The organism is Mesorhizobium sp. BH1-1-5, from assembly GCF_020165615.1.
Classification (GTDB): domain Bacteria; phylum Pseudomonadota; class Alphaproteobacteria; order Rhizobiales; family Rhizobiaceae; genus Mesorhizobium.
Genome location: NZ_JAIUIM010000031.1, coordinates 1 through 81,597 on the forward strand (window position 1 = coordinate 1; position 81,597 = coordinate 81,597).

General features: G+C 60.2%; 75 protein-coding genes, 1 tRNA gene and 1 pseudogene. 35 read left to right on the forward strand and 42 right to left on the reverse strand.

What is annotated here, in order from left to right; genetic code table 11:
- From LB572_RS29370 to LB572_RS29400, 7 genes are all read left to right on the forward strand, one after another.
- On the forward strand, positions 1 to 2,013 hold a 2,013-nt coding region (locus LB572_RS29370; RefSeq protein ID WP_224670190.1), incomplete at its 5' end, for an autotransporter outer membrane beta-barrel domain-containing protein.
- Between the two features lie 80 nt (positions 2,014 to 2,093).
- Positions 2,094 to 2,663, forward strand: a complete 570-nt coding sequence (locus LB572_RS29375) for an invasion associated locus B family protein (RefSeq protein ID WP_224670191.1) — start codon at positions 2,094 to 2,096, stop codon at positions 2,661 to 2,663.
- A gap of 1,216 nt (positions 2,664 to 3,879) precedes the next feature.
- Positions 3,880 to 4,815, forward strand: a complete 936-nt coding sequence (locus LB572_RS29380; protein WP_224670237.1) for an NADP-dependent oxidoreductase — start codon at positions 3,880 to 3,882, stop codon at positions 4,813 to 4,815.
- 79 nt (positions 4,816 to 4,894) lie between these two features.
- Positions 4,895 to 5,563 carry an HD domain-containing protein gene (locus LB572_RS29385; protein WP_224670238.1) on the forward strand — a complete coding sequence of 223 codons (669 nt, stop codon included), beginning with the start codon at positions 4,895 to 4,897 and terminating at the stop codon, positions 5,561 to 5,563.
- A gap of 126 nt (positions 5,564 to 5,689) precedes the next feature.
- Positions 5,690 to 6,076: a cupin domain-containing protein gene (locus LB572_RS29390; protein ID WP_263498444.1), complete on the forward strand. Its 387-nt coding sequence runs from the start codon at positions 5,690 to 5,692 to the stop codon at positions 6,074 to 6,076.
- Between the two features lie 159 nt (positions 6,077 to 6,235).
- Positions 6,236 to 7,210 carry a GlxA family transcriptional regulator gene (locus LB572_RS29395; RefSeq protein ID WP_140808599.1) on the forward strand — a complete coding sequence of 325 codons (975 nt, stop codon included), beginning with the start codon at positions 6,236 to 6,238 and terminating at the stop codon, positions 7,208 to 7,210.
- A 188-nt stretch (positions 7,211 to 7,398) separates the two neighbouring features.
- Positions 7,399 to 8,040 carry an HD domain-containing protein gene (locus LB572_RS29400; RefSeq protein ID WP_224670192.1) on the forward strand — a complete coding sequence of 214 codons (642 nt, stop codon included), beginning with the start codon at positions 7,399 to 7,401 and terminating at the stop codon, positions 8,038 to 8,040.
- Positions 8,041 to 8,485: 445 nt separating this feature from the next.
- Here the strand turns inward: LB572_RS29400 and LB572_RS29405 are convergent.
- The 4 genes and pseudogenes from LB572_RS29405 to LB572_RS34660 form a co-directional block, all read right to left on the reverse strand.
- Positions 8,486 to 9,327: pseudogene (locus LB572_RS29405) on the reverse strand (LysR family transcriptional regulator).
- 63 nt (positions 9,328 to 9,390) lie between these two features.
- On the reverse strand, positions 9,391 to 9,684 hold the full coding sequence (locus LB572_RS29410) for a hypothetical protein (protein WP_412033603.1): 294 nt from the start codon (positions 9,682 to 9,684) through the stop codon (positions 9,391 to 9,393).
- A gap of 147 nt (positions 9,685 to 9,831) precedes the next feature.
- On the reverse strand, positions 9,832 to 10,041 hold the full coding sequence (locus LB572_RS29415) for a cold-shock protein (RefSeq protein WP_095769174.1): 210 nt from the start codon (positions 10,039 to 10,041) through the stop codon (positions 9,832 to 9,834).
- A gap of 1,352 nt (positions 10,042 to 11,393) precedes the next feature.
- Entirely contained in the window at positions 11,394 to 11,519 is a 126-nt protein-coding gene (locus LB572_RS34660; RefSeq protein ID WP_246684866.1) for a hypothetical protein, read from the reverse strand.
- A gap of 491 nt (positions 11,520 to 12,010) precedes the next feature.
- Here LB572_RS34660 and LB572_RS29430 point away from each other — a divergent pair, with 491 nt between their 5' ends.
- The 4 genes from LB572_RS29430 to LB572_RS29445 all read left to right on the forward strand — a co-directional run bounded on the left by LB572_RS29430 (position 12,011) and on the right by LB572_RS29445 (position 18,625).
- Entirely contained in the window at positions 12,011 to 13,126 is a 1,116-nt protein-coding gene (locus LB572_RS29430; RefSeq protein WP_140808605.1) for a helix-turn-helix transcriptional regulator, read from the forward strand.
- Between the two features lie 162 nt (positions 13,127 to 13,288).
- On the forward strand, positions 13,289 to 14,572 hold the full coding sequence (locus LB572_RS29435) for a YadA-like family protein (protein WP_224670194.1): 1,284 nt from the start codon (positions 13,289 to 13,291) through the stop codon (positions 14,570 to 14,572).
- A gap of 14 nt (positions 14,573 to 14,586) precedes the next feature.
- Positions 14,587 to 15,225: a hypothetical protein gene (locus tag LB572_RS29440; RefSeq protein ID WP_412033604.1), complete on the forward strand. Its 639-nt coding sequence runs from the start codon at positions 14,587 to 14,589 to the stop codon at positions 15,223 to 15,225.
- A 61-nt stretch (positions 15,226 to 15,286) separates the two neighbouring features.
- Positions 15,287 to 18,625, forward strand: a complete 3,339-nt coding sequence (locus LB572_RS29445; protein ID WP_224670195.1) for an autotransporter domain-containing protein — start codon at positions 15,287 to 15,289, stop codon at positions 18,623 to 18,625.
- A 319-nt stretch (positions 18,626 to 18,944) separates the two neighbouring features.
- Here the strand turns inward: LB572_RS29445 and LB572_RS29450 are convergent, their stop codons facing one another.
- Together LB572_RS29450 and LB572_RS29455 are read right to left on the reverse strand one after the other, a co-directional pair.
- Positions 18,945 to 19,187, reverse strand: a complete 243-nt coding sequence (locus LB572_RS29450) for a conjugal transfer protein TraD (protein WP_224670196.1) — start codon at positions 19,185 to 19,187, stop codon at positions 18,945 to 18,947.
- A gap of 1 nt (position 19,188) precedes the next feature.
- A complete protein-coding gene (locus tag LB572_RS29455; RefSeq protein ID WP_224670197.1) occupies positions 19,189 to 19,515 on the reverse strand; it encodes a conjugal transfer protein TraD in 327 nt (108 codons plus the stop codon).
- A 172-nt stretch (positions 19,516 to 19,687) separates the two neighbouring features.
- On the opposite strand from LB572_RS29455, the gene traA reads away from it, so the two are divergent.
- Positions 19,688 to 22,723 (forward strand): Ti-type conjugative transfer relaxase TraA, encoded by a 3,036-nt coding sequence (traA, locus tag LB572_RS29460; RefSeq protein WP_224670198.1) that lies wholly within the window; start codon positions 19,688 to 19,690, stop codon positions 22,721 to 22,723.
- Between the two features lie 128 nt (positions 22,724 to 22,851).
- Complete coding sequence (locus LB572_RS29465) at positions 22,852 to 23,067, forward strand: helix-turn-helix transcriptional regulator (protein ID WP_140809746.1); 216 nt, start codon at positions 22,852 to 22,854, stop codon at positions 23,065 to 23,067.
- A gap of 270 nt (positions 23,068 to 23,337) precedes the next feature.
- Here LB572_RS29465 and LB572_RS29470 read toward each other — a convergent pair whose 3' ends face one another.
- Positions 23,338 to 24,291 carry a DUF1295 domain-containing protein gene (locus tag LB572_RS29470; protein WP_224670199.1) on the reverse strand — a complete coding sequence of 318 codons (954 nt, stop codon included), beginning with the start codon at positions 24,289 to 24,291 and terminating at the stop codon, positions 23,338 to 23,340.
- A 331-nt stretch (positions 24,292 to 24,622) separates the two neighbouring features.
- On the opposite strand from LB572_RS29470, the gene LB572_RS29475 reads away from it, so the two are divergent.
- Positions 24,623 to 24,823, forward strand: coding sequence for a hypothetical protein (locus LB572_RS29475; protein ID WP_224670200.1), 201 nt, complete (start codon positions 24,623 to 24,625; stop codon positions 24,821 to 24,823).
- 283 nt (positions 24,824 to 25,106) lie between these two features.
- Here the strand turns inward: LB572_RS29475 and LB572_RS29480 are convergent, their stop codons facing one another.
- Positions 25,107 to 25,592 (reverse strand): hypothetical protein, encoded by a 486-nt coding sequence (locus LB572_RS29480; protein WP_140809742.1) that lies wholly within the window; start codon positions 25,590 to 25,592, stop codon positions 25,107 to 25,109.
- 280 nt (positions 25,593 to 25,872) lie between these two features.
- Here LB572_RS29480 and LB572_RS29485 point away from each other — a divergent pair, with 280 nt between their 5' ends.
- Positions 25,873 to 27,060: a helix-turn-helix transcriptional regulator gene (locus LB572_RS29485; RefSeq protein WP_224670201.1), complete on the forward strand. Its 1,188-nt coding sequence runs from the start codon at positions 25,873 to 25,875 to the stop codon at positions 27,058 to 27,060.
- 502 nt (positions 27,061 to 27,562) lie between these two features.
- Here the strand turns inward: LB572_RS29485 and LB572_RS29490 are convergent.
- Positions 27,563 to 27,808 (reverse strand): helix-turn-helix domain-containing protein, encoded by a 246-nt coding sequence (locus LB572_RS29490; protein ID WP_140809738.1) that lies wholly within the window; start codon positions 27,806 to 27,808, stop codon positions 27,563 to 27,565.
- 118 nt (positions 27,809 to 27,926) lie between these two features.
- Between LB572_RS29490 and LB572_RS29495 the strand changes: the two genes are divergently transcribed.
- Both LB572_RS29495 and LB572_RS29500 read left to right on the forward strand, forming a co-directional pair.
- Positions 27,927 to 28,502, forward strand: coding sequence for a hypothetical protein (locus tag LB572_RS29495; protein ID WP_140809736.1), 576 nt, complete (start codon positions 27,927 to 27,929; stop codon positions 28,500 to 28,502).
- A 439-nt stretch (positions 28,503 to 28,941) separates the two neighbouring features.
- Positions 28,942 to 30,582, forward strand: coding sequence for a recombinase family protein (locus tag LB572_RS29500; RefSeq protein WP_224670202.1), 1,641 nt, complete (start codon positions 28,942 to 28,944; stop codon positions 30,580 to 30,582).
- Between the two features lie 676 nt (positions 30,583 to 31,258).
- On the opposite strand, the gene LB572_RS29505 is transcribed toward LB572_RS29500, so the two are convergent.
- The 6 genes from LB572_RS29505 to LB572_RS29530 all read right to left on the reverse strand — a co-directional run bounded on the left by LB572_RS29505 (position 31,259) and on the right by LB572_RS29530 (position 38,367).
- Positions 31,259 to 32,296 (reverse strand): HAD family hydrolase, encoded by a 1,038-nt coding sequence (locus tag LB572_RS29505; protein WP_224670203.1) that lies wholly within the window; start codon positions 32,294 to 32,296, stop codon positions 31,259 to 31,261.
- 144 nt (positions 32,297 to 32,440) lie between these two features.
- Positions 32,441 to 32,974: a hypothetical protein gene (locus tag LB572_RS29510; protein ID WP_224670204.1), complete on the reverse strand. Its 534-nt coding sequence runs from the start codon at positions 32,972 to 32,974 to the stop codon at positions 32,441 to 32,443.
- 133 nt (positions 32,975 to 33,107) lie between these two features.
- Positions 33,108 to 34,676, reverse strand: a complete 1,569-nt coding sequence (locus LB572_RS29515) for a DUF1254 domain-containing protein (RefSeq protein ID WP_224670205.1) — start codon at positions 34,674 to 34,676, stop codon at positions 33,108 to 33,110.
- Between the two features lie 117 nt (positions 34,677 to 34,793).
- Positions 34,794 to 35,909: an HlyD family secretion protein gene (locus LB572_RS29520; protein WP_224670206.1), complete on the reverse strand. Its 1,116-nt coding sequence runs from the start codon at positions 35,907 to 35,909 to the stop codon at positions 34,794 to 34,796.
- A gap of 5 nt (positions 35,910 to 35,914) precedes the next feature.
- Positions 35,915 to 36,226 carry a DUF3302 domain-containing protein gene (locus tag LB572_RS29525; protein WP_224670207.1) on the reverse strand — a complete coding sequence of 104 codons (312 nt, stop codon included), beginning with the start codon at positions 36,224 to 36,226 and terminating at the stop codon, positions 35,915 to 35,917.
- A gap of 425 nt (positions 36,227 to 36,651) precedes the next feature.
- Positions 36,652 to 38,367, reverse strand: coding sequence for a hypothetical protein (locus LB572_RS29530; RefSeq protein ID WP_224670208.1), 1,716 nt, complete (start codon positions 38,365 to 38,367; stop codon positions 36,652 to 36,654).
- Positions 38,368 to 39,044: 677 nt separating this feature from the next.
- On the opposite strand from LB572_RS29530, the gene LB572_RS29535 reads away from it, so the two are divergent.
- From LB572_RS29535 to LB572_RS29550, 4 genes are all read left to right on the forward strand, one after another.
- Entirely contained in the window at positions 39,045 to 39,845 is an 801-nt protein-coding gene (locus LB572_RS29535) for a hypothetical protein (protein WP_224670209.1), read from the forward strand.
- 476 nt (positions 39,846 to 40,321) lie between these two features.
- Positions 40,322 to 41,350: an alpha/beta hydrolase gene (locus LB572_RS29540; RefSeq protein ID WP_224670210.1), complete on the forward strand. Its 1,029-nt coding sequence runs from the start codon at positions 40,322 to 40,324 to the stop codon at positions 41,348 to 41,350.
- 39 nt (positions 41,351 to 41,389) lie between these two features.
- Entirely contained in the window at positions 41,390 to 41,716 is a 327-nt protein-coding gene (locus LB572_RS29545; protein WP_412033605.1) for a hypothetical protein, read from the forward strand.
- A gap of 299 nt (positions 41,717 to 42,015) precedes the next feature.
- Positions 42,016 to 43,041: an AraC family transcriptional regulator gene (locus LB572_RS29550; RefSeq protein WP_224670211.1), complete on the forward strand. Its 1,026-nt coding sequence runs from the start codon at positions 42,016 to 42,018 to the stop codon at positions 43,039 to 43,041.
- A gap of 96 nt (positions 43,042 to 43,137) precedes the next feature.
- Here LB572_RS29550 and LB572_RS29555 read toward each other — a convergent pair whose 3' ends face one another.
- Positions 43,138 to 44,568 carry a porin gene (locus tag LB572_RS29555; RefSeq protein ID WP_224670213.1) on the reverse strand — a complete coding sequence of 477 codons (1,431 nt, stop codon included), beginning with the start codon at positions 44,566 to 44,568 and terminating at the stop codon, positions 43,138 to 43,140.
- 577 nt (positions 44,569 to 45,145) lie between these two features.
- Here LB572_RS29555 and LB572_RS29560 point away from each other — a divergent pair.
- A complete protein-coding gene (locus tag LB572_RS29560; RefSeq protein WP_224670214.1) occupies positions 45,146 to 46,090 on the forward strand; it encodes an OmpA family protein in 945 nt (314 codons plus the stop codon).
- A gap of 182 nt (positions 46,091 to 46,272) precedes the next feature.
- On the opposite strand, the gene LB572_RS29565 is transcribed toward LB572_RS29560, so the two are convergent.
- The 3 genes from LB572_RS29565 to tnpA (LB572_RS34770) all read right to left on the reverse strand — a co-directional run bounded on the left by LB572_RS29565 (position 46,273) and on the right by tnpA (LB572_RS34770) (position 47,383).
- Positions 46,273 to 46,458 (reverse strand): hypothetical protein, encoded by a 186-nt coding sequence (locus tag LB572_RS29565; protein ID WP_224670215.1) that lies wholly within the window; start codon positions 46,456 to 46,458, stop codon positions 46,273 to 46,275.
- On the reverse strand, positions 46,455 to 47,087 hold the full coding sequence (gene tnpA / locus LB572_RS29570) for an IS66-like element accessory protein TnpA (RefSeq protein WP_224670216.1): 633 nt from the start codon (positions 47,085 to 47,087) through the stop codon (positions 46,455 to 46,457). Before tnpA (LB572_RS29570) ends, LB572_RS29565 begins: the two co-directional genes overlap by 4 nt.
- A gap of 74 nt (positions 47,088 to 47,161) precedes the next feature.
- Positions 47,162 to 47,383: an IS66 family insertion sequence element accessory protein TnpA gene (gene tnpA / locus LB572_RS34770; protein ID WP_412033606.1), complete on the reverse strand. Its 222-nt coding sequence runs from the start codon at positions 47,381 to 47,383 to the stop codon at positions 47,162 to 47,164.
- A gap of 464 nt (positions 47,384 to 47,847) precedes the next feature.
- Here tnpA (LB572_RS34770) and LB572_RS29575 point away from each other — a divergent pair, with 464 nt between their 5' ends.
- Positions 47,848 to 49,191: a hypothetical protein gene (locus LB572_RS29575; RefSeq protein WP_224670217.1), complete on the forward strand. Its 1,344-nt coding sequence runs from the start codon at positions 47,848 to 47,850 to the stop codon at positions 49,189 to 49,191.
- A gap of 143 nt (positions 49,192 to 49,334) precedes the next feature.
- Here LB572_RS29575 and LB572_RS29580 read toward each other — a convergent pair whose 3' ends face one another.
- The 3 genes from LB572_RS29580 to LB572_RS29590 form a co-directional block, all read right to left on the reverse strand.
- Positions 49,335 to 50,648 (reverse strand): HlyD family type I secretion periplasmic adaptor subunit, encoded by a 1,314-nt coding sequence (locus LB572_RS29580; RefSeq protein ID WP_224670218.1) that lies wholly within the window; start codon positions 50,646 to 50,648, stop codon positions 49,335 to 49,337.
- On the reverse strand, positions 50,645 to 52,429 hold the full coding sequence (locus LB572_RS29585) for a type I secretion system permease/ATPase (protein WP_224670219.1): 1,785 nt from the start codon (positions 52,427 to 52,429) through the stop codon (positions 50,645 to 50,647). The genes LB572_RS29580 and LB572_RS29585 overlap by 4 nt, the downstream gene beginning before the upstream one ends.
- An 86-nt stretch (positions 52,430 to 52,515) precedes the next feature.
- Positions 52,516 to 54,261, reverse strand: coding sequence for a calcium-binding protein (locus tag LB572_RS29590; RefSeq protein ID WP_224670220.1), 1,746 nt, complete (start codon positions 54,259 to 54,261; stop codon positions 52,516 to 52,518).
- A 538-nt stretch (positions 54,262 to 54,799) separates the two neighbouring features.
- Between LB572_RS29590 and LB572_RS29595 the strand changes: the two genes are divergently transcribed.
- Entirely contained in the window at positions 54,800 to 55,120 is a 321-nt protein-coding gene (locus LB572_RS29595; RefSeq protein WP_224670221.1) for a hypothetical protein, read from the forward strand.
- Positions 55,121 to 55,358: 238 nt separating this feature from the next.
- Here the strand turns inward: LB572_RS29595 and LB572_RS29600 are convergent, their stop codons facing one another.
- The 3 genes from LB572_RS29600 to LB572_RS29610 form a co-directional block, all read right to left on the reverse strand.
- Positions 55,359 to 55,586, reverse strand: a complete 228-nt coding sequence (locus tag LB572_RS29600; protein ID WP_224670222.1) for a hypothetical protein — start codon at positions 55,584 to 55,586, stop codon at positions 55,359 to 55,361.
- Between the two features lie 374 nt (positions 55,587 to 55,960).
- The gene (locus LB572_RS29605) at positions 55,961 to 56,323 is read right to left on the reverse strand and encodes a hypothetical protein (RefSeq protein ID WP_224670223.1); all 363 of its coding nucleotides are present in this window, start codon (positions 56,321 to 56,323) and stop codon (positions 55,961 to 55,963) included.
- A 283-nt stretch (positions 56,324 to 56,606) separates the two neighbouring features.
- A complete protein-coding gene (locus LB572_RS29610; protein WP_224670224.1) occupies positions 56,607 to 56,855 on the reverse strand; it encodes a helix-turn-helix domain-containing protein in 249 nt (82 codons plus the stop codon).
- A 127-nt stretch (positions 56,856 to 56,982) separates the two neighbouring features.
- On the opposite strand from LB572_RS29610, the gene LB572_RS29615 reads away from it, so the two are divergent.
- Positions 56,983 to 57,597 (forward strand): hypothetical protein, encoded by a 615-nt coding sequence (locus LB572_RS29615; protein WP_224670225.1) that lies wholly within the window; start codon positions 56,983 to 56,985, stop codon positions 57,595 to 57,597.
- A gap of 508 nt (positions 57,598 to 58,105) precedes the next feature.
- Positions 58,106 to 59,731 (forward strand): recombinase family protein, encoded by a 1,626-nt coding sequence (locus LB572_RS29620; protein ID WP_224670243.1) that lies wholly within the window; start codon positions 58,106 to 58,108, stop codon positions 59,729 to 59,731.
- Here LB572_RS29620 and LB572_RS29625 read toward each other — a convergent pair.
- Positions 59,688 to 59,764, reverse strand: a tRNA-Met gene (locus LB572_RS29625). The genes LB572_RS29620 and LB572_RS29625 overlap by 44 nt on opposite strands.
- A gap of 252 nt (positions 59,765 to 60,016) precedes the next feature.
- Here LB572_RS29625 and LB572_RS29630 point away from each other — a divergent pair.
- Positions 60,017 to 60,982, forward strand: coding sequence for a Gfo/Idh/MocA family protein (locus LB572_RS29630; protein WP_140809734.1), 966 nt, complete (start codon positions 60,017 to 60,019; stop codon positions 60,980 to 60,982).
- A gap of 32 nt (positions 60,983 to 61,014) precedes the next feature.
- Here LB572_RS29630 and mnmA read toward each other — a convergent pair whose 3' ends face one another.
- Entirely contained in the window at positions 61,015 to 62,205 is a 1,191-nt protein-coding gene (mnmA, locus tag LB572_RS29635) for a tRNA 2-thiouridine(34) synthase MnmA (protein WP_224670226.1), read from the reverse strand.
- 254 nt (positions 62,206 to 62,459) lie between these two features.
- Here mnmA and LB572_RS29640 point away from each other — a divergent pair, with 254 nt between their 5' ends.
- Positions 62,460 to 62,735, forward strand: coding sequence for a DUF1153 domain-containing protein (locus tag LB572_RS29640; protein ID WP_006203587.1), 276 nt, complete (start codon positions 62,460 to 62,462; stop codon positions 62,733 to 62,735).
- Positions 62,736 to 62,899: 164 nt separating this feature from the next.
- Here LB572_RS29640 and LB572_RS29645 read toward each other — a convergent pair whose 3' ends face one another.
- Positions 62,900 to 63,826 carry an NADP-dependent oxidoreductase gene (locus LB572_RS29645; protein WP_224670227.1) on the reverse strand — a complete coding sequence of 309 codons (927 nt, stop codon included), beginning with the start codon at positions 63,824 to 63,826 and terminating at the stop codon, positions 62,900 to 62,902.
- A gap of 91 nt (positions 63,827 to 63,917) precedes the next feature.
- Between LB572_RS29645 and LB572_RS29650 the strand changes: the two genes are divergently transcribed.
- A complete protein-coding gene (locus tag LB572_RS29650; protein WP_140653233.1) occupies positions 63,918 to 64,319 on the forward strand; it encodes a winged helix-turn-helix transcriptional regulator in 402 nt (133 codons plus the stop codon).
- Between the two features lie 81 nt (positions 64,320 to 64,400).
- On the opposite strand, the gene LB572_RS29655 is transcribed toward LB572_RS29650, so the two are convergent.
- Positions 64,401 to 64,778, reverse strand: coding sequence for a flagellar export protein FliJ (locus LB572_RS29655; RefSeq protein ID WP_140811206.1), 378 nt, complete (start codon positions 64,776 to 64,778; stop codon positions 64,401 to 64,403).
- Positions 64,779 to 65,227: 449 nt separating this feature from the next.
- Here LB572_RS29655 and ctrA point away from each other — a divergent pair, with 449 nt between their 5' ends.
- Positions 65,228 to 65,923, forward strand: a complete 696-nt coding sequence (ctrA, locus tag LB572_RS29660) for a response regulator transcription factor CtrA (RefSeq protein WP_006203583.1) — start codon at positions 65,228 to 65,230, stop codon at positions 65,921 to 65,923.
- 232 nt (positions 65,924 to 66,155) lie between these two features.
- Here the strand turns inward: ctrA and LB572_RS29665 are convergent, their stop codons facing one another.
- A complete protein-coding gene (locus tag LB572_RS29665) occupies positions 66,156 to 66,524 on the reverse strand; it encodes a response regulator (protein ID WP_140806571.1) in 369 nt (122 codons plus the stop codon).
- Positions 66,525 to 66,747: 223 nt separating this feature from the next.
- The gene (gene chpT, locus LB572_RS29670) at positions 66,748 to 67,377 is read right to left on the reverse strand and encodes a histidine phosphotransferase ChpT (protein WP_224670228.1); all 630 of its coding nucleotides are present in this window, start codon (positions 67,375 to 67,377) and stop codon (positions 66,748 to 66,750) included.
- Positions 67,378 to 67,761: 384 nt separating this feature from the next.
- On the opposite strand from chpT, the gene LB572_RS29675 reads away from it, so the two are divergent.
- Positions 67,762 to 68,298, forward strand: coding sequence for a DUF1134 domain-containing protein (locus LB572_RS29675; protein WP_224670244.1), 537 nt, complete (start codon positions 67,762 to 67,764; stop codon positions 68,296 to 68,298).
- 134 nt (positions 68,299 to 68,432) lie between these two features.
- Positions 68,433 to 69,572 (forward strand): hypothetical protein, encoded by a 1,140-nt coding sequence (locus tag LB572_RS29680; RefSeq protein WP_224670229.1) that lies wholly within the window; start codon positions 68,433 to 68,435, stop codon positions 69,570 to 69,572.
- Between the two features lie 175 nt (positions 69,573 to 69,747).
- On the opposite strand, the gene LB572_RS29685 is transcribed toward LB572_RS29680, so the two are convergent.
- The 6 genes from LB572_RS29685 to LB572_RS29710 form a co-directional block, all read right to left on the reverse strand.
- On the reverse strand, positions 69,748 to 70,545 hold the full coding sequence (locus tag LB572_RS29685; protein ID WP_224670230.1) for a TrmH family RNA methyltransferase: 798 nt from the start codon (positions 70,543 to 70,545) through the stop codon (positions 69,748 to 69,750).
- Positions 70,546 to 70,600: 55 nt separating this feature from the next.
- A complete protein-coding gene (locus LB572_RS29690; RefSeq protein ID WP_140806580.1) occupies positions 70,601 to 70,939 on the reverse strand; it encodes an ArsR/SmtB family transcription factor in 339 nt (112 codons plus the stop codon).
- 158 nt (positions 70,940 to 71,097) lie between these two features.
- A complete protein-coding gene (locus LB572_RS29695) occupies positions 71,098 to 71,868 on the reverse strand; it encodes a HugZ family protein (RefSeq protein WP_140806581.1) in 771 nt (256 codons plus the stop codon).
- 36 nt (positions 71,869 to 71,904) lie between these two features.
- Positions 71,905 to 73,092: a CaiB/BaiF CoA transferase family protein gene (locus LB572_RS29700; protein WP_224670231.1), complete on the reverse strand. Its 1,188-nt coding sequence runs from the start codon at positions 73,090 to 73,092 to the stop codon at positions 71,905 to 71,907.
- A 6-nt stretch (positions 73,093 to 73,098) separates the two neighbouring features.
- Complete coding sequence (locus LB572_RS29705; RefSeq protein ID WP_224670232.1) at positions 73,099 to 73,860, reverse strand: 3-hydroxyacyl-CoA dehydrogenase; 762 nt, start codon at positions 73,858 to 73,860, stop codon at positions 73,099 to 73,101.
- Between the two features lie 27 nt (positions 73,861 to 73,887).
- Complete coding sequence (locus LB572_RS29710; protein ID WP_224670233.1) at positions 73,888 to 74,493, reverse strand: GNAT family N-acetyltransferase; 606 nt, start codon at positions 74,491 to 74,493, stop codon at positions 73,888 to 73,890.
- Positions 74,494 to 74,800: 307 nt separating this feature from the next.
- Here LB572_RS29710 and LB572_RS29715 point away from each other — a divergent pair, with 307 nt between their 5' ends.
- On the forward strand, positions 74,801 to 75,787 hold the full coding sequence (locus LB572_RS29715) for a glutathione S-transferase family protein (protein ID WP_224670234.1): 987 nt from the start codon (positions 74,801 to 74,803) through the stop codon (positions 75,785 to 75,787).
- Positions 75,788 to 75,807: 20 nt separating this feature from the next.
- On the opposite strand, the gene LB572_RS29720 is transcribed toward LB572_RS29715, so the two are convergent.
- Together LB572_RS29720 and LB572_RS29725 are read right to left on the reverse strand one after the other, a co-directional pair.
- The gene (locus LB572_RS29720) at positions 75,808 to 76,290 is read right to left on the reverse strand and encodes an ABZJ_00895 family protein (RefSeq protein ID WP_140806586.1); all 483 of its coding nucleotides are present in this window, start codon (positions 76,288 to 76,290) and stop codon (positions 75,808 to 75,810) included.
- Positions 76,291 to 76,362: 72 nt separating this feature from the next.
- Entirely contained in the window at positions 76,363 to 76,866 is a 504-nt protein-coding gene (locus LB572_RS29725) for an NUDIX domain-containing protein (protein ID WP_140806587.1), read from the reverse strand.
- A 68-nt stretch (positions 76,867 to 76,934) separates the two neighbouring features.
- Here LB572_RS29725 and LB572_RS29730 point away from each other — a divergent pair, with 68 nt between their 5' ends.
- Positions 76,935 to 77,870, forward strand: a complete 936-nt coding sequence (locus tag LB572_RS29730; RefSeq protein WP_140806588.1) for a metallophosphoesterase family protein — start codon at positions 76,935 to 76,937, stop codon at positions 77,868 to 77,870.
- Here the strand turns inward: LB572_RS29730 and LB572_RS29735 are convergent.
- Both LB572_RS29735 and LB572_RS29740 read right to left on the reverse strand, forming a co-directional pair.
- Entirely contained in the window at positions 77,860 to 78,480 is a 621-nt protein-coding gene (locus tag LB572_RS29735; RefSeq protein ID WP_224670235.1) for a hypothetical protein, read from the reverse strand. The two genes, LB572_RS29730 and LB572_RS29735, sit on opposite strands and share 11 nt — an antisense overlap.
- A 135-nt stretch (positions 78,481 to 78,615) precedes the next feature.
- Positions 78,616 to 79,371 carry an alpha/beta fold hydrolase gene (locus LB572_RS29740; protein WP_224670245.1) on the reverse strand — a complete coding sequence of 252 codons (756 nt, stop codon included), beginning with the start codon at positions 79,369 to 79,371 and terminating at the stop codon, positions 78,616 to 78,618.
- Between LB572_RS29740 and LB572_RS29745 the strand changes: the two genes are divergently transcribed.
- Complete coding sequence (locus tag LB572_RS29745) at positions 79,267 to 79,500, forward strand: hypothetical protein (RefSeq protein ID WP_224670246.1); 234 nt, start codon at positions 79,267 to 79,269, stop codon at positions 79,498 to 79,500. The two genes, LB572_RS29740 and LB572_RS29745, sit on opposite strands and share 105 nt — an antisense overlap.
- Positions 79,501 to 79,636: 136 nt before the next feature.
- Here LB572_RS29745 and LB572_RS29750 read toward each other — a convergent pair whose 3' ends face one another.
- Complete coding sequence (locus LB572_RS29750; RefSeq protein ID WP_224670236.1) at positions 79,637 to 81,424, reverse strand: tetratricopeptide repeat protein; 1,788 nt, start codon at positions 81,422 to 81,424, stop codon at positions 79,637 to 79,639.
- Positions 81,425 to 81,597 lie beyond the last annotated feature (173 nt).

The window sequence follows — 81,597 nt, forward strand, 5'->3', positions numbered from 1 at the left end:
CAAGTGACGGCAGCCGGCATGCAGTTCGCCACCGACGGCTATGTCATCCAGGGCGGTGACATCGGGCTCGTCGGGCCGCAGGCGACGATCCGGGTCGGCGACGGCACCAGTGCCGGCGCCAGCTACACGGCCACGATCGCTTCGGCGCTCACCGGCGACGTTCAGATCGTCAAGACAGACGCCGGAACGCTGGTGCTGACCGGCGCCAACAGCTACACCGGCGGCACGGCGGTCAACGGCGGCACGCTGCGGGTCTCGTCCGACGCCAATCTCGGCGATGCGGCGGGCGGGCTCTCCTTCAATGGCGGCACGCTCAACACCACGGCAAGCTTTGCCAGCGGCCGGGACGTTGACGTCCTCGGCCAGGGCACGCTTGCCACCGATGCCGGCACCACGCTGACGCTGAACGGGATGCTGTCCGGCGCCGGCGCCTTGACCAAGAGCGGCGCCGGCACGCTGGCGCTGACGGCCGACTCGTCCGGCTTCACCGGCACCACCGCGATCGGCGGCGGCACGGTCAACGTCTCGGGGAGCCTGTGCGGCACAGTCAATGTGCTCTCCGGCGGGCGTCTCGAAGGCACCGGCACGGTCTGCGACACCACCAATGCAGCGGGCGGCACGATCGCCGCCGGCAATCCGGGCGTGCCGGGCACGCTTACCATCGCCGGCAACTACACCGGCAACGGCGGCACGCTGGAGATCGAGACCGTGCTTGGCGACGACAGCTCCGCCACCGACCGGCTGGTCGTCACCGGCAATACGTCCGGCAGCACCACGCTCAAGGTCGCCAATCTCGGCGGCGGCGGCGCACAGACGGTGGAAGGCATCAAGATCATCGATGTCGGCGGCACCTCGGCCGGCACCTTCTCGCTCGCCGGCGACTATGTCTTCCAGGGCGACCAGGCGGTGGTCGGCGGCGCCTATGCCTACCGGCTCTACCAGAACGGCGTGAGCACGCCCGATGACGGTGACTGGTATCTGCGCTCGGCACTCACCACCCCCGACAACCCGCCAGGGCCGCTCTACGCCCCAAGCGCGCCTCTGTACGAGGCCTATGAAGGGGTGCTGCAGACTTTCAATGAACTCGGGACCTTGCAGCAGCGTATCGGCAACCGGTCATGGGGCGAGGGCGCGACGCCGGAAGGTGCCGATGTTCCCGGGCAGGGTCCGGTCGACGGCAAGGCGATATGGGCCCGCATCGAGGCGGCGCACGCCAAGCTCGATCCGAAGACCTCGACCACCGGCACCGACTACGACGTGACGACCTGGAAGTTTTATGCCGGCGTCGACGGCCTGCTGCATGAGAACGAGGCCGGTGTGCTGATCGGCGGGATCACGGCCCACTACGGCACCGCTTCGTCGGACATATCCTCGATCTTCGGCACAGGCTCGATCGCAGCGACCGGCTACGGCGTCGGTGGCACGCTCACCTGGTACGGCAACAGCGGCTTCTATATCGACACGCAGGCACAGGCGACATGGTATGATAGTGACATCCGCTCAGCCACGCTCGGCACACTGGCCGATGGCAATAACGGCTTCGGCTATGCGCTGAGCGTCGAGAGCGGCCAGAAGATCGCGCTCTCCAGCAAATGGTCGCTGACGCCGCAGGCTCAGCTCGCTTACTCCGATGTCCGCTTCGACACATTCACCGACAAGTTTGGTACCGTTGTGTCGCCCGGCAGCGGCGACAGCCTTATCGGCCGTCTCGGCGTGTCGGCGGACTATGAGAACCAGTGGGCGGATGCCGCGGGCCAGGTCAGCCGCACACACATCTATGGCATCGCCAACCTCTACTACGACTTCCTCGACGGAACCGATGTCGATGTCTCAGGTGTGAAGCTGGTCAGCCAGAACCAGGCTCTGTGGGGTGGTGTCGGCCTCGGCGGCTCGCTCGACTTCGCCGATGGCAAGTACGCCGTCTTCGGCGAGGCGACGGCAAAGACCAGTCTGGAGAAGTTCGGCGACAGCAACTCCATCGGCGCCAAGCTCGGCTTCAGCGTGCGCTGGTAGCTGCGAGCCCCGCTGTAGGCTGATATGCGCCAGCTAAAGATCCGAGGGCGATGCACGCTCGCGGACCGGTGTTTGATAGAATGGACAAGAACATGAATCGGAAGAATTGGGGCAGAAGCGTCCTGCTGGTCGCCACTGCGCTGCTGGTCATGGGCTTTGCCATCTCCGCGTTTGCGCAGGAGGCTGGGCTGCCAGGTGGAGCGACATCCCTGAGGGAAGGGCATGGCGACTGGACTGTGTCCTGCAACATCACGACGCAGAACGGCGCCTCCAGCAAAGCCTGCGCGCTTTCACAGGAGCAGACCGACGCCCAGTCGCGCCAGCGCGTGCTGGCCATTGAACTACGCCCCAATGGCCAGGCCGTCCAGGGAACATTGGTGCTGCCATTCGGCTTGGCGCTGGACCAAGGCGTGACGCTTCAGATCGACGATGGGGTCGTGCTTCCGGCGTTACGCTTCCGCACCTGTCTTCCTGGCGGCTGCCTAGTCAATCTGAGCTTCGAGGACGACACCTTGGCGGCCTTGCGCAGTGGAAAGAGCCTCAAGATCAAGGTCGTCGCCGACGGTGGCAAGGAGACCAATCTGGCTCTTTCGCTGAACGGGTTTCCGGGAGCGCTCGACAGGACGGCCGCGCTGCTGCAGGAGCCATGACTGGCGCATCGAAGCGGCTTGAAACGTCCGGGCAGGTAAGCGGGGCAAGGCGTTGGCTAAACGAGAGCTTGCCCTTCTTATCAAGGAACATGGCGAAATGCAAAAGCGAGTCCGCACCGGCAACACCCGCGATACCGTATTGGAGTTTGTTGCCTGCTTCTGGCCAAGCATCGTGTTCACCCTCCTGTTGATCCCGCTCTCGTGGTGGGTTTCGTGAACGACGCTTGGCGGCGCCCGACACCTGCGCAGGCACAGACAGCCGCCGGGCATGCGTTTAGGTGCCTGTGTGATGCCCGTAAGGCGATGACGCGTGCGGAATTCACAGCCTACGTGCGGGAAAACGTTGATCAGCTTGGCGGCCGAGGCTTCGCGCTCGACATTGGTGATCTCATCGTTGAGGCGGTTACCGTCGAGTAGAAATGCCGCCGATCGGCACGTCCCACGAGTCGCCGGTTGGCGCCCCACAACGCCAGGCAGAGACGCGCTGGAGGGGGTGATCACCGCCCTACGTTTAACATAATGGATATTATGAGAAGCTAAGTGCTTGACATGAATATATAAAAATTAGTTCCATAACTAAACTTCTGCCGCTTTTGGCGTGTCGACTGGGGTTAGCTTTTCGAACTTTCTGCGTTGAGCCTGCAGCTGAATTTTGCGCGCGGATAAAAAAATGGGCGGTTTGGATCCGCAGTGTTGCGACTTTGATCGAAGCTCATATCTGGGCGTTCGAGGCGGAAGACCGCTACATCGCGACACCCACTATTGAAGGGGCATTCTTTTGCTATCGGAGGCACGCCGCTTGGTCGAAGTTTTCTAGTTTTGAGGGCAGAAGTTGACTGCTGCCCTAGCGGATTACCCTAACCCCACTCTTTCACTACCGGAAATTGCTCGGTTGGCGACCCTCTCCCAGCTGCGACGGCTTGCCAAGTAGGCGAAATCGTCTTTCAGGTTAAAAACGAACCGCTGTCAGAAAACGACGCACGACTGTCCTGATTCGCAGCATCGTTTTTGTCGTTCAAGGCGGACACCTTTGCTACATACGGGCGAGCAGACAATCGCCATGGTGCGCCGCCTCGGAGACAAGGACGGCTGGGATGTTATCGCCAGCTGGTTACAGCAGGTCTCGGGTAGGTGGTCGACCAAGCGCAAGGAGACCGAAATGACCGCCTGCAGCAGCATGTCCCCTCAGGTAGAAGAAGGGCAGATCCATTCGACGATGATGGCTTGGCGCGTGCACGAGTTCGGGCCACCCGAGGTCATGAGATTCGAGCGTGTTCCGCACCCTGAGCCCGGTCCCGACGAAATCCTTGTCAAGGTTAGCGCGGCTGGGGTCGGTCCCTGGGATGGCTGGATTCGGGCCGGCAAGAGCGCGTTGCCGCAACCGCTCCCGTTGATCCTGGGCTCGGATATTTCCGGCGAAGTCGTCGCGACCGGCTCCGGGGTTTCCGAACTGTACGCGGGTGATCAGGTTTATGGTGTCACAAACCCCCGATTTATCGGAGCTTATGCCGAGTACGCTTTGGCTGACGCTACGATGATCTCGCTTAAGCCAGGCTCGCTGACGCACGTCGAAGCCGCCACCGTTCCCGTCGTTTCCGTGACGGCCTGGCAGGCATTGTTCGACCACGCCCAGCTCAAGCCGGGTCAAACGGTGGTCATTCACGGGGCCGCCGGGAATGTGGGGGCTTACGCCGTTCAATTGGCGGGTCACGCTGGGATCCAAACGGTGGTCACCGTGGGGGCGGACGACATTCCTTTCGTGCGAGATCTCGGCGCGGACAGGGTCATCGATTATCGAGCGCATCGATTCGAGGAGGAAGTGCGAGACGCAGATGCGGTTATCGATCTGGTCGGCGGTGACACACAGGGACGTTCCTTCCAGGTTCTTCGTCGAGGCGGAAAGCTTATATCGGCGGTCTCAAATCCGGACCAGCAGCTGGCAGAACGCCATGGTGTTGAAGCCAAGTTCTTTCTGGTCAACGTCACCAGGCAACATCTCGCCGATATCGCTCGTCTGATCGAAGGCGGAAATCTCACGGCCAGGGTGGGGGCAGTCTTGCCGCTGGCGGAGGCTCGCGAGGCTCATTTGATGTTGGAAGGCGCGCGGCCCCAGCCGAAGGGAAAGATCGTGCTCGCCACCGGAGCGATTTGACCGATCAAGCTTTCGCGTTGCGCTCGTGAAGGCGGACATGCGCGTCATCGCTCCGCGCCAGCTTTGGAAAGGAACAACAATGACTGCGGAAAACCTCGCTCGTTCCATCGTCATCCCGGATTCTTTGCTTGCGAAAGAGGCGACAGACATCCTTCGCGAGCATTCCACCGCGCTGCTCTTCAATCACTCGATGCGCGTGTATCTGTTCGCAGCCGAGCAGGGCCGCCAGAGGAAACTGCGCTTCGATTCCGAACTCCTGTATGTCGCGGCGGCCTTTCACGACCTCGGACTAATCCGGAAGTTCTCCAGCCCGGACGAGCGCTTCGAAGTCGATGGTGCCAACGCTGCTCGCCAGTTCCTTGGCGCACACAACATCTCTGAAGATCAAGTGCAAACCGTTTGGGAGGCTATCGCGTTACACACCACCCCTGGCATTCCGAAGTACATGCGCCCCGAAGTGGCGCTGCTCAATTCCGGCGTTCTTCTCGATGTGCTGGGGATGGGGTTCGACCAATTCCCCGCGGGTCTTCGCGATGAAATCGTGGCGAAGTACCCGCGCACAGATTTCAAGGAAGGCTTCGTTCGGGAGTATTTTGCCGGATTCGCTCACAAGCCCGCCACCACTTATGGCACGGTCAATGCCGCGTTTTGCGAGCGTTTCATCCGTGGGTTCAAGAGTCCCAACTCGTGCGACCTCATCGCCGCGTCTCCCTTCCCCGACACTGCAGACGCATGCAGAACCAAATGAGGTGTGATTATGTCGATGAATGAATTGTCAATTTGGCCAGATACGGCGTCGAGCCACGGAAGGATTGCAGCTGAAGCTCTGAAGCGACTGGTGCGAGGGGCGTTCCTCGTGTGGGTGATAGCCGTGATGACGCTACATGCGTCGCCGACGATGGCGCAGAACAGGGAGAAAGTTAAAGTCATCTTCGAGCAAGCGCTACCGAATGTCCAAGGGAAGAAGATGGTGGCTGTTACTGTGAGTTATCCCGCAGGAGCAAAATCGCTGTCACATCGGCACGCAGCCTCAGCATTTATCTACGCCTACGTACTTTCTGGGACCGTCCGCAGCCAGGTCGACGATCAGCCTGCCAAAGTGTATCACGTCGGTGAATTTTTTTACGAAGTGCCGGGCTCGCATCACAGAATCAGCCAAAATGCGAGCAATAAGGAACCTGCAAGCTTGTTGGCAGTCTTCGTCGTGGACGCCAAGGACGCACCATTGACGACCCCAGACAAGGGGACAGGCTCCCAATAATAGGCCCTCTGCGTCGCTCTTGATCACCACCAACGGACTTTGCAGTAATCGGTCGACGCTGTGATCAATTCCCGACTATTGGTTCTCGATCAGGTTCGGTCGTTGTAGCCTTCGGAGGCTCTTGCATCATGCGGCGCCAGACTAAAGAGGCTGTCAGAGGTGCCCAAACAATCTGTCGCGATCGTCATCTGTGAGGGGGTCCAGGCTCTGGATGTGGCAGGGCCGATGGACGTATTCAGCGAGGCCAACGCGTTTCTCGCCAGCACGGACCACTATGAAACAGTATTGGTCGCCGCCCACCGCAATCCGTTGCGGGCATCGAATGGCATGCGGCTGGTGGCCGACGCGACCTTCGAGGAGGCGGAGGGCGGTTTCGATATCGCACTGGTCGCCGGCACTCCGACGCCACCAGAAGCGGTGTCCGACCCGAGCCTGCTTCAGTGGGTTCAGGGGTTGCCGTGGCGTTCGAGTGTTTATGGGTCGATCTGTACCGGAGCTTTTGTGCTCGGCCATGCCGGATTACTCGACGACCGGCGTGTCACGACCCATTGGCAGGATGCACAGGCCCTGGCAGCCCGATTTCCGAAGACGAAGGTCGAGCCGGATCTGATCTATGTCCGCGACGGACGGTTGATCACAGCTGCCGGTGTAACTGCGGGCATAGATTTGGGTTTGGCGCTCGTCGGGCAGCGGCACGGCGCGGAAACGGCGCTTAAGGTCGCCAAGCGTCTGGTTGTAGTTGCCCAGCGCCAGGGCGGACAATCCCAGTTCAGTCCGTACCTTACGGCTCCTGCTGATCCTGCATCGCCAATCGCGCGTATCCAGGATCACGTCATGGCCAACATTGGAGATCGGCACACGCTGGATTCGCTGGCAGTGGTCATCGGCATGAGCCCGCGGAATCTGGCTCGACATTTCGGGCAGGTAACCGGGACCACGCCTCACGAATTCGTCGAGCGCGCTCGCGTTGATGCGGCGCGTATGATGCTGGAAGCAAGCGACAGACCTTTAAAGGCAGTCGCCTTCGACTGCGGCTTCGGGTCAGTGGATCGGATGAGGATCGTATTCAGCACGCGCCTTGGAGTGACACCGGCTCAATATCGCACCAGTTTCCGGCGGTCCGCGTCGGAATAGGTAGCGATCGATCCTGCAACAAGATTGTTGTCCCTCGTACTGCCATAAACACTCTGACGGACCTGTTTGTCATGATACGACGTACGGCTGTCCTGATTCATAGCATCCTGTTCGTTGTTCGAACCACGGCTCTTTTGCTTAATGCCAACCAGCAACTAGTCTAACTGGCATACGAAGGAGTTTGCTCGATGTCCGAGATCATAGCCGGCATCCGCGTACCTGACAGTGCTATCGCGCGCGCCGCGACGCAGCTCGTGCGTGATACCGAAGACGACTTGCTCTACCATCACAGCCGCCGCGTCTTCTTTTGGGGCGCGCTAACCGGCGAGCGTCGCAGCCTGAAGTACGATCCGGAGCTACTTTATTTGGGCGCTATGTTCCACGACATGGGCCTAACCGAGAAATATTCGAGTCCCGAGCTCCGCTTCGAGGTCGATGGCGCAAACGCAGCCCGCGAATTCATGAAAAGCTACAGCGTGCCCGCTCGTGATGTAGAGGACGTTTGGACCGCTATCGCTCTCCACACCACGCCCGGAATCCCCGAACATATGCGCCCGACGATCGCCCTGGTGACCGCAGGTGTTGAAATGGACGTGCTCGGCATCGCATATCACGACTTCACAAATGAACAGCGCGATCATGTTTGCGTCGATCATCCCCGCGAGCCGAACTTCAAGGAGAACATCATCGATCATTTTGCCATAGGCACCGTCAGCAAACCATTGACGACCTTTGGGAATGTGAAGGCCGACGTGCTGGCGCTAAAGGATGTGAACTATGTCCGCCAGAATTTCTGCTCGATAATCCTTGGCTCGGCTTGGCCAAATTGAGCGGTGATTGCCAACAGCGCTGCTCAGCGCCGACCCGGCAACCAGGCACGCCTGAACATTGGCGGACCGTTGGGCTATAGCGGCAGCAGCTGATCGTCAGAGAGTCCAGGTTGGCTGGGGTTCTTGGAAGCTTTTCGAACTTTCTGCGCCTCACCTCAACCCGAATTGCGGATGTATATGGATAAGGCGGGCCAGCAGATTTGGTCTTAGGGTAGTTCGGGAGGCATCGAGTGCACCGCCTGCTTTACGCCTCAATTCCAGTGATTGGGAGCCTTAGTACAGAACCCCGAATGCTGACGAATGATCGTAACCTGATCAGTCATTGTTTCAGGTGACGAAGCGGTTTGACGAGGCGGCGTGATCACTTCGCAACCTGGCCAGGTCACTGCGGCGGCACCACGCCGCGCTTTGCGTCTTGTCAACCCGCCAGCGCCAGCTTGCCGTATCAGTTGATCTCGCTTTCGATCTCCGAGATAAGGTTTTTAACGCGGGGTTCCTCGCTTTCTTCGCGCGGCGCACGATGTAGACGAGCGACGCCGGAGCCGGCAGGCGCTCGCTGATGATCTCCATATCCGGGCGGACGTGACGATCGTTAAGGAGCGCGACCCCGAGACCCGCCTGCACGCCGGCGATGATGCCTGCGGCACTGGAACACTCGAACACCGTTTCCAGGTTCGAGCGTTCGTCCTGACCGATGTCGATGGCCCAACGTCGGTAGAAGCAGTCGTCATCGAAAGACAGGAAAGGCAGGGGAGCCCGTCCTCCGGCGCCAGCTCGCGGTACTTCACCCAACGCAGGTTTTCGCGGAACGACACGACATCTATCGGCCGGACTTCATGCCCGAAGAGCTGGATAATCGCGACGTCCAGTTCGCCATGTTCCAGCATGGACCGGAGCACCAGGCTCATGCGCACTTTCATCCGGACTGAAACCTGCGGGTGCAGGGGCCGGAAGCGACCGAGGATGCGGGACAGGTCCGAGCAGTCGTATCCTCAGTCAACCCGAGCAGGATGCGGCCAGCCAGGTTCGATTTCGCGAAGCTGACGACCGCCTCATCGTGAAGCCCGAGGATCTTCGCCGCATAGGCCAGAAGCCTTCGCCATCTGTCATGAACATGCCTCCGCCCGAACGCCGGTCGAGCACTTCGCAACCCAGGTTGGTCCCCATCCGCTTGATCTTGTGGCTCACGGCCGACTGCGTCAGGCCCAGCGCCGCGGCGGCCCTCGTCACCCCGCCATGCAGCTTAATCGCTCGAAGAGCGACGATACGGGATAGCAAGTGCCAGATCGTCGGAACGCCGTCGGTGTGAGCAAATGGTTCGCCCAGAGTACGGCCACAAGATTGCTTTGTTCAGATGCGATCAAAGGTGAAGGACGTCAGAAGACTAGTGACGAAGTTGCTTGCCTTCTCTTTGACGAGAACCTCGGTCCATTCGTCAGTCCCTCGCAGCCTCAGGTCCGTGGAGATGCTCTCTATCGCAGCCTCTTCAAGGCGCTTGATGTGCGACAGGAACACAGCCTCGTCGCCTGTCTTGTAGATGTCCCGCACGACTAATCGGAGAATTTCCTGGACGGCGATTTGCCACGCGGTATTAATTGTCTGAAGCTCGTGTATTTTGTTGGTCATCGAGGTTTCCTCGATCATCAGGGCCTTCGGCACGCCGCCAATATCCATTATTCGAAGCGTACATTCCGCCAGAACTAAAAAAGGTCAGGCAGATTTGCCTGACCCATTAGGTCTCATGCTTTCAACAGTGCCAGTACATCCGTGGTCAAAGGAAAGCTGATCCGTTTAGACGGCCTGCAGCTTGCCGGCAGACATCTTGCCCGACTTGCTGTCCCGCTCAAGTTCATAGCCAATCTTCTGGCCCTCAACGATTTCACGCATACCGGCGCGCTCGACGGCAGAGATGTGAACGAACGCGTCGGCGCCGCCGTTGTCAGGTTGGATGAAACCGAATCCCTTGGTGGAATTGAACCATTTAACTGTGCCAGTGGTCATGATGAACCCTTTCATAGCAATTATTGAATGACGGCAACGCGAGCGCGCTGCCGATTAGGTAGATGACGATTTTGAAAGGAAGTTCGTTCAGGGCGCGGCGCCAAGCGCGCGATAACCAAAGCTCAGCCAGCAATATCGACGACTGCTTGTCTATCCCGGCTCGCCCGGCGTGTCAACTTTTAGTTTTTCGAGCCGTTAGTTTCAACTTATTGGTGCGCGCTTGACCTGTTGATCGATCCGACGGTGCAGAGGTGCGGAGGGCGGCGCAGTGGAGTGGCGGGCAGTGTCGCACTTTGAAATGCTCTCGCCTCTGGCCTCTAGGTCCGGCGGGACGCTCTCGCGCTCTTGATGAGTTGATTGATCCGCTTGCGAAGGGCCAACCGGATCCCTGTCGGCACCGGCCGGGAAGAAATTCTCCGTCAGCGGTTGCTCGCTCATGAGAGTGGCAATCCTGTGAAGCGCGCCGTCCACAATGAAACGGGAGTTCCGGCGCGGACTCGCCGCAATTTCATTTGTGTAAAGCGAGGTTCGAATTCGCTTCTGGTTGGTGTCCGCAAGGATCGGAATCGATCACTTGCCAAAATGCTGTACGAATGGCTGGAATGGTGCTCTAGCAGCTGTGAATCGGCCCACGGTAGGCCGACTTCCTCGAAGGCGAAACCCGCTCCTAGACGTCATCCAGGACATGAAGCGCGAAGTCGACGGGCTGCGGTGCAAGCAAGCGGGCCGTAACCGGAACCTTTTACTGGTTCCGAAATTTAAGGGCTGTCCAGGAGGCTCCTGGCCATTTCAACCCCCTCAACTCGCCCGTCGGCTCCGGCCGGCGGGTTTTTTCACGTTGTGTTACAGCCTAATCGCGGAATGAAACCTTGGGCTCGGAGATGAGTTCGGAAGGCATGACCGGAGCTTCACGGAATTGTGCATGGGTCGTGATGGTAGGGCCGAACAGGGTCAGATCGAAATCTTGGTGATTAGGCTGGTCAAAGAGACCACCGAGACGAGAAACAAGCACGGGAGCTGATCGAGATGATCGGCACCGACTGGCCGTTGCTCGTGCGAGAGGCGCGCTTCCTAAAGGGAAGGCATTGAAGGCCGCCGGCGACGGTCGCGATTCCGTCAGGCTGGATGGGTGAGTTTTTTGTTGCGTGGGTCCCTAACTGGATTAGGAATTTGCATTCCGCTTGGGGAGGGATCTATGCCCATTTACAAGAGGGCCGAAGAAGCCGGTATCTTCAGTTCCTCAGATATCGCGCTGCTCGGGCGGGTGTTCGACAAATTGAAAAGCGAACACCAATCCCGTGAGCGGCGTGAGGCCCTGGCGTCTCGACTCCTAGCAAACTTCCAGGCCGGGATCAGGAAATCGCCGCCCGGAGGTTTTGCAGGGTCTCGGAGGCGAGGTCCACGTTGTTCGGCTGGTCGAACAGCACGATAACAAACTCATCGCCACCAAGTCGTACGACAGTGTCAGTCGCCTTCACGCATTCGACCAGATGTCCGGTTGCGCTGGAGCGCTGCGAGGATTGCGCTGAGATGGCGAAGCAGGTCGCCGGGACGGGCTCTCGAAAAACATAGCCCCACGCTTGGCCAATGCCTCGTGCCGAGCGGTGTCTCTCGTCTCGGCAATTGCGACCAGTGCGCCGGCCGAGATTTCTCTCGAAGCAGCACGTGACCTAATCGAAGTGATCGGGACGGGACTAGAACTCGCTGCTTCGAGTGACCCGTTTTTGAAACGCCGGAACTAGCTCAGGTGTCCAGCACAATGCGCCACAATCAGTTGGTCGAATTGGTACTTCGGACAGCGTACATGGCACGACGCATGGCGCGCCTCGTCTTCCTGCCGATAAAATGGCTTAACGGCATTTCGGGTTGACCACAGGTTGAAGCATGGCATGTTAGGAGCAGGGTCGATTGACGCGCGCGACCGCGTTCCAGCATGTCTGACACTTTCCCTTAAAAGGGTTAATGCGCGATGTTCGATGATCTTACGGACGAGATCTACGAGGCCGCCTTTGTCCCGGATTTGTGGGGCGGCGTTCTCGAAGCTGCCAGCGGTATTTCGGCCTCCGCAAGCGGTTCTATCATCGTCATCAGCGATAGTTCTCCAACACGCGGCAGAATAAGCGACAATTCCTTAGGCCAAAACGCCGCTTACGAGCACGTCCGGCCGCTATTCGAAGAATTTTTGGTCGGCCACAACTGGAAGATGTCTCCTGGCGTCGTGCGGATGTATGACATGAACCCGGCGAGCTTTGTCCATGTAGAAGCTTACATGAGCGAGGAGGAAATCGAACAGGACACGGTGCGGATGCGGCTGCGGGCGGCGGGAATTGGCTCTCACCTCTGTTCGGCGGTCCCCATGCCGAGCGGCGAGCTGGTCACCTTCGTCTTCCAGCGATGGACCGACCAAGGCATTCCAGATCAGGCGTCGGTAGACCGGCTCAACCTGCTTCGTCCGCATTTTGCGCGTGCTGGCTTGGTGTCGGCACGATTGGGAATGGAACAAGCCAAGGCGACCGTTTCGGCGCTCGATGCTATCGGGTTGCCTGCGGCGGTGCTGACCGCTTCAGGGCGGACCTTGACGACCAATACCCTATTGGAAGACATGGGGTCGGTGTTCCTCGCTACCGCTCATGGCGGCATGGCACTCACCAACACAGTCGCCAATGCGCTTTTTCAGGAAGCAATTACGCACAATAAGCTCAGCCAGATCGTGCGCTCGATCCCCATCCCAGCGAAGGAGGAAGACCCGGGGCTGGTCATTCACCTTGTACCACTGCGGCGGGCGGCACACGACATCTTTTCAGGTGGTGACATCCTGGTAGCCGCGACAGCGGTTAGTGCCAGCAACATGGTGCCGTCGCCGAGTGTGCTGAACGGCCTGTTCGACCTGACTCCGGCGGAGGCCCGGCTTGCCGCGACGCTCACCTCCGGCAAGTCATTGAAGCAGACAGCGCTGGTCTGCGGCATTCAACCCACGACCGCTCGCTACTATCTGGAGCAAATCTTTCGCAAGACCGGCACAAGCCAGCAGAGCCAGCTCGTTGCGCTGCTCAAAAGTGCCACGCCGCTCAGTCGCCAAAGATGAAAGTCAGCCCGAGGCTGCGGCGCCACAGGTGGAAAAAATGGCCACACCCCTGCCATATGACAGGTAGGCAAAGCAGCAGTCGCCCGGCAAAGCTCCCGCCATTGATGTCCTCGGACCGGCTCTTCCGGTCTCAACGAGGACTTGGAGTCGGGTGGGGCTATCATGGACATTCGAGCGTTGGCGGGCATTGTGGGCGTAGCGGCCGGAACGCTGCAACCTGACCGAGGCCATCGGGTCTCAACCGTGGCTTTGATCGGTTCGATAGGGCTTGCCCTCGGGACACTCGCCCTGGGGAACGCGTCAGCAGGTGAGTGCGCTGGCGGCCACGACACTGGCCATTCCAACAGCCTCGCCTGCGGCAATGATACCAGTATCGATATAGGACAGGCACAGACATCGGCTGCCTTCGCCACAGCCGTCGGTCCGCGCGCGTATGTGGGAGAGCTCGAAGGCTCGGCCGTGGGTTATAATGCGGAGGCAGGGGCGCAGGGCACTGCCTTCGGGGCCTATTCAAAAGCGGGGCTTGATACCGGCTTTCTGAGCAGCGGCAGCACGGCCATCGGCATGGGCGCCGAGGCGGGCGTAGCGGCTGATGGGCAGAACGAAGCTACTGCATTGGGTCACAACTCAACCGCCAATGCCTTGAACGCCACCGCGCTGGGCGCTGGGGCAACCGCCAATTTCCTCGCTTCGACCGCGATCGGACAAGGCGCATCGACAACACGCGACAACCAGGTCGCGATCGGCACCGGCGGAAACACTTATACGCTGGCAGGCGTCAATTCGCAGGCGAGCAAAGATGCCCAAGGCGGCCAGACCTATCTGATGACGACGGATGGCAGCGGCAACCTCGCAGTCTCGACGTTCGATACCGCGACGCTTGAGGCCCTGCCGGCCCAGGTTGCCCAAAACAGCACCGACATCACCACTCTGAACACCACAGTGAACAGCCACACAACACAGATCACCGCCAATACCACCGAACTCGCCGATCACGAGACGCGCATCACCAACAACACGACCGAGCTTGCCGACCACGAGACGCGGATCACCAGCAACACCGATGCTGTCGCTGTAAATACCGCCCAGATTTCCGGTCTCGACACGCGGGTCACCACCAACACCACCAACATCGCGCAGCTCGATGGACGGGTCGGCGCGTTGGAATCCAGCTTCCAGGATCTCGGCGGCCAGATCAGCGAGAACCGCACCGAGGCGCGGGCCGGAATAGCCCTGGCGCTGGCGACAGCGGGACTGCGCTATGACGATCGTCCTGGCAAGCTGTCACTTGCCGGCGGATTCGGCAACTTCAAGGGGCAGTCGGGCCTGGCGCTTGGACTGGGCTACAACCCGAGCCTCGACTTCCGCCTCAACGGCGCGATCTCGGCAACCACGAACCATGGCGATGTCGGTGTCAGCCTCGGCGCGTCCTGGACCCTCAACTGACCTTGGCTTCGAGAGTGCCGATCGCACACATATGGCGGACCGGCGTGCGGCCAAGCTGTCTTGGGCGGGGGGCGATCGTTGCCGGCGCCATTCTGGCACTCGCGACGATCGCTGGGCCGCCTTTCCCCGCCCACGCGCAGACCAAGGAAAAGCGCGTCGGTCAGAAGGCGGCTCAGGCCGCCGACATCGATCGCAACGGTGTGCTGATTCTGACAAGGAGTGCGTTGCTGGCCTTGGACCAGGCGAACAAGACCGGCAATTATACCGTGCTGCGCGATCTCGGCTCGCCGAACTTCCAGGCAAACAGCGCCGCCAGCCTTGGTGATATCTTCGCCAGCCAGCGCAACCAGGGTCTCGACTTCAGCGCGGTTGCCGTGCTTGAGCCGCAACTGACTCTGCTGCCGCAGATCGAACCAAACGGCATGCTGCACATGGCGGGCTTCTTCCCGTCAGCTCCGCTAAAGGTAAATTTCGAGCTGCTGTTTGAGCCGGTCAACCGGCAATGGAAAATCTACGGCGTCTCGGTCAACCTCACACCGGGCGGCCCGCAAGCCCCTGAGACGCCCGCTGCCGTTCCGGTCAAGCCCGCCGGTTCCGGTCCTCCACCCAAGGCACCGTCACTCGTCGTTGAGCCTGGGAAGGTCAAGCCATAGCGGGCCGGCTCAGACGCATTCCTGCAAGCCAGGTTCTTTTCTCAATCGGAGATCGCATCAAATGGCCGACGAGACTATGCGCGAGCGGTACGGCTCCATCCTCCACCCTGCAGACGCATGGATGGTCCGCTGGCCAAGCGTCTATGGGCGATGTCACGGCTGGTGTTTGGTGCTGGCGGTCGCGGCGGCGCTCGCGCCAACATCCGCCATCGCCCAGATGATCATCGACGGTACGACTGTGACGGCTCCGCCTGATCTGCACTTCGCAGGTGATCTCTACGTTGGAACGCACGGCGTCGGCGGTCTCACCGTTGCGGCGGGCGGCACGGTCACGAACGGGTTCGGCAATATCGGCAGCAGCGGCACCGGCAATGGTACGGTAACGGTGTCGGGCGCGGGTGCCCTGTGGGAGAATTCCCAGGAACTCAGTGTAGGTATTTCCGGAACCGGCACGCTCAATGTGGAGGCGGATGGCACGGTCAAGAATTCTTATGGCTATATTGGCTGGGGCACCACCGGCCATGGTACCGCAATGATCTCAGGGGCTGGGGCGCTGTGGCAGAATTCCCAGGAACTCAGTGTCGGCAATCATGGCATCGGCACGCTCGATGTCGCGGCGGGCGGTACCGTCACGAATACTTATGGCTACATCGGCTGGGGCTCCACCGGCAATGGCACGGCAACGGTCTCAGGCGTTGGCGCGCTTTGGGAAAATTCCTACGATCTTCACGTGGGACATGACGGCATCGGGGCGCTGAATGTCGAGGCGGGCGCCACGGTCACGAACCGCTATGGCTATATCGGCTCCAGCAGCACCGGCACTGGCACCGCGACCGTCGCGGGTGTGGGCGCGCTTTGGGAGAATTACCACGCTCTCAATGTCGGCTTTTCCGGAACCGGCGCGCTCAACGTCGATGCAGGTGGCACGGTCAAGAATACGTACGGCTTTATCGGTACCGGTAGCACCGGTAACGGCACTGTGACGGTCGCCGGGACAGGCGCATTATGGGAGAGTTCTCTCGATCTCAATGTCGGTAATAACGGCACCGGCGCGCTTGGTGTCGGGGCCGGCGGCACGGTCAAGAGCGGGGATGGCTATATCGGCACCAGCAGTACCGGCAATGGGCTCGCGACGGTCGCGGGGACAGGCGCGCTGTGGGACATTTCCACGGGTCTTCGTGTCGGCTATGTCGGCACTGGCGCCCTCACTATCGGGGCGGGCGGCACCGTCAAGAGTACGTTTGGTAATATCGGTCAGGCAGGCACCGGCAATGGAACCGTGACGGTCGCGGGAGCAGGTGCGCTGTGGCAGAATTCCAACATTCTCATTGTTGGTGTTTCCGGAGCCGCCGCGCTCAATGTCGGCGCGGGCGGCACCGTCAAGAACAAGTCTGGCTATATCGGCACCAACAGTGGCGGCAATGGTGCGGGAACGGTCTCGGGGGCCGGCGCGCTGTGGGATAATTCTCTCGAGCTCCATGTCGGTGAAGGCGGCACCGGCGTCCTCGCTATCTCCGATGGCGGAATGGTTCGCGTGGGCACCAGCGGCGCGGGCGCGGTCTCGATAGCTGACCAAGCTACCAGCACCGGCACGCTTTTGATCGGGGCAGCGGCGGGCAATCCGGCCGCAGCACCGGGAACGCTGGATGCCGCGCTGTTGAATTTTGGCGACGGCGTCGGCAGTTTGGTCTTCAACCATACCGGCACCTCCTACGAATTCTCCGCGGCCCTAGCCAGCACTGGTGCCGGCACGCACAGCCTTGACCATTACAGCGGCACCACCATCCTAACCGCCGACAGCTCGGGCTTCACCGGCGCGACGAATGTCAATGGCGGCACTCTGATCGTAAATGGCTCACTCGGATCATTGTCGCTGATTACAGTCAATGAAGGCGGGTCACTGAAGGGAACCGGCGCGGTCGGCGACACTCTCATTAACGGCGGGGTGTTCGCGCCGGGGTCGGGCGTGCCGGGAGGCTTCGTTACGGTTTCTGGCAATCTCAACTTTAACGGCGGCACTTACCAGGTGTTCGTCGATCCCGTGACGTCGTCGTTCGCCAGGGTGACCGGCGTGGCCGATCTGAGCGGGGCCACGCTGGCGATTAGCGTCAACGGCCCCCGTGTTGGGCAATTCAAGGTGCTGACCGCCGATGGCGGCCTCGGCGGCACGGAGTTCGCCTCGATCACTGGCATCACCAACACCGCGTTCCTGTCGATGACGGACGGCTACGACGCCAATAACGCCTATCTCGATGTGACGAAGGTCCGCGATTTCGCCGATGCGGGTCAGACGCTCAATCAGATCGCCGCAGGCAATGGCGCTGAAAGCGTGGGCAGTGGCAACCCCATCCATGACGCTATCGTGGTGCTGCCGACGGTGGCGGCCGCCCGCGATGCCTTCGACCAGTTGTCGGGTGAGATCGTCGCATCCTCCAAAGGCATGTTGGTTGAGGACAGCCGCTTTGTCCGCGACGCCGCGAACAGCCGCATTCGTGCCGCTTTCGGCGCCGCCGGCTCCACCGCGCTGCCTGTGACGACCTATGGCGGAAGCGGTCCCGAAATGGCTGCCGCCGACACTGACCGGTTCGCCGTCTGGGGCCAGGCCTTTGGCTCCTGGGGCAAGACCGATGGCGACGGCAATGCCGCCGCCCTCGACCGCTCCACCGGCGGCCTGCTAGCCGGCGCCGACACACTGGTGGGCGGCTGGCGTGTCGGTTTGCTCGGCGGTTATAGCCATTCCTCCTTTGAGGCCGAGGATCGCAATTCCTCCGGCAAAGCCGACAGCTATCACCTCGGCCTATACGGCGGCACCAATTGGGATGCTATCGCCTTCCGCACCGGCGCGGCCTATAGCTGGAGCAGCCTATCGACAAAACGCTCGGTCGGCTTCAACGGTTTTGCCGATCAACTCTCGGCCGACTACGACGCCGGCACCGCGCAGATCTTCGGCGAACTTGCCTACAACGTCGATGCCGGCGGCTCAAGGTTCGAGCCGTTCGCCAACCTCGCTTATGTGAGCGTGCACAGCGACGACTTCACCGAGGCCGGTGGCCCGGCGGCGCTGACCAGCGCGGGTTCGACCACCGACGCCACCTTCACCACGCTCGGCCTGCGCGGCTCGACCGACTTCGCGCTGGGCAACGTCAACGCCACCGCGCGCGGGATGCTCGGCTGGCGTCATGCCTTTGGCGACACCACGCCGCTGTCGACCGTGGCCTTCACCGCCGGCGACGCGTTCACCATCGCGGGCGTGCCGATCGCCAGAGACGTAGCGGTGATCGAAGCAGGCGTCGACATGGAGATGTCGGCCAACGCAACGCTCGGCTTGTCCTATTCCGCGCAGTTCGGCGGTCGCACGGTGGATAAAGGCGCCAACGTCGATCTTAATTTGCGGTTCTGATAGGCATTGAACTAGGACTTTCCGTGGATCTTGAGACGACGCAAAGCGTGGAACGGTGCCTCGTAATGTGTTGATCCCCTTCTCAATCTCCACAGTTCGGGCGGGTTTTCGGTCCGAAGCACGTTGGGCGGGGATGGCGAATAAAAAAGTCCGCGTCTGCCGAGGATCGGCATCAAGCTGCGCTGGGCATCGTCCACATCATGCGCGCCGACCAAGATCGGGAGAGCTTCCTGCGCAAACGCTTGCCTGCGGCGTCGGCGCTGGCGTATCGGGCTGTTCGGGCTTCGTGCCGACCGCCACTCGCCGACCACCGGCATGTTCACTGGCCGTTTTTCTCCTCATGCCGTTCCGCATTGAACGCCTGCTTTCCCCTCGCAGCCCATGAATCGCGCGAATGCTTGCCTTCAGGGCTCTGAAGCTTTGCGGCGATCCAGAGCAGCGCTCCGTAGATGATTGCGCGATCGTCATTGGTCAGATCAACGATGCCTGCCTTGACGACGAGACCGCCGAGTTCAATCAGATGTCGGGTGCGCTTGCGGCGCTCGACCTGCCAGGTGCGCATGTCATTGCGAGCCTGTGCCGCTTGCCGGCGATTGAGTGCTGCCCGGTTGTGCCGGAGCGCTACGAGGGTTGCGCTGAGATGCAGGAGCAACTCGCCGGGACCTGCTTTCGAAAAACATCACCCCACGCTTGGCCCATGCCTCACGCTTTCCGGTGTCTTTCGTTTCGGCGATTGCGACCAACGCGCCGGCCAGTTCGTCGGTGCTGAGTTGATCGGCGCCAGTGGCGATCACCAGTTCGCCAAGCTGCTGCACCTTTCGCGTCTTGAGCTCTCGCGCCTTTTCTTCCAGCGCCTTCAGTTCGGCGTCGAAGTCCCGTGGTTTACGCATGACAGCCTCCGTCGATTGTCGATCGGAGAATGATAGGGGAGCGTCCGCCGGAAGGCTTCAGGGTTGCCGAGACAGTCCGGGACGGGCTGGTCCATCCCGAGATTTTTTCGAGGGAGGGCGCGCTTATACGTCGTGCCGACGTGCGCTTTGACGTGCAAATAATTTGGTCGCGATGGCGATCTATCATCTTCACGTCAAAGTCATTGGCCGCAAGGCAGGGAGCAGTGCCGTGGCATCGGCCGCCTACCGCTCGGCTTCGCGGCTGCGCGATGAGCGGATCGAACGCACGCATGATTTCTCCGCCAAGCGCGGCGTCGTCCATTCCGAGGTCATGCTGCCGCAGAATGCGCCCAAAGCCTGGAACGACCGCGAACGGCTGTGGAACGACGCCGAGGCCTTCGAGGTGAGGAAGGATGCGCAGCTTGCCCGCGAGGTGGAGTTTGCCCTCCCGCATGAATTGACCCAGGCGCAAGGCATCGAGCTGGCCCGCGACTTCGTTCAGACTGAATTCGTCAGCGGAGGCATGGTCGCCGATCTCAACGTGCATTGGGACAGGGCGGAGGATGGCAGCGCAAAACCGCATGCCCATGTCATGCTCACCATGCGGTCCGTGGACGAGAACGGTTTTGGCGCAAAGGTGCGCGACTGGAACGCTACCGAGATGGTCGAGCGCTGGCGCGAACGATGGGCCGAGCTTGCCAATGAACGCCTTGCCGAACTCGATATCGACGCCCGCATCGATCATCGCAGTCTGGAAGCGCAGGGCATTGCCTTGGAGCCGCAAACCCAGATTGGTGCTCCGGCCCAACGCATTGAGGGCAGCGGACTTGACGCTGCCGACATCGAAGCAGATCGCGCCGAACTGCATCGCGAGATCGCGCGTGGCAATGGCACTCGGATCGTTGCGGATCCATCCGTGGCGCTCGACGCCATCACCCATCAGCAATCGACCTTTACCCGAAAGGACATTGCGAAGTTCGCGCATCGCCATAGCGATGGAATGGAACAGTTCGACGCGGTGATGGGAGCCATTAGCGGAGCGCCCGACCTTGTCGAACTCGGCAAGGACGGACGCAGCGAAGACCGCTTCACCACGCGGCAGATGATAGAGACGGAACAGCGCCTGCATGGTGTGGCAGAACGCATGGCCGGGGAGGAACGTCATGCGGTGAGTGACCGGGATCGTGCGACTGCTTTGGCGGATGCCAATCGTCATGGCCTTGTTCTCTCAGGCGAGCAGACCGATGCATTCGATCACATCACGGATGGCCGCGGTCTTGGTGTCGTTGTCGGGTTTGCCGGCACCGGCAAGAGCGCGATGCTCGGAGTGGCGCGACAGGCATGGGCAGCGGCGGGCTATGAGGTTCGAGGCACTGCACTCTCCGGCATTGCGGCCGAGAATCTCGAAAGCGGTTCCGGCATCTCGTCTCGAACCATCGCCAGCATGGAACACGGTTGGGGACAGGGCCGCGATCTGCTCAGCGCCCGCGATGTCCTGGTGATCGACGAGGCAGGCATGGTCGGCACGCGCCAGTTGGAGCGCGTGCTCTCCCATGCCGCGGACGCTGGCGCAAAGGTCGTGTTGGTCGGTGATCCGCAGCAGTTGCAGGCGATCGAGGCGGGTGCTGCATTCCGTTCGATCCACGAACGCCACGGCGGCGTCGAGATCGGCCAGGTCCGCCGGCAGCGCGACGACTGGCAGCGCGAGGCAACCCGCGATCTGGCGACCGGCAGCATCGGCGCCGCGATCGGCGCCTATGACGATAGAGGGATGGTGCATCAAGCCGCGACGCGCGACCAGGCGCGCAGCGATCTTGTCGAGCGCTGGGATCGCGACAGGCAGGCGGAGCCTGACGCAAGCCGGATCATCCTCAGTCACACGAACGACGAGGTGCGCGCGCTGAACCAGGCGGCACGCGGGCGTATGCGCGCTGCTGGAGATCTCGCTGACGATGTTCACGTGGATGTGGAACGCGGCGCAAGGAACTTCGCGAGGGGCGACCGCGTCATGTTCCTGCGCAACGAGCGCGGGCTCGGCGTCAAGAACGGCACGCTCGGTGTGATCGAGGAGGTCAGCACGCAAAGGATGACGGTTCGAACCGACGACGGCAGGTCTGTGCGCTTTGACCTGAAAGACTATACCCACATCGACCACGGCTATGCCGCAACCATTCACAAGGCCCAGGGCATGACCCTTGACCGGACCCATATCCTGGCAACGCCGGGCATGGATGCGCACGGCAGCTACGTCTCCCTGTCGCGTCATCGCGACAGGATGGACCTGCACTACGGCAGCGACGACTTCGCGACACGCGACCGGCTCGTCCGCACGCTGTCACGCGACCGTGCCAAGGACATGGCGTCGGATTACGAGCAGGCCAATCCGGCGCAGAGCTTTGCAGAGCGGCGTGGGATCACCTTCCGCGAGCGTGTGGTCGAGATCGTGCGCCGCATCGTTCCGGAGAAGCTGCGCGACAGGATCGGCGAGTTGCTGGACGGATTGCGCTCGCCCGGAGACGCCGAGCCAGGCCAGGATCTCGGGCGCGGACCGGGAGAGGAAGATGTTGGAGCGAAAATCGGTGATGTCGGCGCTGCGCCTCGGCCAGACGCTCCCGCCAGGGGAGCGCAGCCCGAAACAGATGTGCAGGTTGACCCGGAAGCGGCGCTGCGCAGCGCTCGCACGAAAGCGCTCGTCCGTCACGCGCGTATAATCGATGCGATCCTCAGCACTGGAAATGCGGATGGGCAGGGAAGTCCCGAGCAGATGCGCGAGTTGAGGGATGCCCGTAACGCTTTCGAGAAGGTTCGGCCCCACGGCTGGCGCGATGCCGAAGCGGCTTATGTGAAAAATCCTGAGCTGATTCCTGAGGCGGGGGCCGGCCGCGTCAATCGCATCGTTCTTGAAACAGAAATCCGCACCGGTCTGGACACCGATCCGAGCCGCCGCGCAGACCGTTTCGTGGAACGCTGGCAAAAGCTCGATCGAACGAGCCAGGGCCAATACCAGGCCGGCGACATGTCGGGCTACAAGTCAACGCGCTCCGCTATGTCCGACATGGCCAAGAGCCTTGAACGCGATCCGCAGCTTGAATCCCTGCTTGCGAACCGCAAGCGCGAGCTTGGCATCAACGTGGAGTCGGGTCGTCGTCTGGGCGCGGAACTCGCCTTCAGCCACGGTATCGGTAAGGGGCGGGGCATTGGGATCTAAGACCTGCCGATTTGCCGCCGTTTCCACTCCGCGGTCGGCTGAGGCGACAAACCTGATTGCCTCCGGCATGGGTTCGTCCTGTATGTCCCCGCAGAGACCAGCAGGAACCAGTGAGGTGCAGGCAAGCTATGTCCGAGCCGGATCGTATCATACGCCTCCAAACCGTCCTTGCCCGGACCGGCCTGTCTCGCTCGACCATCTATCGCAAGATCGCCGAAGGCACATTCCCGGCCCAGATCAAGATCAGCTTAAACGGGGCGGGCTGGCGCGAATCCGATGTTAATCGATGGATTGCTGACCCTGTCTGCTGGTGCCCCAGACCGGGGCGGAACAATAGCGACTAGCGACATCGGCATAGGAACCCTGCCCCCAATGCAATAGATTCCGAGTGTGATTTCATTCTCTAAGCTTATGGCGCGGCAAGCCATTCTGTCCGCCCGTCTGCCGTTGAAACAGGCAACGGAGTAGCCGTAGCTCAGGTTCACAGGTTCGAAGGCCGAGGAATCAAGCCTGCTGCCGGAGCACGGTGTGGGGATAGAGGTCCTCAGACATGCTGAAGGAAAACATCGGCATCGTATCGCCATAACAAAAGCCGGGACTTCTGAGAGTGCCGACTATGCTCGCTCCTCCCAGCTTATGGTCGATCGACGGGACGCAAAGCGCGTCAAGTTCTTGATCTGGGCCCATGCTCCCGTAGCGCGTATCCGCGCTAAGTGTTCAAGGTATTGCGGATCGTCCGAAAGTTCATTCTGCTCTGCCCGGCCGCGGAGGTAATAAATGAGCGTTATCGCGCACATTAGGATCAGAGAGCGGACAGCTTCCGCCACGCCGTTCGATGGCACGAACGGCAGATAGATAAGCCACCAATTGATGACTTTGGCAAAATACGATGGATGAGCAAAATATCGGTACAGCCCAGCTGTGTTCAGGCCCCGCCTCGAGAGATTCGAGAACCGCAGGCCAAACGATATGTTGGCGACGAGGTTCGTTCCAAGCGCCGATGCAATGAGCACGCACCACATAAAGTCCAGCGCGCTTCCTTTCGGAATCAATGATGTCCAGTCTTTGGCAGGCTCGTAGTGATTAAACCACGTAATCGCCGAATTACTGAACGGATAGTAGCAAATGAGAGTCACGATCCAAGCGCCTACGTGAGAAAACGTCGCTTTATAATGGGTATCGAGAACTCGCAGGGCCAGCGAATACCCTATGGCCACGAATATGGTTTCAACAACTAACGCTTTCGCAATCAGATACGCGAGGATCGATCGCGGCGTTAAGTGGACCACATCCAACAAGGACATCTCGGAGGCATGCATGAGGCCGGGAATGGCGGCCAGTGCCCACGGCAAGAAGAAAGCTCGCAGGGCGTAGCTCAGGGCAAACTGCTTCGCCCCTTCCGTCAGGCTCGCCCCCGGACGCTTTGTTATCCAGCGGCCAAATTGCCATGCTTCGTCCAGGGGGGTCGTCTGATAGCGATCCGTCAGGATAATATAGATTGGGCTCAATATCACCAGAATTGGCAGAAGCCGAAGTATGGCTGCGAACACTACATCTGCCCGCGCCATCTCCTGATTTTCCTTGGAACACCAGTAGTAGAGCGCTATTGCAGACCAGCAACACCAGTGGGCCAAAAGCTTAAAGGTACATCGACCGATGTTCCAGCCGTTTAAGGGAAGCGAGAAATCTAGCCCCGTCGATGGGCGTCGATGCACCTTCAGGGCCGAGAGTTCGTACAAAGCCATCGTCATTGCGGGCAAAAGTAGAACTAGCAGAACTGTATCGACATCGTTTAGAACTAGGTGACGGGCAATCTCCCAAGCCGTGAGAATCCCGAAAATACCTAAGACCCATGTGAGCGTTGCACAATCGGACCTTCGTGAAGCGAATCGATCTGTCATGATCTATCAGGATTCGGGATCAGCCATTCCCGATTCCCGTGTCGTTCCCGCCTCCATTGCCGGTGCCGTTCCCGGTTCCATTGCCGGTGCCGCTCCCGGTTCCATTGCCGGTGCCGTTCCCGGTTCCATTGCCGGTCCCGTTTGCATTCCCATTCGCGGCTCCATTCCCCGCCCCGCCGCCGTGCTCTATATGGTCTGAACCGGTGCCTCTAATGCTAATGCAACTGACGTCGGCTACCGTGCCGTCGCACTGTCGGACCCAGATGGAGGACTGGGGTTGAGCGTGGCAGCCCCCCAAGCCGAGAATCGATAGAAGGCCACATGCAAGACCAGCACCCAACAAGAGGGCCTTTGACCCAGAAGATTGTTGCATCTGATTCGCCACCCGATCCGCTTTCGATCAGTCCAAATTTGCCCGCGTATGGCTGGAAATCACCATACGCCATACGCAGTGATGCCGACGGATCCGCTTTCTTCGCCGACTATTGAAGCGCATTTTCACAACCGGGAAGCCTGGGATTTGCCAGGCATAGACATGTCGGCGTCTGAGCATTGGCGGGATCCGAGCAAGAAATGGCGGGGGACGAGGAATTGGAATGGTGGCGCACGGCGTTGGCGATGAGGCCGCCGGTGACGCCGCCTGTGACGCCTGCGACGGCCGCGCCGGTGATCACCGCGCCGAGACCGGAACCCGAGCCGATGCCGTCGGTGACGAGGGCGGCTCCGCCTTTTTCACCAACCCTGAACGTCTTGACATGGGTTACCACCGGCGCCGTGCCCGTTCTGTCGGCGCCGATCGTCACCACGTCCTGGAATCTTGTGCCATCCGCCAATTGATAGGGCGCCAGGACCTGGGTTCCGGAAACAGCACAACCGGAGAGCACTAACGCGCTTGCCGTCAGCAGGTGCCTGGCGCACTTCCGCGTCGGACGAACGTTGCGGAAACGAGAATGAAACATATAAAGCATGGGCCCCCCATGTGCCGCCCCGGCAACGTGTCAACAAGATCGACATTGCGATGCTAGGGGAGCCGAGTTTGCCTGCATCCCCCAAACGAGGGAGGCAAGCCCACTGGTCAGAGAGCCACTGGCAACCGATCTGCGTTCGTGCAAGGGTTGCATCGCGGAGTTGGGTTGGATCGGGGGTGAAGGGGTTTGTGGAGTGAAAGTTCTGGTCATGCCGCGCTAAATCGAACCGTGCGGAGGGCGCTGTCCATGGAATCTCCCGATAGGCAATATGCGAGCGATCATGGCGTCGCGTGAAAAGCGTTTGTCGTCTGAGATCGCGGACCTCGCCGCGGTCATCAATACCGCGGCTTGTGACGTAAACCGCTGGAGTGACGTCGCCCAGGCGGTGCAGGACTTTATTCCAGGATCGAAGATCCTGTTTCAAGTGGTGGAGGAGGAAAGCACAGCCGTTCACCAGGTTGTCCATTCCGGCTTCAATAATAAGACCATACAGGCCTACGGCGACTACTATTGGAAGGTTAATCCCTGGACCAAGGGTGCGAACGAGATGCACATGTCTTCGTTCAAAAGCTCGTCAGATTTGTACCCGGAAAAATTGCTGTGGCAGACGGAATTTTTCACGGACTTTGTGGACCACGAGCGTGAATGCGATGCGGCGACCGCCTTAAAATTTGCCGCTCACAAGGAGCGATACGCGCTGTTGGCCGTGCATCATGATTTTCGGCATCACCAACAGATGCACGCTCGGGGAAAGGCCCTGTTGCAAACCCTTGTGCCCGCCCTTCGATCGGCGCTCGAGGTAAACCGCCTCACCAACCCGACTTTTCATCTGTCGGGGGGACGTGGATTGATCGACCAACTCGTCGACCCGGCAATAGTCCTCGATCCGGATTGCCGCCTGCTGGCATCTAACGCGCCGGCGAACAAGCTTCTGGCCGATGCCAGGGTCTTGCGGGTCAAGGCGAGGGACATCGTCGAGATGAGGAACGTCGAGGCGAGCGCGGCCTTCGCCCGGCTTGTCCGCGACAGTTGCGCCATATTGCAAGATCGCGCCAGGCCGAACGATCTGATCGTCAACGCCCGATCGGGCAGCTACACCGTCACCTGCGTGCCAATGGCCATCGACCAGACGAACGCCTTGCCGGCCGGACTGCTGTCGATCTTTGCGCCGAGAACCGTCGCCATGGTGATCGTCCGCCCCCACGCTCCCGAAGACCGGTCAGCGCTCATCGGGGAGTTGCGCCTACATTTCGGACTAACCAAGGCGGAAGTCAGCCTGATCCTGGAGTTCGAGCGGGGAGGGACCTTGTCGGAGATCGCCGAGCGGGTCGGGGTGTCGCGCTCGACCATCCAGACGCATCTCAAGGCGATCTTCGCCAAGACAGGAACGACCAGACAACGCGACGTTGTGACCCTGGTCACCCGCCACCGGGCTCTCCGCAAGCAGTTTTTCCTCGAGGATTCTTGAAGGCGCTCACGTGCTGCCGCCGGCGCATAGCTGGATGATCGGAGATCGTCATCTGGATAACGTTGACGATCATTAAAAGTCCACCGGTCTTCTGATCGTGCTGTGTCGGATGCTCTGATCGAGTGCAGGTATGGAGAGGCCCTTTATGCAAGTATATTTGGCTTCCTCGCAGCGCAGGAAAAGTTGACGGCGCACTAGTTGGCCGCGTCGACCGCTTCCCTAGTGGAGACTGGAGGTGCGTAGCATCGGCTCTTTCTTCGAAATCGGCTGGATTGTTAGTAGGCGCTATTGGGTTTTGGCTTCGGGGCCGAGACCCCACTGCGGTCCTGGACGCCGCTTGTTTCAATGGCCGTCTTTCGCGCAGCGCTGCCTGTTACCTGCACTCGCGGTGTCCGCTTTCGGTGAATTAACGAAACCGGGGGAGTGGCTACCACTGGGCGCATTGCTAACATTAATTGGGAAACAGATAACCCCTAGAGCCGCCTGTAGATACTGCCCTCGTCTATGTGTTCGCGGTACCGCGTGACAAGCGCACACCAGGCCCACCGCCATTCTCTGGAATGAATTCTATTCCGGCTGCTTCGAGCGATAGCTTCAGCGCTTGCAGGATGGATTCAGATGCGGGTTTCGAACCACGTTCGAACTGCACGATCGTCCTCAAGCTTACCTTGGATAGATCCGACAGTTCCTGTTGAGAAATGTCGAGAAGCCCACGGGCCGCGCGAATTTGGGCCGCACTTACCTTCATTGTTCAAATGCCCTGTTGCACAAAAAGTGCAAATATGCTTGTTTTAGGAAACGGCCGTTGGAAGTGGTCCCCCGCTTCTAACAGTCTAACCACGCCCACGCTTTGCGGAGCTCGGATCATGGCTGATTCCGACCATAGCACGACTATGCCTTTCGTCACGAATGGCAGGGATACGGCGTCGAACCGGTTGCCGGATGCAGACCCCCCGATTCTATTGCTCCGAGATTGGTTGCGGGCGCAGCATGTTTCTCAGGTCCTTTGCCGTCTTCAACAGCGTCTGGAGAGGCGGTATCTCGACGCTAGAGGCTCGGAAGCTAATGACAAGCAGGTGGCTTACTCGATCGCCTGCCAAGCGGAGGTCGAGTCCTCCATTGTGGCTTTGAAGCTTCAGGACAAGCTACCCCAAATACGGGCGCGGTCGCTTCTCGGTGTCGTCGCCAAGCTCGAAATCATCGCTGGCGCAGATCGCGATATCGATGATCCAACAGACTTTCCCTGGCCGCATATTGCTTCGGTCCTTGCCGACTTGAAGGAAATTGCCGGAAGCCTGCCGCTTGAGCGGCCTGAGCGAACCGTCGTCCAGGCGGACTGTAGACTTTATCAGGAAATAGCGGCCGATCTGGTCCGTCTGGAAAAGCAGGCCTCTGATCTGGTCTTGAGGGGAGCGCCTGTCGTTGGCATCAGCTCACGATAGAAGTGCTTCGGTCCACCATGTTTGTTCAACCAATGCGGCTCAGTGCTAACAGGGGTTTTTCGTTACGACAGGTTTGAATCGGAGTATCGGATCAGGGCGAAGTTTGTCCCAATAGCACGCCTTACTATCCCTTTCTGCGACCGCCCATTATGGCGAATTCCCTCGTCTTGCGCATGAGCGCATCTTGCGAGGCATGGAGGAGCTACGTTTTCTTGGCATTCTTGATGGTCGGCAGCCATGCTGCCGACTGCCATCGTTCGGGCTATTATCTCCCCCGCTATTTTTGCCCCGTCGCAAGCTGTTCCTGCAATGGTTGTGAAGTCCCGAAAGCGGGTCTTGCAAGAGCCACCCGACCGGGCGATTCTGCGTCTTGCAAGCGCTCTCGCTCGCCAAGCGGCCCGCGAAGACCATGCGCGTGAACAAGCCGAGAAGACTCACCATGAATCGGACAGCGATCTACGCACGCTTCTCAACCGACCTCCAGAATGAGCGATCGATCGACGATCAACTCGCCTTATGCCGTGCATACGCAGACCGTGAGGGGTTGAACGTTGTCGCAACGTTTGACGACCGAGCACGCTCCGGTGGCTCCGTCCTGGGCCGTGACGGTTTACTTTACCTCATGGACAAAGCGCGTGAGCACGAATTCGACGTGCTCGTCGTAGAGGCACTTGATCGACTCTCGCGCGACATGGAAGACCTTGCGGGCATTCACAAGCGCCTTTCATTTCTCGGTATCGAAGTTCGTGCCGTTCACGAAGGCGTGGTGAACACGGTCTTGGTCGGCCTGCGCGGTCTCGTTGGCCAGTTGTATCGAGAGGACATCGCTCACAAAGTCCGTAGGGGCCAAGCCGGCCGAGTCAACAAAGGGCTTCATGCCGGCGGATTGACATATGGCTATTCGTACGTGCTGGGCGACCCCGGGAAGCGGATGATCGAAGAGGATGAAGCCAACATCGTGCGTCGTGTCTTTCGAGAGTATGTCGAAGGGCAAACCCCGCGCGATATCGCTCACGATCTAAACAGAGACCGCATACCGCCGCCTCGCGGTAGAGCCTGGAATGCCTCTACCATCAATGGAAATGTGCAAAGGGGGACGGGGCTGCTTAACAATGAGCTTTATGCTGGCCGACTGATCTGGAACAGGGTCAGAATGATCAAGGATCCTGATACGGGGAAACGTGTCTCGCGTCCAAATCCCAAGGGCGAATGGCGAGTAGTCGTAGTACCGGACCTCGCCATTGTCTCGTCCGACCTGTTCGACGCAGCACAAGCACGCAAGAAGGCGCGTGCAACCACCCATCCAAGCCATCAACGCCGACCACGGCATATGCTGGCTGGGCTTCTGAGATGCGGTGCCTGTGGTGCAGGAATGTCTTCAAAAGGCACGGACAAGTCCAAGCGCATTCGCATCCGCTGTTCGGCCGCGACAGAAAGCGGGACATGCGCTGATCCGAAGACCTTCTATTTAGATACCGTCGAAACTGCAGTTCTGAGCGGGCTTACCGCCGAGTTGCGCCATCCCGATGTGATTGCCCAGTACGTCCAGACGTACCACGAAGAACGGAAGCGCTTGGCAGCCGACACCGATGCCAGGCGCACTCATTTGGAGCGACGGCTTGGAGAACTATCTCGGGAGATCGAGCGGCTGGTCAACGCCATTGCCAAGGGCCACGGCGACGCAGCCGTACTGGGACCGCAATCAACATCGCTGAATGAAGAGCGCAAGTGCATTTTGGCTGAGTTGGATCAGGTGCCGGCCGCGACCGGAGTGATCGCGCTGCATCCTACCGTGCTGGCAAGGTACGAGGAACAACTGAACCAACTTCAGGCCGGGCTTGCCAAGGGCATTGCTTCTGGCGATTCCGAATGTGCGGAGGCAATGCGCGACTTGGTCGAAACCGTCACCGTGTTTCGAGATTCGTCGAGAACCGGCGGGGTTGAAGTCGAAATCGCAGGCCGACTGACAGCGCTCTTGGGCGAGCGTGCCTTCCCCCACGGCATCAAAGGAGTGGGGGGAATGGTGGTAGCGGGAGAGGGCTACCGCCAATACAGCGCTGTTGTAGAAATCGTCTGCTAACGGAACGTTCGCGGTGAGTTTGGCGATTTAGATCTGGGGTCTGCCTTGTTTGCCTCGATAAACGTCTGCAGCCGCGTCTACCGATGCCGCCACGGGCGCCGAAGCCCACGACAGTCAGGGCTGCCAGGATAAGGATCACCAGGCCGGGCCTGCCTGAATTCACGTCGCGCGAGACGATGCCGGCGGCGTTAGCTGCCTCCTGCGGGATGCGGGGAATAGCTTCGGTGAGCGCGACGAGATGTGCGCGAACGGCCAGCTCCCAGTTCGATATCGCGTCTGGAGGCGATGCGGCAGCCGGTTCCTCGGCGGTGGCCGGTAGCCTTTTCGGGCGTCACGCCGTCCGGAGGCTGCTGGGCCCAGGAAGCTCCAAGGAGCACCCAAAAGAAAATCGGAATGACGGCCGACAGGAGAAGACCAATTCGAGTGGGCAGTGCATTGCTCATCGAGGGCAATTTTCAGTCGACAATGCGACCAGACGTTCCCGCAATCGAACGAACGATGCCGGATCGAACGCGGAACCCTGCTACTTGACCACCTCAAACTCGCCCGGTCGCCAGGTCTTGTCAAACCAGGGCTCGAGTTCGAGGCACACAGAACTTATTAGCCCTCAGTACATAGATTGAGGCGCATTCATGCTTCCACCTCGAACGGGGCGGTCATGAGAACCTCCGCCCGTTTACTGAAACGCGAAAACGCACTTCCAGTCGTTCTTCATGTCAACCACGGCCCATTTGTTAGAGGGCGCCGCGTCTAGTCCCTTGTCGAGCTTTCCGATGTTGGAGTGGCGGTCGTAAGCCCATTCGCGCTCGGCATCGGTGTGGTGAACGATGCCGGCGAAGCGTGCACCTTGTCCGCTCGTCGTCCATTGCAGCATCGGAACATCGCCATCGGAATTGCCGAAGGCAAAGATCGGCCTTCGTCCGATGAACCGGTCGATCCCAACTGGCTTGCCAGGCCCATCGCTGAGGAACTCGAATTCGGCAAGCTTTACCAGCACGGGCTTGCCGTCCGCCCCGATCTCGAATTGCGTCTTGCCCGAAGAGCCGACCGCCTGCTCGGGAGGAATACCGTAGACCTTGTCCGTCCATGGGCGCATGAAATCGATGCCGCCGCCGGATACGATAAATGGCTTGAACTCGTGGGCGCGCAGATAGGCGAGCAGTTCCAGCATCGGCTGGTAGGCAAGATCAGTGTAAGGACGATCGAACCGAGGATGGCGTGCCGTTGTGATCCAGTCGAGCACGGTCTTTTGGAACGCATCCACGGTGATTCCAGTGTGGGCCACAGCCAGGATCTCCAGCAGCTCCTTCTGGCCGACCGCCGCCAAGGCCTCCGCGTCCTGGTCGAGCACCGCCTGGAATGGCTGCTTTGCTCTCCATTCCAGATGCAGCGGGGCCAGTGCCCTGATCTGGTCGAATGCGAAGGCCGCCTGGACGTACATCGGTTGCTCGCACCACAACGTGCCATCGTTGTCGAAGACGGCGATACGCTCGGCGGGAGGGACGAAATCGGCCCCGTCCGGAGTTGTGACACGCGCAACAAACTCGATAATCGAGGCCTTGACCGGCCCTTCGTTCCACGACTGCAACCAGTCTCCCTGTGTCTGAGCCTGTGCGTTTGCGAGCCGAAGCGGTGCGACCAGAACCGGAACCGCAGTAAGCCCCAAGAGCACCGTCCGACGACTGATATCATTTGAAGACGGGGTTGATGTCATTGTGGCGTCCTCGCGAGCTATCATCGCGTTGCCCTCCGCCGGAGGACAACTGAACCGCGGCTCCGCGCCCGCAGCGACGCCGATTTTCGATATCGCGGCACTGCAGCCCCTTCCGCTATGCCGGTCGAAAATCGATGGAATGGATCAGCCTGACTTTTGTTCGGCCAGGCACTTGCGACCCGTTGCCATCGCCTTGAAGGTGCCCTTCAGATCGACGACAAAGGTACCCTGGGTTTGCGGAAACACGGTCATCTTGTATTTCTTCGCCACGTCGCGCTTGAAAGCTGGGTCATCCGTCAAAATGTAGCCGCCCGAATACCCGCCTTTGAGTTTGCCGGTCGTTGTGGTCACCACGCCGCGGTAAAGATGACCGTCGATATCGACGAAGATATCCTTGACTCCGTTCTTGAGGCCTATGTCCAGCTTCGTGAACACGCCAAGGTACCCGACCGACTGGTTTGCGGCTACGCCCATTTGCACCGAACTCGGGCCAAACGAACTCACGATCAGGCAATCTCCGCGTGTTTTATTTGCGTAGACAGTCCAACCCTCGACGTCATCCCCGTATTTGACAAGCCTATCGCTGGCCTTGGGCAGGGGATTTTCTTGCGCGAAGACTGCCGTCGCGGATGAAAGTGCTACTGATGTTGCCACGATAAGTGCCGTAAAATTTCGCATGATGGTTATCCCTCAGATGTAAGAGTTGTTTTTGGATCATGGCCTTGAAAGACCACGGGAAGCGAGGGTGCTGTCGACGAATGCCAGCACCCTGAATTGCAACCTTGGTTTTGCGATCGAACGCGTACCCCTGTTACTTGACCACCTCGAACTCACCCGGCCGCCAGGTCTTGTCGAACCAGGGTTCGAGCGGGCCATAAAGCCGAAGCAGCGTGTACCAACCCTTGCCGGGAACGGTTTGGATCCAGTTCGCTTCCTTTCCCTCCGGCGCGGTCGGGCCGAAATAGAGGTCGACCGAACCGTCGGAATTCTCGATGAGCTTGTCGCGCTTGTTATTCTTGCTCGGGAAGGTCTGGCCCGTCTGAAGCTCCGAGCGCGTCTGCGGATCGTAGATCACCACGGACCAGAAATCCTTGGCCGGCGGATTAGCGGGAACGTGGAGCCTATAGGTCTTGGCGCCGTCCAGATAGTCGCCGTTCCGGTCGGTCGCGGCATAGGCGTATTGGGAACCGACGCCGACCATTTTCTGCACCATGGCAGGCGTGTTGACCGTCGCTTGGTAGAAGTAGAGGGTCCTGGCGTCGAGATTGCGGCCGCCCTTGCCTTCGTCTCGGAGCCATTGATAGCTGCCGCCCACGAAGGCCACGTTCCAGGCGCTGTTCGGATAGAGTTGGACGTCGTCCAAGCGCGGGCGGAACACCAGTGCGCGGGCGGTTGCGTTGCCGACAGCGACCGCTTCGACCAGCAGCTTCTTCATCCGTTCGTCCGGTTTGAAGGGCTTTCCCTTCTGAATGCCGACAGAGGCAAACAGGCCCAGCATTTCGGGGTCGAGCATCGAGCTCGGCTCACGTTCGATGACCGTGTGGAGCTCTTCATAGAACTCGTAGTCGTTGGCGTGGATGGTGTTCCACGGCTTCTGCGATCCGCTGATGAATTCCATCTTCGGCGGGTTGTCGCGTTTGTTGAGCGGATAGACCTTCAGGCCCTTCTTGAACGATGCCACCGAGGCGTCGGTCTTTCCGTCGACCAGGAAACCGCGCAGGATCAGCCAGTTCACGTAGCTGGTCGACTTTGAGACAAAATACTTCTGACCGTTGACCTTGGCCTCCATGCCGCCGACAGGCGGATTGAGATCACCCTTGTAGTCAGGCGGAAGGATCAGGTACTTGCCACCCTTTCCTCGATCGGGACCCGGGCCGCCCATGTCGGTCACGAAGCGGAAATAGGCATCGTTGACCGTACCGGGGCCGGAGCCGGCGGGAATCTCGACGACGGTTGGCCCGTCCTTCGCAAGATCGAGGAACACGCTGCAATAGACGGTATCGGTGTTGCCAGTCAGGAACAGCGGCGCGGAGTCCAGCAACTGGTCAAGAATGAGCGCCTTGTTGGGGGTGTCGGCGCCCAGTTCCAGGTGACCGAGACGAAGCCCCTCGATGGAGGTCGCAGGAATGCCGTTGAGGAATGTCTCCACGCCGCGCATAATATCGAGATTGTCATAGAGTTTGCCGACCGTTGCGTCGTCCGGCATCCCGTCGAAGAAGTTCAGCGTTCCGATCGACGTCTCGACCTTGTCGGGCGTCATGATCTTGTCTGGAATTTTGTGATTGTAGCCCGGGGTGTTTCCCTCCTGAGCTAACGCGATATTCATCGCAAGCAAACTTGCACCGACTAAAGCAAAAGATCGCATACCATACCGAAGCATCGTCGTCTATTCCCTCTAAAGATGTTGAATAATTTCTGGCAGACTCACACGCAGCGAGAAGATGCACAAGGCATAGTTCCAACTGACGTAAAGTAATCGCAGATTCCCTTCCATCATTCAGACAATGTAGTTCATCCAACTTTTCATCCGCAGCAGGATTCGCCGAACGACCGCGACCGACGCCATATGGGTGCTGTACACGGCGACCTGAGCTGTCGATCCGGCAGGCAGTTGGTAACCCGAAACATCATCCGTTATTTGGATGCCGACGAGCGCGAGGCCCTGGGTCTGTCCGCGATCCTCAGGATTGAGAAGAGTGGGGCTTGCTTGCAGCTGACCTTGCGAAACTGCATCTGCAACCCCGCTGACCTTGCCCTGAAATACCTTCCCGGGAATTGCATCGAACGCGATCTCGGCTTCCGAGCCAACGGTCAGACGTTGAACGACAGCCTGCGGGAAAGCTGCTGCAAAAACCCTGTCGCCCTCGTGAATAAAGATCAGCGCCGGTGCCGTTCCCGCCATCATGCCGGGGCGGAGGAAAAGCTGGGTTACGTAGCCGGCGGTTGGTGCTCTCACCACCGTTTGATCGAGGTCGTATTCGGCGTCGCGCAAGTCGGCCGTCAATCTGGCGACCGTCGTATTTACGCCGCCGATCTCCGACAAATAGGCCAATCGAGCGCGTTCCAGCGCCGCTTGACTCTCGGCCAGCGACTGGTTGGCCGCCTCAAGGTTATGAGACGCCGTATCGACAGTAGCCTGCGCAACCACCTTTTTTTCGAGAAGTTGTGTTTGGCGATCGAAGGCCTGCTGGGCCAACTCGAGCTGCGCCTCGGCTTTTGCAACACTGGCGGCAGCTTGGTCCTGCGACGACTTCAGCTGCTTGACCCCCTGTTCCGCTTCCGCGACGGCAGCTTCTTTCTGCGCAACGACGAATTTGTACGGCTCCGGATCGATCTTGAACAGGACGTCGCCCTTCTTGAGGGCGAGGTTTGGCTCAACTGGAACCTCGACCACACGGCCTTTCACTTCGGGAATGATGGGCGTGGTGAAGAAATAGAGGCGTGCTTCCGTCGTAAACGGATGATTGTAGTTAATGATTGCGAGTAGCCCGCCGACGACCACCACACCTCCCAGGCATGCGGTGGTCGCGGTCCATTTGTTGACCGGCAGACGCATGACTTTGAAGACGACAACGCAGATCGCCGCATAGCCTAGCAGGAGAAGTGCACCCATTGCGTCTACTCCGCGACCTGCTCAAGCGCTGAATGCCGTCTGTCGAGTTGGGAGGTTTCGGCGGAATTTCCCAAAGCCGCGGCCGGTGAAAGTCCCCAGCCGCGATCTGCGTGGTAGAGGAACGCCCAGATCCATAGGAAAGGCCACAGTGCCCCCAAGGTAAGGAGGCTGACCCAGGTTGCAGCACCGATCGCGTCCTGATGTGGATGGTTGCGGGCCTTGGCGATCTCGTAAGGGATTGCCCAGACAGCGACCGCGCCGTAGGCAACCAGCAAAAGCACGATAATCAGGGTAATGAGCGCGACGCTGTCGAGCATTGTTGTTTCCATCCGAGGCCGTCTTCAGTCCGCTTCCCGAAGTCGCCCGGCTTCGTGCTTTTCGAGCAATGCCGTCTGCCGGACCGCAGTTGTGCATTGACGGGAGCAATGCATCACCCACCTACGTTGGGGCATTGTCCTCTTGGTCGGAAGGTAACTAACTGTAGGCTACCCGCTAAAAATGCGATCTGGCCTGCTGCCGCTTCCTGGACACCGAGAAGGCGTTTGACGGTATTGGAGGAATGCAGAGCCGAGCGCACGGCACTCAAGGTAGAGGACGAGGGATGACGCCAGGGCGGGCGTGTTCGATTACATCGAGCGCTTCAACAATCCTCGGCGACGGCACTCGACACGGGACTATCTCAACCTGTCGAGGAGCAAGCTGCGCTAGCCTGACTGCGCGTCCAAAACCGGCAGCGGGCCAGTCAATCAGGGATCACAAGACCAGCTTTTCTAAGCGAGCCGAGAAAGGTCTCGACATCTTGTGGGCGAGCCAAACGCATCGACACCTGCTCCCGCAGGTTTTTCACCAATGCCGGTAGATTCTGCCGAAGCCATTCGCTCTCGCGGTGGGCTTCCGCAACGTTCCCTGCCTCACCGTTTATCGCAGCACCAATCAAATGATAGATCGGATTCATCGGGGAGGGGGTTCTCTTTAGCCATGTTGCTGCTTGCGCATAGTCGCCGTCAAAATAGGAGCAAAGAGCCAAGTCCGCCTCATAGTTGGCTGAGGCTCCGGGATTTAACTGACGCGACACCGCTATCCTCGCGCAACCTTCCTTCCATTTTCCCGAAACTGCCAGGCGCTCGCCATATTCGCTCAGGAACTCGGTGTCGTTGGAGTTGAGTTTCAAGCTTTGCTCGCCTAGCTCCAACGCGGCATCAATCTGTCCGTCGAAATACAGAGCCAGCATTTTTGCTTGGCGCGCCGGCAAATTTAGGGGATCGAGTGCCACGGCGTGCTGGGCGGCAGCGAAAGCGCGCTCAAGCGCTGATGCCGGGGGCGTCCCATCGGGCGAAAATCCAAATCGGTAGTCATCGACATAGATCAATGACAGCAGACCCCACGCCGTGGCGTAGCTGGGGAAGCGATCCACGGCTTTCTCGAGGCATGTACGCACAGCGGGACGGCGCTCCGGATCAACGCCCAGCCGATATGCATAAAAAGAAAGTGTACAATTATAGGCCACCCAATCATCGGGAGCGTTGCTCACGTCGAGATCCTCGTCCGCTTGGAAGATCACGCCGTAAACCTGAGCCAGATTTTGCGCTACGCTGCGCGCAATTTCCTTTTGCGTGTCCCGAAATGCCGAGACTTTCAATGGACCGTCGTAGCTATTTGCCCAAATTACCGACCCAGTGCCGCGATTGATGAGCCGGACCCGAAGCTGAAAGGCTTCGTCCGACAGCGTGACACTGCCAGCGATCTCAAATCGTGGTGGCGCCAAGGACGCATCGTCCGGCTTCGGGGCTGATTCCATAACCTGCAAGTCTCTGAACTTGGAAAGTTGCTCGACAATTTCCTCCTTCAATCCACTTGCAACCACGCCTGCGGCCTGAGTGCCGCCCAGATTGTCAAACGCCTGCACAAGCACGCGGGGCTTTTCTGGCCCGCCGTGTCGGGCGGGCCCCCACCACCAGGCCGATACAGACGCCACGATCGCCAGAAGGAGCATGAGCACGGCTGTTAGCAGTCGCGGCCGGGTTCTCCACAGGGGCGGGCGCTCTATGACTGGCTTGACAAGGGGGGCTGGAAGAAGCGCTAACTGGGTTTCCGCCCGGCGTGCGAAAGAAGGAACATATCCACCCTTGGGAATGGTTATGAGTACAGGATCCCCTTGTCCTGAGGTCAGGTAGTAGCGTTCCAGCGCCCGACGAAGATGGCCGGCCTCAATGCGGACGATCGGGTCCGTCTGAGGGTCGAATGATTGGCCGCGGCCGAACACTTCGACTGCGACGGTATAAGCCTTAATGCGATCGCCACGCCCGGATAACGCTTCTTCGACCACGTAGCTAAGGAAACGGTGCTCCCGGCCGGTGGCATCGAAATCCGCGCTGCCGAGGATCAGGGCAAGCTGGGCGCGGCAGCTCTCAACAGGGAGAGCAGGCTCCCCCGTGAAGGATGTTTCAGGCTTGTTCACTGACCCCTCGCGCGACCGATGACTACATGGTCTCCCACGTAATTTACATTCCGCTGCTGGCTTTGGGCAATATAGAATTCACTCACGTCACAAATTGAAAATATCGTTAATTTCGATCGGGTCTCAGTCAGATCAACAAATATGGCCAAACAAGAAGAACCGTCCGAGAGACAAAAAGCTATCCTAGCGGCAGTACGCCGCTTTCCGCAGTTTGAGTTGGCGATCCACCGACTGGTTGTCCGGAGTGAGAGCTTTCTGGAGATATGCGAGGAGCTTGCGGACGCGGAACTGGCGCTTTCAAGCGTCGACAAGACCACAACAACGGCGTTGGTCGAGGCTCGACGAGCCGAATGGCAGGAACTCGTGGATCGGCTGGTTGGAGAAGTCGCGGAAGCGGTGGGGGACTCGGAGGCTGCTCGAAGCTGCGGTGTCAATCCTCGGCCGCCGCCACGGTGAGCGCCACGAATCGTTAGAACTGGTCGGCGGTCAGTTTGCAATTTTCCGCCATTCGGGAGCTTCGGGATTCGATGGCAATTGCACAACAAGTGTCAATGGTATGTCGCAATGCGGTGGTGTCTACTGTCAGCCGTACGGCGGTCGCTACGTCGTGGTCTATGTCGACTAAGCCTTCCAATGAAACCGGGACTGCGAGCCCGACTCAGAACCGAGCAAAGATCATGAAAACTTTCTGTCGGACGGTGACTGGCGGATATGCAGCGCTTTATATCCTTTGCCTTGCCAATAACGCGGGCGCGGCCGATCTGGTCTCCCCGGTGACGCCGGACCTGAAGCCAGTCGTGACCGAGCAGGGATGGACGTTCAGCGCCGCGCCGTATTTCTGGGCGGCTGGGCTCTCGGGTGACGTGGGGCAGTTCGGTTTGCCCTCCGTCGAGGTTGATTCTAATTTTGGCGACATACTGAAAAATCTTGATTTCGCGGCCATGGCCGTCATCGAGGCACGCTACGACCGCTACAGCATTTTCGGCGACCTCCAATATGTCAAGATTTCCGCCGGCAATGGAACGCCTAAGGGCATCTTGGCAGACAGCGTCGATCTCACGTCCCAAACTTTTTCAGGTCTGGGGGGAGTTGGTTATTCAGTTCTCCAGAGTGACGCTGGACGTCTCGATGTGGTCGGCGCCATGAGGGTCTGGTCCGTGGATACGGACCTTGACTTCCATGGGGGGATCCTTGACGGCCGCTCCGCCAGTGATGGCAAGACCTGGGTAGACGGGCTGGTTGGTGTTCGTGCGAACTATTCGCTCACACCCGAGATCTATGTCACGGGTTGGGGAATGGTGGGAGCAGGTGCCGCCAATGTCGATTGGGACGTCGCGGCCGCGCTGGGCTATCGGTTCAACGATCGGTTTTCGGCGGTCGTCGGCTATCGCGCCTTGGGCGTCAACTACGACAATGACGGGTTCGTCTTCGATGTCGTGCAACAGGGCCCGATCATGGGCCTGGTCATGCGGTTCTAGGATGGCGATTTGTTGCTGATCCCAAAGCCCGCCTGCCGAAATCAATTTCTGACCAGGAACTGCGGGGGTCTGCCCGTAGGATACAGTTAGTTACCTTCCTTCCGGGGCACTCGAAACGTAAGCGGGTTCCCGGGCCACTTTTCGGGAGTGATCGCGATCAGTGAGGCTGCCGACCCTGTATTGGGATCGGAGATCGGATTGTGTCTGGAGTTGACCTTACGCAAGTCGCGTAGCGCTACGACATCGAAGCGCGCGACGACTTGTTTCCGATAACAGCCAAAGCTCGGCGCGGGAAGGCACGGTCGCCTTCTCGAGGATGACATCGGGTGCACGAAACAATGAAGCTGGTAAATCGCTGCGGGGGACTGGTGGGATTGAACATGCGAGCAAGGCGAAGCCTGGCAGTATCCTTTGCTTGCGCACTCAGCCTCGTCGGCCTCTCGGCTTGCGCAAGCAGGCCTGAGAGCGGGGCCCTATTGTCGAATACCTCCGTAGCTCAAGGTGCGAGTTCGCATGCCATCCTCGTTGCCACCACTCGAGCGCGCGATGCTCGACCAGGAACTTACTTCGATGGTGAACGGTCGTCTGCCCTGAACTTTGCGTCGATCATCGTCAGCGTTCCGCCGAACCATAAGGCTGGCAATGTCGAATGGCCTTCCTCGAAGCCGGGAAATGCCCAAACGGATTTTGTCACGCGAGATGGCGAACTCCTGCCGAACGACAAGCAGTTTCTGGCCGAGTTGAACCAGCGTTTGAAGGCGCAGCCCAAAGGCCAGCGCAAGGTCCTGCTCTTTGTACATGGTTACAACACGCTGTTTGCCGAAGGGCTCTATCGCTTCGCGCAAGTCGTTCATGATTCCCATGCGCCTAGCGTTCCCGTCTTCTTCAGTTGGGCCTCGCGGGGCAAGACACTGGACTACGTGTATGACAACAACAGCGCGACCATCGCTCGCGACGGATTGGAGCGGACGCTGCGCCTTTTGCTGGCCAGCGATGCCGATGAAATCAACGTCCTCGCGCATTCCATGGGCAACTGGGTGACCGTCGAGGCATTTCGGCAAATCAAGATATCGGGAAACGTCGCTTCCGCCAGCAAGCTTGGTACGGTGATACTCGCCGCCCCCGATATTGATGAGGACGTATTCAAATCGGAAATGCAGCGAATTGGGAAACCAAAAAAGCCGTTTTTGATCATTGTCTCGCGCGACGACAAAGCATTGGGTCTGTCGAGACTTATCGCTGGCGGCAAAGATCGGATTGGGGCGAGCAGCAACACGACGGAACTCGCAAATCTCGGCGCGATAGTCGTCGACTTGTCTGATGTGAAAGCCACCGATGCGACCAATCACGGCAAGTTCGCGCAAGTCGCGGAAATTGCGCCGGATCTTCGAAAGGTCCTGGCGCAGGGGATTCCAGATCAGGAAGAAGGCGGGCTGGCCGGCGCGACGACCCGCGTTCTCACTTTACCCGTCGCGGCGCCGATAAAGATCCTGACGGCCAAGTAGCGCTTGCCGCAGGTATTTGACTTATAGAGAGGATGAACGATGACAAGACTTAGCTTGAGATTGCCCGGTGGTGCTGCCGCGATCGCCGTCGCCATGATTTTTGGCGGACTGATCGACACAGTTGTACCGCTCCCCTCTTTCGTTGGCGAGGCGCAGGCGCGAGTTGGCCATCCGCTCACGCCCGGCAGCGTTGCTGGCGTTGCGAGGCGCACCACCCGCCGAGCAATCGTCCGGACGAATATCTACGTGACCAGCCTTCCGGCCGCGTGTGTGAAGACCACCGTCTACGGCCCCGTGCTGTGGCACTGTGGCGGCAAGTACTATCAGGCCTCCAGCGGGCGCTACGTCGTCGTCAACATACAGTGACTTCGGGTGGCTTCTGGCAATAGTGCTCCGGAAGAGGCGCGATGCGCCCGTCCGTTGCGACCATGCTAGCCTTCCGCGGTCCCACCGTTCCGGTTTGCGCGGAAGCAGATCCATTTGTTCTGGATCGCCGCGCTGTGGCTGGCGCGGGCGAAGCCCAGTCCCACAACTGAAAGCTGTTGGGCTTGGAAGGTAGAGATAACAGCAGCGCCGAACGGCGGCGCTGCTCGCCGATGCGACGGAGCCGCCACGATCTAGGGCAAGCCGCCGACGTGTACTGTCAAAGTTGGGGTATTCGAACCATGGCTCGACGCGATGCCGCGCCGCAAGCTGAGGCGGTCACATATTCGGTACGCACCAGCGTCGGAATTCACATACCGCGAATGCTGCGCGGCGCGGGGATCGACCCAAGCATTTTTGTCCGGAAATACGGATTCGATCTCAGTCTGTTCGAAAGTCCTGACAATCCCGTTCCCTATGATGAATATTCCTGCTTCCTGGTGGAGTGCGCCCGCGCAACAGGGTGCGAATGTTTCGGGCTGGCTCTCGGAATTCAGGCGCGGTTGAACGTGCTTGGCGCGCTTGGCGGTGAAATGGCCAAGGCGCCAAATCTTGGAAGCGCGCTTTTAATTGCCGTGCGTCATTCGGCAAAACAGGATCGAGGACTGGTGATGGCGCTGCAGGACTGTGGCGAAGATGTCGAGTTGCGGCACATCGCTATCGATTCCCGGGTGGTCAGAGGCGAGCAAATATCGGATGCAAGCACCGCATTGGCGTATTCGATTATTCGTGAGCTGTGCGGACCTCAGTGGCGGCCGACGCAGGTTTCCTTAGCGCGCCGCGCGCCTCTCGACGCTCGGCCCTATGGAGTCGCCTTCCGCTGCCCGATCGCCTTCAATCAACCTGCTGCCGGCTTGCGATTCGCCAAGCGTTGGTTGGTCGCTCCCGTGGGGGCCAGCAACACGCTGACAGCGACGGCAGGGGAGCTTCAAAGCGCGGCGCTGGCTGAGCAGGTAGTCGCACAATGCGTGCGCAACTTGCTCAGCCACGCCACGTGCAAAGTTACCAAGATCGCGGAAGATATGGCGCTAACGCGACGCACGCTTCATCGGCGCCTGGCTCAGCAAGGGCACACATTCGAAGAACTGATGGAGCGGGCCCGATTTAGCATGGCGCTCCGTCTGCTACGGGACACTGATCTCAAACTCACCGAAATTGCTCACGCAATTGGCTATTCCGAGCTCTCGGCCTTCACGCGAGCCTTTCGGTCCTGGGCGGGGATGCCGCCCAGAAGCTTCAGCCGAAGATCCGAAACGCCCACCAGATAGCAGGATAGGTTTCTCGGGGTCCTTGCTGTCATGGCGCGGAGGAAAGTCGAAGACCCGTGTGGCAACAGCTTTGACGATCGCGCTATAGCGAACTGATCAAAATTCACGTGTAACCCACAGGAAGTCCGTAGTCCCTTTCAGATTGGCACCAGGAATAAGACCGACCGCGCCGTTGAGCGCGGCATGTGTGCTAAGCGCATCCACTTCCGCGCCGATCGTCCACTTTTCCGCGGGCCGAAAGATCAAATTCACGCCGTATCGCTTGGTTCTGATCGAGGGGTTGGTCGCGAACAGGTCGAGATTCACCGCGACGTAGCTTACAAACGCGTTCGACTCCCATTTGTCCGACCATTTATGATGGTACGAAGCCACCGCGCTCCAGCCCTGTATCGGGCCGACGGTGGGGAAGCGCGCGGCGAAAGCGGCGGCGTCGGCCGCGGTGCCAAGGAAAGCAGGAGCGTCTACCGAATAGGCAAGGCCCGCGCTGAAGTTGTCGTCTTCGCCGGCAAATCTAACCGGCGCTGTAAGGCCGGCTGTCGCTGCCCAACCGAACCGGCTGCCGGCCGACAAATCGAGCAACGGCGCGGCCGGCGTCTCTTGCCGATGAGCGGCCGCCGAAACCTGCATGATCCAGTCGTCTTTTTCGTAATGGAGTTGCGCGGTGAAATACGGCGGCGTCTTGGGGAATTCCCAGGTGGTTGCACCGCGGCTGGTCGGAGGACCGGCCTCGACCGCCACAGAGGAAGACAGGTCGTCGGTGATCTCGTATTTGTAGGAAGCCAGATAACTACTCAGCGACGGCGACGACGCGGTGAACTGGAAATCGCCCGACCAGGCGTTCATGAGGGATTCAGCGTAGCCAACTTTTACCCCCGCGTATTCGATGGTTGCTTCGGACAAGGTGGGCGCTGCATCGAAACCATCATCGGTGTTATAGCTCCAGGAAGTACCGAAGACGAACTTGAACGGTCCTGATTCCGTCAACCGCGCAGCTGCAAGGCGCAAATCCGCTTCGGAGCTGAAAGTCCGGGCGGTTCTTGAACCTGGCCCCAAATGCGGCTCCGGAGCATTGGTGTGTTGCAAAGTGCCCTGCAGGCTTCCGGATAGATCGTAGCAAACGCCGTGGACGAGGTAGCGATGCGAACCTGTGCCATCTGTGGTGCTGAGCGATTTGCTTTCCGAGCCGGACCCGCCGACATCGATGTCGCACACGGCGCTATCTTCTTCCTCCTCGTCCTCGCCATCGCCCTGCGCGAAGGCCGGCGACAACAAGCGCAAGGCACATAAGCAGATCATGCACAAGCGGCGAACGTGGCGCCCAAATGCCGCCTCGCCGGACTTTTGGCTCAGTCCCTTGGATGCCGACACACCGCCATGCGACTTGTTTGCGTGAACGGATGAGCCAGGCGCACACAAGATGCCCGGCTTTCGCCGGCCCTCTTTGTCACCCAGCGGGAGACTTGCAACGTTCGAAAACGACCGTACCACGCGCGCAACTGGCCGCGGGTTCCGCTTGCCGATCAGCATGCCGGGCTTGGCACACGCCGGAGCAGGAAGCCAACCACCCGAACCATCCTAGCGCGCTCCTTCAGTCGACGCATCAAGCGTCTTCTAAAGCAAAAGGGCCCAGCGCGCTTGACATTTTGGGCCAAGCATACTGGTGGCTGGGAGAGCGATAATCGCGATACTCGGCGGGATCCCGGCAAAGTCGCTGGGGTTGCGAGGCGTGCCGCCCGCCGCAGGACTGTCCACGCGAATAGGTTGCGAGCCTCGGGCGTGAAATTTCGGTCAACGGCACAGTGTTGCATCGCGGCGGAAGGTCTGTCCGGCGCCGCGCTATGTCGTCCCTCCACGTACATTGACGACCCGGCAGCGAAGCCGTGTCCCCAAATGTCAACGCATGGCAGGTCGCGATATGCAAATGCTGGTAGGCCTGCCGGTGCGCTGGCTTCGCCGCAGCAGCCGGGAATAGGCATTTGTTGAAACAGCACTATGGAATTGGGAACATGATCGTAAAACTCTCCAGGCGAGCAAGTGTTGCCTGCGCACTTCTTTTTACCTGTTATACAAGCGCGAATGCTCAGGATATACCTTGGGCCCCTTCATGCCCCACACCGGCGCGATGCTGACCACCGCTTGGGGCAATGCCTATGGTCCCGATGCTGAATCGTGGATCAAATTCGCCGACGTCACGACAGCCAACATTGATATCGACTATGCGAGTTCTCGCGGCGCCGTGGCGAAACGGCGCCAAGTGGTCGCTGACCGGACCTCGGGCCGAACGATCGTCCTGGGTTTCGGCAACAAGATGCCGCTGGTCATTCCCAACACCACGTCGCTTGGCACTTCGGGTGCAGTTCTCGACGAATTGAGGACCTCAGGCCACGCCAATTCGGCGCTGATCTACAACGACGCGCTGCACAGCATGCAAGGACAGCTTTCATTGGCCGAGCCGCGCGTGATGATGAAGGTCATGGTCAACGAAAACGAGGTCAATGTGCCAACGGTCCACGCCCAGGGGCAATTCAAAAACGGGCAGAAATCCGCTCAGGGCGATTTCTATTTCCTCGACAACCGCAACAATCCCGTGCTGATCCAATACAATATTCAGTTCAGCGGTGAAAAGGAGCCGCGCAGGGAGCGCATCGTGCAGGTCACGGTCGGCGCCTCGCAACGCGCTGCCATGGAGCAGGCGCTGGCCACAGTGAAGGCCTACGATCTCTATGGCATCCACTTTAATTTCGGCAAGGCCACCATTCAGCGCGACACCGCCCCCTTGCTCAAGGACATGGTCGTCACTCTCAAGAACAATCCATCGTGGACACTCCGCATCGTCGGGCACACGGATTCGATCGGTGACCCCAAGGTCAACTTGAAGCTCTCCCAGCAGCGAGCTGCGTCCATCAAGGCTGAACTTGTCAAGTTCGGCATCGCCGAGGCGCGGCTTGACACTGATGGCCAGGGTGAGAAGTTCCCGAAGAGCGCCAATGATACACTGGAAGGGCGGGCCGTTAATCGCCGGGTTGAACTTGTCCGCACCGACCGCTAACGGCAAATTCGGGAAGCCACGGGACGCGGCAGACCGATAGGTCTGACCGGTCGCTACGTCTACCCTCGTGCTGGTGATGCGCCAGGAGATCGCCAAACGCCCCTGCCATCGCGAGACCTGTGTCGCGGTGGCCCGCAAAGTTGGCGGTGATCATGCCCGCGATCTGGAGGCGACGGCCCATTTTACGTCGGCGATCCGGCGCTGGCTCGGCCGTCGCAGCGCAGCGCGTGCATGGCAAGGACTGCAAGCTTCTGGGGGCGCATCGATGCGCGGCGCGAGACGCAGTCGCCGACAACGCGCTGACCGAGGAACTGATGGCAGCCATGCTGTCGGCCCGCGCAGCGTTGTGGCGCCGGCACGATCATCATGGCGTCGTTCCTTCACTCGCGACGCGTTGTCGAACGGCATCCGGATCGCTGCCGGCCGGTGCGAAGACACGGCGGCCGTCAGGCAGATCGATCGCCGTCATTCCATCAGGCGGCTGTACCAGGCTCTGCAGAAGGCGCACCGCCGCGGTGTCATCGCCCATCGCCACAGCCGCAAGCTTCGCGCGCTTCTTCTGCGCTACGCCGAACTGCGCGCGCCAACGGAACAACAGCCCCGTGACAATCCCGTGCTTTCGCGCGACCTGCGAGACGCTGACACTTGGCCGGTCGCTCTCCAGCGCAATGGCGCGCTTTTCCGCATCGCTGAAGAAGCGCCGGATAGACCGCCGGGGTGATGCCGGATCATCGCTTCGTGGTGCCGTCAAGCTCGATTCCGGCGGCGTTCCGTTAGCACTAGTGCTAACGGCCGGGCGGGCGGAGGGATGAAGATGCGCCCGCCAGTCGATTTCGACCTCGCCCTCATCTAGTCGGTCACGCCATATGCGCAGGCTCGTCGGCGAAAGATGCAATGCCGCTGCATATTCGGGAACACCCATGCCGCTCCAGTTCATCGCTTCGACATGCATCGCCCAGTACGCCTGGACAGCAGGGTTGCGCACATCCGTGGTCACCGAAAGCGCAGCCGAGCCCGCTTTTTCTGCCGCTTCGCTCGCTCTTCCAGGCGCTTCTGACGGCGCAATTCCGCCTAATATTCCGCACGCTTACGAGCCGCCTCGTTGCCCGCGAAGTACTTCAGCCAGCGATCGAGCGTGTGCTTCGTCAGGCGGTGCACGCCGCAATATTCCGTCCGCGTCAGACCGCTGCGCTGCCACGCCTGGAGTGAACCACCCACCAGGATTGCCGCGCCTTGTTCTGGAAATGTCTCAAATTCACCGGAGATCCTCCATGCTGCGAAGGACCCCCACATGTCGCGCGAATGCACTATTCAATCTGGCTGCAGAGACCGGACGCTTACGGGATGGCGGGGGATGGCAAGATAAAAGGGCGCACATTGTGCGGCGGTCGGTTGGTTGTTTTTGCTAGGATTTTCCGCGCCCTCGGCACATTGTGAGCCTTTGCTGCAATGTGCACTCCAATGCTAAACAATTGTATTAGCTCAATAATTTACCGTGTGCCCTTAAATTGATAATTGCGATTGTCCAGGGATATTATGGAAGTGGTTCCGCACCGCCGTGAGGTTAGGGCCTGGATGGCTGCCGAGTTGTCGTGAAGGAAGCCTGCACCTTGTCGACAGGGAATGTTTGACCGGCGGTCTGCGACGTCGATCGCATCGCTCAAAGTGCGAACGTTGGGCCGATTACTATGAATGGATACGCCGGCGCCACGTTGTCTTAAAAGTTATCCAAACCGCTGATACGCGGATGACGAGCGATGTGCATCACCAGCCGCTGCTGGCGGTGCGATATCGGCCACGATCGAATTGAGTCCTATTTCGCCGTGCAACTGACACGCCTTGAGCTTTACAATCGAGTCTGCGAGAGGCCTCTCAGCAAAATCGCTCCAGAGCTCGGAATTTCCGGCACGGTGTTAGCATCGATATGTAAGCGGTATCAGGTTCCCTATCCTGGGTCGGGATATTGGACGCGTAAATTGCTCGGGCTCCCGGTAGACTTGCCGCCACTGCCGGAGGCATCGGAGGAACTGATCGAGCTAACGTCGTCAACCCCAAAGCCTCAACGAAAGAGAACCGCGAAGGAAGGCTCTGTTCGCAAGGCCAGAGGTGCCGCGAAGCCCCATCGTCCGGTGCGCCATCGGCTGCTCTTCGGCGTTGAAGAGCACATGCGAAAAACACGCGACGTTAAACAGGGCGAGTTCCTCAGGCCCTACAAGAGAATCCTGCCGGATCTGATTTCCTCAGAGACCCAGTTGCTTCGCGCACTCTCGATCGCCAACGATCTCTATCTCGCGCTGGACGAGCAGGGATACCGCGTTCAAATCGCGCCGGCTGCCGACGGCCTTGATCGCATCCGCATCAAGGAACAGGAGGTTGAGAGCAAGGATCGCAAATACGGTCACTATCACTCCGGGAGCATCTGGGCTCCGGATCGACCTACCGTCCTCTATGTCGAGACGGTGCCGATCGGGCTCGCGATCATCGAAATGACCGAACGAGTGACGGTGCGATACTTCGATGGCGAATACCATCGGGAGGACAGCAGGCTCATCCGATCCGCCAAGCCTTGGCAGCTAACGCATTCCTGGACAAGGGAGCAGGACGTGCCCTGCGGGCGCTTTCGGGTCATTGCCTACTCGCCGAAAAAGGGCGTCGACTGGTCGGTCAGCTGGCAAGAGACCGGGGAGAAACCGCTTGGCGCTCTGATCCCAAAAATCGTGGAAACATTGAAAGAGGCCAAGGGCACGCTTCAGCGCCTTATAGACGCCGAGGATGTGGCGGCCGCGAAGAGGAAGAAAGAAAGAGAGGAGGAGTGGGAGCGCTATCTAAAGCAGGAGGACGCCCGCAAGGTGGCTCAGGCACTAGCCGATAGCCGGCAGCAGCTTGCGGAAATTATTGAACGGTGGGGCAAGGCGATGACAATAGAGCGCTTTTTCGTGGACGCCGAAAAGCGGTTGAACACTACGGATGATGAAGATCGCCGCAAGCGCCTGGAGGAGCGTCTGGCTCTCGCGAGAGCAATGATGGAAAGCGTCGATCCGCTGGACTTCATCGAAAGCTGGCGGGCACCGCAGGAGCGGTACCAGGCAAAATTCGACTAGACGAGATATGTGCTGCCTAGACTTGTTCATGGCGGCAACGGAGCCGGAAGCAGCCGATCCGATTCAGGGAAGTAGTCGGAAACGCGCCATCCTGCTGGTGCATAGTTCTCGGCCTCAGACGCTCGACTGAAGGTGGCTTGGCTTTACTCTTCCACGAACGAGCGGTGGAATGAGTCTAGTACCGGCCGCACAAGATATTCGGCAAAAGTGCGATCACCTGTGCTGATGAAGGTTTCTACGGGCATACCTGGATAGAGTTGATCCGCCGTCACACTGGCAGGTAGGTCTTTCGCAATATGCAGAATGGCCCTGTAATAGGGTTCATGCGTGCTTTCGTCGACCAGCCGGTCCGCTGAGACACTGCTCACCGTCGCTGCAACCTCCGGCGTAAGGCGGGCATTGAGCGCGGAAAGCCGTAGCCGGGCCTTCTGGCCGGCATGGACGGCATCAATGTCGCCCGGACTGAGCCGCGCCTCGACTATGACCTGTGAACTAGTCGGTAGGATCTCCATCAGCTTTTCGCCGGGCGAGATGACGCTGCCCGGCGAATTGAAGACGCTAGACACCACGATCCCGTCAGTTGGCGCCTTTACGATCGTACGGCTAAGCACGGCCTCCGCGGCCAGGGTCTGTTCCTCGACATCGGCCAGCGATGTTCTCGTCTCGGATAGTTGGCTGACGGCCTGTTCGACCCGCTGGCTCTTGCCGCGCTCAATCTGTTCATTCGCCTCAACAATCTGGCTGCGCGCGGAGGCGAGTTCCGAAGCGATTGCTCCAGCCTGGCCGGTCAGGTCGGCCTGGTTGCGCTGGATCTGAGTGTATTCGAAATGGTTGGTCAGCCCCTGCTCGACCAGCGTCTTCTTCCTCTTGAGTTCGTCCGCCACGATTAAAAGCTGGTTTTCTATTGCCTTCATCTGCGCGGTGAGACCGGCGAGCGATTCTGTAAGCGTTGCGACGCGCTGGTGCAGGATGCCTTGCTCTGACCGGAACCGGGCAAGCCGGGCCTCAAACTCTTTCTTCTGTTCGTCAACGAGATGAGCAAGTTCCGCACCACTCGAGCGGGCATCTAAAATTGTGTCGAAGTGCAACGTTTCCGCCCCATCCCTCTCAGCAGCAAGTCGCTGCGCGTTAGCTGACAGCGAGACAAACCGTTTCTTCAGTCGGTTGACCTGCGTCCTGGCGGTTGTAGCATCGAGGATGATTAGTTCCTGCCCGGCCCGCACATGATCGCCTTCGCCGATACGAATTTCCTTGATGATACCGCCTTCGAGGTGCTGTATCCGGATGTTGCGGCCCGCCGCCGCGATCGTTCCGTGGGCGACGGCAGCACCGGAAAGCGGAGCGGTCGCCGCCCAATAGCCGAAGCAGCCCACGAGCAGCGCGATCGCGCCATAGCCGGCAAGCGCAACCCAGCGAGTGCTGGACCGAACCGAATGCTCCCAGCCGATGGCACTCATGATCCAGCCTGCTCCGCCTTGAGTGAACGCCCCCAACGACCGGAACCCTGGCTGCCGGTGCTGAACGACCTCAATTGTATCTGCGGGGCCGGCGCCGGAGTGGCGGCGTTGGGCGGTTCCGCACCCGTGAATGGAACGAGAATGTCGGAGCTTCGACCAAACTTCTCGATGGCGCCATCGCGGAGCTTCAGGACACGATCGCATGCCGCCGCGATCGACATGCGGTGCGTAATGATGATGACAGTCGTGCTGTTGCCACGCGCCTGCCGAATTGCGCGCTCCAGGGCGGCCTCGCCGTCTTGGTCGAGGTTCGCGTTGGGTTCGTCAAGGATTAGGATCTTCGGCTTGGCGAAGAATGCCCGCGCCAGCCCTATTCGTTGGCGCTCACCGCCCGACAACGCGATGCCAGCCGAACCTATCTGCGTCTGATAACCTTCGCGCTGCGACAGGATGAGATCGTGCGCGTGGGCAGCCTGCGCGGCCTCGACAATGGCCTCGTCGGTAGCCGATAGATCGAAACGTGAGATGTTTTCCGCGATTGTCCCGGGCAGCAACTGCACGTCCTGTGCCAGATAGCCGATGTTGCGGCCAAGTTGAGCCTCGTTCCAGGTCCTCAGGTCCGCGCCGTCCAATTGCACCACGCCGCTGCTCGGCGAAATCGCGCCGACCAAGAGCCGCGCCAGCGTCGACTTTCCAGCACGGCTTGGACCGACAATGGCAACCGCTTCGCCGGCGGCGACCTCGAAGTTTAGCCGCTTTATTATCGGCTCGGTTCCGGGTGGCGACCCCGGCGGCACACAGACCAGGTCCCGTACTGAAATCCTGCCTGTTGGATCGGGAAGCTGCAGCTTCTGCCGGCCGTCGGCGCTCGGGGGAAGCGACTTCCCTAGACGTTGCCATGCCCGACGTGCCTCGACGGTCTGGCGCCAGCCACCGATTAGCTGGTCGAGGGGCTGCAGAGCCCTACCCGATATGATCGAGGTTGCAAAGATCATGCCCGCCGTCATCTCGCCGGCGAGGACCAGCGAGGCGCCGACACCCAGGATTGCGAGTTGCAGCAGCATCCGCGTCGAACGGGATATGCCGCTGAAAACGGCATTAATCGCCGAGGTCCGATCCTGGAGGTAGAGCGAACCGCCAAAGACCCTGCCCCATACCTCCGTGGCATTGCCGCTTATGCCCATCGCCTTCAGGGTTTCGGCATTGCGGGCGAAGGCCTGCGCGGCAAGATTGGCGCGTACCGCTTGCTCCGAGGCCGCCCCCGAATTCTTGCCGTTGACGAACTGGTTAAGCATCACCAGGACAATCATGATCACAGCGCCACCAAGTGTCAGCCAGAACAGGGCCGGATGGATGAAGCCAAGCAGGATCAGGAACACGGGCGCGAATGGCAGATCGAACAACGTCATCAGGCTGCGTGAGCCAATGAAAGAGCGGACAGTGGCGAGGTCACGCAGCGGCTGAATGTCGCCAGCGTCGGCACGCGGACCGGACAATGAGGCTCTGAACGCTCGCGATCCCAGCCGCTTGTCGATCGAAGCAGCGGCCCGCTGCGAATAGATCGAGCGGATGATTTCAAACAGGCCAAGAAAGGCCAGTGCGAGGATGGCGATAATCGAAAGGTAGATCAGCGTGTCGACGCTGGCGCCAGGCAAAACCCGATCATAGACCTGCAGCATGAATAGCGGCATGACCAGGAGCAAAGTGTTGACTATCATGGAGAATAGGCCGATCTCAAAAATGCTCTTGGAAAACAGAGCCGTCGAAACGGTCCTTGTCATCTAGTTGCTCCAACGTGCGGGAAGACCGAGCCGCGAGCAGTGCTCGCGGGGTCGATCGCGGATTCAATTAGTCAAAATCGCCTCAATCATACAAGCCCACCGATCGGCTCGGGCTCGTACCAAAGGCCGCCGGTCGAGATGCTAGCCAATGCAGATATATCAGACCATTCATTGGCACTGTGCGGGATATATTCAAACAGGTCTTGGGTAAACGCGGAACCGGCCCACCCCTCATGATCGCTCGCCTTGACCTGTGCCCAATCCTCGCAGGCGACGTTCTCTGGGAAAGGCGCCACAGGAGCGAGCGAAGCGGATAGGGGGCCATCCGTGGGATGCTGCCTGAATTGTTCTTCAACGGGCGCGGTGCGCTGCTGCGGCTCCTGCACCGGTGGTGGCGCTGCTGTCGGAATAGTTATATACGCACCGTGGTTGCTGATATACTCGGCATGCTCCTCACCGAAAAACAGCACAGGGCCAGGACCTTCATAGTGCGAACTATCCGCCTGCGATTTATTAGCCAAGACAATGCCGAAGTCGCCCTCTTCAAAATTTTCGATGAATACCTGAGCGCTCTGCGCCTGGCCGCCCTGCCAGTAGTCAATTTCTATATACATCGCCTGTGTCTGCCACGGGGTCTGTTGTAGCTGATAATGAACGTTAAACGATCCCCAAACGGTCGGTGGGTGATCGCCGTTCAAATTCACACTCGTAAACTCAGTCCATCGGTCGGTAAGGAAGTCGCCTATCTCATACTCTATTACTTCCGGTCCCTCCGGGGGCTGGATATGGTGCTCATACTCTTTCTCACCGACGGGCGTAAACGCCGCGTCAGTTGCCTCTGGTGATGTGTAGTAAATAAATCCACCAAGAAGCGGAACACCTTTCGTACCGTCTTGGATACCAGTAGCCGGGCTTGACCACCCTTGAGTATTAACGTTCGGATCAAGGCCAAGCATATCAGCTCGCAGAACGATTCTATCGTTCGCATCACCCCCCTCAATATAATCATACCCCTGTCCAACGGTAACTATATCTCGTTCACTGTCATTTGAAAGATAGTAGGAGTCATCTCCAGCGCCACCGTCCAAGAAATCTAAGCCCGATCCGTCGTAAAGGCTGTCGTCTCCTGCCATTCCATGTACAGTGTCGTTATCCGGCCCACCGTAGATGTAGTCGTTTGCCGATCCGCCAATAATCTTATCATTTCCGGCGAGACCAATGAGAAGCGTATCGACTGTTCTGTCACTAACGTTGATATTGCTAATAGGCTGGTTATCCGTAACAACAAGGCTGACGTGCTCTCCGTCAGTCAATCCTCCCGATACCGGACCTTGTATTTCCCCTACCTTCTCCGACCATACGATGTTCACGTATGATGCCCTGTCATTAGGATCACCCATCTCGGACAACATAATATTTTCTTTCGGCACCGCTCCACCGCTATAATCGACTCCGGGTGTGGTCAAATTTGCCAGCTTCGGATCCTCAAGTCCGAGTATTGCGTGAATCGTTTCATGTGCAATAAGGTGCTCTATCGAATATTGTGTAACGTCTCCATCACTTGTTACTGATTTCATTCTTTGCCATTCACCGTGATCGAAAAATACGGTGAGACCGAAAGGCGGAGCCTTATTTCCGGTGCCAAGTGCATCGACATAGCTGAGCGTAAAATTTCCATTGACCAGTATGTCAAACATCTTCCTAGCTTCTGCGGAGCCAGTCGAATTCGATGCGTCTCCGTACAGGTTCCTGATAGCAGTTGTTATCAAACCCACGTAACTCGGGTTGGTGGCGCTGAAATCGACATGAGATAAGACATCATCAATTGCCATTGTACTCTCCTAAGGAGGCAGTTAACTCACAGCGAGACAACATCGTGGATTGGGTAGAGCTTGACACAACCATGCATCCGGTCTCGCCACGATCGTAACTCTTTGAGGCTGCGGCGGCCCAAACCGAAGATCAAAGCTGAAAAGTGTTCTTTAATTAGTATTAGCTGATATTAACCGAATAGTAATTTATACTATGATGCCATCTTTCTATGCTGCAATAAGTACATTTCGATTCGGTAAAAAATTGCTTCGCTACATTATGTTATTTTGTTTAAAAGTGTTGGGAACAATGGCCGAGTCCTAACTTTCTGCATGCGATGAGGATCAACGCGAAACCGAGGTCTCGCTGGGGGGGGGGCGTTTTCAACTTCTTGGGAGACCCCGCCAAAGTAGGATCAGCCATTCCCGACATGAGCGCCGCCTTAGTGGCGGCGCAAGCCTAGCCGCCAAGCGGCCAGTTGCGTTATGAGTATCTCGATATTCGTTGAGAGCTATGTCATAGTGGTTCGGTGACGATCAATAATCAGGAAATTCCTTCATGAAACGAGTGATTCTGACTGTGGGAATGATTTGTTTAGCTTTTGCTGACCGAGCAGCCGCGAATCCGAGGCTGGATGCATGGCTTGAGATGATGAAATTAACCTACACTTGCAAAGAGGACATCAAATACCGTACGGCTCAGGATGCAGCTTTAAATTTGGCAGAGAGGCTTCGGCCCGACGAGGACTTAAAGTGGCAAGTTTTGGCCACGGACAAGGCCCTTCGCTTCAACCGAATTTCCGCGAAGATCGGTCCGTCAGAGTGCGCCAACGCTATCGATCAGATGACGTCTGATTTAATAGCTAAGGGCTATTTTTGATTCGATAGCGCGCCTGTCGGCTGACAGGCGCATTTTAGACAGGCAGCAATGGGGCCGATAGCCGTCGATCCGCTATCCGAGCGAGTTCAGCGGATTGCTGCCATTCGGCAACAGACTCTTGCTGATATCAACTCAACCTGACAGCGATGGATCACATGGCCATGCGCCTACCCACCTCTGCCGCATCCTCCATGGTGACAGCATTTATGGTGCAGAGGGCAGAGCTCTAAGCCTCGGACTAGTGGTCGTCTCCGTGGGCATCGCGCCATGCCAACCATTCCGTATGCGTCTGGCCTTCACTTCCGTTAGCACGATGCCATGCCACCCACTCGGCATGGGTAGGCAACTTGTCGAGGTCTGGCGTGTGGCCTCTTTCCACATAGTCGCTGTTCGGCAAAATCATTGAGTTTTGCTCGTAAAGAACCATCACGGCATCGTCGCTAAAGCGATAAAGACCTTTGGCCATTCCTGACTGTCTCCTCGGTTGCCTGACGACCGCTTCTGGGCCAATTTCGGATAATCCGATCTCGGAATTGAAATGTAGTAAGCAGACATTCCCGCAGCACAGTTCTGGGGATCCCCTCATTGCGGTCGTTAGCCCTTCGCTCCGGCACGGAAATCTCCTGCACGAAGCTACGGCTCGAAACGAGCATTCACTGCCGAATCGAGGGCCTCCGATCCGGATTGCGTTCAGGATGGCGAAAGCGGCTTCACCCGCTCAATGCGATACCTTTTCTCGAACTCACGGAGCACCATTTCGAGCGTTGCCTCAAAAGCACCCTGATCGAACATCATCGATTTCTTCGCCTCGTGAAAGTAGCGCCAGTCGGTGAAGGCATCCTAGTGCTGATGCAAAATGTAGCGAATACTGTAGTCGAAGTAGAAACCATGGGGATGATACGGGACCACTGACCTTTTGAACTCAGCGTTGAGTTTCTCTTGGCTTTCGGGCTTTAGGCGATCAAACAGCTTTATCAGGTTGTGCGATTTGATAACTCTTGGATCGTCGTAGTCGAAGACGAACCACGCTTTGAGTGCCAGCTCCATCGAAAGCGCCAAAAGCATTGGTTCAACACCGACGTGTTCGCGTTCGCTCTGGTCTGCATGCTCTCCGAATTCTCGACTTGGAAAGCTCTGAGTTTTTCGAAAGATCGCCTTTGCGGCTTCCCCGATCCTAATGGCAGTCGATAAGCGCGCACTCATTAGAGATCCACTGATGTTAACTGGCTCTGGAGCTTGACCTGGGAGATTGCAAGAACGCAATCGCTTAGGCTAGGCACGGAATTACAAGCTAACGACAAGTTGCAGTTGCATTCAAATGTTGGCGTCCGGCCAGTGAGCAGACTGTCCTCCTTCGGGAACCCCCGGGAGGTGGATGAACGACCGGAATGGGGCGCAAACCCGCCGCTCGCTCGCTACGGCGCTGTCGCCTGCGTCAGGCCTCGCCGAGTACGGGCGAAGTTAGCTGGCGCATATCCATGCGTCTCTATTCGTCAAGCTCAGACTTCGATCTCTGCGGATCAGCTGAGGGTCGCTTCAGCAATTCTGCGACATCCACGCCCAGCACTTCAGCCAGCCGGTCAACGACATCGATGCTCGGGTTGTACACGTTGCGTTCCAACGCACTGATATAGGTGCGATCGATCCCAGCTTGGTGGGCAAGCTCTTCCTGTGACAGGCCTCTGGCCCGCCGTAAGGCTCTTAGGTTTTGCGCGAACGCTTCTCGGATTTCCATGAATCCGAGAACAGCGCCTTGCAGAGTATTTCACCACGGAGTATTCTCTACAAGCATTGGGAGAGCCGGGTTCTGTGATTGGTTTTGGACCCACTGAGCGGGAGTGCCCACGGAAGGATACCATGCTGTGGCAGCGAAAAAGCCGATTGTTCTCGCCGCAGGCCGCAACGAGCCAGAATTGCAACCGGCAGCCCTACGCGATCCCGCACTTCTGCTGGCGAGCGATTGGCAAATGGCTCGGTACGTCTCCCTGCTGCTGTGCCGTGTCCAGCAGCGGTTGGAGAGCCAAATCATGGTCAATCCCGGAATTCAGGGATTGACCGCAGATTCACCAACGCGATTTCAAGACCGAACGGCGGGTACTCTCGGTGGTCGACTGGAGTATGCGGTTGCGCGGGAGGCTGAGGTCTTTGCGATGACCGAAGCTCTGAAACTTCAAGATTCGATCCCCGAAGTCGCGGCTACTTCGCTCATCGGCGTCATCGCCAAGTTGGAAATGATCGTTGGGGCTGATCGAGATATTGGTGACCCAACCGACTTCCCATGGCCGCACATAGCTTCCGTACTGCGTGACTTAAAGGCGATCGCAGGGGATTTGCCGGTTGGTTGCCGGAGCCGGGAAAGGACGCGGAGCGATGTCGCCAAGCATTGGGAGTCCGCAGTCAAACTGGTCGCTGCGCTCAAAGAGGAAGGCGAGGCGGAGCAGTGTAGCGATTTAGCCGACTTCCGACACGTCCTCTGAAGTGTATCAACAGCCCGGGATTATCGATTGCGACGGGTCGCTTCCACTGATGGTTTGGCTGGATGTCAGCATCAGGACGTTCCCACTTGTCGCCTGCAGCCCGACCTTAGCGATTGAGACGAAACCGCACGACGCAAGTCATTGCACGCTGTGGCCCTAAGACATGAACTTTGTGCTTTCCTTCGCCCTCCGAAGGCCTCCGCTAGCGGGTCGATCCAACCATTGGGAGCGCGACCGCGATGGCAGAGAAAACCAGGACTGGACCACAGGCTTTGGTTCCGGCGAACGACAACGGCGACCTCGCCAACCCCGATGGGCGCCCAGAAAACATGGCGACCAGGCTGGATCGGGTCGTGCTGGATATCGCCCGGCTGATCGGCCGGCAGCTGGCGCGGGAGGCATTCGAGGCGGGGCTGGCGGCCAACGACAATCGGCCGGGCCGCCGAGAGGGAGAGGCTAGGGGGCCGGATGGCAAACCCCCTGGGAATAGGAGAGAGGATCCGCCGCCATGACCCGTGTTGCGCTCTATGCCCGCTATTCGTCCGACAACCAACGCGAAGCCTCCATCGAGGACCAACTGCGGCTTTGCCGAGAACACTCATTTAAAGAGAGATGGACTGTCGTTGGGACCTATGCCGATGCTGCCATCTCTGGTGCAAGCATTGTCCGCCGACCAGACATTCAGCGGCTCCTGAGTGATGCTCAAAGCGGGCAGTTCGAGATCGTTCTTGCCGAGGCGCTTGATCGCCTCTCACGCGACCAGGAAGATGTGGCGGGTCTCTTCAAACGGCTGCGCTTCGCCGGCGTCAACCTCGTCACCCTCTCCGAGGGTGCGGTCGACGAACTTCATGTAGGCCTCAAGGGAACGATGAACGCGCTCTTCCTGCGTGACCTTGCGGTTAAGATCAGGCGCGGACAAAGTGGACGAATACTGAATGGATATGCCGCTGGTGGCCTTTCCTATGGCTATCGCGTGGTCAAAAAGCTCGATGAAAGCGGCGAACCGATCCGCGGTCTGCGCGAGATCGATGAGCATCAAGCCCAGGTCGTGCGTAGAATCTTTCAGGAGTTCGCTGTCGGTCGATCAGCGCGTGCGATAGCTGCTGACCTCAATAAGGAAGGTATCCCATCGCCCTTTGGTGGTGCTTGGGGCGCCTCGACGATCAACGGCAATCTCAAGCGAAGAAGCGGCTTCCTTTACAACGAAATCTATATTGGGTTGCTCGTTTTCAACCGTATCAAGATGGTGAAGGATCCAGAAACCGGCAAGCGCATCTCGCGGCCGAACCCGCCCGAAACGTGGCAGGTCATGGAGGTGTCGCATCTGCGCATCGTGGATGATGCGCTATGGGAAGCAGCCCAAGCTCGCAAGAAGGTGTATGGAGGTGCGAAGCTCCATCATCGCCGACGGCCGAAACATATGTTCTCAGGGCTCGTACGGTGCGGCTGCTGTGGCGCTTCCTATACCGTGAAGAATCAAGACCAACTGGCCTGTGCTGCGCATCGTGAGAAAGGTACCTGCACCAACAGCAGGACGATCCGTGTTGGCGACCTCGAAAAGCGTGTGCTTGCTGGCGTCCAGCGGCGATTGCTGGCGCCAGATGCTATCGCGGGCTTCCTTGCCGAGTATCACGCCGAGCAAAAGCGGCTGAATGCGATGAACCGCCAACGGAATAAGGAAGCTGAGAAGCGGCTGATCGGCATCGATAGGCAGATCGCCAATATCGTCGATGCCATTGCTGACGGTGTCTCGACGGCCAGCATGAGATCGAAGTTGCTGGACCTGGAGAGCGAGAAAGAAAGTCTAGCGCGAGAGCTTCAGGCCATGGCAGCCGCTGAAAGCATCGTGGAGTTTCACCCGGCGGCGGTCGAGGCTTATCGCCGCAAAGTATCGGAACTCCAGATGGCCCTGCAATCCGACGAAAGCGAGCGTCACGAGGCAGCGAGGATTGTCCGCTCGCTAGTTGCGAAGATCGAGATCATTCCAACCGAGGGCAGGGGGCAGATTGAGCTCAAGGTCCACGGTGCGCTGGCGGAGCTCCTCAACCTGGCAAACCGCAAACCAGGAGAGGCGCCTAACGCTGTATTGATGGTAGCGGGAGAGGGACTTGAACCCCCGACCCCAGGATTATGATTCCCGTGCTCTAACCAACTGAGCTACCCCGCCAGGGTGGCAAATGGCCCGCAAAACCGTCCTGGATGGACGGGCGTCGCGAGGCGTTCGCCAAGGTCGCGCGGATATAAGGTTGGGAGGGTGAGCCTGTCAAGCTTGGATGAGGCCGACATGCCGGCATAATCGGGCCGGCATAATCTCATCCCAGAAAAGCTTTGCCGGACAGACACTCAGGGCACGTCCCGGGGTTGAGTTCGGCGGGGCACGTCGCTATGTCTCGGCCATGAAATTCTAGAGTTTGAGCGAATGAAGCCGCGCATCGCCGTCCTCGGTTGCGGATACTGGGGCAGCAACCATATCCGCACCCTCAAGGCGCTTGGCGCGCTGCATGCCGTTTCCGACGTCAACCGCGCTCGCGCCGAAGGTTTCGCCAGCGAGCAGGATTGCCTGGCGATCGAGCCGGACATGCTGTTCGAGCGAACCGACATCGACGCCATCGTCATGGCGCTGCCGCCGCAATTCCATGCCGACACCGCGGTGCGCGCCGTCGAGAGCGGCAAGGACGTGCTGGTGGAAAAGCCGATCGCGCTGACCGTCGCCGATGCCGAGCGCGCCGTGAAGGCGGCAAAAGACAATGGCCGCGTGTTCATGGTCGGCCATGTGCTGCGCTTCCATCCGGCCTTCGAGACGCTGAAGGCGCTGATCGACAATGGCGAGCTGGGCGAGGTGCGCTACATTCACTCGCACAGGCTCGGCCTGGGCAAGTTCCACACCGAGAACGACGCGCTTTGGGATCTGGCGCCGCACGATTTGTCGATGATCCTCGCCATAACCGGCACCGAGCCGATCGAGGTGAGGGGCGAGGGCGCGGCGCTCCTCGACAATCTCAGCGACTTCGCGCATCTGCATATGCGTTTCCCGAACGGCCTGCGCAGCCATCTCTTCGCCTCGCGCCTCAATCCCTATCGCGAGCGGCGGCTGACGGTCGTCGGCACCAAGGCGATGGCGGTGTTCGACGACGTCGAGCCCTGGGAGCGCAAGCTTGCCGTCTACCGCCACGCGGTCTGGCAGGACAGCGGCCAGTGGGCATTCACCGCCAATGAGCCTTCCTATGTGCCCGTAGGCGAAGGCATGCCGCTGACGCGCGAGCTTGCCCATTTCATGCAATGCATCGAGACGCGCGCCGAGCCGCGCACCGACGGCGAGGAAGCGATCCGGGTGCTGCGCATCCTGACCGCCGGCACGGTGATCCATACCGGCTCGTCCGCCTGAGCCGATCCTGAAGCGGCAATCAGACTGAGAATTTACTCGGCGGGAATCTGCGCCGGCCTGGCGGCTAGCCTGGACAGCATGGCCTCGGCCTCGGCGCCGCGTTCGGAGCGCTCGATGAAGCCGCCGCCGAACACGCGCGCCTCGTTGCCGTCGTCGGAATAGAGCACGCAGGCCTGCCCAGGCGCGATACCGGACTCGCCATCGGCCAGCTCGACGGAGGTCACGCCGTTGCGGTGACGCAGCACGGCCGGGCGTGGCGGCCTGGTCGAGCGGACTTTTGCGAAAAGCTCGATACCGCCGGCCGGAACGTCCGACAGCGGCCCATCGCCCAGCCAGTTCATGTTGCGCAGATAGATCTTGTGCGTCTCCAGCGCCTCGCGCGGGCCGACGATGACGCGCGCCCGGTCGGCGTCGAGATGGACGACATAGAGCGGCTCGCCCGAGGCGATGCCGATGCCGCGGCGCTGGCCGATCGTGTAGCGCAGAATGCCTTCGTGGCGGCCGAGCACGCGGCCGTCGATATGGACGATGTCGCCGGGATTGGCGGCGGCCGGCTTCAGCTTGGCGATGATGTCGGAATACTTGCCCTGCGGCACGAAGCAGATGTCCTGGCTGTCCTGCTTGGCGGCGACGGTCAGACCCATCTCCTCGGCGATGGCGCGGACCTGCGGCTTCGACAGACCGCCGAGCGGAAATCGAAGGTAATCGATCTGAGCCTGCGTGGTGGCGAACAGGAAATAGCTCTGGTCGCGGTCGGCGTCGACCGGCCGGTAGAGCGCGCGATGCGCGCCATTGGCGCGCGAACGGATGTAATGGCCGGTGGCCAAAGCGTCGGCGCCGAGATCCTGCGCGGTCGCCAGAAGATCGGCGAACTTCACCGTCTGATTGCAGGACACGCAAGGGATCGGCGTCTCGCCGGCGACATAGCTCTCGGCGAAGGGATCGATGACCGCCTTGCGGAAGCGCTCCTCGTAGTCGAGCACGTAATGCGGGATGCCGAGCGTCTCGGAGACAAGGCGGGCATCGTCGATATCCTGCCCGGCGCAGCACGAACCGGCGCGATGAGTGGCCGCGCCGTGATCGTAAAGCTGCAGCGTCACGCCGACGACGTCATAGCCTTCGCACTTCAGGATGCCTGCGACCACCGACGAATCGACACCGCCCGACATCGCGACGACGATGCGGGTTTCTTCGGGGCGGCGAGGGAGATCGAGGCTGTTCATGATGCTTTCACTGTGCGGCGCTCAATGCCAATGGCCGGAATATAGGTCAAGCGCCACGTATGCGCCAGCTTGCGGCCCAGGACGAGATTCCGGGCAATTTCAGGGCCTGGAGGCCGCTGTTTCAAATTCTAAACGAAATCCTAACCGGGCGTTCACGATCCTTACCTAGTGATTAGGGTTCGCTTAGGCAATTTTTAAAGCTGTGGCGGTACTGTGGCGGGGATTGGGTCTTTGAGTTTTTAGTAGAGAGTACGATGACCGATCTGGTTAGACCTAGAGTCAAGTATGTTATTGGGCCCGACGGCAGCCCTCTTACGATCGCCGATCTGCCGCCGACGAACACGCGGCGCTGGGTTATCCGGCGCAAGGCGGAAGTGGTCGCAGCGGTACGTGGCGGCCTGCTCAGCCTTGAGGAAGCCTGCCAGCGCTACAAGCTCACCACCGAAGAATTTCTCTCCTGGCAGGCATCGATCGATGAATATGGCCTTGCCGGGCTGCGCACCACGCGGATCCAGCAATACCGGCACTAGTGCGTTTCACCGTTTCATGGAAACGGCGAAGCGCACTATCTCCTTGTTTTGACGCAATTCCGGACGGAAAACCGCTCACACTTTTCCTGGAATTGCTCTAGGCCGGAGAGACGTAAAAGGAAAAGGGCGCGGAACACCGCGCCCTTTTCGATTTTGCAGAAGCCTCAGACCGTCAGCACGACCTTGCCGATCGGCCGGGTGGCGAGCAAAGCGTGGGCGGCCCCCGCCTCGTCGAGCGGAAAGGCTTTCGCCACATGCGGCACGAGCTTCCTAGCATCGACGAGCCTGGCGAGCTCGACAAGGCCCTGGCGATCGGGCACCACGGACATGCGCTCGACGCGAACACCGCGCATCTTGGCTTTCGCCCTGGTGGCGTCGTGAACGTCGAGCAGCGACACCAGGACGCCACCATCACGCACCACCTTCAGCGACTCGTCGGCATGGTCGCCGCCGATGGGGTCCAGCACAAGATCGACATTGCCGACCTGTTCGACGAAGTTGCCCTTGGTGTAGTCAACGACGTCGTCGGCGCCGAGCGAGCGGACGAAGTCGAGCTTGTCCGCGCTGGCCGTCGCGATGACATGAGCGCCGCGCGCCTTGGCGATCTGTACCGCCAGATGGCCGACGCCGCCGGCTCCGGCATGGATCAGCGCGCGCTGATCCGCTTGCAGGCCGCCGTGGCGGACAAGGCCCTGCCAGGCGGTCAGTCCAGCCAGCGGCAAGGCCGCGGCATGCGCATGGTCGATGGCGGCAGGTTTCGCGGCGATCTCGTCCGCCGGCGCCGCGGCAAGCTCGGCATAGGCTCCAGCCTGCTTGGGGAAGCGCGGCATGCCGAACACCTCGTCGCCGACCTTGAAGGCGGTCACGCCGTCTCCGAGCGCCGTGACGGTCCCCGAAATGTCCCAGCCAAGGATGAAAGGCGGTTCGCCGAGCAGCGGATAGAAACCGCCGCGCACGGCGCCGTCGACCGGGTTGATGCCCGCCGCCCTGACGCGGACGAGCACTTCACCGGGCTTGAGCGCCGGGTCGGGTTGGTCGGCCACGAAAAGGACCTCGGGTCCGCCGACGGAAGTCTGGATAGCGGCACGCATGAACGCCTCCTGTTCGAGTGATTGTGCCGCTATTATTTGGATAGTAATATTCGATTGTCGAGTATGTACCTTTTCTATATATAGACACCTCATGGATAGCGAAGACAGATCCCCATTCGGCTATGACGCGTTCCGGCGCACCTGCCCGTCGCATACGGTGCTCGAGATGCTGGCCAGCAAATGGGTCTATCTCACCGTCTGCGCGCTGCGGCGCGGCCGGTTGCGAAATGGCGAGCTGGCGCGCAAGCTGGAAGGCATCACGCCCAAAATGCTGACCCAGACGCTGCGTGTGCTGGAGCGCGACGGCCTCGTGCGGCGCGAGGTGTTTGCGGTCATTCCGCCGCGCGTGGAGTATGAGCTGACGGAGCTTGGCCAGAACCTGGCGGGCCTGCTCAGCCAAATCCGCTCCTGGGCGGAAGAGCATGCGCCCGAAATAAAGGATGCCAGGGCCCGGGCATCGGCCGATCATGGCGAGATGGGCGCCGTGCCCTGAGGCGGCAAGGCCGATTTTTACCGATTGCCGGTTCTGAAGATGCCGGCAGGTCTCCGGCATGACTGCGAATGCGCCCGGCGATCAGCCGATCATGGCGCTGCGGCCGCCCGTTTCGGCCTCGCGGATCTTGGTGTCCCGCGATTCCAGCATCTCGGCCTTGGACAGCTCCGCTTCAGCTTCGCCGAGTAATGATTCGGCAGCGCTTCGCTGCTGGGCGAGGTCGCTTTGTGAGTTCCTGAGGTTGTCGCGGCGCAGGCGAGCCGCCTTGGCGAAGGTCGGATAGGCGAAATGGTTGATGTCGGTGATGCCGGCTTTTTTCTCTTCGGCGATGATCTGCGCTTCCAGCTCGACGGCCATGCGCTCGAACTCGGCGATCATCATGTCCAGCTGCAGGAGCTGGCGCCGTTTCTCATTCACCTGAAACTGCTTCAGCCGAACGAGGTTTTCACGTGACTTCATGACTCGATACTCCGCAAACGCACACTTGCAATACCGCCCAGTGCGCCCGGAACGACCCAAGCGCCGCCCGTTTCCCCCGGCTTTCCCTGGGCTATGGGAAACAAAGCCCTAAAGATTTTTGCCGGCGGTAACCATTCGTTTACGGGCATTGTTAATCATACGGGCGAGGACTTAAGGCCGGGTAAAAATTCCGGCACTCGGCGGAAGCCCGGGCCAGCGAGTCTCTGGAGTCACTTAGGCTGACTTATTAATGTGGTGCATCAGCTGTTTTGGTCTGTGATTCGTTATTAGATTCAAGTGGGTGTAGAAAGGGGTTAAAAAATCTGGTATCGTGGATGGCACGAAATTAGGATTTGTTAACCAGTCGGTGGCACCTTCTGTTCAGGCAATCACTGCTCCGGGTTCCGGACGGGTCGTGACACGGTCCGGCAGCAGAAAAGGGGAATGAAATGCGTGTTCTGCTGATTGAAGATGACAGTGCAACCGCACAGAGCATCGAACTGATGCTGAAATCGGAAAGCTTCAACGTCTATACGACCGATCTCGGCGAAGAAGGTGTCGATCTCGGCAAGCTCTACGACTACGACATCATCCTGCTGGATCTCAATCTCCCCGACATGTCGGGCTATGAAGTGCTGCGCACCCTGCGCCTCTCCAAGGTCAAGACGCCGATCCTGATCCTCTCCGGCATGGCCGGCATCGAGGACAAGGTGCGCGGCCTTGGCTTCGGTGCCGACGATTATATGACCAAGCCCTTCCACAAGGACGAACTGGTGGCGCGCATCCATGCGATCGTGCGCCGCTCCAAGGGCCATGCCCAGTCGGTCATCACCACTGGCGACCTGGTGGTCAATCTCGACGCCAAGACGGTCGAGGTCGGCGGCCAGCGCGTGCACCTGACCGGCAAGGAATATCAGATGCTGGAGCTGCTCTCGCTGCGCAAGGGCACGACGCTCACCAAGGAAATGTTCCTCAACCATCTCTATGGCGGCATGGACGAGCCGGAGCTGAAGATCATCGACGTCTTCATCTGCAAGCTGCGCAAGAAACTCGACGCGGCGTCCGGCGGCCAGAACTACATCGAGACGGTGTGGGGCCGCGGCTATGTGCTGCGCGAGCCGGAAGATATCCGCGTCAGCGCATAAGCGATCCATTTGATTTCAAACAAGAAACCCGGCCTCGGCCGGGTTTTTCGTTTGAAAATGCTCTGTTGTTTTAACACAATTCTGGACGGAAAACCGCTCACACTTTTCCTGGAATTGCTCTTAAAGCGCGTCGCGCTGAACCGGATTCAGGCGACGCGCCTTAAGTCTTTGTTTTGATGCATGTCGTTGTCCCAGAACCGCCGCGCACTTCTGGGCGACATGCATTAGCGAATCAGGCGGCTATCTTCAGGACACGGAAGCTTTCGAGCAATTGCGCCCGGTTGAAGGGTTTCAGCAGATAGCCCTGGGCGCCGGCGCGCTTGGCGCGCATGATCGCCGCGACGTCGACCTCGACCAGCGAGACCAGGATCTGCGGCTTGATGGGGCTTTCCATGGCGCGGATGCGACGAATGAGGTCCGCCGCCTGGACATCGGTCAGGCCGCCGTCGATGACGATGACGTCCGGCATGTCGCCGGCGCACATCTCGGTGGCTTCAAGTCCGCTCGAGGCTTCCATGACAATCATGTCCGAGCCGCCAAGAATGCGTTTTGCGACCTTCCTGATGACGCTCGAATCATCGACGAAAAGGCAGCGCTTCATGTCCGGGTCCTCTTTGCCATCTGCCGAACGGGCAGCCTCCGGGTAACCGGTGGGCACCATAGTCCAATCTGGTAAAGAAGCCGAAAAGCCGTTAGGTAAAGTTTTTCCAAACGGGCGTATCGCGTGGTTTTGGCCCGCGGCGCCGTTACATGGATTTCGACTGGCATTGCTCGATCTGCATCGCCAGCATAAATATTAGCAATTAAAGATACTTCAGCTTTTCTTATGCAGCCGTCAGCACGATCTCTTCGGCTGTCGCGTGGATCGAGATCGTCATATTGGCCTCACGCGCCAGAAGCAGCGTGTAGTAAGGCTGGACGGAATGGGCGTCGATCGGCTCTTCCGGCTTGTGGCCGGAATGCAGTTCGAGGAATTTCGGCGGAACGCGCAGCATCGGGCCGGCGGCCGACAGCGAAAAACGCGGCTCGGTTTCGAGATTCTCCAGCGTAATCACCAGCTTGCCGCCGCGCGGTATGGCCGCGTTGGCGACGAGAATGAGATTGAGCAGCAGCTTGACCTTGTTCTTGGGCAAGAGCGCCCGGGGGCCGTTCCACACCAGTTCCGGCTTTTCGTTCTTCAGGAAGGCGATGGCCACGGCCTCGGCATCGCCGGTGTCGATCATCATGCCGGCGGAACCCGCGGCACCGAAGGCGATGCGGGCAAACTGCAGCCGCGCCGATGCGTTCCTGGCGCTCTGGCGGATGAGCTTCATGGCGTCTTCGTCGGCGCCGCCCTCGTCGAGCAACTCGAGGCCGTTGTTGATTGCGCCCACCGGCGAAATGATGTCGTGGCAGACGCGGCTGCAAAGCAGCGCCGCGAGATCCGGCGCGGAAAGGGTGAAAAGCTCGGCCATCGTGGAAATCCCTGCTTCAAGTCACTTGTTCATGGCCGAGCGACCGTTTTCGCGCCTGCCCACACGAATCACGCTCTTTTCCAAGGCTTTCTGAATACACAGGGCCCGAGCGCGCATCAACAAATCCAAAATTGTCGGCGGCGAAAATGGTGTGTTCGCGGGGGGAAACCCGCCACCGAGGCGCAAGCGCAGCCTTCGAACGGCCATCTTCGTGTGGGAGCTTAATGGTTGAAAAAGGATTACGGCATAGTTTGCCCGTGATAGCCACCCTGAACGGCCGGCAAGAGCCGCAGGGGTGCGAGGCGTCGGCGAAAGTGCTCCCTGACGGAGATTGGAAGCATGTTTTCCCGATACTACGACCGGACGTTCGTCCGTGTCCTCACCATGACCATCACACTCCTGGGGGCTTTGGTCCTTTCGACCTCGGCTTCGCGGGCTCAGCAGTACACCGCTCAGGAAATCGTCGATTCCGGTCATAAATTCTTCGGCGAGACGTCGGGCGGCCTGGCCACCGTCGTCGAGAAGATCTTTGCCTCCTACGGCCTGCCCAACGGCTACCTGCTCGGCGAGGAAGGATCCGGCGCGCTGATCGGCGGCCTGACCTATGGCGAGGGGACGCTCTACACCAAGAACGCCGGCGACCATAAGGTGTTCTGGCAAGGTCCCTCGCTCGGCTGGGATTTCGGTGGCGAGGGATCGCGGGTGATGATGCTGGTCTACAACCTCGACGACATCAGCAGTCTCTACAACCGCTTCGGCGGCGTTGCAGGCTCCGCCTATGTCATTGCGGGCGTCGGTTTCAACGTATTGCAGGCCAACCGGGTGATGCTGGTCCCGATCCGTACCGGTGTCGGCGCCCGTCTCGGGGTCAATCTCGGCTATCTGAAGCTCACCGAAAGGCCGACCTGGAACCCATTCTGATCGGATTCCGCTCGCTGCAATCGCTCGGACAGTGCTGATCGCGCCGCGGCAAGCTCTTGCCGCGGCGTTGAATTTCCGCCATGCCAAGGTGGCACAATCCCGCGATTGCCGCTCCGTAAAGTGGATAGCACGCCTTGGTCCAGTCGGTCCTTTTCTTCGTACTCGGTTTCCTTTGCGCCGTCTTTCTGGTGTCGCTGGTCGCGCCGGCGGTCTGGCGGCGGGCCGTTATCCTGACGCGCAGGCGCCTCGAGGCTTCGCTGCCGCTGACGCAAGCCGAAATCCAGGCGGACAAGGACCGCGTCCGGGCCGAATATGCCATGACGACGCGCCGGCTGGAGATAACCGTCAAGAACCTGCAGGAGAAGACGGCCGAACAGCTCGTCGAGATCGGTCGCGGGCGCGAGGCCTTGAAGGGGCTCGCGGTCGAAAAGAAGGACAAGAACCAGGCGCTCTCCGATCTGCAGGCCAAGAATGCGGAGCTCAGGCAGCGCGAGGAGGATCTGCATCGGCTGTCGGACAAGCATGCACAGACGGAGCGGGCGTTGGAGAAGCGCGCGCTGGAGCTGCAGAAGCTCGAGCAGATGTATGACGACGCCAGCTTCTCATCCTCGAACCGCCAGATCGAGCTGGTGGCCCGCGAATCGGAACTGGAAAAGCTCGCCAGCGACATTGCGTTGCTCAAGGGCCAGCGCAAGGAGGCGGACCGCCGCAACCAGGAGGTCGCGTCGGAAAGCAAGGCCGCTCGCGAGGCATTGAAGGCGGAGAAGAAGAGGGCGGCCGAGCTCGACAAGAAGGTCGAGCGGCTGCTTGCCACGCTTGCCGACCGCGAGGAAAAGCTCGACCGGCGCGAGAAGGATCTCGCTCGAATGCGCGAACGCCCGAAGGAAAGCGCTGCAAACGGCGTCGCGCAGCTGGCTGCCGGCACGAATGCGAAAAGTGACGACGTCGACAAGGCAATCGCCAGGCTCGAGGGCGACCGGGAACGGCTGGAGGCAAGGCTGACGGCGCTGGCGCGCGAGAACAAGCGGTTGAAAACCGATCTTGCCGCCTCGGGAACGGCAATGCCGGACCCGGCGGGCGAAGCCCGTTCCGGCGCCGGCCTTCGCGAACAAATGAACGAGCTGGCGGCCGAGGTGGTCAATCTGACGATGAAACTCGACGGGCCGGACTCGCCCATCGCCAAGGCCCTGGCGGGCGAGGGACAGCAGAACGGGCGCGGCGTCAGCCTTGCCGACCGCGTGAGGGCCCTGCAAAAGGCCGGCTCTGCCAACTGAGGTGTGGCGAGCTTTCAGGTGAGGTCGGCCTGCAAATGGCGGCTTCCTGCGCTTCCGGTGCTCACGTACTTTAAGTACGCTCCGCTCCGGTTTTCGGAATCCGCCATTTTCGACTCGGCCTGACCCGAAATTTCACCACACCTCCGGCGTCGCAGCTATTTGGGCTCCTCTTGGGCTACCGGTTCGAAAATTGATGCAGGGCTATTGCCGACGCGGCGGCGACGTTCAGGCTGTCGAACCCTTCCGCCATGGCGATCCGCACAGTGTGCAGCCTTACGAGCAGGTCTTGCGGCAGTCCTTCGCCTTCGGTGCCGAGATAAAGCGCCAGGCGGGCCGAGCGCTCCGCGGCGCGGATGTCGATATTTCCGCGTGGCGAGAGGGCGAACTGGCTGAAGCCAAGCCGATCGAGCGTCGCGGTGAAGGCTCCGGTCTCGCCGAAGAAAGCGAAGGGGACCTTCAGCGCCGCGCCGACCGAAACACGGATCGCCTTGCGGTAGAGCGGATCGCAACAAGTCTGATCGAGCAGCACCGCGTCCGCGCCGAAGGCCGCGGCATTGCGGAAGATCGCCCCCATATTGTCGTGATTGGATATGCCGACCAGGACGACGGCCAACGCGCGCCGGGGCAAGGTTTTCACCAGAATCTCGGCGGGCGTCGGATCGCCGCGCATGCCGATCGCCAGTATGCCGCGATGCATATGGAAGCCAGCGATCCGGTCCATGACCTCGCCTGCGGCGACATAGACAGGAAAATCCGGAGGCGCCTTGCGCAGGACCTCCTGCACGCCGGCCAGCCTGTTTTCGAGGACGAGGGCGGACTCGGCGGCGAAGCGCCCGGTCGACAGCAACAGGTCCAGCACCACCTTGCCTTCGGCGACGAAGCGGCCATGGCGGCCGACGAGATCGCGCTCGCGGATGTCGAGATAGGCGGCGACGCGCGGGTCGCGAGGGTCGTCGATGGGGATGAGGTTCATGCAAATCTCGCCGGCAGAAATTGCCAGCGAGGTAAGGGGCTTTGGATAGCGCGGGTCAAGCCCCGGCGCGGCGCAACCGATAGGCCATCTGGGAGAGGTCGCCGTCGCCGAAAATGCCTTCCAGCATGCGAAGCAATTCGCGCACCGCTTCGGATCTGCAGGAATAATAGATCATCTGGCGGTCGCGTCGGGTCTCGACGAGATCGAGCGCCCTCAGCTTGGCAAGATGCTGCGACAGCGCAGATTGGCTGAGTTGCACCTTCTCGGCGATGGCGCCGACCGACATTTCGTCGTCGATCAGATGGGCCACGATCAGCAGGCGCTTTTCGTTGCCCATGAGAGTGAGAAACGCGGCTGCCGATTCCGCATTGGCGATTAGCTTATTAGAGATCATAGATCCCCCAAGGGTCCTGGCTCATCCAAGCGCCAGGGGGCAATGGCGCCTGATTCCGCAATGTTCAGATGTCGATAGGCGCTGCTGAATCAGCGTCACTACAAGGGTAGATCATTTCGTTCAAATCTCAAGCGTTGCTTTCGCCGGCGCACGATCAACTATCGCTCTTGCTCTGCCACGCGTCCCGCCTTTGCCATCTCGACAAGCGCCGAACGCAAGTCGTGCGCGCTCTGCAGAGGCTGGGGAAAGAAAATCCTGCAGGTCGCATCCGGGGCGGCGAGATCCATGCCATCGGGGTCGAAGCCGGTGGCGATCCAGCCGTCGCCCTCGGCATGGCCGAAATGGCGGGCATAAAGGGCAAGCGCGTCGCGATGATCGGCATTCATGTGATCGAGCGCCGCTTGTTCGCCGCGGGCGAACTCCTCGACAAGGGCTGCGCCGGTGATGAAATCGTCGCGCTCGAGAAGAAAGGCCTTGCCGAAGCCGCCGTTCAGGCTGGCGCGCTCGGGCTCGAGCCGGAAGAACGAGAAGTCGCCGAGCCCCACATAGAGCTTCGCCTTCGGATTGCGGTTGAGGTAGCGCCGTTCGGCCCGGACCTGATCGGCCGCTCCCCGCTCCAGCCGCAGGGCCCGGCATGCCAGGCTGATGCGTGGGTGCGCCAGCGGGTCGCCCTTGCCGGGTTCGCCAAGCAGCAGCGAGCAGCGCGGATCGGCGAGCAACGCACCGGTGTGCGCGGACAGCATCGAGACCAGGATCAGCGGCGTGCCGTCGATGTCGGTGGCGACGCCGACCCTGCTTGCCAGCGGCGCGCCGGTGCCAGGCTCGATCGCCGCAAGCGCGCCGAAACGCGCCGCGCGGATCAGGGTTTTCGCCAGCCTGATCGCCTCGGCATCGGTCTCGCGGATGACGTCCTTTTTCGGTTCGGTCACGAGCTCACCCCAGATAAGTTGATTTCCGTTCTCCGGTTATTGGGCGAGTACACCCGCCTTTGCAAGGGTTGCGATCTCCTCTTCGCCCAAGCCGAAACGGGTCAATATGCCCGCGGGCTGGCGATCGGCCGCAGTCGGCATTGCGGCAGGCACTTGTGAGCCTTGCGAGAAACGCGGCGCCGGCGCCGGGCGGTCGAGCCCGCCGGACTTCACGAAGCTTTGCCTGGCGCGATTGTGCGGGTGGCTCCTGGCTTCGACCAGGGACAGCACGGGCGCCACGCAGGCATCGGTCGCGGCGAAATGCCCGGCCCATTCGTCGCGCGTCTTCGCCTTGATCCGGCCGGCAATGGCGGCGCGCATGGCGGGCCACGACGACTTGTCGTACTGGCTGCCGACGAAATGCGCATCCAGCGGCAACAGCCTGGCGAATTCGGCAAAGAAGCGCGGTTCGAGACAGCCGACGGCAACGTGCCTTGCGTCCGCCGTCTCATAGGTATCGTAGAAAGGCGCGCCGGAATCGAGCAGGTTCTCGCCGCGCCTGTCGGTCCAGAGACCCGACGCCATGTAGGCGTGGATGGGGGCGGCGAGCATCGAGGCTCCCTCGATCATCGAGGCGTCGACCACCTGGCCCTTTCCGCTGCGCGAGCGCTGGAAAAGAGCGGCGAGCACGCCGGCGATCAACATCATGGCGCCGCCGCCTTGATCCGCGACGAGATTGAGCGGCGGCACCGGCGGCGCGTCCTGCCTGCCGACCGCATGCAAGAGGCCCGCGTAGGCGAGATAGGTGATGTCGTGCCCGGCCCGGCCGGACAGCGGCCCGTCCTGGCCGAAGCCGGTCAGGCGGCCATAGATCAGCGCCGGATTGCGCTGGAGAACGACATCCGGCCCGAGGCCGAGCCGCTCCATCACGCCGGGGCGGAAGCCTTCGATGAGGAGGTCGGCCTTTGCCGCAAGCCGCAGCAGCAGTTCCGCGCCCGCCGGCCGCTTCAGGTCAAGCTTGAGGATGGAACGGCCGTGGTGATCGAGATCGTATTCTTCCGGCAGGCTTAGAAGCGGCTTGCCGGCGTCGGCGCGTTCGACGCGCAGCACCTCGGCGCCCATCTCGGACAGCATCAGGGCGGCAAGCGGCACCGGGCCGAGCCCGGCCAGTTCGATCACCGTCAGGCCGGCGAGCGGACCGGTCTTTCCGGTGGAAGCACCGGCGCCTGTCGGTGAGCCAGTCATCCCTGCTTATTTCGGCGCCATGCGGATGGCACCGTCGAGGCGGATGGTCTCGCCGTTCAGCATCTGGTTCTCGACGATGTGGAGGGCAAGTGCCGCATATTCCGACGGCTCGCCGAGCCGCGACGGGAAAGGCACGGCAGCGCCGAGCGAATCCTGCACCTCCTGCGGCATGCCAGCCATCATCGGTGTCCTGAAGATGCCGGGCGCGATGGTGCAGACGCGAATGCCGGAGCGGGCGAGATCGCGCGCCACAGGCAGCGTCATGCCGACGACGCCGCCCTTGGAAGCCGCGTAGGCGGCCTGGCCGATCTGGCCGTCGTAAGCGGCGACGGAGGCGGTGTTGACGATGACGCCGCGCTCGCCGCCGGCGAGCGGATCGAGCTTCGCCGCCCGGTCGGCGACGAGGCGGATCATGTTGAAGGTGCCGATGAGGTTGATCTCGACCACCTTGCGGTACTGGTCAAGCGGATGCGGTCCGTCCTTGCCGATCGTCTTCACGCCGATGGCGATGCCGGCGCAATTGACGAGGATGCGCGGTTGTCCAAGCTTTTCAGCCACTTCGGCGATCGCAGCGGCAGCGCTCTGTCCACTGCTGACATCGCATTGGACGGCAACGCCACCGATGTCGGCCGCGACTTTCGCCGCGCGCTCGATGCCCACGTCGAGGATGGCGACGCGGGCGCCCTTGGCCGCCAACGCGCGCGCCGTCGCCTCGCCAAGGCCGGATCCCCCGCCGGTGACGATCGCGATCTGGCCGTTCGGGGTCATGCAAGCCTCCCAGGGTTTCGAATTATGCTACGAAGCGCGCAAAGGTGGCGCAACCGCAATAGCCGGGTCGACTGACGGCTGCGCATTGGCGGCAGGTCGCGCCAAGGCCGGGGCAAATTCGGCGACCCTCGCCATATTGGTGTGACAGACATCGCCGGCAAAGCGAGCGACGGCTCCGGGCTTGATTTCATGATGCAGCAGCCGGTCGAGATCGACCGGGCGCGGCATGGTGATCTGCCCGCGCGGAAAGCGCTTGAAGCCGAGCGGTCCGTAGTATGGCTCGTCGCCAACCAGGATGACGGCGGGCGCGCCGGCCTTCCTGGCTGCCTCCAGCGCGATCGCCACCAGCTTTCGGCCGATGCCGAGATTCTTGTAGGCGGGGCGCACCGCAAGCGGGCCGAGCATCATGGCGCGTCCGGCGCCCGCGGCCACGCGCGTCATGCGCACCGAAGCGATGACCGTGCCGTCCTTGACGGCGACAAAGGACATCGAGTGGTCATGCCCGCCGGCCTCGCGGATCTTGTAGGCGGCAAGCACGAAACGGCCGGGGCCGAAGGCCTCGTCGTTGATGGCTTCGATTTCAGCATCATGCGCCGGGGTTTCCGGCAGGTATTTCACGTCGGCAAGGCTCATGGTCTTTGCGTTCCGGTATGCGAGGAAGGTTTGCTGCAAACGGCAGCGTTCGCCAGTCAGCGCTTGTTAAGCGCGGGCGCCCTTTCGTCGTCGGTCGAACCGGATAGAGGCAAAGTCGAACATGGGCGCTTCCGCTAGCACCAATTTTGTGCCGCCGCAATCGGTGCTTTCCGGCTTTCTTTGCGTCGCACGGGGAACTTGTCCGTCTCTGGACCGGTTCGTCATTTGACGAACTGTTCAGCGCCTGGGGGGCTTCGCCAAGCCGATCATGGGCCTAGATAAATTCGAACCGCAGGGAGATTTCCGCATGGGATTGTTGATTGAAGGCAGATGGCAGGATCGCGCGCCCAATACCGACAGCGGCGGCCGGTTCGTGCGAACGGAGTCGCAATGGCGTGACTGGATCACGCGCGACGGCAGGCCGGCGGAAGGCCGCACGCGAGGCTTCAAGGCGGAACCCGGCCGCTATCACCTCTATGTGTCGCTCGCCTGCCCATGGGCACATCGCACGCTGATCTTCCGCGCCCTGAAGAAGCTGGAAGGCATCATCTCCGTGTCCGTGGTGCACCACTTCATGGGCGAAAACGGCTGGACCTTCAAAGCCGAGGACGGCGCCACCGGGGACACGCTCTACGGCCTCGATTTCCTGCACCAGATCTATGCCAAGGCCGATCCGGCCTACTCAGGCCGCGTGACCGTGCCGGTGCTGTGGGACAAAAGGCAAGAGACGATCGTCAACAACGAATCCTCCGAGATCATCCGCATGCTCAATTCCGCCTTCGACGAATGGGGCGAGGCGGGTCTCGACTTCTACCCGGCGGCGCTGCGCGCACAGATCGACAGGATCAACGCGCTGGTCTATCCGGCGATCAACAACGGCGTCTATCGCGCCGGCTTCGCCACCGCGCAGAAAGCCTATGAGGAAGCGTTCGGCGAATTGTTCTTAGCGCTCGATACGATCGAGGAGCGGCTTTCGAAGCAGCGCTATCTGACCGGCGAGCACATCACCGAGGCCGACTGGCGGTTGTTCACGACGCTGGTTCGTTTCGATCCGGTCTATGTCGGCCACTTCAAATGCAATTTGCGCCGCATCGCCGACTATCCGAATCTGTCCAACTATCTGCGCGATCTCTATCAGGTGCCCGGCGTCTCGGGCACGGTCAACCTGCATCACATCAAGGCGCACTATTACGGCAGCCACAGATCGATCAATCCAACGGGAATCGTTCCGGTGGGGCCGGAGCTTGATTACGCGGCATCGCATGATCGGGGCAGGTTCAGGAAGGCAGCATGAAGCTGCCTGGCGATGAAAGCCTATCGGAAAGGCTCGGTGTCGAGTTGAGCCTGCCTCTTGCTGTGGGCCTTCAAAAGAGTTTTGCCGAACCGGCTGGAAAAGCCGATAGCGTTGACGCAAAGTCCGAAAATCGTACCGATAATCAGCAGAATGATCCAAATCTTGGCGGGAACGTCGCTTGCGCTTCCCGGTGCGGCTCCTGCCGCAATTGAAAACAACATCATGACTGCTGAAAACAGCACGGTGGCCACCGTTGAAAGAAAGACCACCTTCCAATACTCGCTCCGGTCAAAAAGCCTGCCGTTGCGCCTTATGAAGACCGAATATGCGGCAAGCGTGGATGCGAAAATCATCACGAAGCTGGCTGCCGTGTTCGCCTTTTCGACCAAATCAGGAGCAATATAACCAACCGTCGCCCATATTGCCGTCAATATCATTGTGGTCACAATGTAAATGGCAACGCAGGGCCATACATTGGCTGGCTTGGTGGTTTCCGCTGCCATGCAGACGCCTCCAGCGATCTATAAACGCGATTGCGTTATTGATCCCCTGAAGAAGATCACGTCTTCTTGAAATCACCAATAGGGCGATACACGTTCTCCGCTAAATATTTCTTCGATTCTTCGCCTCGTCGCCGAGGTCGCATCTTCCGGCAAGCGATCGAGCGGGAAGAAGCCGGCTTCGGCGATCTCATGGTCCGGCAATTTCGGCGCCGTCTGGCTGAAGGCTTCAATCAAGTAGAAGCCGACATGGTCGCGTCTGCTGGAGCGGCGGTTGAAATGCATCGACTTCAGCACCGGCGGGGCGGTCAGCGCGATGTTGCCTTCCTCGGCAAGCTCGCGCGCCAGCGCTTCTTCGAGCGTCTCGCCGGCTTCGACGCCGCCGCCCGGCAACTGCCAGCCGGGGACATAGGTGTGGCGGATCAGGAAGACGGAATTGGAGGGGCGGTCATAGATCAGGCCGCGCACGCCGAGCGTCATCGGACGGCGCAGCAGGAAGAAAAGATGGAACAGCCTTGCCCGCAGGCCCGGCCAGCCGGTCTGACGGAACGCTTCCTCGGGATCGGCCGCGCCACTCATCCGACCATCGCCGAACGAACAGCAAAGGGTGAGTGGAAAGCCAGGCTTGCGTCGCTTAAGAAGGAGGAATGTTCAGGCTTGCGCATATTTCCGACGCTCATCTGGGACCGCTGCCCGATGTAACCTATCGCGACCTCGCGTCCAAGCGCGTGCTGGGCTACGTCAACTGGCAGCGCAACCGACGCCGCCATATGCATGACGCAGTGATCGACACCATTGTCGCCGACATCAAGGCGAACGCGCCGGACCATCTCGCCGTCACGGGAGACCTCGTCAATCTGGCGCTCGACGGCGAGATCGAGATGGCCAAGCACTGGCTGGAGACGCTTGGATCGCCGCACGACGTTTCCGTGGTCCCCGGCAATCACGATGCCTATGTGCCGGGCGCCTTCGACAAGGTTTGCCGGGCATGGGCTCCGTGGATGACGGGCGACGGCGTCAACAGTCCGGTCGACCGCAATTCCTTTCCGTATCTGCGCGTGCGCGGCAATGTCGCGCTGATCGGCGTCACCACGGCGCGCGCCACCGCGCCCTTCATGGCCAACGGCTTCTTCATGGAGGGGCAGGCCGAGCGGCTCGGCAAGGTTCTCGACGACGCGGCGAAAAAAGGGCTGTTCCGCGCCATCATGATCCACCACCCGCCGGTGCGCGGCGCCGTCACGCAGCATAAGCGGCTGTTCGGCATCGCCCGTTTCCACAAGGTGATTCGCCGTCATGGCGCGGAGCTGGTCCTGCACGGCCATTCGCATCTGCCGTCCTTGTTCACCATCGGAGCACGTGGCGCCAAGGTGCCCGTCGTCGGGGTTGCCGCCGCGGGCCAGGCGCCGGGCGGCAAGCATCCGGCCGCCCAGTACAATCTGTTCGAGATCGACGGCGAAAAGGGCGCTTGGCGCGCGCGCTTGACGCGGCGCGGCCTGACCGGGCCGGCGCTGCCGCCATCGGACCTGCAGGTCACGGATATCGAGGTGCCGGCCGTGAAGGACCGTGAACTCGTCAGAAGCTGATCTTCATATGCGCGATGCGGTCCCAGAACATCGCCAGCGAAACCGCCAGGCCGACAAGGGCGCCGGCGGCGATCAGGCCGAGGCCGGCGAAGAAGGTCGTCCAGCCGTTGCTGCGTCGGATTTCGGATTGGATGGGCGGCTCCGCTTCCCGGACAACGGGGCGATGCAGGCCGGGAACGGCGCTCTCCATGCTCCCTTCCATCATGCGCTGCCGCTCGACGACACGTTCCGCCACATAGCGCGTCACCGCATCGGCGGCGGCTTTCATCTCGGTCGATTCGGCCAGCACCACACGGCCGACGCGCGTATCCTTGAGGAAGCGGTAGGTGCGGCGGTCGCGTCCCATGGCGACATGGCTCACCGCGTCGATCCATAGCCGCGGCTGCAGGCCGGACGAGACGGCGAAGTCGAAGCTGTCCATGTCGGCCGGGACATCGGCAAAGACCGGGGCAAGCTCGGTTGCCAGGAGATCGAGCCGCATGCGGTGCGCGTCGCGCATCTCCACAATCACATCGTCGCGGTCGGCGAAGGCGTTCTTGACGTCGCGTACCGCGTCGGCGAGCTTCCGCGACGGCTCGATCGGGGTGATTTTGTCGCCTGCATCCTTCATGGCGGCTGCCTCGCTGTTGGTTAACAGCGAGTTAACACAATCGCCGGCAAAATGCACTGCCGACGACGGCCCATGCGATTGCCGCGGTCCGGCGGAAGAGGGTTACGGATATTCTTCGGGGGCGGTCCGGAGAGATCAGCTCGCCGCCGCGCCCAGCGGCGGACGCAACCGCCTGCCGCGCCGTCGCGTGTTGCGACGCACGACCTCGGCAACAAGGTCCGGAGCTTCCTCGACCAGCATATGACCCGCGCCGAGAACATGGTGCAGATGGAAATGCGACGGCAGCGCCTCGGCCTGCTCGACCGGCAGCAGCGGATCCTCCGTTCCCCAGGCAACCATCACCCGCATGCCGAGCGTGTCCAGCTGCGCGCGGGGGATGACGCCTTGCCGGTCGTCCCTCGTCATCGCGGCCGCCATGTCGATCAGGGTCTGCAACTGGCCCGGCTGTTTGCGCATCCGGCACAGTGCATCCACCACGTGATCGGGCGGCCCGCTGCGCGGACCCGACATGGCCGCAAGGCTGGCGCGGATCTGTTTCCTGCCGGCCGCGGCGGCGTAGCGGCGCAGCAAGGCTGCGTTGATTTCCGGGCCGAAGCCGCCGGGCGCCAACAGAGTGAGCGAGGCAATCCTGTCGGGGTCGGCAAGCGCCATCAATGTCGCGATCGCGCCGCCCATGGAGTGACCGACGAGATGAACCTTGCCCAACTGGCGCGCGGCTAGATCGGCCAGGATGGCCCGCGCGGCCGGCTTGGCGCCGCCCATGCCTTCGCATTCCAGTGATTGTCCATGGCCCGGCAGATCGTAGGCAAGCATTCTCGCTTCCGCCGCCAGCGATGCCACGACGTCACGCCAGATCTCACGGCAAGCCCCGAAGCCGTGCAGAAAGACGATCGTCTTCGGGCCAGCGCCGCCTTCGACGGCATAAGGGAATGGAAGCATGAAAAATGGTGGAGTGAGCAAGACGGGCAACAATCGCAAATTGTGGCTGAATTGCTCCCGAACCAGACCGATGGCCAGTAAAATCTTTGCGACCGCAGCGCCCCGTCGGGCGCCCGGCGCGCAACCATGTCCCAATATTCGCATATTTGCCGGATCGCAGCGTCATATTTTGCGCGCTGCAGCGATCGGGTGGCCCAAACGAAAGCGGAAACTGTGTTTAGCTCGGGTTGCCGATCCCGGCGGCCCGCAAGGACTGCACCAGCCGATCGGTGAGATCGCCGGGGTATTTGCGATCGACGAATGTCGCGCGCGGGTTGGCGGCGAAGTTCGGGAATTCGGCGGTGAGCTCGTTGGCAATCTCGCCCGCCAGCTTGTCGCGGCCCGAAATCCTGGCGCCGATCAGGCGCGCGGCGAGGTAATGCGACTTCGATGTCGTCGTGCGCAGCGACTCGCTGGCGATCGCGGCCTTCTTCATATCGCCCTGCATGAAGGCTCCGACGAACAGGCCATAATCCCACCAGGTCGGATGGCCGCTGAAGGCTTCCACCGCGTGGCCCAGGATCGGCGTTCCCTCATCATATTTGCCGGCGAAGATGAGCCCGTAGCCATAGGCGGCGGCCATGCCGAGATCATACGGGTTGAGCTCGTAGGCCTTTCGCATCAACCGGATGGCCTCGTCCGTGTTGCCGAGGCGAGAGTTGAGATAGCCTAAGGCGCGATGCGCGTGCGGGCTCGTCGGCCCCATCTGGACGGCGCGGTGCGCAAGCGACATGGCCTTTTCGAGCGTCGCTTCCGGCGGATAGGCATAGTGGGAGTTGACGGCCTCCACGTGAAGCGAGGCCAACTCCGCGTAGACAAGCGACGATTTGGTGCCTTCGCCGACAAGCTTCTCCAGGCAGCGATAGGCAATCTCGTGCGTCTGGGCGCTCATGTCGAGATAATAGCGGTCGTCGAGCACCAGGCATCCGATCTGGCTGGTCCGGATGTCGCTCTGGTCGATGTAGCTGTAGATCGCGCCCGAAGCGGGAACGGTCGAGGTGAGAAGGCTGGCGATGTTGCTTTCAACCGCACCGGGGGCGCTTTCGGCCGATGTCAGGTTGCGCGACAGGAGAACCCGCCCGGTCGCGACGCTCTGCAATTCGACCGTGACGTCGCCGGCAGCGGGCCCGGGAACAATTTCGAAAACGAAACTGATCGGATCGGCGGATTGATCGCGCGTCGAATCCGCGTCGCGTCCGATGAAATCGATGGTGTCGAAACCCGCGAGCCCGGCGCGCAGCGACGACGCGACGCGCGTCGCCTCCGCTCCATCGGCTTTCACCGCAATGTAGATCAGCGGCAGGGAGTCGAATGCCGGCTGGGCGGCGGCGCCGGCTAGGCGCGCCGTTTCAACCGTCGCGGTCGTGTCGCCGCCGTTGAGGAAGGCATTGCTTTGACGCACGATGAGCACACCGAGCATGGCAATGACCAGGACCATAGCAGCCCAGAAGAAGCGTAGCTGCCATGTGAGCGACCGCGAAGGCGCCATCGGCGCCATCAGCGCCGCAGGCTCGCCGGGCGTCGGGCCATCGAGATATTCAGCCGAAGCCGGAGCGGCATCGGCCGATGCGTCGGGTCGCGCGATGGTACCGGAGGCGGCCCTGGCCCCGCCTGGCAGACGGATCGCGTTCAGCTCATAGGAAGGGACATAACCGCCGCGCGGGATCGCGATGCGCACCGGCTCGGCGACACCTTCATTGGCGAAATACTGCTCCAGGAGCTCGCGCAGGCGACCGGCCTGGACCCTGACCACGGCATCGGTGGAGGCGTCGAAATCGCCGTCCTTGCCGAAGACGTCCATGGCGATGGAAACGCCCTTCAGCCTGTCCGCCTCGCCAGCCTGCTCGCGTTCGACGAGATAGCGTAAAAGCCTGCGCGCACGTTCGGAGCGTCCGAACGTTTCGCTGGCAAGCAGTCGCTCCAATGTCTCGCGCACTGCGGGGGCGGCAGGCGGGGCATGCTCCAAGTGTCGATCCTTCCGAAGTCGGCACAGGTTAGGGCGCGATAATATAGCGCTCGCGCCGGCGCACAAGGATGCTTCTATTATGCGATCGCGTAAGCCACCGGAAATTCCTCCGGCGGTTAACGAATGGCAGGATCTCGCGTCTGTCGTTGAAGCGGGGGGGGGGGGGGGGGGGG

Coding starts and splice junctions, on each gene's coding strand:
- LB572_RS29375 (WP_224670191.1), top strand. CDS start 2,094: ATGGACAAGAACATGAATCGGAAGAATTGGGGCAGAAGCGTCCTGCTG.
- LB572_RS29380 (WP_224670237.1), top strand. CDS start 3,880: ATGATGGCTTGGCGCGTGCACGAGTTCGGGCCACCCGAGGTCATGAGA.
- LB572_RS29385 (WP_224670238.1), top strand. CDS start 4,895: ATGACTGCGGAAAACCTCGCTCGTTCCATCGTCATCCCGGATTCTTTG.
- LB572_RS29390 (WP_263498444.1), top strand. CDS start 5,690: ATGACGCTACATGCGTCGCCGACGATGGCGCAGAACAGGGAGAAAGTT.
- LB572_RS29400 (WP_224670192.1), top strand. CDS start 7,399: ATGTCCGAGATCATAGCCGGCATCCGCGTACCTGACAGTGCTATCGCG.
- LB572_RS29410 (WP_412033603.1), bottom strand. CDS start 9,684: ATGATCGAGGAAACCTCGATGACCAACAAAATACACGAGCTTCAGACA.
- LB572_RS29415 (WP_095769174.1), bottom strand. CDS start 10,041: ATGACCACTGGCACAGTTAAATGGTTCAATTCCACCAAGGGATTCGGT.
- LB572_RS29430 (WP_140808605.1), top strand. CDS start 12,011: ATGTTCGATGATCTTACGGACGAGATCTACGAGGCCGCCTTTGTCCCG.
- LB572_RS29435 (WP_224670194.1), top strand. CDS start 13,289: ATGGACATTCGAGCGTTGGCGGGCATTGTGGGCGTAGCGGCCGGAACG.
- LB572_RS29445 (WP_224670195.1), top strand. CDS start 15,287: ATGGCCGACGAGACTATGCGCGAGCGGTACGGCTCCATCCTCCACCCT.
- LB572_RS29450 (WP_224670196.1), bottom strand. CDS start 19,187: ATGCGCACCTGGCAGGTCGAGCGCCGCAAGCGCACCCGACATCTGATT.
- LB572_RS29455 (WP_224670197.1), bottom strand. CDS start 19,515: ATGCGTAAACCACGGGACTTCGACGCCGAACTGAAGGCGCTGGAAGAA.
- traA (WP_224670198.1), top strand. CDS start 19,688: ATGGCGATCTATCATCTTCACGTCAAAGTCATTGGCCGCAAGGCAGGG.
- LB572_RS29465 (WP_140809746.1), top strand. CDS start 22,852: ATGTCCGAGCCGGATCGTATCATACGCCTCCAAACCGTCCTTGCCCGG.
- LB572_RS29470 (WP_224670199.1), bottom strand. CDS start 24,291: ATGGCGCGGGCAGATGTAGTGTTCGCAGCCATACTTCGGCTTCTGCCA.
- LB572_RS29475 (WP_224670200.1), top strand. CDS start 24,623: ATGATCTATCAGGATTCGGGATCAGCCATTCCCGATTCCCGTGTCGTT.
- LB572_RS29480 (WP_140809742.1), bottom strand. CDS start 25,592: ATGCTTTATATGTTTCATTCTCGTTTCCGCAACGTTCGTCCGACGCGG.
- LB572_RS29485 (WP_224670201.1), top strand. CDS start 25,873: ATGGCGTCGCGTGAAAAGCGTTTGTCGTCTGAGATCGCGGACCTCGCC.
- LB572_RS29490 (WP_140809738.1), bottom strand. CDS start 27,808: ATGAAGGTAAGTGCGGCCCAAATTCGCGCGGCCCGTGGGCTTCTCGAC.
- LB572_RS29495 (WP_140809736.1), top strand. CDS start 27,927: ATGGCTGATTCCGACCATAGCACGACTATGCCTTTCGTCACGAATGGC.
- LB572_RS29500 (WP_224670202.1), top strand. CDS start 28,942: ATGAATCGGACAGCGATCTACGCACGCTTCTCAACCGACCTCCAGAAT.
- LB572_RS29505 (WP_224670203.1), bottom strand. CDS start 32,296: ATGACATCAACCCCGTCTTCAAATGATATCAGTCGTCGGACGGTGCTC.
- LB572_RS29510 (WP_224670204.1), bottom strand. CDS start 32,974: ATGCGAAATTTTACGGCACTTATCGTGGCAACATCAGTAGCACTTTCA.
- LB572_RS29515 (WP_224670205.1), bottom strand. CDS start 34,676: ATGCTTCGGTATGGTATGCGATCTTTTGCTTTAGTCGGTGCAAGTTTG.
- LB572_RS29520 (WP_224670206.1), bottom strand. CDS start 35,909: ATGGGTGCACTTCTCCTGCTAGGCTATGCGGCGATCTGCGTTGTCGTC.
- LB572_RS29525 (WP_224670207.1), bottom strand. CDS start 36,226: ATGCTCGACAGCGTCGCGCTCATTACCCTGATTATCGTGCTTTTGCTG.
- LB572_RS29535 (WP_224670209.1), top strand. CDS start 39,045: ATGAAAACTTTCTGTCGGACGGTGACTGGCGGATATGCAGCGCTTTAT.
- LB572_RS29545 (WP_412033605.1), top strand. CDS start 41,390: ATGACAAGACTTAGCTTGAGATTGCCCGGTGGTGCTGCCGCGATCGCC.
- LB572_RS29550 (WP_224670211.1), top strand. CDS start 42,016: ATGGCTCGACGCGATGCCGCGCCGCAAGCTGAGGCGGTCACATATTCG.
- LB572_RS29555 (WP_224670213.1), bottom strand. CDS start 44,568: ATGCTGATCGGCAAGCGGAACCCGCGGCCAGTTGCGCGCGTGGTACGG.
- LB572_RS29560 (WP_224670214.1), top strand. CDS start 45,146: ATGCCCCACACCGGCGCGATGCTGACCACCGCTTGGGGCAATGCCTAT.
- LB572_RS29565 (WP_224670215.1), bottom strand. CDS start 46,458: ATGATGATCGTGCCGGCGCCACAACGCTGCGCGGGCCGACAGCATGGC.
- tnpA (WP_412033606.1), bottom strand. CDS start 47,383: ATGTGGGGGTCCTTCGCAGCATGGAGGATCTCCGGTGAATTTGAGACA.
- LB572_RS29575 (WP_224670217.1), top strand. CDS start 47,848: ATGTGCATCACCAGCCGCTGCTGGCGGTGCGATATCGGCCACGATCGA.
- LB572_RS29580 (WP_224670218.1), bottom strand. CDS start 50,648: ATGAGTGCCATCGGCTGGGAGCATTCGGTTCGGTCCAGCACTCGCTGG.
- LB572_RS29585 (WP_224670219.1), bottom strand. CDS start 52,429: ATGACAAGGACCGTTTCGACGGCTCTGTTTTCCAAGAGCATTTTTGAG.
- LB572_RS29590 (WP_224670220.1), bottom strand. CDS start 54,261: ATGGCAATTGATGATGTCTTATCTCATGTCGATTTCAGCGCCACCAAC.
- LB572_RS29595 (WP_224670221.1), top strand. CDS start 54,800: ATGAAACGAGTGATTCTGACTGTGGGAATGATTTGTTTAGCTTTTGCT.
- LB572_RS29600 (WP_224670222.1), bottom strand. CDS start 55,586: ATGGCCAAAGGTCTTTATCGCTTTAGCGACGATGCCGTGATGGTTCTT.
- LB572_RS29605 (WP_224670223.1), bottom strand. CDS start 56,323: ATGAGTGCGCGCTTATCGACTGCCATTAGGATCGGGGAAGCCGCAAAG.
- LB572_RS29610 (WP_224670224.1), bottom strand. CDS start 56,855: ATGGAAATCCGAGAAGCGTTCGCGCAAAACCTAAGAGCCTTACGGCGG.
- LB572_RS29620 (WP_224670243.1), top strand. CDS start 58,106: ATGACCCGTGTTGCGCTCTATGCCCGCTATTCGTCCGACAACCAACGC.
- LB572_RS29630 (WP_140809734.1), top strand. CDS start 60,017: ATGAAGCCGCGCATCGCCGTCCTCGGTTGCGGATACTGGGGCAGCAAC.
- mnmA (WP_224670226.1), bottom strand. CDS start 62,205: ATGAACAGCCTCGATCTCCCTCGCCGCCCCGAAGAAACCCGCATCGTC.
- LB572_RS29640 (WP_006203587.1), top strand. CDS start 62,460: ATGACCGATCTGGTTAGACCTAGAGTCAAGTATGTTATTGGGCCCGAC.
- LB572_RS29645 (WP_224670227.1), bottom strand. CDS start 63,826: ATGCGTGCCGCTATCCAGACTTCCGTCGGCGGACCCGAGGTCCTTTTC.
- LB572_RS29650 (WP_140653233.1), top strand. CDS start 63,918: ATGGATAGCGAAGACAGATCCCCATTCGGCTATGACGCGTTCCGGCGC.
- LB572_RS29655 (WP_140811206.1), bottom strand. CDS start 64,778: ATGAAGTCACGTGAAAACCTCGTTCGGCTGAAGCAGTTTCAGGTGAAT.
- ctrA (WP_006203583.1), top strand. CDS start 65,228: ATGCGTGTTCTGCTGATTGAAGATGACAGTGCAACCGCACAGAGCATC.
- LB572_RS29665 (WP_140806571.1), bottom strand. CDS start 66,524: ATGAAGCGCTGCCTTTTCGTCGATGATTCGAGCGTCATCAGGAAGGTC.
- chpT (WP_224670228.1), bottom strand. CDS start 67,377: ATGGCCGAGCTTTTCACCCTTTCCGCGCCGGATCTCGCGGCGCTGCTT.
- LB572_RS29675 (WP_224670244.1), top strand. CDS start 67,762: ATGACCATCACACTCCTGGGGGCTTTGGTCCTTTCGACCTCGGCTTCG.
- LB572_RS29685 (WP_224670230.1), bottom strand. CDS start 70,545: ATGAACCTCATCCCCATCGACGACCCTCGCGACCCGCGCGTCGCCGCC.
- LB572_RS29690 (WP_140806580.1), bottom strand. CDS start 70,939: ATGATCTCTAATAAGCTAATCGCCAATGCGGAATCGGCAGCCGCGTTT.
- LB572_RS29700 (WP_224670231.1), bottom strand. CDS start 73,092: ATGACTGGCTCACCGACAGGCGCCGGTGCTTCCACCGGAAAGACCGGT.
- LB572_RS29705 (WP_224670232.1), bottom strand. CDS start 73,860: ATGACCCCGAACGGCCAGATCGCGATCGTCACCGGCGGGGGATCCGGC.
- LB572_RS29710 (WP_224670233.1), bottom strand. CDS start 74,493: ATGAGCCTTGCCGACGTGAAATACCTGCCGGAAACCCCGGCGCATGAT.
- LB572_RS29715 (WP_224670234.1), top strand. CDS start 74,801: ATGGGATTGTTGATTGAAGGCAGATGGCAGGATCGCGCGCCCAATACC.
- LB572_RS29720 (WP_140806586.1), bottom strand. CDS start 76,290: ATGGCAGCGGAAACCACCAAGCCAGCCAATGTATGGCCCTGCGTTGCC.
- LB572_RS29725 (WP_140806587.1), bottom strand. CDS start 76,866: ATGAGTGGCGCGGCCGATCCCGAGGAAGCGTTCCGTCAGACCGGCTGG.
- LB572_RS29730 (WP_140806588.1), top strand. CDS start 76,935: ATGTTCAGGCTTGCGCATATTTCCGACGCTCATCTGGGACCGCTGCCC.
- LB572_RS29735 (WP_224670235.1), bottom strand. CDS start 78,480: ATGAAGGATGCAGGCGACAAAATCACCCCGATCGAGCCGTCGCGGAAG.
- LB572_RS29745 (WP_224670246.1), top strand. CDS start 79,267: ATGGCCCGGCAGATCGTAGGCAAGCATTCTCGCTTCCGCCGCCAGCGA.